Genomic DNA, 115343 nt, shown 5'->3' on the forward strand with positions numbered 1-115343 from the left:
GTGTTTTTTTACATTTTTTTTCTAACTGCCTATTTACCACACAAAACGACTACTTTTTGATTCTTTTTAGTGCTTCTGGCAGTTCGGCAATACTATTAATAACAAGATCTGCATTATTGATAGCCTCATCTGTGACTGACTCACCACTTTTTACTAATACGGTCGTACCAACGTTAGCAGCTTTACCTGCTAACATATCAGCCAGTTTGTCACCGACCATAATCGATGAAGCCATATCTATCTTTAAAAAGTCTTGTGCATCTAATAGCATTCCAGGTTTTGGTTTACGACAATTACAGTCTTGTCGATATTCTTCTACTGTAGCTTCAGTATGATGAGGGCAAAAATAAATACCGTCTAAGTCAATACCGCGATCTGCTAATGACCAATCCATCCATTCTGTTAGTTGCATAAACTGGTCTTCTGTATAAATTCCCCGACCAATACCTGACTGGTTGGTTACAATAACTAATGCATAGCCCATCTTTTTTAATTCAAGCATTGCTTCAATTGACCCTTCGATAAATTCGAAATCATCAATTTTATGTACATAGCCATGATCGATATTAATTGTTCCATCTCTATCTAAAAAGACTGCTGGGATCCCGTTACTCACCTGTTTACTCCTAAAATTTAGTATTTTTTTAGTATCTCATGAAAAGAAATAAAAGGAGAATAGAATAAATAGAACAATCTTTATTGACTTAGACGTCTAGACGCCTTAACATCCAACCTTATTAGATACACTATCTAAAAACAATTCAGATAAAGTTAGAAACTATAAATGATAAAGCTCTCAAATATTAATAAAGTTTTCCAGCAAGGAAGCCGTAACATTCAAGCACTTACTGATATTAGCTTGCATGTGCCTGCTGGTCAGATCTATGGCGTTATTGGTGCTTCAGGTGCAGGTAAAAGTACGCTTATTCGTTGCGTAAATATGCTTGAGCGCCCAACTTCAGGCAAAGTTATTGTTGATGGGCAAAATTTAACGTCGATGACTGAAAAAACCTTGACGAGAGCACGTCGCGGCATTGGCATGATTTTTCAACATTTTAACTTGTTATCTTCACGCACTGTTTTTGATAACGTTGCTCTACCTTTAGAGCTTGATAATACGCCTAAAGAAAAAATTAAAGAGCGTGTGAATGAATTACTAGATTTAGTTGGTTTAAGTGAAAAGAAGGATGCTTATCCTGCGAATTTATCCGGTGGACAAAAACAACGTGTTGCTATAGCTCGCGCATTAGCTAATTCCCCTAAAGTATTGCTATGTGACGAAGCTACAAGTGCATTAGACCCCGCGACAACTCGTTCAATTTTAGAATTATTGAAAGATATTAACCGCCGATTAGGGCTAACTATCTTATTAATTACCCACGAAATGGATGTTGTAAAACGTATTTGTGATCAAGTAGCTGTAATAAGTGGTGGTCAATTAATCGAGCAAGACAAAGTGAGTGAAGTATTCTCTCACCCAAAAACACCTGTTGCTCAAGCATTTATACAATCAACATTAGTAATTGATATTCCGGATGATTATAAAGAACGATTGAAAACAGAACCAGGTCAAGACTCATCACCATTACTTAAGCTCGAATTTACAGGGCAGTCTGTTGATGCACCTTTAATTTCAATGGCTGTACGTAAGTTTGATATTGATATTAATATTTTAAGTTCACAAATTGACTACGCTGGCGGCGTGAAATTTGGTGTGATGCTAGCAGAGCTACATGGCATCAATGGTGGGGTTGAATCCACAATTGCATTTTTGAAAGAGCATCATGTGAAAGTAGAGGTTTTGGGTTATGTCTGAGAGAATGATTTATCTGCTGATTAACGGCACAATTGACACTATCACAATGACCTTTGTTTCCGGCTTTTTGGGTTTTGTTTTAGGTTTACCATTAGGTGTATTGCTCTATATTACACGCAAAGACCAAGTCATGGAGAATGTCGGGCTATATCGAGCTCTTGCAGTTGTAGTCAATATTTTCCGCTCAGTCCCCTTTATTATTTTACTGGTTTGGATTATTCCATTAACTTCGTTCCTTGTTGGGACGACTATTGGTTTAAAAGCGGCAATCGTCCCTTTAACCATTGGCGCGGCGCCATTTATCGCTCGTATGGTTGAAAATGCATTATTAGAAATTCCAAGTGGTTTAATTGAATCAGCTCGTGCAATGGGGGCGACTCCACTTCAGATTATTCGTAAGATTTTAATCCCTGAAGCATTGCCAAGTTTAATTAATGCAGCCACTATTACGTTAATTATGTTAGTCGGATATTCTGCAATGGGTGGTGCAGTTGGTGCCGGTGGTTTAGGCCAAATCGCACTACAATATGGTTATCAAACCTATAACCCTGTTGTGATGAATACCGTTATTGTTCTCCTCGTCATTTTAGTAAACCTAATTCAGTTTGGTGGCGAGTATTTAATGAAAAAAGTTTCACATCGATAGTTAGTAAAATAGCGGCGCCGTTGAGGTGCTTATAAAGTCCGTTTTAAAGGGGTAAACCAATGTCTATTAAATTAAAATCTATCGCAGTTGTCGGCGCGCTATTAGGCACACTTGTACTTACTGGTTGTGGTGAAAAAGAAAAAGATGCTAACAGTATTAAAGTTGGTGTGATCATGGGCAAAGAATTAGAAGTTGCTGAAGTCGCGCAAAAAGTTGCTAAAGAAAAATACGGTTTAAATGTTGAGCTTGTTTCATTTAATGACTTCGTTTTACCTAATGAAGCATTAAGTAAAGGCGATATCGATGCGAACGCATTCCAACACAAGCCTTATCTTGATCAGCAAATTAAAGACCGTAACTATAAATTAGTCCCTGTTGGAAATACTTTTATTTATCCAATTGCGGCTTACTCTAAAAAGATCAAGTCAGTTGATGAACTTGCAGATGGCTCACAAATTGCGTTACCAAATGACCCTACCAATTTAGGTCGCTCATTACTGTTATTACAACAACAAGGCTTAATTAAATTAAAAGATGGCACCGGTTTAATGCCAACGGTTTTAGATGTGGTTGAAAACCCGAAAGACCTGAAATTTGTTGAGTTAGAAGCGCCTCAATTGCCTCGAGCTTTAGATGACCAAAAAATTGCCTTAGCGATTATCAATACAACTTGGGCAAGTAGTGCTACACCTAAATTAACCCCAGCAAAAGATGGTTTATTTGTTGAAGATAAAGATTCTCCATACGTAAATATTATTGTTGCTCGTGAAGATAATAAAGATAGCGAGAATGTGAAAAAATTTATTCAAGCATATCAATCAGATGAAGTGGCAAATAAAGCTAACGAAGTCTTCGATGGTGGTGCAGTTAAAGGTTGGTAATCTTTTTTATTATTTAAAAAACGATTAAAATACTAGACGGCTTAACGCCGTCTAGTATTTTTTGTAATTTATAGACTATAAAACAACGGCATTATTTTGAATAATATAAGAAAGGTATAATTATGAGACTGTTATTGCTCACTTTGGTGACATTTTTGTTAGCCGGGTGTGGAATTAACCAATACACGAGTCCAGGGCAAAATAAAGGTTTCACTAGTATGAAATTGTCTAAACCTGTACCGAGTGAGACAAAACCAAACACTGCAAACGTTAAATTAATGAATAGTCCAGAAGAATTATTAGGGATGCCTTTCAAAGATTTAGGTGTTGTTTCTGGGGAATCTTGTCGAGAAAGTGTTCAAAGCCCTCCGGCAAATTTGAATACCGCAAAAAACAGTATGTTATCACAGGCTGCCTATATTGCGGCTGATGCCGTACTTTTACACCAGTGCCAAACTATGACCTCCCCAGGTTGTTACCAGGCAACTATTTGCGAAGGCAGTGCATTAAAAATTGTTGAATAAGTATCTTATGCAATCTTTTCAGTTTAATGTTATTGGGCACATTGAATCACCTTATAAAGAAAAGTTTGCGATCCCTCGCCAACCTGGACTTGTTCAGGGTGGTGCGGGACGCTTACATCTGCATTCTCCATATAACAATCCAAATGCAGTCCGAGGTCTCAATCAATTCAGCCATATTTGGGTTTTATTCGTTTTTCATCAAACGATGGGAAATGGCTGGAAACCGCTCGTTCGTCCTCCAAGATTAGGTGGCAATGATAAAATGGGGGTTTTCGCAACCCGTTCAACATTTAGACCGAATCCAATAGGTATGTCACTTATTGAATTACATGGAGCCACAATAGAAAACAACCAAGTGATCCTCGAGCTTGGCAGCCTTGATTTAGTTGATGGTACCCCTGTTATCGATATAAAGCCTTATTTACCTTTTGCAGAGGCTATACCAAATGCGGCTGCAGGCTATGCACAGGATACACCTTCAGATGATATGCAGGTTATATTCACCCCGCATGCAGAAACTGTATTAAATACTTATCAAAGTCAGTACCCGGGTATTAAACAATTTATTTCACAAGTTTTAATGCAAGACCCTCGCCCTGCATATAAAAAACAATCGACTGAAATACGTGACTATGCAGTCCATTTATTAGATTTTAATATTCGTTGGCGAGTAATTGATGGTGTGACTGAAGTATTCGCTATCGAACCATACGAAAAATCACCTTAACCCCTTTTGGCGAGCCCCAGTCACTGGTAGACTAACTCACTATATACTTTGGTAAGCAAGCCGCTTGCCATAACTTGTTGTTCTAATGGAACCTATACAATGCGTACTAGCAAATATCTGCTCTCAACTCTAAAAGAGACCCCTGCGGATGCAGAAGTTATCAGCCATCAACTGATGCTGCGTGCAGGAATGATCCGTAAACTTGCTTCTGGTCTGTATGACTGGTTACCCACTGGCGTACGTGTTCTGCGTAAAGTAGAAACTATTGTCCGTGAAGAAATGGAAAATGCAGGTGCTATCGAGGTATCTTTACCCGTAGTTCAACCCGCAGATTTATGGCAAGAAAGTGGACGTTGGGAACAGTATGGGCCTGAATTACTGCGGTTTGTTGACCGTGGGGAACGTCCGTTTGTTCTAGGTCCAACCCATGAAGAAGTGATCACCGATTTGGTGCGTAATGAAATCACCTCTTACAAGCAATTGCCTTTAAATTTATTCCAAATTCAAACTAAATTCCGTGATGAAGTTCGCCCACGTTTTGGTGTGATGCGTTCACGTGAATTTATTATGAAAGACGCATACTCTTTCCACACTAGCCAAGAATCATTGCAAGAAACCTACGATGCAATGTACGAAGCCTACAGCAAAATTTTCACGCGTATTGGCTTTGATTTCCGTGCTGTTCAAGCAGATACCGGCTCTATCGGGGGTAGCGCATCCCACGAATTCCAAGTATTAGCAAAAAATGGTGAAGATGATGTTATTTTCTCGACCGAATCTGATTACGCCGCTAACATCGAATTTGCAGAAGCATTAGCCCCAACAACGCCACGTGGTGCACCAACAGAAGAAATGCGCCTTGTTGATACGCCAAATGCAAAAACAATTGCAGAGCTTGTCGAACAATTCAATTTACCTGTTGAGAAAACTGTTAAGACATTGATTGTCCACGCGAAAAAAGATTCAGGGCACACTTTAGTCGCTTTATTAATTCGTGGCGACCATGAATTAAATGAAATCAAAGCAGAAAAACACCCTTTAGTGGCTAGCCCATTAGAATTTGCCACTGAAGCTGAAATCAGAAATGCGGTGAATGCAGGCCCAGGTTCTTTAGGCCCTGTCAATATGCCTCTACCGATTGTTATCGACCGTAGCGTTGCAGTAATGAGTGACTTTGGTGCTGGCGCAAATATTGATGGCAAACACTATTTCGGCATCAACTGGGAACGTGATTTAGCGCTACCAGAAGCTTTTGATTTACGTAACGTTGTTGAAGGCGACCCAAGCCCTGATGGTAAAGGCGTACTACAAATTAAACGCGGTATCGAAGTTGGCCACATTTTCCAATTAGGTACTAAATACTCAGAAGCAATGAAAGCGTCAGTCCAAAATGAAGATGGCCATAATCAAATCGCCACCATGGGTTGTTATGGTATTGGTGTAACGCGTATTGTGGCCGCTGCCATTGAACAAAGCCATGATGACCGAGGAATTATTTGGCCGGATGCAATTGCTCCGTTCCAAGTGGCTATTTTGCCAATGAATATGCACAAATCTTATCGTGTTAAAGAAGTTGCAGAAAAACTTTACGCTGACTTAAAAGCAAACGGTATTGATGTAATTTTCGATGACCGTAAAGAGCGCCCCGGTGTGATGTTTGCCGATATGGAGCTGATTGGTGTTCCATATACTATCGTTATTGGTGACCGTAACTTAGACAACAACCAAATTGAATATAAATCACGCCGAAGTGATGATAAAGAACTTGTTGGTTTAGAAAATATTGTTAGCTTCCTAAAAGGTAAGCTCGGTAAATAAAACAAGTTAAAAGTTAGAAAATAAAGCCCAAATTTAGGTTACTTTGAATTTGGGCTTTTTCTTTAGATGTCTCGGTACGAACCAATCTTAAAGCCATGTGCCAAAATTTGTGATTTTAAGTTTTCAGATGTTAAAACTTCCAATTCATTTAAACGTGGATATGCATAGTTACTTTTTAATAGTGCATTATCAATAAAAGCAGGATGGCTCATAACTTCAATAGAGCTATTACCTTGTACCTTAGCTTCATTAATAATTTTCAAAAATAGCGCTTCTGAAATTTCATCACCATAGAACTCGCTACTGAAACAGTCCGTACTCGCCACTTGATATGATAATGGTGGCCAATTTTTCTCTAATTGGCGATCAACGCGTAACGCGACTCCCTTCTCTTGGGCAAAAGCAACTACAATCGGAAAAATGCCTTCAATCATATGGACATGATGATGGCTATCAATATGGCTAGGTTTTTGACCAAAAATTTCGATAAATTTTTGATATTGCAGGTTTAGCTCTTGCTCAATCTCAATCAGTGGTAAGTCATTAATATCCCAAAGCCATTTCCCCAATATTCCATCACGACTGAGTATAGGCATTGATGAGAAAGGCTTCCCAGCCGTTAAAACAAAATGCATGCCCACCGCTAAGTTCGGATTTTCTTGGCTTAATTTAGCTGCATGGGATATTGCTGGCATATTCATCATCGCACTAGTTGAATGAACTATCCCATTACGATGAGATTCAATAATGCCATAATTGACAGCTTCACAGAGCCCAAAATCATCAGCATTTACAATAAGTAGTACAGCCATATGCTCTCCCTTAATTCTATAAGCTATCTGGCTAATTAACCTTCTTGCTCAAGCTGTTGTATTGCTTTAGCAAAGTTGGGTAGATATTTTTTATGGGCGATAAGTAATTCCTTAGAAATTAAACGCGCATCGTTATCAGAATGAATTAATGGGTTTAAATTCATCGCCAATAAAACATCATTAAACTGACCATTTACTGCAGCTTGGCTAGTCGCAATCTCAAAGTTTTTTAAGGTATAAATTAAACCAAGTACTTTATCATCAAAATGTTTTACCCGTGGGTGCGGTTTCGCACCATCACGACCTAATATACATGTCATTTCGACAGTCCAGTCTTCAGGAATATTATCGATATGTCCATGATGTGGAATATTAACATAGTGCTCCGTTTGCTTATCATTGTATATCGCATTGATGACTTCACAAGCTGCATCTGAATAATAAGCCCCACCTCTTAATTCAAGCTCTTTAGGCTTTACATCTAATGTCGGGTTTTTATATAGTTCAAATAGTTGATGTTCAACTTTTTGCACGACTTGTGCCCTAGCACCGCCTTTATAATACTCACCCAGCTCAATCGCTAGCATTTCCTTAGGTTTAAAATAGTACAATAAATAGGAACATGGGATCAGATTTAACCCGCGAATTAGACCTTCGTCAAAAGCAAGGTCAGTAATGTTTTTAACTGAATTGGCACTTAACGTTCCAGAGGCAATACCCTCTAATAATTCATTAAACCTCGATGAGCCATTTACAATAACATCTTTGATAAAAACCATATGGTTTAAACCAAATAAATCGATAGATAATTCATCACTATCAGATAGTTTTAAAACGTCGGTAATAAACATTTTCATACCGATAGGGATATTACAAACACCAATAAAACGTGTGAAATTCGTATGCCGATAAACAGCCTCAGTGACCATCCCTGCCGGATTGGTAAAATTAATGACCCAAGCATTCGGGCAAATCTCTTCAACATCTTTGATAATGTCAAAAATCACGGGTATTGTTCGTAACCCTTTGAATAAACCACCAGCACCATTAGTTTCTTGTCCCAAATAACCATGTTTTAAAGGGATTGATTCATCTAATTCACGCGCTTTTAATTGCCCAACTCTTAATTGAGTCGTGACGAAATCAGCATCTTTTAATGCTTCTCGCCTATCCAGTGTTTTAAATATCTTTAGAGGTATATTGGCATGCTTAACCATGCGTTCGCATAAATTATAGATAATATTTAATTTTTCTTTACCTTCTTCGACATCCACTAACCATAATTCAGTAATAGGTAATTCATGGTAACGTTTAATAAAACCTTCCAGTAATTCAGGAGTGTAGCTACTCCCCCCCCCAATAGTAACAACTTTTAATTTCTGAGTCATATTAACCTCGTGGACCTTTATAATAGACATAGAAAAGCACACCATCCCTATATATAAAGATGGGTATGCTAGAGATTTTAGAAATGGAAAGCTTATTTAGATAATAATTTAACCTACCATTTTTTGTTCAACGCTAAATAGATTTTTTCTGTAATCACTCGGTGTTAATGAAGTTAGCTCTTTAAATTTTTTTACAAATAAACTTGGGCTGCTATAACCTGATTCAAAAGCAATATCTGTAATTGAATAATTAGTTATTTCAAGTTGCTTTTTAGCAAAGTTAATTCTTATATCATTAATAATCTGCATTGGCGTTTTACCATAATATCTTTTTGTTGCCCGGGTTAAGTATTCTTGTGATTTTCCCGTTATTGAAATCATATTTTGTAGAGCACTCTCACTAAACATAGCGATATCATGCATTTCTTCCAATGTACTTTTTAACCACTGCGGTGCATCATCTCGCATACTTTTTTCACGATAATGGCGTAATCGATTTACTATATTAAATGTAACTAGCTCAATAAATTCATTAAATTCGCTATCACGAAAATTTAATGATGCGATCACGGACTCTATATAAGCCATAAACTCATTTTTCAATTGATAACCTTGTGATGCAACAAAACAACTTGGTAATAGTGGTAAATAATGTTTATCAAAAAATGATTTACTGATACCCACATTCAATATTCGTGTTGGTCCGAAATCATAAGCACTTTCGTGATGAGACCCTATAGGAAGAAAAATGAAATCTCCTCGTTCTAATAAAACTTTTTTTCCATTAATTATTTGATAACAACGACCCGTTAAAACGATCATATATTCATAATAATCATGTTGATGCAGTCCACTTGCACTCTCAACTTTATTATAAATAAAGACATGAAAGGTTTTATTATTAAAAAGTTCACTTTCTTGAACTAGTTTAATTTCAGCATTAGTGTCGGTTCTATTCATCAGTGTCTGCATCATGACCCTCTCTCTAATGGTTTAGTTTTTCATGTAATTCAATTAACTCTGTAATTAATTCACGGGCTAACATTGCGTTCATTAAATGATCTTGTGCATGAACTAGGACTAGGCTTACTTTGATTCGTCCCTCCCCCATATCACTTTCAATTAACTGGGTTTGCACTTTATGAGCTTCATTCAACGAGGAATGAGATTGCGCCATTAAACTTTTTGCGGTCACAAAATCACCTTCTTTCGCTTTTTTTAATGCGGTGTAAGCTAAGCTTCTTGCTTGCCCTGCATTAATAATCAGTCCCATGACAACTTCTTCAAGTTCATCCGTAGTGGCATTTTCTTGGATATCATTAAGCTCAAACATATTTTTATCTCTATTTTAATGGGAGGAGCAAGCTCCTCCCTATTTTAAAACTTAAGTGCGTTAGCAATATCTTCTTCACTTTCTTCTTCATCGATTGTGTTTTGTGCTTTATTCGAAATCACAACAAATGGAAGATAAACGAGTACGGCCACACCAAGGTTAAATAATGCAAGTAATAGGGCAGCAATACTACCATTAGTATTGAAGAATGCTGCTAACCCTGTCGGCATTGTCCATGGTGCAATATTCGTCACTGGCGGGATAATCCCTAGATAATAAGCCGCGACCATTATCCCCGCCAATAAAGGCTGAATAAGAATAAATGGAATAAACATTACTGGGTTCATAATAATGGGTAGGCCAAAAATAATCGGCTCATTAATTTGGAAAATACCCGCTGGTAATGCTAATTTCGCTACCTGACGATGGTCGGCACGGCGTGATGCAATAAAGATAGCAATAATTAATCCTAATGTAGCACCGGTTCCGCCTAAGAACACATAGGAATCAAGCATCGGTTTTGCCCACATATGGAAAGACTTACCTGCAGCAATCGCAGCGTCAACTGAGCCATATTCTGCATACAAAGACACGTTTTCCAATGCCCATGGTGTCATTATGCCACTATCTAACGCGGTTAATGCGAGAGAACCGTGAATACCAAAGAACCATAGTAGAGACGTAAAGAAAACATATGCCCAACCAACAACATTCCCCATAGAAGCTAGTGGTGTTGATACTGTATCCATAATAATTTGATGGAAGTTACTACTAATACCGCTTAATGCCCACGACACAATTCCCATAATGGATAAGATAATAAAACCAGGAATAAGTGCAGAGAATGAACGAGATACAGATGGAGGTACGCTATCGGGTAATCTGATCACCCAATCACGGCGAACAATGAAAGTGAACATTTCAGCAACAACTAACCCTAGAATGATCCCTGAAATGATATTTGCCCCACCGAGCCAATTAGCACCAACAGCATAAGCACCATTGACGTCATAAGGTGTTACTGTCATGAAAGATGCAACGGCTAACAAACCCGCTGCTAGAGGATCCACCTTACGCTCTTCCGCAAGTGCCATTGCAATAAAAAAAGGCGCCATTAAGGACATGATCCCCAATGTCCCGTTATAAACATTTCCACCGATGGCTTTAAAGCCATTTAGTGTTTCTATCGTTGATGGTTCTAGTCTAACTCCCAAAGAATAGAAAAAAGATCCTGTATCAAAACTCAGAAAAACATTATTAATTAACACAAACATTGCCCCAACTAGTGTCAGAGGCATAATTCGAATAAAACCATTCTTTATTGCATTAACATGAGGTTGCTTTCCCAATCTAACTGCGAATGGAAGAAGAACCTTTTCAAGCGAAGTGATAAAAAGACTCATAAAATTACCCTCAATTTTTTTGAGTGTGCTCCATTCTTAACTAATTACGTTGTATTAATAGCGTTAATGTCGATGGAGTTATTATGTTGTAGAGGTAGTAAATAGCTTTTTGATACTAACTTGCCGATTGTTGTTTTATGATTGCAACAGCGGCTTTTAGTACACCAAGCCCATCCACTTTTCCGTATAAAAGTGAATCAATAACTTCAACTGGCTTATTAGGTAATAATTTCTGAATATCCGATAACATCCACGCGATTTGCGGGCCCAGCAATATTACATCCGCATCTACACCTTTCTCTGAAGCTAAGCTTTCAGGGAAGGCTTCAATATTGACAGGTACATCATATTTTTCTGCTTGCTGTCTCATTTTGTTAACTAGCAGTGAGGTAGACATACCTGCAGAACAAAATAGATAAATATTTTTCTTATTCATTCCTTATCCTTTAATTCGTTCTATTTTTTATTACCGCTGTGACTTATAAATTTTCTTATAGACTTATCATATAGCTCAACCCTATATACTAAAGAATATAATTATCTCTAGTTGAATTGAGTATACTGCCTTCCCTGCATTTTCGATAATTCAAACTAAGCAGCAATTGTCTCCTATTGACCAACAGCTATGACGACCTTCACATTTATATAAATATTTTGCGTCAATAAAAAAGTTATACTGATGTCAAATAATGATAAGAAATGAATTAAAAGTAGAGAATACGAGGCGTTAGTCGATAATTTAGGAGCTCGAAAGAAAAAGACCCACTTCAACTGAAGTGGGTCTTTTTAAGAAAGGAAAAAGTACGAATTAGTTACAAGAAGCCGATTTATCAAATTTAATTGTACCTGTTGGTACTAATGCAGAGTCGAATTGACCATCTTCCATAGAAGGACGGATGGTATAATAACCTTCAATTTCAGCGTAGACTGGCGTACCACCATCTACACCCGTTTCTCCATACGCTTTTTCTAATTCGATACCAGAAGCTGCATATTGACGACCACTAGCGCACTCTGTAAATACAGCTGCATCTGCCATATAGCGGTATTGCCCCACTTTTTTACTTGGCTTAACTTGGTCTAATGTATAATTCATCTGTGTTTCAATCGGATTACCGTCTAAATCCAGTAAGGTCATTGATTGGCCATCTGCTGATTGGGCAAAATAAGTGCTCTCACCTTTAGGATTAGTTGCACGTAATTTATTATTTTCTATATTCCATTTACCAGTATCATGGAAAGCAGTATCGCCATCTTTCGTTCCTAAGTAGACAAGCTGTTCAACATAACTACCGTCTTGGTTAACTAGCAATGTCGCCTCAATACCAGAGCAATCTGCACAAGGTAAAATGCCTGTATATACTTTATCGACTGGCGCTGCATCAATATTTTTTGTCGCACTCTGACAGCCAGCTAACGTAATGCTTCCAACCGCCATTAAGACTAACATTAGTGATTTTTTCATTATAATTCCCTTAAAACCATGTGTTTTAACTTATTAACCAATATAAACATCATAGCATTTCATCTAATAAAAATATGGCAAACATAAGAAAATTCGGACATTACTGATAAAATACGTTATGCATTGATTTAGTGAATAAGAATTGTCTTTTTCCCAGTGCTGTGATTATAGTTATTAAAGTTACTGTGCTATTATCGTACTAAGCACATTTTTGCTTGGTACAACATGTTCAAGGCGGCAATAACCGCCACTAACACAGTGGTGAGGGAATATGTCTACAGATACTGAATATCAACCTATCAATTGTGATGATTACGAATATCTAGAAATCGCATGCCAACGTCAGCTAAAACTGCAAATAGCACTCAATGACGGCGTGAATATTGAGGGGCAAGCCAATGATTTACTCCTACGAAAAAAAGTTGAGTACCTGATTGTTGAGACACATGAAGGAACCAAGGAGTTAAGATTGGATTGCATAATTTCCTTCAGTCATCCAGAAATCGGCACGATTGTTGTCGACCACTCTCACTAATACTCACTATTTTGAGTCCTTCTATGGCCCCTTATGGTAATCACAGTCATAAGGGGCTTCTCATTGATTCAATACCTTAAATTCACTCTCTTTTTGCCAATCGATAGCAATACCAAGAGACGCTTCATCAACCATTCCTTCAGGGGTAATAAAACACCCCACCGCAGTAATGAGCTGGTCGTTATAATAAATTAGAGGCACTCTTTCTCTCATCCATGGAGCCACTCCTAATTCTTGCCAGATCTTCTTACTGCTTCTGGAACGATGCCGTCCTACAATATTGAGCGTGCCTTGCAGCCCAAAACGAACCGTCACATTTTCATGTGAAAATGGTGGACGTATTTGCCCCTCGCCTTCCATAACGTGTAAAATTCCTAAGGATTCAGGTAACTCAAAAACCTCAGGATAAATCCATTCAAACTGTTGATTAGCTAAGCTATTAATGCGCTTAACAACCCACAATGCATCTTGATAACGGCGAATTTCGAATTGCCCTAAACGGCAAATAGGGTCCGCATCCTGTCGAGCTAACGCCACTTCTTGCCAAATACGTTCCAATTGGTTAAATGGTGGCATTGGTAGCTGATGCAGACCAACCCAGCGGCGAATAAGTGCATTGCGTTTTGCTGATGAACAGGCTTTCAGGCCATCAATAAATAGCCCTCCCCGATAATCCATCATTTCATCAAGGGTATCTTTTAATAACTCATCAAGTAATGTTTCTTGCTCTGCACATAACGCTGCGCTGCGGGCAACTGCACTAGAAAAATGCGGCCAACGCTCAGTCAAAACAGGCATGATATTCAGGCGTAAAAAATTTCTATCGTAACGATCATCTTGGTTACTATCGTCCTCAACCCACGATAATTGCTGCTCTTGCATATAAGCTTCTAGCGCTATACGGGGTGTTGAGAGTAATGGTCTTAGCAGCGATGTTGAACCGCAACATGCTGAAAAGGTTAATTGTTCAGGCATTGAAGACAACCCTGCTGGCCCACTACCACGCTTTAACGCTAACATGAAAGTTTCTGCTTGATCATCAAGGTGTTGAGCCGTAACTAGCACCTCACCTTCTTGTAATTCTTCTCGGTAAGCCTGATAACGTGCATCTCGTGCTGCTGCCTCAATACCTTTTTGGCTTGAATCAACCACTACGTGTCGGCAAATGAAAGGAATGTCCCACTGTAAACATAATTGAGCACAATGCTGCTCCCATTCATTTGCTTTTCTATTCAATCCATGATGAATATGAATAGCGCGAACCTCTAATAAAGGAAGCTGTTGCTTTCGAATAAGATAAAGTGCATGTAATAAAACTGTTGAGTCAATGCCACCACTGAATCCTACTAGAATTTTTCCGATACCGCTTATTTTATTAAAAACTCTATCAACAATGACTTGCGAATGCTGCGCCATTTATTCGCCCTTCTCACAACTTCTGACTTTGGCTCTTTGCGCCAACACACAGAACACCAGAAATAATTACCAGTAATACCCCTATTGCATACGCAATTTCAAAAGCATCATTCAAGATTAACACTAACCAGAGCACCGATAATACGGGAGACAAAAATACCACAGAAGCTATTTTCGCCGAGTGCCCTGTATTCATCGCCTTGAACCATAAAATATAAGACACACCGTTGATTAAAATACCATTAATCAACGTTGGCCAAAAAGCGGCTTTTGAAGGTAATCGCATTTCACTAAACAGCATCAATAAGACAAAAGAAGTCAGCGTTGAAAAAATAAATAACCATACGGTACTAATATAAGGGTCAATCGAATATTGGCGAGAGAAAACTGACATTAGAGCAAAGCAAAATGCACCACTAAAAACCAGTAATAACGCCGTTGGGTTTTCAACATGTAATTGCGTAATTTGCCCTTTGGTAAAAGTAATAATCACCGCAATAAAACCGATTATGATACCAATTATTTGTCTTCCTGCTAATTTGTCTTTTAGCAATACTACTGATAACAAAATAATAACTAATGGCCAACTATATTGAATGACCAATACCGCGATACCATTCTCAATGGAATATCCGTAGTACAGCAACAAATAGAATAAACAGTCAAGAAAGCCAAGAACAAAGACTTTAACTAATATATCTCTTGGCAAAATAAACAGTTTTGTCAGTCGATAGCCTGAAGCAAGAGCAACAATAATCACAGATATCGCAGATATTACGTTCGACCAGAACAGGAATTGAAAGCTGTCCATGCCTTCTTGCCCGAAACGAGAGACAATAGGAATAAAGCTCCATATCAACACGCAAGTAAAAGCATACAGCAAATAATTATATTGTCGCACCCTAGTCCCTATCTATTGTTATTTTCAGCAGATGAATAATTTAAATCAAAACATTCTGTTATCATTAAAAATGACTAGCTTAAAAATAAAAAACGGGAGCTGGCAAAAGCAAACTCCCGTATTTATTAGTGATTAGCAGTTAGTAATTAACAATAACCATAGTCCATCAGGCGCTGATAGCGACGGTTTTTCAATGCTTCAGCATCTAATACTTCTAATTCATCTAAGTCCTCAGTTAGGCGTGCTTTTAGCTGTTCTGCAATTTCATCATAATTACGATGTGCACCGCCTAATGGCTCAGGAATAACATTATCAATTAATTTCAGTTCTTTAAGACGTGGTGCAGTAATTCCCATTGCTTCTGCTGCTAATGGTGCTTTATCCGCACTTTTCCATAGAATAGAAGCACAGCCTTCTGGTGAAATAACAGAATAAGTGCTGTATTGCAGCATATTGACTTTATCACCCACACCGATAGCAAGTGCACCACCAGAGCCACCTTCACCAATAACGGTACAAATGACTGGGACAGATAAACGTGACATTTCACGTAAATTACGTGCGATAGCCTCTGACTGACCACGCTCTTCAGCACCAACTCCGGGATAAGCACCAGGAGTATCAATAAAGGTGATAATAGGTAAGTTAAAACGCTCAGCCAGTTCCATCAGACGCAGTGCCTTACGGTAACCTTCTGGGGCTGGCATACCAAAATTACGACGGATTTTTTCTTTTGTCTCACGCCCTTTCTGATGCCCAATAATCATGACTGGACGACCATCCAAACGCGCCATTCCACCGACAATGGCTTTATCATCAGCATAAGCACGATCCCCTGCTAATTCTTGGAAATCAGTAAAAATGCGAGAAATATAATCCAATGTATATGGACGACGTGGGTGACGAGCGAGTTTAGCTATTTGCCAAGCTCCTAGATCAGAGAAAATTTTACGTGTCAGTTCAACACTTTTTTCACGTAAACGAGCAACCTCTTCATCTAGGTTGACTTCTAAGTTGTTATCTTGACGGCTAACCGCTGTTAGAGAATCAATTTTCGCCTCTAATTCCGCGATTGGCTGTTCAAAATCAAGAAAATCCAGACTCATAATATTCCTATTTTAGTCAAATTCTAATTCTACCTGCTCACTACCCAGCAGAGTTCGAAGATCGTTCAAAAGGGGATCCACTGGCGTCACACGCCAAACAACACCAAATTTAAGCTTGGCTCTGGCATCATCCTTCTGGTAATACAGATGAACCGGGATGGTTCCTGAACGATGAGGTTCAAGAGTACTGCGAAGCCGGTTCAGCAATTGATCGTTAATTTGTTTATCTGACAGTGAAATTGCAAGTCCTCGTGCATACTTTTCCCTTGCTTCACTAATATCCATTAACTCACGCACTGTCATTTTATTACCACCATTGAAATCATCAAAGCTGACCTGACCGGTGGCTATCAGGATATTGTCTTTTTCCAACATATGTTGGTACTTATCGAGTGCATCTGAAAATAACATAATATCCAGACGACCGGAACGATCATCAAGCGTACAAATCCCGATTCTATTTCCACGCTTGGTTGTAATCACTTTAGCTGAAAGTACTAAACCTACCACAGTTGTTACTTGACCACGAGGGGTGGGGTTCACATCTTTTAATCTAAGCCCATTAGTATAGCGCTCTATTTCGCTCAAGTATCGCGTTATTGGATGCCCTGTTAAATATAAACCAAGCGTCTCTCGTTCACCATCCAATACTACTTGCTCTGGCCATTTAGGTACACTTGCATATGAACTTTCAACTTGTTCAGGTGCTTCAGCTAGTACACCAAACATATCGGCTTGGCCTATTGCCTCTGCTTTAGCATGTTGGTCAGCCGCTTTTAACGCATCTTCAAGGGAAGACATCAATGCCGCACGGTGAGGGCCTAATCGGTCAAATGCCCCTGCCATGATAAGCTTTTCCATCACACGACGGTTAATTTTTTTAATATCAACTCGCGCACAAAGGTCAAAAATCTCTTTAAAGATGCCGCCTTGTTGACGAGCTTCAACAATCGCTTCGATCGGGCCTTCGCCGACCCCTTTGATTGCACCGATACCGTAAACTATCTCACCTTCATCATTTACATGGAAGTGATAAAGCCCACTATTGATATCTGGCGGCAATACTTTTAAGCCCATTCGCCAACATTCATCAACTAAACCAACCACTTTTTCCGTGTTATCCATATCCGCGGTCATAACTGCAGCCATAAATTCAGCGGGATAGTGCGCTTTTAACCATAATGTTTGATAAGAAACTAAAGCATAGGCAGCTGAATGCGATTTATTAAACCCATAACCGGCAAATTTCTCTACCAAGTCAAAGATTTTCATTGATAGCTCGCCGTCTACTCCGTTTTTAATTGCACCTTCTTCAAAAACAGAACGCTGCTTCGCCATTTCCTCAGGTTTCTTTTTACCCATCGCACGACGCAGCATATCCGCACCGCCAAGCGTATAGCCAGCTAAAACCTGAGCAATCTGCATAACCTGTTCTTGGTATAAAATAATGCCATACGTCGGCTCTAGAACAGGTTTTAATGATTCATGTTGCCATTGTACATCTGGGTACGATATTTCTTCACGACCATGTTTACGGTCAATAAAGTTATCTACCATGCCTGATTGCAGAGGCCCGGGACGGAACAATGCCACCAGTGCGATCATATCCTCGAAGCAGTCGGGGCGTAATCGCTTAATTAAGTCCTTCATTCCACGGGATTCTAATTGGAATACCGCTGTGGTTTCTGAACGTTGCAGCATATCAAAGCTTTTTTGATCATGTAGCGGAATAGCTGCAATATCAATTGGTTCTAAGTTTTTCTTAGCTCGACGCGCGTTGATCATCTCCAACGCCCAGTTAATGATCGTCAACGTCCGTAAACCAAGGAAGTCAAACTTCACTAACCCCGCATATTCAACATCGTTTTTATCGAATTGTGTGACAGGGTTATTACCTTCCGCATCACAATAAAGCGGCGCAAAGTCAGTAATTTTAGTTGGAGCGATAACCACCCCACCCGCATGTTTACCAGCATTTCGTGTGACACCTTCGAGCTTACGCGCCATATCGATAAGCGCTTTAACCTCTTCATCAGCTTCATAAATTTCAGGTAACTGAGGTTCTGCTTCGAACGCTTTTTCCAGTGTCATACCGGGATCTGGCGGTACTAATTTTGAAATTCTATCAACAAAACCATATGGGTGCCCAAGCACGCGCCCTACGTCCCGGATAACCGCTTTGGCTGCCATCGTACCGAAAGTAATAATCTGTGAAACAGCGTCACGCCCATACATTTGGGCTACGTGATCAATAACTTGGTCGCGTTTTTCCATACAGAAATCGACGTCAAAGTCAGGCATTGATACACGTTCAGGGTTCAAAAAACGCTCAAAAAGCAAGTCAAACTCAAGTGGATCAAGATCTGTAATTTTAAGGGCATAAGCGACTAAAGAGCCCGCACCGGAACCTCGCCCCGGCCCCACAGGTACGCCATTATCTTTTGACCATTGGATAAATTCCATCACGATCAAGAAGTAACCGGGGAACCCCATCTGATTAATCACGTTAAGTTCAATTTCCAGACGCTCATCGTATTCAGGGCGTTTTTCCGCTCGTACTTTTTCGTCTGGGAATAAAAATTCAAGGCGCTCTTCTAACCCTTCTTTTGACCGCATAACCAAAAAGTCTTCGGTTTTCATATCCCCTGTTGGGAATTGCGGTAAGAAGTATTCACCAAGGCGAATTGTGACGTTACAACGCTTAGCAATCTCTACGCTGTTTTCTAACGCTTCAGGGATGTCAGCAAATAGCTCACACATCTCTTCTTCTGAACGTAAATATTGCTGAGGGCTATAATTTTTAGGCCTTTTTGGATCAGCTAATGTAAAACCATCATGGATAGCAACACGTATTTCATGGGCGTCGAAATCACTACTTTCAATAAAGCACACATCATTCGTTGCAACAACAGGCAAGCCTTTTTTGGTCGCTAACTCGACAGCCGCATGCAGATAACTTTCTTCATCTGGCCGCCCGGTTCTGACTAACTCTAAGTAGTAGCTATCTGGAAAATGCGTTTCATAGAATGCAAGGCACTCATCCACTAAGGCTTGATTACCCCTTAATAGAAATTGCCCAACATCCCCTTTACGGCCACCAGAGAGTAAAATCAAACCATCTTTGTGCTTAGCCAGCCATTCACGTTTAATCGTTGGCCCAACCGCGCCATAGCCTTTTTGGTACGCTTCAGAAATGAGTAGGGTAAGATTTTGGTAACCTTCATTATTCCGTGCTAAAACAGTTAAGTGAGATATTTCATCACCTAACAATTCACTTTCTACATAAAAATCAGCACCAATAATGGGTTTGATCCCTGCACCATGTGCTGCACCATAAAACCGGACTAGCCCACAAAGGTTAGTAAAATCGGTGATCGCAAACGCAGGCATGCCCATTGAAGCCACTTTTTTAACCAGTGGCCCCGTTTTGGCTAGCCCATCAATCATGGAATAGTCACTGTGAACACGTAAATGAATAAAACGAGGTGATGCCATCGACCTAATACCTACTTATTGCTGTCTAAAGCTCTTCTCACTGGAGCAAAGCTTTTACGATGGAATTCGGTTGCACCATACTGCGCCAATTTTTCTAAATGATACGCGGTTGGGTAGCCTTTATGCTTCGCAAAGCCATATTCAGGAAAGGTTTTGTCCAATTCGACCATTTCCCTATCCCTAATCACTTTAGCTAAAATGGATGCTGCACTAATTTCTTGTACTAGGCTGTCGCCTTTAATGACTGCTTGTGAAGGCATTGGCAATTTAGGACAGCGGTTGCCATCAATTAAAACATACTCAGGAACAATAGATAAACCCGCAACGGCACGCTGCATCGCTAACATAGTTGCATGTAATATATTTATGTTATCAATTTCTTCTGGCTCTGCGCGACCAATGCACCAACACAGCGCTTTTTGTTGGATTTCATCAAATAATTTCTCACGTTTTTTTTCGGTGAGTTTTTTTGAATCTGCCAGCCCTGTAATTGGGTTATTGGGATCAAGAATCACTGCCGCAGTCACTACAGCTCCAACTAGCGGGCCTCGACCCACTTCATCAACACCAGCGATTAAATTTGCTTTTGGATAGATAAATTCCATTAATTTTTGACCATATCTAATACCGCTTCAGCAGCTTGTTTATCTGCATCACAACGAATGAGCTGATGTAATTGTAAAAAAGTTTGTTTCAGGTTTTCAACCTGTTCGCCACCATCTAGGAGAGGAAGCAACTGCTGTGCGAGTTTATCAGGCTGGCATTCCTCTTGTAGTAATTCTTTCACAATTTCTTTTTCTGCTAACAAATTAGGCAAAGAAACATACGGCGTTTTCACTAACCGTTTTGCTAACCAAAAAGTGAAAGGTTTCATACGATACCCCACCACCATTGGGCATTTTGTTAGCATACACTCAAGTGCTGCTGTTCCTGATGCTAACAAAGTCGCATCTGCTGCAATCATTGCATCACGAGCCTGACCATCTAAAATATGGACTTGCAATTCAGGTGCGGTATTTTCTTTGATCTCATCAAACTGCTGGCGGCGTTTTTCATTCACCAACGGCACCACAATATGTAAATCAGGGATATTGCGTTGTAATATTTTCGCTGTATTGAGAAAATCTGCGCTTAGCATTTCGACTTCTGAATGACGACTTCCTGGCAGTAAAGCCAAACATTTAACATGCTCAGGAATATTCAGCCGATGTCGAGCGGCTTGTTTATCCGGGTGTAATGGAATGGCATCCGCCATTGTATGCCCGATAAAACGGCAAGGAACATTAAAACGGTCGTAAAATGCCTTTTCAAAAGGTAAAAAAGCTAATACTAAATTTGTTGAACGACCAATTTTAAATACCCGCTTCTGGCGCCATGCCCAAACTGATGGGCTAACGTAATGAATGGTTTTGATACCTTTCGATTTTAAGCGCCCCTCTAGGGTAATATTAAAATCAGGGGCATCAATCCCAACAAAAACATCTGGCTGTAGTTCAGTAAAACGCTGGGTTAAATCCTTACGAATGGATAATAGCCGAGGTAAACGACCAAGAACTTCAACAATGCCCATGACAGCAAGCTCTTCCATTTCATACCAAGCTTCACAACCTTCCGCTTGCATTAATGGACCAGCAACACCAACAAAGCGAGCATCTGGTATTTGCTCTTTAAGTGCACGGATAAGCCCAGCACCGAGAATATCACCAGATGTTTCTCCGGCAACAAGGCCAATAGTAAGTGGGCGGCTATTATTCACCGAAATTCGCTCCTTATTAAAGGCCCCGATTCATTAATACTAGATTAACGAATAATACCACGTTTAGACTGCGCTGAATCCTCTAAGAAATCACTAAACACTTTAACCTGTTCATTGGCTTTTGCCGCTTCCGCGATTTCTTCACGCGCTTCTTCTAATGATTTACCTGAACGATATAACACCTTGTATGCATTACGAATAGCATGCAGTGATTCTTTTTCAAAACCACGGCGTTTTAAACCTTCAAGATTTAAACCAAATGGTGTTGCGTGGTTACCCTGCGCAATAACATAAGGTGGCACATCTTGTGCAACACCAGAGCAACCACCGACCATAACATGAGCACCAATTTTACAAAATTGATGAACTGCGGTCATACCACCAATGATGGCATAATCACCAAGTGTTACATGCCCACCTAAAGTGCCGTTATTTGCAATAATACAACGGTTTCCAATGATACAATCATGGGCAATATGCACATTCACCATTAGTAAATTATCGTTGCCCACTTTTGTCAGGCCAACATCTTGAACAGTACCACGGTGAATGGTTACACTTTCACGAATACGGTTTCTATCCCCGATTTCAACTCGTGTTGGTTCACCTTGATATTTAAGATCTTGGTTAATCTCACCAATGGAAGCGAACTGGAAAATCACATTGTCACGGCCTATTTTTGTATGGCCATTAACGACAACGTGAGATTTCAACTCAGTACCTTCGCCAATTTCGACATTCGCGCCAATATAACAAAAAGGGCCAATACGAACATTGGCACCGATGATAGCTCCGTCTTCTACGATAGAGGACGGATGAATATAGGCTGTATTATCAATCATATCAGACCTCACGGCGACGGGCGCACATCATTTCTGCTTCGCAGGCCACTTCTCCATCAACTTTAGCAACACCTTTAAAACGTGCAACTCCGCGACGTTCTTTAATAAATTCTACTTCTAGGACCATTTGGTCTCCTGGTAGAACAGGACGTTTAAAACGCGCATTGTCTATCGCAGCAAAATAGTACAACTCACCAGGCTCTAATTTTCCAACGCTTTTAAACGCAAGGATCCCAGTCGCTTGTGCCATGGCTTCTAAAATTAATACGCCAGGAAAAATGGGTTTGCTTGGAAAGTGCCCTTGGAAAAATGGCTCGTTAAATGACACATTTTTCACTGCACGCAATGATTTGCCTTTTTCAAAATCTAATACACGGTCAACCAAAAGGAATGGGTAACGGTGTGGAAGCAGTTCTAAGATTTCTTCTATATTCAGAGTATGATTATCACTCATCGAAATACTCTTCCTGTCTATTAATACGGTTTAATTAATGAATCGGCCTGCTTTAACCCATAAATTAGGTTAACTGGCAGGCCGGAAAACGTAACTCAGATAACTATTTTAGCCTGAATTACAAAATGATTACTGATTTTTTTGATTTTGGCTATCTAATTCACGCTCAACGTGTTTCAGTCTCTTATTCATCTCATTGATATTTAAGACTAAAGCAGCTGTTTTACGCCAAGCTTTATTAGGCTGTAAAGGAATCCCTGAAGAATATACTCCCGGTTCAGTGATAGGCCTCATGACCATACCCATTCCTGTTACTGTGACCTTATCGCAAATTTCCATATGGCCATTGATGACGCTAGCACCACCAATCATGCAGTAACGGCCGATTTTTAAACTACCAGCCATGATAACCCCGCCAGCAACTGCGGTATTATCACCAATTATGACATTGTGTGCAATTTGGCATTGGTTATCGATAATAACCCCATTCCCAATCACAGTGTTATCTAACGCACCGCGATCAATCGTTGTGCTTGCTCCGATCTCAACACGATCGCCGATGATCACTGTACCTAACTGAGGAATTTTGATCCAATTACCACGATCATTCGCATAACCGAAGCCATCTGAACCAATCACGGTGCCAGATTGAATTAAACAATGTGCACCAATTTCGATATTGTGGTACACGCTGACATTTGCCCATAAACGGGTCCCTGTGCCTATGCGTGTGTTTTTACCCACAAAACAACCTGCGCCAATCACCACATTATCGCCAAGTTCAACACCACTTTCGATAACAGCATTTGCGCCAATTGCGACATTCTTACCGAGTTTTGCATCATCAGCAATTACCGCTGATGCGTGGATATCTTCAGCCGGACTTGGCGTTGTATCCATAATTTGAGCCATGCGTGCATAAGCAAGGTATGGGTTATCCACTACCAGTGCAGCCACTTTACATGCTTCGAGATCTTTTGCTGTGAGAACCACCGCTGCAGCTTGGCATTCGGCCAATTTGTCACTATAACGGCTGTCAGATAGAAAAGTAATCTGTTGATTATTCGCTGAATGCATTGGAGCAATACCGGTGATGGTAATATCACCATCACCGTGTAATTGCGCATTCAACTGCTGAGCAAGGTCAGCCAATCGAATTGAAGACATCTATTATTTAACCTGTTTTTGGACCTGACTTGTAATGTCAACGCTATCTTTTGCGTAAGCAACTGCATTTGCATCGATAACAACATCATAGCCTTCTTTAGCGGCAACAGACTTAATAGAGTCCTGAATACGAGTTAAAATTTTAGTACGCTCTTCACCTTGACGACGACGGTTGTCTTCTTCAAATTTTTGCGCTTTTTCAGCGAATTGATCACGTTTAGTCATGAGTTCAGATTCAAGCTTTTCGCGCTCACTTTGCTTCATAGTTGCACCATCACGGCGCAATTTTTCAACACGAGTTTGCAAATCTTTTTCTAGATTTTGTAACTCAGTCGCACGGCTTTTGAATTCACTTTCAAGCTGTTTAGCAACGGCTTCACGCGCAGGCATATTTTGGAAAATTTCACCAACATTGACGATAGCGATTTTCTCAGCATAAGCACCCGCAGACATTGCTAAAGCAATACTCACACCCGCTGCACACAACAATTTTTTCACACTAAACTCCTTAACCCATACGTATGGCTGGAAATTTTGGTTGCTCCCATAAAATTATGGGAGCCATCATGAGTAGAAACTGGAATAGATTACCACGTTCTACCAATATTAAATTGGAACTGTTCTGATTTATCCCCTTCGTAGTCCTTAATCGGCTGCGCATAAGAGAAGACCAGTGGTCCAAGTGGAGACATCCATTGTAAAGCAACACCCGCAGAAGCACGGACGTTAGTTGCCTTACCATAGTCAGGCATACCCTTACGCCAATCAGAATTGATACTGTTCCAATTAGTGTCCCATACTGTACCCGCATCAACGAACAGAGACGTACGAACTGAGTTCGAATACTTCTCGTCAATAAATGGAGTCGGAGTGATTAACTCAAATGATGCCGCGTACATCGCATTACCACCGACTGCATCACTTGATGGGCTTCCTGGCTCAGGGCCATCCACACCATTAATTTTCTTCAAGTAAACCGCTTTTGGACCGATATTATTCGAACGGAAACCACGAATGGTGCTTGAACCACCCGCATAGAAGTTTTCGTAGAATGGCATTTGCTTACTGCCAATACCATCACCATAACCTGCTTGTGCACGTCCAAGAACTACCCAAGTTTGGTCTTCATCCAGTGGGTAATACTGTGCAGTATCAAAGCGCAGTTTATAGTATTCGTTATCAGAGCCAGGTATTGTTACTTTACCCGATACGTTCGTTTTATTACCCGATGTTGGGAAGAAACCACGGTTTAACGAGTTATAAGTCCAACCTAAGTTAAGCGTAAAGTCATCCGCATCAAAACTTTCTTTATTACGCCCATTTTCTGTAACTGGTGGATTTTTACCCATAGAGTCAAGGTAATCCCACATGGCAGCTTGAGCACGCATGTCTGAAAGTCGGTTATGAACATAACCCGCACCGACGCGGAAAGAGTTATTTTCATTGAACGGGAAGCTTAAGAAACTGTCTAGACCATACGTTTTATTGTTATAGCCTGATAGATCCGCATCTTTCGCACTAAAGTCGTTATAGAAAATACGACCGCCTAAGCTCACACCATTCACGGTGAAATACGGGTCAGTAAATGAGAATTCAACGTTAGTTGAGTAGTCATTTTTACTTGCGTTAATACCAACCGCATTACCTGTACCTAACCAGTTATCTTGTGTAACCCCAACTTGGAAGCTCACACCACTTTCAGTACCAAAACCAATACCGAAGTTCATTGAACCTGTATTACGCTCTTTAACCTTGTAGATAACATCTACTTGGTCAGGACTGCCCGGTACACGTTGAGTCTCAACATCAACAGTTTCGAAATAACCTGTACGATTCAGACGTTCTTTACCTAATTCAACAAGGTCATTTCCAAGCCATGCCCCTTCCATTTGGCGCATTTCACGGCGCAAAACGGTGTCTTTACTGGTGTCATTCCCTTGGAAACGAATTTCACGCACATAGAAACGGTTACCTGCATCAATATTTAAATGCAATTTAACTGTTTTATCTGCATCGTTGATTTCAGGCTGTGTCATTACTCGAGGATATGCATAACCATAGCGGCCAAACATATCTTTGATTTTGTTTTCCATGCTTGTCACTTGAGCACCGTTATATAACTCTCCCGGTGTGATAGTGATAAGTTCTTGGATTTCAGTTAAGTGTTCAGCAGCATTACCATTAACTTCGACACCCGATATTTTGTATTGGTCGCCTTCAGTGATATTAATCGTAATATAAATGCCTTTTTTGTCTGGAGTCAGACTGACTTGCGTGGAGTCAATGTTAAAACGTGCATAACCGCGATCTAGATAAAAACTGCGCAGAGTTTCTAAGTCACCTGCCAGTTTTTGCTTCTGATATTTTTGGTCAGCAGCAAGGTTCCACCAAGGCACATCATCACGCAATTGCAGCTTATTAACTAATTCTGCTGTAGTGTAATTTTTATTACCTACAATATTAATTTGCTGAATTTGAGCTGAAACACCTTCAGAGAAAACAAATTTTAAATCCACACGGTTACGTGGTAAAGGTGTCACAACAGCTTTTACTGTTGCATTATATTTACCAACGCTATAGTAAAAGTCTTCTAAACCTTTTTCGATATTCGCAATTGTCGTGCGGTCAAGTGCCTCACCAACGCGGATATTTGAAGCTTCCAAGTTCTGCTTGAGCATATCATCTTTAACAGACTTATTGCCTGTAAAAGTGATACTGGCAATCGTTGGCCGCTCTTTAACTTGAACGATCAGCGTGTTTCCATCACGCAGGACCCTAACATCTTCGAAGTTACCGGTTGAAAATAGGGAACGGATCGAACGGCTGATATCATCGTTATCAACTGAATCGCCAACCCTAACTGGCATGTTCAATAATGCTGCACCAACGGCGACGCGTTGTAGACCTTCGAAACGAATGTCTTTAACTACGAATCCGTCTGAACCGTATGCAGTGGCGCTGCCGAAAAGCAGCGACGCTATGAGCAACTTTTTCATCGCCATCGTTGTTATGCGTATTCCTTACTGGTCCCCAGCTTATAAAAATTAGAAGCGAGAGAAATCATTAAAAAGTGCAAGTCCCATTAACAGAATCAATGCCATTGCACCTATCCGAAAACTAAAGTCTTGTACTCGCTCAGACACTGGACTTCCTTTAATTTTTTCAATTAATAAGAAGAGCAAGTGCCCCCCATCTAAAACAGGCAATGGAAACAGATTGATGATACCTAAATTGACGCTAATAAGCGCAATAAACATCAAATAATATACCAAGCCTGACTCGGCGGATACCCCCGCACCTTTAGCGATAGATATCGGACCGCTCAAGTTATTGAGTTTGACATCCCCAACAACCAGTTTACCCATCATATTGACCGTCAACTTCATTAACTGCCACGTCTTATCACTGGCTTGGTAAAACGCAGAGAATGGCCCATATTGCTGCACCATTTTATATTCATCTGCTAACGGTAACACTGAAAGTTCTACGCCTGCAAACCCAATTTTCTCTCCGCGTTGTCCATCTTGGCTATCAGGAGTCAACGTGAGTGAAACTAATTGTTGCGACCGTTGTACTTCTAGTTTTAACGGTACACCTGGGTTATTACGAATAATTCGTGTTACTGGGTTCCAAAGGCCTAATACCTCCCCGTTAACACTGACTATTCTGTCACCTTTCTGTAAACCTGCTCGTTCGCCAGCTAACCCCTCAGTGACTTTTTGAATGACAGGGTCAATTTTTGCAGAAACAGGCATTATCCCTACCGACAAAATTGGATCTTGTTTCTCAGGATCAAACTGCCAAGTCGTTAAATCAACCGTTTTTGTCATCGGTTCATTATAACCACTCGGTAATACTTGTGCAGTCAGTTCGCGGTCACCTATTTTGCCGACCAATGCTAAACGAACTGAATTCCAATCAGGAGTTTCGATGCCATCAATAGATTTTAGTTCCATTTTTGGTTCAAAATTTGCAATTGCCGCAATAGAACCTGGTTTTACATCTTCAATGACAGGTTTCACAGAAGGAACGCCAATCATAAAGACAATCCAATAGACAACAATTGCCAATAAAAAGTTCGCAATAGGCCCCGCACTAATAATGGCAGCTCGTTGACCTACTGTTTTATTATTAAACGCTTGATGACGACGCTCAGGAGCAACCTCTCCAACACGTTCATCAAGCATTTTGACATAACCCCCTAACGGGATCATGGCTAACACGAACTCAGTGCCATGTTTATCGACTTTACGCCATAACGTCTTCCCGAAACCAATAGAAAAACGTTCTACATAAACACCACAACGGCGAGCGACCCAATAATGACCATATTCATGTACTGTAATCAGCACACCAATCGCAATAATAAACGCAGCTAAACTCCAAATAAATCCCATGTATCTTCCTAAAGACCAAAACCGTTAAAAATTAACAAATTTAGCCCAGCAAAAACAGGGATTGCTGCCGTCAGGCTATCAATACGATCTAAAATACCGCCATGCCCTGGAATTAAGTGGCTACTATCTTTAATACCTGATTGACGCTTAAACATACTTTCAGTCAAATCACCAAATACTGATACTACAACAACAATAATTGAAGTCACTAGTAAATAATCAGGCATCACAGGGATTGGTGCAAAGGCGCTAAATAACCATGAGATAATCCCTGCCGTTATCAGCCCACCGACTAAGCCTTCCCATGTTTTACCGGGAGATACCTTAGGTGCCATTTTGTTGCGTCCGATAGTACGACCAAATGCATAGGCACCTGAGTCAGCCCCCCAAACCAGCAACATAACATACAGTAACCACCAAGCACCGAAGAATGTATCACTTTGATAACCCACGGTTCTTAAAACCATCATTCCACAATAAAACGGGATAATCGTTAACACGCCAAATAACAACCGGATAATGGCTGATTTACCCCAAGAAGCCGATGCAGGGTAGGTAACTACTAAAATAATCGCTATTACCCACCAAATAAGACCTGCCCACAGGCCATACAAAACCATAGGCTCAGAGGAGAACAGGTTTATATCGGAAATAGAAAATTGCATTGCAAGTAATATTGCTGCAAAAACAACCGCCAACCCGACACGTTTAGCTTGTGAATGCCAGCCGACAAATTGTGCCCATTCCCAAGCGCCTAAAGCACAAACCGCAATTACGACAAGCCCAAAATTTGCTGGGGAAAGTAAAAACAGAGCTGCTATAACAATCGGTATTAAGACTATCGCAGTAAGTAAACGATATTTCAGCACATCTATCCCCTATTCCTTGCCCAGTTCATCATCTGATTCAGCTCCACCATAACGGCGCTCACGCTTACTAAAAGCATCAACTGCACTCTGAAACACCATTTCATCAAAATCTGGCCACAAAACGTTGGTGAAATAAAATTCCGCATAAGCGACTTGCCATAATAGGAAGTTGCTAATGCGATGCTCCCCACCGGTTCTAATGACTAAATCGACATTTTCTTGATCATGCATACAAATATGGTCATTAATATTTTCTTCATTGATGTCATCAATAGAAAGCTCACCACTTTGTACCTTTGCAAATACTTGTTTTACACTGTTACTGATGTCCCAGCGACCACCATAGTTCGCGGCTATATTCAGTTTTAGCCCAGTGTTGTTTTGCGTTAATGCTTCTGCCTTATCAATTCTTTTTCTGAGGCGTTCACTAAAACGACTAATATCACCAATGACTTTTAGTTTTACATTGTTTTTATGCAGGTTCTTAACTTCATTATCAAGAGCAAAAACAAATAGTTCCATTAGAGAACTCACTTCTTTCTCTGGTCGTCTCCAGTTTTCACTGCTAAATGCATACAATGTGAGCGAACTAATTTTATTTTTCACCGCAAAACGCACCGAATTACGGACAGATTCAACACCTGCCTTATGACCTGTAATTCTGAGTTTCCCTCTTTGCTTAGCCCATCGACCATTACCATCCATAATGATAGCAACATGCTTAGGCATCATTGAATCAGAGAGATTTTCACCACTAGAGTTCATTAAATATTAATCCTTGTGAGTACCACTTTGAGTATACAGACCAATAATAACTACTATTATTGAATTTGCTGATAAGACACATCCTTAATTCTCAAAGTAGTGCTATGTTATTTTTCTTTTTTTAAACACGTCACATATTAAAGAGTTATTATGGCTATCAGCAACTAAATAAAACACATACCAGCATTAAATTGTCTGAGCGATTATTTTTTCTGCATTTTTACGTGCTCGCTCGTCGATTTCTAAGACCTCTTCAATTGAAACAGGTTCAGAAAAAACTTGGCTATCTAATACACTGTGGTTAATTTTTGCTATATCCGTAAAGCGTATTTTACCTTCAAGAAAGGCCGCAACAGTCACTTCATTTGCGCCATTAAGTGCGGTTGTAGCAGCTTGCCCTTGGTGGCAGGCATCAATTGCGAGCTTCAAGCAAGGATAGCGTTGGTAGTCAGGCTGAACAAACGTTAATGATGAAAGCGTTGCAAAATCAAGAGGTTTCGCACCAGATATAATACGTTGAGGATAAGCCATACTATATGAAATCGGAGTGCGCATATCAGGCGTACCCAGTTGTGCTATCACGCTACCATCTTTATACCGAACCATAGAATGAATAACTGATTGAGGATGGATAATCACTTCCATCTGCTCAGCACTCGCATTAAAAAAGTAGCAAGCCTCAATATATTCTAGACCCTTATTCATCATTGTCGCTGAATCAACTGATATTTTTCGTCCCATTGACCAATTTGGATGGTTACATGCTTCATCAGGTGTCACGTTATCAAAATGCGATAATGGTGTATCCCTAAATGGCCCGCCAGAGCCGGTCAAAACAATACTTGAAATACCCGAAGCTGATAAATCAGCAAAGCCTAAATTGCGTTGAATAATTTCCGGTAAACTTTGGAAAATAGCATTATGCTCGCTATCAATAGGAAATACGGTTGCATTGTGCTTACAAATCTCATTAAAGAATAAACGGCCACTGGTAATTAAAGACTCTTTATTCGCTAATAATATTCTTTTACCTTTACGTATTGCAGCCAAGGTAGGAAGTAAACCGGCAACTCCGGTAATTGCTGACATAACTTGGTCGGCATCATCAAGGCCCGCGAGGTCAATAGCCGCTTGTTTTCCTGACAAAACCTCAGTCTTGCAGTTATTCTCAATCAAAATAGTTTTTAAGGCTTTTGCTGATAATTCATCCGCCATTGAGACATATTTCGGATTAAACTCAAGGCACTGTTTCGCCATTTCAGTGAAATTTTTTCCTGCCACTAAAGCAACAATTTGAAATTTTTCGGGATTTTGGCGAACAACAGAAAGTGTATTTGTACCAATTGAGCCTGTAGAACCTAGGATTGTCAGACGTTTCATAGTGATTGAGTACTCTGTATTAATTCAATACTGAGATTATATCAGCTTAGAGGTTAGAAAGGATTTTTTAATAAACTTGAAAAATAATAAAGCCACGCTAACGCACACTTTTACCGTCTGCATTGGTGGCTTTATTATTATGATGGATTAAAATTCCATCAGCTCTGCTTCTTTTTGCGCTAATGCTTCATCAACTTTCTTGATGTAGCTATCAGTCAGTTTTTGGATATCATCTTGTGAACGACGCTCGTCATCTTCACTGATTTCTTTATCTTTCAGTAACGCTTTGACTTTGTCGTTAGCGTCACGGCGAACGTTACGAACTGCGATACGGCCTTGCTCTGCCTCACCACGAACCACTTTAATTAAGTCTTTACGACGTTCTTCCGTTAATGGAGGAAGTGGAACACGGATAACAGTACCCGCTGATGATGGGTTCAGGCCCAAATCTGATGCCATGATTGCTTTTTCAATCGCTGGTGACATGCTACGGTCAAAAACAGAAATCGCTAATGTCCGTGAATCTTCAACAGTAACGTTAGCTAATTGACGCAGAGGTGTTGCTGAACCGTAATATTCAACAGAGATACCGTCTAACAGGCTTGGAGATGCACGGCCTGTACGAACTTTACTAATTTGGTTTTTGAATGCTTCAAGGCTCTTTTCCATACGGTCTTGAGCATCTTTTTGGATTTCGTTAATCACGTTTTCAACCCTTAAGAACTGGTTATTAAAGGCCGCATACGACCTCGCTTAAATTGTCTGAATTTATATTAGATAATACATTTAAACTCAGGTCATGTCTCTGAGTATTAATTGTGAGAAATCAGAGTTCCTTCATTTTCGCCCATAACTACGCGTCGTAGAGCGCCCGGCTTATTCATATTGAATACGCGAATCGGTAAATTATGGTCACGTGCTAATGTGAATGCCGCTAAGTCCATCACTTTAAGTTCACGTTCCAACACTTCTTGGTAGCTCAGATTTTCATAAAGAACCGCATCTGGGTCTTTAGCTGGGTCAGCTGAGTATACACCATCAACTTTTGTGGCTTTTAACACGACATCCGCTTCAATTTCAATACCACGAAGGCACGCAGCGGAGTCTGTCGTAAAGAATGGATTTCCTGTTCCTGCCGAAAAAATAACAACGCGGCCGTGACGTAACAAGCTAATGGCCTCTGCCCAGCTATAGTTATCACAGACACCGTTAAGTGGGATCGCAGACATCAGTCTTGCATTCACATAGGCGCGATGTAATGCATCACGCATCGCGAGTCCGTTCATCACCGTTGCTAGCATCCCCATGTGGTCTCCGACAACACGGTTCATGCCAGCTTGTGCCAAACCAGCACCACGAAACAGGTTACCACCGCCAATAACCACACCGACCTGTATACCCAGTTCTATGAGTTCTTTAATTTCCTGAGCCATACGATCTAAAACGCTAGCATCGATACCAAAACCTTCTGCGCCTTGTAAGGCTTCGCCACTTAATTTAAGCAGAATACGCTGATAAACGGGTTTTGCATTGGTTGCCATGGTGTTCTGTCCTAACAGATATTTATTGGGGTAACACACGTAGAATCACACGGCCCTACGTACCTAAAATTTTTAATTAGTTTAAATATAATTTTTTATACACAAATTCTAGCGTATGCCGATGACGCTAACATCGCGGGGGAATATACGTATATAAAACAGAGCCGCCAATTGGCGGCCCTTAGTTGATTACTTGCTCATCGCAGCAACTTCTGCTGCAAAGTCAGTTTCAACTTTCTCGATACCTTCACCTACTTCGAAACGAAGGAAACCAGAAACAGTAGCACCTTTCTCTTTCAGTAAGTCACCAACAGATTTGCTTGGATCCATTACGAAAGGCTGGCCAGTCAGAGAGATTTCGCCAGTGAATTTGTTCATGCGACCGATAACCATTTTTTCAGCGATTTCGCGTGGTTTACCAGATTGCATTGCGATGTCTAACTGAATTTGATGCTCGTGAGCAACAACATCAGCAGGAACATCATCTGGAGTCACATATTCAGGTTTGCTTGCAGCGATATGCATAGCGATGTGTTTCAGTAATTCTTCGTCAGCGCCTTCAGCCGCAACTAAAACACCAATACGAGCACCGTGCAGGTAGCTACCTACTTGCGCGCCTTCCAGAATAGCAACACGACGAATATTGATGTTTTCACCAATTTTCGCAACTAATGTTGTACGAGCTTCTTCGAATTTTGCTTTCAGTGCATCGATGTCAGCATTTTTGTCAGCGACAACAGAAGCTAAAACTTCTTTACCGAATGCTAAGAAACCTGCATCTTTAGCAACGAAGTCAGTTTCGCAGTTCAGCTCAACCAGAGCACCTGTTTTACCACCGTTGAAAACTTCAGTCAGGATAACACCTTCAGCTGCAACGCGACCTGCTTTTTTAGCCGCTTTTGCTTGACCTGATTTACGCATGTTATCAATCGCTAATTCGATGTCGCCATTAGCTTCAACAAGTGCTTTTTTACATTCCATCATACCTGCGCCAGTACGTTCGCGCAGTTCTTTTACCAATGCAGCGGTAATTCCAGACATGTGATTTATTCCTCGATATTCCCCGTGGGAGTCTTCCCCACGTGGATAGTTCTGATTCATATATAGAAGGGGCCTAAATCAGGCCCCTTCTAACATATAGCAGTACCTGTATAGCAATACCTAAATAAGGGTTTGGGCCTTATTATTCAGCTTCTACTAAGCTTTCTTCTGCTTGAACAGCTAGATCTTGTGAACGACCTTCACGAACGGTGCTTGCTACAGCGCCCAGATACAGTTTGATTGCACGGATTGCATCATCGTTACCAGGGATAACGAAGTCGATACCGTCTGGATCAGAGTTAGTATCAACGATAGCAAATACTGGGATACCCAGGTTGTTTGCTTCTTTGATAGCAATGTGTTCGTGGTCTGCATCGATAACGAACAGAGCGTCAGGTAAACCGCCCATATCTTTGATACCGCCTAAGCTGTTTTCTAACTTACCAAGTTCACGAGTACGCATCAGCGCTTCTTTCTTAGTCAGTTTGTCAAAAGTACCGTCTTGTGATTGAATTTCTAAATCTTTCAGACGTTTGATTGACTGACGAACGGTTTTCCAGTTAGTCAACATTCCGCCTAACCAACGGTGGTTAACGAAATATTGGTCACAGCTGTTAGCAGCTTCTTGAACGGCTTCGCTTGCAGCACGTTTAGTACCGACAAACAGAATTTTGCCTTTACGAGAAGCAATTTTAGTCAATTCAGCCAGAGCTTCGTTGAACATTGGAACAGTTTTTTCCAGGTTGATGATATGAACTTTGTTACGCGCACCGAAAATGAAAGGTTTCATTTTTGGGTTCCAGTAACGAGTCTGGTGACCAAAGTGTACGCCTGCTTGTAACATATCGCGCATGGAAACAGTTGCCATTTAATACCTCTGTATTTAAGTAATTGGGGTTATGCCTCCACAAATCCCATGCTACCGACTCCAAAGCTGCGTTAAAAAACGCATAAGAGCACCCCGGTGCACGTGTCGATTTGTGTGTGTTATTACACAATTGAGTTTTAAGTTTCGCACATCCAATATTTTTATCAGCGACTTCATCTTGATGCCATAAAATGTCATTTCGATGATGGTGATAAGAAATAATATGGATTGCCGGCGCGCTTTATACCATAAAACCAACCTAGAAGCCAACTTTTGTTGTTTTTTTCGCTCACAAAAGTGCCTAAAAGTGGATTTGGTTTAAAGCCATTGACCTGAGCAATATTTAACCATTGCTCAGGTCAATTATAGACGCTATTTGACAAGATAAAAAAGCCTTATTTTTGCAATGTCTTCTAGATGGCCTTCATTACTACTTTGCATTTTGTGCTGTTAAAAGCTCAAAATGAACAAGCTCTGCTCCTTTCCTTATCTACTATAAAGCAACTTCGACTTTCGAATCCATTCGATAGCTAGTTGGCAGAAAATGCGGTGGCTGTTACCATATGTCTCATCGATGTAAAATGGGCTCCCTATTTTTACCCCTCTTTTTTAACATGCCATTAATCAATGTTGGCATGAATGGACTACACTCATGGCTATTATTATCAAAACTGAAGAAGATATTCAGAAAATGCGCGTTGCTGGCCGCTTAGCCGCAGAAGTATTAGAAATGATTGCTCCGCACGTTGTGCCGGGAGTTAGTACGGGTGAATTAGATCGCCTATGTCATCAACATATTGTTGACGTACAGCAAGCTATCCCTGCGTGCCTAAATTATCACGGTTTTCCTAAATCAGTTTGCATTTCCGTCAATGATGTCATCTGCCACGGCATTCCTAGTGATGATAAAATTTTGAAAGATGGCGATATTGTCAATATTGATGTCACCGTCATTAAAGATGGTTTCCATGGCGATACCTCCAAAATGTTTATCGTTGGTAAACCAACGATTCAAGGTGAACGCCTTTGCCAAGTCACACTAGACAGTTTGTATTTAGCAATTCGCATGGTTAAACCGGGTATTCGCTTACGTACTTTGGGTAAAGCCATTCAAGAATTTGTCGAAAAACAAGATTTCTCCGTTGTGCGTGAATATTGCGGCCACGGCATTGGCCAAGGTTTCCATGAAGAACCACAAGTTCTACACTATGACGCTGACGACAGTGGCGTGATCCTGCAAAAAGGGATGACTTTTACCATTGAGCCTATGGTCAATACAGGCGATCATCGTATTCGCACCATGAAAGATGGTTGGACAGTTAAAACCAAAGACCGCGGTTGGTCTGCCCAATATGAACACACGTTAGTTGTGACAGATAACGGCTGTGAAATCCTCACACTGCGTAAAGAAGAAGAACCGTTTATCTCAGCAGTATTAGTTAACGAATAATCTTCTCTTTAGAGCCTTCCTAACCGAAGGCTCTTCCTCTGTTCATTTTTATCAAAAAACCGTAAGCTGGTAGCTACCCCCCTATTGCTATCAATACGGAAAGATAAAGATGACTGTAAATTCAGCTTCCTACCTATCCCCTAATCAATTTAGTACTCATGACCTTGAACTTAATTCATTAAGACAACATGTCGATAATTTTGATCAGTGGCTCGAAGAGGCTTTTAACCAAGGTAAAGATGTTGTCGACCTCATTCACTTACGTAGTGACTACCTTGATGCCTTATTAACACGATTATGGCAATCCTTTCAATTTGATAAGCAACCAGATATGTCACTAATCGCGGTTGGGGGTTATGGACGCCACGAATTGCATCCACTTTCTGACATTGATATTTTAGTGTTAAGTAAAACCCCTCTTCCAGAGTACATCGCTAGCAAAATTGGGCAATTTATTACTCTATTGTGGGATCTACGGTTTGATATCGGCCACAGTGTTCGTTCGCTCGCTGAATGCATTGAAGCCGGAAATGCAGACCTAACCACTGCAACTAATCTCATTGAATCACGGTTAATCTGTGGTGATGTCACCCTATTTTTACAATTACAAAAAACCATTTTTAGCGATGATTTTTGGCCTTCCGCGGTCTTTTTTGCTGCAAAAATTGAAGAACAACAAGAGCGCCATCAACGCTACCATAGCACCAGCTATAATTTAGAACCTGATATTAAAAGTAGCCCTGGGGGATTGCGAGATATCCATACCTTACTGTGGGTCGGCAGGCGCCATTTTGGCGCAACCACCGTCGATGAAATGGTGGGCTTTGGCTTTCTCACCGAAGAAGAGCGCCAAGAACTCAAAGAGTGCTTAATGTTTTTATGGAAAATTCGTTTTGCACTCCATTTGGTGGTGAAACGTCATGATAATCGTCTACTATTTGACCGCCAATTTAGCGTGGCTCGGTTACTGGGTTATGAGGGCGAAAAGAACCAACCCGTTGAACGAATGATGAAGGATTTCTATCGTGTCACTCGCCGGGTGAGGGAACTCAATCAAATGCTATTACAATTATTTGATGAAGCCATTTTAACACTCAACCCTAACGAAAAACCGCGCCCTATTGATTCGCTATTCCAATTACGCGGGTCATTGATTGATGTTATTGATGAAGAGTTATTTATTAAGCAACCAGCTGCTATTTTAAAAATGTTTTATCAAATGGCTCGCTATCCAAATATTACAGGGATCTATTCCACCACATTGCGTCAGCTTCGTTACGCGCGCCGTAACCTTTCAGTGCCATTATGTGAAATCCCTGAAGCCCGAAAACTGTTTATCAAAATTCTACGCCACCCCAGAGCAATCAAAGGTGCTTTTGTTCCCATGCACCTTCATAGTGTATTAAGCGCTTACACACCGCTATGGAGCAATATCGTCGGGCAAATGCAGTTCGACCTATTCCATGCATATACCGTTGATGAACATACTATTCGTGTGCTGCAAAAAATTGATAGCTTTACCTTAGAAGAAAACCGACGAGATCACCCTCTTTGTGTCAGTGTTTATCCTAAATTATTGCAACCTGAACTTTTACGATTAGCGGCGATTTTCCACGATATCGCTAAAGGTCGCTCAGGAGATCACTCCGATCTCGGCTCTGACTTTGTTTATGATTTTGCCTTACTACATGATTTTTCTACCAAAGAAGCTGAATTGGCGTCATGGTTGGTGAAAAATCACTTATTGATGTCAGTAACCGCTCAACGACGTGATATTCAAGACCCTGATGTCATTAAACAATTTGCAGGGGAAGTTAAAACCGTTTCACGGCTTAACTACTTGATGTGCCTAACTGTCGCGGACATTTGCGCGACAAATAGCACTCTGTGGAATAGTTGGAAACAGAGTTTAATTCGTGAACTATTTTTATCTACAGAACATCAATTAAATCAAGGCATGCAAAGTACCCCTGACTTACGTGAACGTATTCGTCACCATCGTTATCAGGCTTTATCATTACTACGTCAATCGTCAATTGATGAAGAGAAACTACAAGGGTTATGGTCTCGCTGCCATGCAGATTATTTTTTACGTCACACACCATCCCAGTTAGCATGGCATGCTAAGCACCTGCTGGCCCATGATTTGAGCCAGCCTTTAGTGTTAATCAGCACGCAGCCTAAACATGGCGGAACAGAAATTTTTATTTGGTGCCATGATAAACCTCATTTATTTGCCGCTGTCGCCAGCGAATTAGATCGACGAAATTTAAGCATTCACAGCGCTCAAATTTTTACCAATAAAGATAATATGGCCATGGATACCTTCGTTGTACTGGAACCTAACGGTAGCCCTCTATCTAAAGACAGATACGATCATATCCGAAAAATGTTGTTATTAGCCGTTCAGCAACCCGAAATTTCACTGCCTAAGCCTCGTACTCTACCGTCAAAATTACGTCACTTTACCGTACCAACAAAAGTCAACTTTCTACATTCCACTAACGAACGTCGCTCTTATATGGAGCTGTTCGCTTTGGATCAACCAGGTTTATTAGCTCGCATTGGCCATATTTTTGCTCAAATGGAAATTTCTCTGTATGGCGCACGCATCACCACAATTGGCGAAAAAGTGGAAGATTTTTTTGTGTTAGCAGATAAAGATCACAAAGCGTTAACTAAAAATATGCAACAAGAGTTATCAGAAAGGTTGACAGAAACCCTAAAATCGAAGGATAAAATATAGCGTCCATCACATTTTCATGATGAACGTTCACTTTCATGTCATTCAAGAGGAAAATACAATCAATGCAGCATTTACAAGCGATCATTGAACAAGCGTTCGAAGAGCGAGCTAGTATCACACCAAATACCGTATCAAGTTCGGTGAAACAAGCCGTGCTAGATACCATTGCATTACTCGACAGCGGCAAATTGCGTGTAGCTGAAAAAATTGCCGGTGTGTGGGTTACCCATCAATGGCTGAAAAAAGCGGTTTTATTATCCTTTCGCATTCAAGATAACCAAGTCATTGACGGTGCAGAAAGCCGTTATTTCGATAAAGTGCCGATGAAATTTGCGGATTATGACCAAGCTCGCTTCGAGAAAGAAGGCTTCCGAGTTGTTCCTCCAGCGGCTGTACGCAAAGGAGCTTATATCGCTAAAAATAGCGTATTAATGCCGTCATATGTCAACATTGGTGCTTACGTTGATGAAGGCACAATGGTGGATACATGGGCAACCGTGGGCTCATGTGCGCAGATTGGTAAAAACGTACATTTATCTGGTGGCGTGGGTATTGGCGGTGTCTTAGAGCCACTACAAGCCAACCCAACGATTATTGAAGACAACTGCTTTATTGGTGCTCGTTCTGAAGTGGTCGAAGGGGTGATTGTTGAAGAAGGCTCCGTTATTTCAATGGGAGTTTATCTGGGACAAAGTACCAAAATCTATGACCGTGAAACAGGTGAAATTCATTACGGCCGAGTCCCGGCTGGCTCCGTAGTTGTTTCGGGTAATTTACCATCAAAAGATGGCCGCTATAGCCTGTATTGCGCGGTCATTGTTAAAAAAGTCGATGAGAAAACTCGCGGAAAAGTAGGCATTAATGAATTATTAAGAACGATTGATGAGTAATTAACCACCTAGAATCTCATACCAAACCTGTTACTGGTTTTTATAATAAGTTTTTGTCATGAGCCATTGTAATTAGGTTAAAAACCGAAGCTATCCCGAATCGCATACACTCGTATGCAACTCGGGTGGCCATATCAGCGTTACCTTTTAATATTAGCGCATTAATTGCAAAGAGAAGTTTGTCAATTTCTAGAAATCGCGCATAATATGTCCGTAGCTTTTGCCGTTTACCTCTAATAAAACTGTATTATTTTATTTTTCATTATAATGATGCTGTTTGCGTAATAACATCATTCAATCTATCACCCAGATGGGTAAAATAGATAATTTATTAACGAGAAATAGACCGATATTGTTACGGCCTGCTCACACTATCACTTTGTTCACCGACTCTGTCTCTACAGTAAAGCGAGCTAACATGTACGATAATTTGAAAAGTTTAGGCATCAGTAACCCTCAAGACATCGACCGCTACACCTTACGCCAAGAAGCGAATAATGACATTTTAAAAATTTATTTTCGCAAAGATAAAGGTGAGTTTTTCGCTAAAAGCGTAAAATTCAAATATCCACGCCAGCGTAAAACCATTGCGGATGGTAATAATAATTTCAAAGAAATTAATGAAATTAACACTAACCTGCGTTATGCCATCGAAGAATTAGACCAAATTTGCCAAACAGATCAAACTGACATTGATTTAAAACACAAAATTCTTGATGATTTACGCCATCTTGAACATGTGGTTTCAAATAAGATCGCGGAAATTGAAGCGGATCTAGAAAAATTGACCCGTAAATAATTTACAGGCGAAATGATTGATTTACTGTACCGTAGTACTGCCAATATTTATCATTAATACTGGTAATACTACGGTGCAGACGTTTAAAGTAACTCAGCCCATGCTTCAACCCAAGGCTTAGCAAACTCCTCGGGAACATCGACTTCAATCGCATCAATAAATAAAATATCACCAATACGGGTTGCCGATTGCTCAGCTAACAGCTCATCAAAACGGATACCGGCGCCACAAAAACTTTCATAACTGCTATCGCCTAAAGCAATTAGGCCATAACGCAAATCCGGTTGATAACCGACAACATCTTTGATTTCGCTATATAACGAGGCGATTGTATCAGGCAAATCCCCTTGCCCTGTCGACGAAGTAACAATAAGTGCAATTTCATTGCCTGAATTATAAAGTTGCCAATCATTCAAGGTGGGCTCATCAAAAACAACCACTTCATGCCCTTGCTGCTCTAAAATTTCTTGTGCCGTTTCCGCAACAGCTAAAGAGTTCCCATAGACAGTTCCAACAAAAATGCCTATTTTTGACATAACATTCCCTCTATTTCATAGTTAACTTGATGAGTTAATGACGTTTATCCCTAATTTTGCAACTTTATCTGACCATCCAAATTGCTCAATTAATGACAACCATTGTGTATCCCACGTGGCAACTAACGATATATTTTCTTTTGTTATTGGGTGATTTAAATTTAATAAGCTGGCATGTAACATCAAGCGAGACACTGAAAAATGTGTATTCACCCCTCTATTCTGCCGTAAGTCCCCATGCTTGCTATCACCAATAATAGGGTGACGAAGGTGAGACATATGCCTTCTCAATTGATGTTTACGACCAGTTTCAGGTTTTAACTCAACTAAACTAAATCTTGATGTTTCATATCGCCCAATCGCAATGGCACATTCAACTGTTGCTATCGGTTTACAGTGGGTAACGCATTCCTGTAAAACAGGTTCACGTGAAGCATGTTTATCTGCAATTTTATCTAACTCTTCTAATAGCGGATAATCGATGGTTTGCTCTTCGGTTAAATAACCACGAACAACAGCGTGATACACTTTTTCTAACTGATGGTTTTCAAATTGAGCCGATAACAACCTTGCAACCTCACTCGATAATGCAAAAATTAATATACCTGAGGTAGGCCTGTCGAGACGATGAATGGGATAAACATACTGGCCAATTTGGTCACGTAATGTTTGCATCACAAATACGGTTTCTTTACTGTCCAACCAGCTGCGGTGCACTAACATACCCGCAGGCTTATTCACCGCCACCATATATTCGTCGTGATAAATAATTTCCAACATCAATAAATTACCCGCTGACCTTCGTTGAGAAAAAGCCATCTAATTCACGCAAATAATTAATAATTAGCGTATATTGTTCTTCTTCATCATGCTTATAAGCTTCTTCAAAATAAGGCGCGACGGCAAAATTAGTTGGCAGTACTGCCCCTTGTTCAATTAACATTTGAAGACGAGGTATCAAAATCCACTGCAGCCACTCTATAGCCTCCATGGTGTCAATACAAAAAGGCTCTACACTGTTAAAGGCTTCCGGTAAAGGCGGTTGTTCATTCCAAAGAGATTTTAATTTCATTTCCTCTTCTAAGTGGCGAAGTTTCTCAATGATACGTTGTTCAATATTCATACTTAAACTCATTTAGTAATGGCAGTGACAAATATACGGTATTTTCTATCACAATTCTGTCGGTTAAATGGGGTTAAACGTTAGCAAATACAAGTTTATTTATTTTGCTTATTTATAGTTATTACCCCAACTATTAAGTTAACAACCCGTTTAATAAGATTCGTTTATATTTTGTTGCAGATAACACATGTATGATTAAATGTTTTATTAATTTAGTATTTACATAATAATTAACAACAAAATGGTTTATCTATGGGACGACTAAAACAGTGGCGCAAGGAAAATAAAACTTGGAAAGTTTTAAAATCCAAGTATGTTGAATTTAAAAGAAAAGTACGCATTTCAAAGCTACCTTCGTCACAATATCAGCATTATCAAGCTATGTGCCAAAACTACCACAGTGCCCAGCTTTCTTCAGTTATTGAAGGTGTTCCTCGCTTTATTGAACGCCCCATAAATAAGTACCTGCATAAAGCATGGAGTGGAAAGCAAAAGCTATTAACCGCCAGCTACACTCTCAACTTAATTGAAAACACATTTAAACCTGAAGCTATTGAAGCGATGTTTTCTGCAAAACGGGAAGGGCTTCTCGTGGCAAACATTGAATTAAAATCAGGCGAGTTCGCTCAATTAACTTTGATTTACTCTCAATATCCTCGGGAAGGCGATCTCACTCTACATTTGAGAAATGAAACGGGTGACGATATTTACTTAATGAGCTTTTCCTTTGGCCCTGAAGGACAACTATACGTATGCTCTTTGCAAGGCCCTTCCACTGAACAAAGTGTCGACCAAGTTAGGTTGATAACAAAGCAGATGCATGGAATGAGACCAAAAAACTTATTAATGTCAGCAATTTATGCCGTAGCAAGCTTCTTTCAGGTAAAATCAATATTAGGAATTTCAAACCAGTGCCATATCAAGAGCCAGCATTTGAAATCAAGTTACGATACGTTTTGGCAAGAATGTAGTGCAACGAAAACACCTGATGGTTGGTTCCAATTACCCATTCAAGAGCCTGTACGAGATATTGAGTCAGTGAAAAGCCAGCGTCGTGCTGAGTTTCGCCGCCGAGAAGCACTACGCGATGCCATGACTCAAGATATTATCACCTCGTTAACCAAGAATTCAATTAGCTTAACGAATTGATTTTCTTCAATAAATTACCTTTAACACTTTAACATCATTCAGCTACAAATGATTCATAACTAAAAAAGCCAGTCAACCTAAGCTGACTGGCTCATATTTTAAAATTTACGCATCCTGCAAAATGACTTCCCGTCATTCAACATCCTGTTGATTAAAACAAATTCATAGATTCATCATCTAATCGCGTTCCATCGCCTTGTTTTAAACAATTTTTACACCTCACATAAAGGTATAAAAAGCTAAACGAGTTTACCCTGTCCAGCGAGATAAGAATGCATTAAATCTATTAATGAAACAACCTAGCAAAATAAACAATAAAGCAGTAAAAACATTCGCAAAACGCCAACTAGGTAGTAACGCCATGAAATTAAAAGTTAAATAATTATCATTACAATATAAAGATCATTTTTTAAGAAATTACTTAGTTTAATTGTAGGTATTTACTTACACAAACCCACTTAAAAACACTTACCCCTGAGGTTCAACAACAACCACTAGTTCATCAAGAAAACTTGTTAAATTCGAAGAAAGTACACGCCGGTCCTGACTACCAAATTTTTCTAATATAATTTCCCCCGTGAGATTACACATTGATATCATTTCAATCTCAGATTCTAAAGTCGCGATGAAGAGCGTGGGGGATAGTTTTAAACGCTTTTGAGTGACTAAATGACCAATTAAATTCTCTTGCAAACGGATGAAATCATCTTCATTCCATACCTGCACTAAGCTCAGCGTAATGTCACGAAATGTGGCTTTCATATCGCCAGCAAACTGTGTCGTATAAAAAGTATGGATATCACTTTGTAAATTAATCTCTAATGCTGTCGCGACTTTATCCAAGTTAGCATTCTTTATTGGAAATGGTTGAGGCTCCCAGTAAACCCAATTTTCACCTGTGCGGACAATACAGGGAGATGGAATACCATATAAGTCTGCTGATGCAGGAGGTAGTCCCGTTTGTTGATGCCATTGTGAAACATATTTCTGAGTAAAATTTTGTAGTGCGACAGAATGTGATGTATTCATAATTATGTATTTTTTGTAGTCAATTTAAAGAGAAAGGCGTCAATGTTGCCGATAAATGGTATTATGACAGAAGTTCGCAGACGAAGAAAATATCCCAATTTTTACCTGTTAGCCTCATTTTCAGTTTATGAAGTATAAGGACTCCTATGTCACACTATCAGAATAATCCCGCACTTAATAATTTAACTCTTGGGAAAAAAACGGCTTATCATGACCAGTATGATGCCACATTATTACAAGCCGTTCCTCGTAGCTTAAATCGTGATCCTTTAGCAATTCACGCTAAGTCGCTTCCATTTCACGGTGCTGACATTTGGACAATGTACGAGCTTTCATGGCTAAATCAGCGTGGTGTTCCCCAAGTCGCGATAGGCTCGATTAGTGTTGATGCAAATAGCGAAAATTTAATTGAGTCTAAAAGTTTTAAGCTTTATCTAAACAGTTTTAACCAAACGCGTTTTGAAACTTGGGAAAATGTGCGAAGCGCTTTGCAAAATGATTTAAGCCGCTGTGCTAATGGACAAGTAAGCGTTACACTTCATAAATTAGAGCACTTTTCTCATCAGCCTATCCAGCCATTACTTGGCGCATGTATTGATGAGCAAGAAATTGATATTGATAATTATGAGTTTAATCGTGACTATTTGGCGAATTGTACCCAACAACAGGCTGTCGACGAAACGTTAGTGAGCCATTTATTAAAATCAAACTGTTTAATTACCAATCAACCTGACTGGGGCTCTGTACAGATCCACTATCGTGGACCAAAAATTGATCGCGAAGCCTTATTACGTTACTTGGTTTCATTTCGCCATCATAATGAGTTTCACGAACAATGCGTTGAACGCATTTTCACTGATATTATGCAATTATGTAAACCTGAAAAATTAAGTGTTTACGCACGCTATACTCGTCGTGGAGGGCTTGATATAAACCCATGGCGTAGTAATGAAGAATTTACGCCTGAATTAGGTCGTTTATCACGGCAATAAATATATATAGTTGAAAAGTAAATGTAATTAATACATTTGCAGTACAATTCACATATCAAGAACCCATGGGGTAAAGGAGTACTACTTGATTACTCATATCAGTCCATTAGGATCTATGGATCTACTCTCTCAACTTGAAGTTGATATGCTAAAACGCACGGCCAGTAGCGATTTGTACCAATTATTTAGGAATTGCTCTTTAGCCGTTTTGCATTCAGGCAGCTTAACTGATAGCAGTAAAGAACTATTAGAAAAAAGTAAAGATTTTGATATCAATGTATTACGTCGCGAACGTGGTGTTAAGCTTGAACTTATCGAGCCCCCAGAGAAAGCCTTTGTTGATGGTAAAATCATCCGCACCTTACAAGCAAACCTGTTTGCCGTATTACGTGACATTTTATTCGTTCATGCGCAGATTACACATGCCAAAGAACAATTTAATCTAGACCTCGAAAACGGCACGCATATCACCAATATGATTTTCTCTATCTTGCGTAATGCTCGTGCCCTACACATTGATGAAGACCCAAGTATGATTGTTTGCTGGGGAGGCCACTCAATTAATGAAATTGAATACCAATATGGCCGTAAGGTTGGTAACGAGCTTGGCTTGCGTGAACTCAATATCTGTACTGGTTGTGGCCCGGGAGCGATGGAAGCACCAATGAAAGGTGCCGCTGTTGGCCATGCACAACAACAATACAAAAATAGCCGTTTTATTGGCTTAACTGAACCTTCAATTATCGCAGCTGAGCCGCCAAATCCATTAGTGAACGAACTCATCATTATGCCTGATATCGAAAAACGTTTAGAAGCATTCGTTCGATTAGGTCATGGGATTATTATCTTCCCTGGTGGTGTTGGTACCGCTGAAGAGTTGCTTTATTTACTTGGTATCTTGATGGACCCGGCCAACAGTGAACAAGTTCTACCGCTGATTTTAACGGGTCCAAAAGAAAGTGCAGAATACTTTGAAGTTTTAGATGATTTTATTCGCCACACTTTAGGTGATGAAGCCAGTAAGCATTACCAAATTATTATTGATGATGCTCAGGAAGTCGCTCGTGTAATGAAACGTAGCATGCCACAAGTTAAAGAAAATCGTCGTAGCACCGGTGACGCCTATAGCTTTAACTGGTCAATTAAAATTGCTCACGATTTACAGCATCCATTCGAACCAACGCATGAAAATATGGCATCACTAAACCTCCATCCAGGAGAAGCACCTGAAAAGCTAGCTTCAGATTTACGCCGCGCTTTCTCCGGTATTGTGGCTGGTAACGTGAAAGAATTTGGAATGAAAGCCATCGAAGAGCATGGACCATTCAAAATTCACGGCGATAGTGAGCTAATGAAGCGTATGGATGTGCTATTACAAGGCTTCGTTGAACAACATCGTATGAAATTACCTGGCGGCACTGCATACGAACCTTGCTATGAAATCGTGAAATAAATAAATGATGGCGTATTTATGATCCATTTATTAATTATTGATGCATTAAACTTAATACGCCGTATCCACGCGGTACAAGGAAGCCCGTGTGGAGAAACTTGTTTATCTGCAATATCACAGTTGATCGCCCATACTAATGCCACACACATTGTTGCGGTGTTCGATGAAGAAGGGCGCCATCAAAGCTGGCGCCATGAAAAACTGCCCGATTACAAAGCAGGTCGGCAACCTATGCCTGAAGATTTGCATACTGAACTCCCCGTATTGGTAGCCTTATTTAAAGAGAAAGGGATTCACTGCTGGCAGTCTGAAGGAGATGAAGCCGATGATTTAGCCGCTACCTTAGCAACACGTATTGCAGGTTCGGGGCACACTGTTACCATCGTATCCACAGATAAAGGTTACTGCCAACTACTAGCCCCTAACTTAAGAATTCGCGATTATTTTCAAAAGCGCTGGCTTGATATCCCTTTCATCGAAAAGGAATTTGGCGTTTCTCCTGAGCAGCTCCCTGATTATTGGGGACTTGCCGGGATCAGTAGCAGTAAAGTTCCTGGTGTTGCGGGCATTGGCCCCAAAAGTGCGACAATACTCTTGCAGCAATACCACTCAATTGAAAATATATTTGCCAATTTAGATAACATTGAAGAGAAATGGCAAAAAAAGTTAATCAATCAGCAGGAGATTGCATTGATTTGCCGAGATATTGCGACTTTAAGAACCGATATTGTGCTCCAAGGAAATTTAAATCAGCTGCGTTTTACTACCAATTAGTAGAAACACAAAGGCCACTTCATTAGTGGCCTTTTTATTGACTGAATTTATGAATTAATAATACTCACGTGCCATCGGATTCGCCGACCATACCCTCATCACATGTACAGTCACTTCTTCTCGGTCATGATAAAGCTGCTTCGCTTGAATCAACACATTAACACCTTGTTCTTTAAGCTGTATTTTCATCTTTTCTAAGATATGTGAAACTTCTTCATAGCGCTTTTTCATCGGCAATTTTAAGTTAAAAATGGCCTCTCGGCACCAACCTTGAGCAAGCCAATCCGTCATTAACGCAGCAACTTTAGCTGGTTTTTCGACCATATCACAAACTAACCAAGTGATGTTGTGGGAAGTAGGCTTAAATTTAAAACCATCTTCACGGTGATGCTTAACTTGCCCTGTATCCATAAGGCTTTCAGCCATTGGGCCGTTATCTACAGCATCAACCATCATACTGCGTTTTACCAATTGATAAGTCCATCCCCCTGGACATGCTCCAAGATCTACAGCTTTCATTCCACTTGCTAGACGCTCCTCCCATTCTTCATAAGGAATAAAGACATGGAAAGCTTCCTCAAGTTTTAAGGTTGAACGGCTCGGGGCATCTGATGGGAATTTTAACCTTGGGATCCCCATATAGAAATTCGAACTGTTATTAGTATATGAATACCCGGTATAGCAGCAACCTGGGGCAATAAAGAATACATGAATAACTGGCCGCTTAAAATTTTCAAGTGGTAATAAGATTTTTTCTTTACGTAATGCATTACGCAAAGGTACCGTAAACTTGCGGCAAAACTTCAGTAATTCTTTCGATTCATTGGTATCAGCAACTTCGACACGAAGGTCTCCTGCTCGTACAACTTGCTGGCTCAATGCATTTACAATCGGAGTAATACGGTCTTCAGGCGGCAAATCCTTGAGTAAATCCCCTATTACAATCATTTGGCGAGCAAAAATTAATTCTCGAAAAGGTAACGTTCGTGCAAGCGTATCCGCATCTTCTGCTTGGTAGCACTCAAAAATAACATAACCACTATTTTCTTTTACGCGGGCAAAACCATAAATTTCTTTTTGCCCAGCTTTATCTGTAATCTCTGCTGCACATTCTTTTTCAAAGCCTGGACGGCAATATAGTGCAATTTTATTACTCATTGCGTGACGCCGATTTCCTTAGACGCATAGCGCCAATAACCACTAACAGCCAACCAATTAGGAAACATACACCACCTATTGGCGTAAAATAAGAAAAGTATTTTACCTGCAATAGTGCCATACAATAAAGGCTACCGCTAAAAAGAAGTATCCCAACAGAGAAAAACACACCTGACCAGTAGAACCACAGAATAATTTTACGTAATAGAATTGCCCCGAGCACCATCAATGCAACAGTATGCAACATTTGATAACGTAGCCCGATTTCAATCCAGTCCATTTGGTGGACACTCATAATTGACGATAACGCATGTGAACCAATAGCCCCAAAAGCAACGGTAAAGAAGCCACTAATTCCAGCGAAAATTAACATCAAACGACTATTCACAGTAACACCTTTTATTTAAATACTTGATTACTGAATAAGCGCCACATCTTGGTCACCCGTAATAAAGCCTAATTTCTCTTGTTCACTTGCCGCCTGCCCAAGAATCCATTGGCGAAATGCAGCTATTTTGCCTAAATCAGCCTGATTTTCTTGGCAAACTAAGTAGAATGCATTTTTACTCACTAATACCTCACTAAAGGGACAAACTAAGCGCCCTGCATCAATTTCATTTTTAGCCATCACATTATTCGTTAGTGCAATCCCTTGACCATGGACTGCGGCTTGAATAACCATAGCGCTATGACTAAAAATAGGACCTTGCTGTACATTAACTACATTTTGTAACTCTAGTTGCTTAACATATGCTTGCCAGTCTCTTCGTGAAGAATCGTGAAGCAACGTATGTTTTGCTAAATCCTCAGGATTTTTTAGTTGGCGATCCCCAGTTAATAAAGATGGTGAACATACTGGCATTAAATATTCAGCATAAAGCCTGTCTGTTCTTAGCCCAGGCCAATTACCTTTGCCGTAGAAAATAGCGACATCAACGTCATCTGCCAATTTATCTTCTTCTCTATCTACAGCTTGGATCCGCACATCAATTCCGGGATAGGCTTGATTAAAACCAGAAAGCCTTGGTACCAGCCACTGAATCGCAAAACTTGGGGATAAACTCACCGTTAATGCCCCTTTTGCACTTCTAGCTTGTAATTTACGTGTTGCCTCGTTTAAAGAAGAAAAAATCTCTTTAATATCAAGATAATAACTTTGACCTTCTTCTGTCAATAGCAATGAACGATTGCGTCGACGAAACAATTTCAACCCAAGGAAATCCTCCAAACTTTTCATTTGGTGGCTAACGGCCGCTTGAGTTACAAATAATTCTTCTGCTGCCTTAGTAAAACTTAAATGACGAGCTGCAGCATCAAAGACTCTCAGTGCATTTAGGGGCGGTAATCTTTTAGACATAATCACTTCTACTTGGCATCTTGTTATGCATTAGTTTTTTTCATCCGAAGCATTATAATTTGTCCCTTGAGGATACGCTAGTAAATACCTATAGTATGCACACTTCCTAAGCCGGAACGAAAAGTTACAGAGTTTAGTTACTTTGAAACTTTTGGCTTTGTGGTTGTGATGTTGTGTTTGCAAGTTGTCTGGTTAAACCAGACCTTTGTAGCTTTAGCTACTGTTTTTCACTTCCTGTACATTTACCCTGTCTGTCCATAGTGATTTTATATAGTGCACCGCCAACGCGCGGTGCTTTTTTTTACTCTTTTTTAATGTTTTAATGGTATTTACTTAAACAATTTAACTTAACAAATACAGATATCTATAGATAATTACTAGTGTACCGAAAAAACTATCAGTAAGATATTTAAGATAAATCTTGAAAATTATTTACTAAGTGCTAAAAAAAATAACTTTATAAGTTAAAGGCATTGCATTGTAATGCAAAACACTGAATCATCTTGAAACCACATCGAGAATAATGCTAACAATTAATACCAAACGTAACAAAATATTTCAATAATTAGATTAAAAAATGATGCGTTTAAATTAATCAGAAATAACCATAAATGTACTAATAAATGTACAATCCATTAATACAACGCTCAGTAATATCAAATCACATTGAAATTTTGACTAAAAAGAAAATACTCATGGATCATTTCAGCGCCGCCACATTTCGTCTCGCTTTTCCAGCGATAGACTCGTCAACACTATTTTTTGATAGTGCAGCCACAGCATTAAAGCCCATTGCCATGATCAATGCATCAAATGACTATTATCGCTTGTCAGGCAGTTCGGTATATCGCGGGCAATCACCTGAATCATTAAAATTAACCCGTGACTATGAACTAGGTCGAATTCGTGCGGCGAAATATATTCATGCTTCAAATGAAAAAAATATTATTTGGACTCGTGGAACAACAGAGTCAATTAATTTAATTACACAAGGTTATTTTCGCTCAAGATTACAGCCTAACGATGAAATTATTGTCAGCGAAATAGAACATCATTCAAACTTATTACCTTGGATTATGCTTTCACAGCAAACTGGCGCCAAAATTATAAAATGGCCGGTTGAAAAAAACCTGACGTTGAACCTTGATGTTCTCAAATCTAAATTATCGGAAAAAACGAAAGTCATCGCTATCACACAAATGTCTAATGTAACTGGCTATCAGCCAGATATACAGATGGTGACTCAACTCGCTCACCAAGTAGGGGCGCTAGTCGTTGTTGATGGAGCACAAGGTGTCGTTCATCGCCCTATAAATGTCAGTGAACTGAATATCGATTTCTATGTATTTTCAGCACATAAGTTATATGGACCGACTGGGCTTGGGGTTTGCTACGCCAAAACAGAACTTTTAGAGCAAATGACTCCTTGGCATGGTGGAGGCAAAATGTTGACTCACGTCACATTTGATAATTTCACTCTTGCCCCTATTCCCCAACGATTCGAAGCAGGAACACCGAATATTGCCGGGGTCATTGCCTTTTCGGCTACTCTAGAGTGGCTGGAAGAAATAAACTTAACACTAGCAGAAACATATACTTGCTCATTAATCGAATATGCAGCTAAAAAACTGTCGGCGCTACCCGGCTTTATTAGCTATAGTGTACCTCATTCTCCTTTGCTATCATTTAACTTCAAAGATGTTCACCATAGTGATCTGGGAGCCCTCTTGACCGAGCAAAATATTGCATTACGCTATGGTCAACATTGCACCCAACCATTAATGGATGCATTAAATATAAGTGGCTGCTTGCGCATCTCAATGATGCCTTACAATAACCAGCAAGATGTCGATAAATTTATCGATGCCGTCACTGTTTCACTTTCTATACTCAATGAATAAATCAATAAAGGAAGCCTAATGACTTCGACTAACCATGAACTTGCTCCGCACCCATTCGGTACAGAGATTAAAATTCAAGAAATAGTTGAACAGTTTTCCACACATAAAGCATGGGAAGATAAATATCGTTTATTAATTCAATTCGCGAGAAAGTTGCCAGCATTGTCTGATGATGAAAAGCTGCAAACTCAAGAAGTTAAAGGCTGTGAAAACCGTGTTTGGATTGGCGCACTACTGAATGATGATAAAACATTTCATTTTTATGGGGATAGTGAAGGCCGAGTAGTGAAAGGATTATTTGCCATTTTGTTAGCTGCAGTTGAGCAAAAAACAGCGAAAGAGATTATGGAGATTGATTTTAATCACTTACTAACTCAAACCGGCTTACCTGGGCAGCTCAGTGAATCGCGCCAAAATGGTGTTCAGTCACTCATTACTGCAATTCAAAATATTGCTAATGAAATGACGCCTGCATAATTCATTGGATGAGGCTATCTATCGCAATAGCCTCATTCTCTTTACTGCTTTTCCATTTCCCGTTGTGATTTTGCTATCATCTTTTTAAGTGCATGTGAAACAGCAATAAACCCAAAGCTAGCCGTAACCATAGTAACCGCGCCAAAGCCTGAAGCACAGTCCATTCGCTTTGAACCATCCGCAGTACTTTTTGCCGCACACACAGTGCCGTCGCTTTGTGGATAAACAAGCTGTTCGGTAGAAAAAACACAATCAATCCCAAGCTTTCCTTTTCCATTTTTAACAACGTTAAAATCGGACTTTAAGCGTTCTCGCAACTTAGCCGCTAACGGGTCTTGAACTGTTTTAGCCAAGTCCACTACTTGAATTTTTGTTGGGTCGATTTGCCCACCAGCACCACCTGTGGTGATAACGGGTATTTTAAAGCGCCTACAATACGCTAACAGGGCAGCTTTAGGCCTTACACTATCAATCGCATCAATAACATAATCAAACCCCGCATCAAGGTAATGAGCGACATTATCAACCGTAATAAAATCATCAATAACATTCACTACACATTCGGGGTTAATTTCTAAAATACGATTTTTCATCACATCAACTTTTGGCTGCCCAACGGTCGATTTGATGGCATGCAATTGCCGATTAGTATTAGTCACACAGATATCATCCATATCAATCAATGTGATATGCCCAATACCTGAACGAGCAAGAGCCTCAGCGGCCCACACACCTACCCCACCAATACCAATGACACAAACGTGGGAACGTGCAAAAAGATGAAGAGCATGTTGCCCATATAAACGCCCGATCCCAGCAAAACGCTGCATCCAAGCATCAGAAAGCTTAGCTTGCATAATAACGAACAACCTCAGTTAAACCTGTAACTACAGTGAACCAAATAGCGGCTGGCTTTTTTTCAGCACCCAAACTCGCCCGTAATGGTTATAAAAACCGGCCATTTTTCCAGCTTCATGGCCTATACCGTGGTAAATATCAAAATGATGCCCTTTAATCGCCCCACCGACATCCAAGGCTATCATCATACGCATTTCATACTGCCCCGTAAATTTCCCGTTATTATCTAATACAGGGATTTCTGCGAGCAAGGCTGTACCCGGTGGAATAAGGGTTTTATCTGATGCAACAGATGCTTTAGCGATTAAAGGAACCGCGCTAGCCCCTCTGACAGGAACAAATGATTGCGGTTTAAAAAATACAAATGACGGGTTTTCTTCTAAAAGCTGGCGAACCTCTTGCTCGCTATGCTGATTAGTCCAATCATGAATAGCTTGTAATGACATTTGGCTCAGAGGAACCTCACCACGATCTACCAGTACTTTTCCAATACTTTTGTATGCGTGACCATTTTTACCTGCATAACCAAAGAAATTCAGTGGGCTACCATCCCCAAAATCAACATAGCCACTTCCTTGAACTTCCATCATAAAATTTTCAACTGGCGAATTGCTATAAGCTAAAATTAAATTGTCACTCAGGGCGCCGTTATAAATCGCTGCTCGACTAGGTAAACGAGTTTTTCCTTTTGGTGGCATGCCGTACAACGGATAACGAAATTCCCCTTGAGCCATACGGCGAGCCTCAATCACAGGTGTGTAATACCCTGTAAATTGTACGTTTCCATAATTATCAGAGCCTTCCATTTGAAAAGCGGTTAAATTGAAATTCGCCAATTGAGCCGGATTTCCTCCCGCCATCAACCAATTCTCTATAGCATGGTAGGTGTCGTTATTATTTTTAAACAACCGCGGTGATGCATTTTTAATTTCATTAACTTGTTGATTAAAATCTGGCGCATTTATAGGTCGCCCATTTACATTCACCTGATTTACTTTCTGTAAATCCTGAACTAAGCGACCATCTTTATATTGTTGGCCTTTATCCGTTGGATGGGTTTGGCATCCAGCCAATAAAGAAAGAAATACGCTGGTTACTAACCATTTTTTTACTGTATGTTTATTGACGATTTTTGTTAGCCCTATATTCATGCTCTACCACCCAGATAAATCCAACAATCCAATATGAAGCGCACAATAGCAAACCCAATTAGGGAATGAAACGTGTAAATATATTTAGAGGGGTTATTTTCCTTTCCCTACTCATCAAAGTGTAAAAAATAGCCAGACAGAACATATTTTGTTCTGTAAATGCTAAATTTTGTAAAAAAAACACGAAAAAACTTGCATCAGATCTCATCCCGAGTATAGTGCCCGCATCGGACGCGGGGTGGAGCAGCATGGTAGCTCGTCGGGCTCATAACCCGAAGGTCGTTGGTTCAAATCCAGCCCCCGCAACCAATTACTGATTAAATCAGTAAAGTAACAAAAAATCTGCAGTATAAAGTCGTAAAAATTCAGTCGCGGGATGGAGCAGCTTGGTAGCTCGTCGGGCTCATAACCCGAAGGTCGTTGGTTCAAATCCAGCCCCCGCAACCAATTCTTTTGAATATCCTTTCTGATTCAATTCTCTTTGTAGTACCACTATAAAATCATCTATTTTTAGCTATCAATAAAAATAAAAAAGGCGACTCACACGTGTGCTCATCACCTTTTTCTTGTCTTAAATTAATTAGTTACGAATTGCCAATGTCCCACCATTACGGAAGTAGGCTTTTACCCCTTCAAAAATGGATTCTGCCATTTGTTGTTGGAATTTAGCTGTTTTTAATTTCCGTTCTTCTTCTAAATTACTAATAAAAGCCGTTTCGACTAGAATCGATGGGATCTCAGGTGCTTTCAGTACCGCGAATCCAGCTTGGTCAACTCTATTTTTATGCAGTTTATTAACCTTCCCCATCCGCTTTAACACTTCATCACCAAATTTCAAACTGTCATTAATCGTTGCGGTTTGCACGAGATCAAACATCGTATGGTCGAGATATACATCACCGCTTTTACTCACACCACCCACTAAGTCTGCTTCGTTTTGTGTTTGTGCAAGATATCGAGCCGTATTACTAGTGGCGCCTTTCGTCGATAGTGCGAAAACAGAAGAACCACGTGCTGAACGGTTAGTAAATGCATCTGCATGAATTGAAACGAATAAATCTGCCTGCATTTTACGCGCTTTCGCTACTCGGACTTTTAACGGAATAAAGACATCTTCATTGCGTGTCATATAGGAGCGCATTTTAGGGTCTTTATCTATCAACGCTTTTAAGCGACGGGCAATCTGTAAAACTACATCTTTTTCACGCGTTTTATATTTACCTATCGCACCAGGGTCTTCGCCACCATGTCCTGGGTCAATCATAATAATAATTGGACGATCCGTTCCCGCTTTTCCAGGCTTCTTCGCTTGAGCAGGCATACTTTCTTCAAGATCACCTTTATTGTAATCCTCAAGTAATGCCAATAGTGGGTCATCATTGGTATCAACGCCTTTGCCTGGATAAAAATCCAAAACCAAGCGGTGTTTAAATTCCGCGACAGGCGCCATCGAAAAAAATTGAGGACTGACTTTATTTTTAACCTCAAACACCAACCGAACCGTTTTTGGATCAAATTGCCCAACTCTAACTAGTTTTAGATAGGGGTCACGTGTTTGAATTTGAGTTCCCATATCTTTCAACACATTATTTAACTGCACCCCTTCAAGGTCGACCACAATACGTTCAGGGTTATTAAGCACAAACTGACGGTATTTCAATGGCGTGCTAGATTCCAATGTAACTCGAGTATAGCTCGATGCTGGCCAAATACGTACAGCCACCACGCTGCTACTCGCAGAAAAACCGAATGGGCTAATGCTCAGTAACATAACTGCAGCTGCGCCTTGAATAAAACGACGTTTAGATGGGTTGTGATCTTGGTGACTCATCAATAATTCCGAACCTAGAACTGAGAAATAAAGTGATTTTAGGATAATTGCTAATAATTAGACTTGAAACACGCACTCTAACTAATCATTTGCACTCTGTCATTAAGAATATATCAAAGCATCTATAGAGTTACAGTAATGAGTATAACTTAATCATACTAAGAGAAAATATTTGTGAGTGACTTTCTGTGTCAATTTTATGCAATTTAGATTTCGTAGAGTATATCTAGTTAAGTTTAGAGATATGTAAATGTAAAAAATAAAAATGTTACTTTTTTTATCCTATCTTTTACTTGATATTTTTCACCAAAAAGAATAAAAATACATTATTAACGAATAAAAATTCAATTAAGAGGGTTGGTATGAAAGAGCGCAGCACCGAGTTGGTTGATGAGTTTCGCCATTCGGTCCCTTATATAAACGCCCACCGCGGCAAAACATTTATTATTATGCTTGGTGGTGAAGCGATTGCGCATGAAAATTTTCCCAGTATTGTCAACGATATAGGGTTATTACATAGTTTAGGCATCCGAATTATTGTCGTTTATGGTGCAAGACCTCAAATCGAAGATATCTTAGCTGAGCATCAATATGAGGCGGTTTATCATAAACATACTCGCGTAACCGATGCGAATACACTTGAATATGTAAAACAAGCTTCTGGAGCTTTACAATTAGATATTACGGCTCGGTTATCTATGAGCTTAGGAAATACCCCGCTTCAAGGTGCGCATATTAATGTGGTTAGTGGCAATTTCGTTATTGCTCAACCTCTCGGGGTCGATGATGGCATTGATTATTGCCACAGCGGAAGGATCCGTCGCATTAATGAAGAAGCTATTAATAATCAGTTAGATAACGGTTCTATAGTGTTAATTGGGCCAGTTGCCGTCTCAGTCACAGGGGAAAGTTTTAACTTGACCTCTGAAGAAATTGCTACCCAATTGGCAGTAAAAATGAAAGCAGAAAAGCTGATTGGCTTTTGCTCCTCTCAAGGTGTTGCAGATAAAGACGGTAATATTTTGTCTGAATTATTCCCAAATGAAGCAGAAAACCGCATTCAAGAGCTGGAATCTGAAGGTGATTTCTATTCCGGAACCGTGCGTTTCCTACGCGGAGCAGCAAAAGCTTGCCGTCGAGGAGTCCGCCGTAGCCACCTATTGAGCTATCAAGAAAATGGTTCTTTAATTCAAGAGTTGTTCTCACGTGATGGTATTGGTACACAAATCGTGATGGAAAGTGCGGAACAAATTCGCCGTGCAAACATTAATGATATTGGTGGAATATTAGAGCTTATTCGCCCATTAGAGCAGCAAGGGATTTTAGTTAGACGTTCACGTGAACAGTTAGAAATGGAAATTGATAAATTTACCATTATTGAACGTGATAACTTAGTCATCGCTTGTGCTGCGCTTTATCCTTACCCAGAAGAAAAATTAGGTGAAATGGCATGTGTCGCTGTTCATCCTGATTACCGAAGTTCATCTAGAGGAGAGGAGTTACTGCACCGTATTGCCGTACAAGCGAAACAATTTGGCTTAGATAAACTATTTGTTCTGACAACTCGTAGCATCCATTGGTTTCAAGAGCGTGGTTTTACCCCCGCGGAGATTGAGATGTTACCAATGAAAAAACAGGCTTTATATAACTACCAGCGCCGTTCTAAGATATTGATTTTAGATTTAAAAAGCCAACCGGATAAATAAACATTAGAGTCGTCAAATAATGACTGTTTAGTCACTTGCTTTAACCCCAAACTATACAAGGATGCATAGGTGGGGTTGTGGCTTTAAAACCAAGGAATAGCCACTAAGCTATCTGAATAACTCTGGCTTTCTCGCACAAAGGAATGGAGTCTATATGTGGTTGTATTGCAGCTTTCATCTCAGCGAAAGAAGTACCATAAAAATAAAATGCAGTTTCTGTCGGACCATCCCAAACTCCGTGAATACTCCCAATGTCTTCCACTGCTTCATCTAGAATATCGAACACTTCATTGATATCCCCATTCTCATAAACCTCATCTGCGAGCTCTGTCCCGTTGAAATAAATAGCCATCCCTTCATCTGAGCCAAAATCAATTCGTACATCTTCGCCGTGAATAAATAAACGAGAACCTTTTGGAGCTAACATTGAAGAAAAAAGTTGAATAATTAAACTGATATTTTCGTCACTAGCCTCTTCAAGTGCTATTTCTATATCGCATTCCTGTGCTTCACCATTATCACCTAATAATGTTCCACCACCTGTGACATGGATATTTTTACCCATGCTTTTCATGACTTCATTAAATGCGTCTTCTAAATCGCCACGCCTAATTGGTTCAAGCCTTGCATTTAATGTTACTGTAATTGCCGTCATTGCTTGCTGGTTATCCATCTCATTACCTTTACTTTAGGGTTAAATATTCACGTAATTTATATATAAACTAGTCACATTAATTGGGTCGCTAAACCGCTTCGCCGCTTGGTTGGCGTTTCAACTGCTCGACGTAATACCTTTGGGCTGCCATAAAGAGATAGCTCTTTTTTAGCTCGAGTTATCGCTGTATACACTAGCTCACGGGTCATTACGGGAGAATATACATTTGGTAAAACCAATGCGGTATGAGCAAACTCCGAACCTTGTGATTTATGAACAGTCATCGCATAAGCTGTTTCATGTTGTGGAAGTCGGTTAGGTTGCACTCCACGAATAGTCCCATCAGGAAATTGAAAATAAGCTCTCAATGCATTTTCTTCATCAGGTAAAATGATACCGATATCCCCATTAAAGAGTCCTAGAGGGCTATCATTACGACTAATCATAATTGGCCGGCCTGCATAGTGTTTATTCGATAAATTATATGGGCGGTTTATTATCCCCTGCCTATGAAACAATTTTTCTAATTTATCGTTAAGGCCAATAACGCCAAAAGGCCCTTCTCGCAGAGCCGTTAGTAACCGATATTGGTTAAATTTTTTCAAAACCTGCTCAGGATCTTCTTTATCTTTCACCGCAAGTAGGTATTCCTTATAATTTTCAGCGGCATCTAATAAAATTTTCGCGTAATCATCCGCAGTTTCTTGAATATAACTGTGTACATCCGGCCGCTGTTGATTTAGTAACTGTTGAACTCGAGAAACATTACCTTCGTTTACGGCAAAAGCGAGTTGGCCAATCCCTGAGTCTGCAGAAAAACGGTAGCTTTTACGTAGTAAACATAGGCTATCACGAATAACTGGGCCGTTTGGTGATGCATAAGATTCGATAGAATGCCCTGTTAGTTCCGAAAGCTGAGACGCTCTTTCTACGCTATAACCACTATCGGCAAACTGACAAATATCCCCTAGCACTGCCCCCGCTTCAACCGAGGCTAATTGATCTTTATCACCTAAAAATATTAACTTTGCATTTTCAGGTAATGACTCAAGTAATTTACTCATCATAGGTAAATCTACCATTGAGGCTTCATCAACAATGAGCACATCAAGAGATAAACGATTATCTCGGTTATAACGAAATTGTTGGCTCTCAGGTTGAGCTCCTAATAAACGGTGCAATGTTTTTGCCTGATTAGGCAAAACAGCACGTTCTTCATCAGTTAACGGAATTTTTTTCATCGCCTCACCGAGGGACTCTGTCAACCTAGCAGCAGCCTTACCTGTTGGAGCGGCCAGCTCAATTCTAATTTTATGGTGATGTCTGGCTTCAAGTTTAATTAATGCCGCTAGGATACGCGCAACTGTTGTCGTTTTTCCTGTCCCTGGCCCCCCTGATATAATTGATACTTTACTGGTTACAGCAACTGCTGCGGCAATTTTTTGCCAATCTATTTCATCAGTAATGGGAAATAGGCTATCCAATACGTGCTTAATTTGAGCATTATTTTGTTTGTCTACTGATGTACTAGCGAAAAAGTTTGCAACATACTGCTCATATTGCCACATTCGTTGAAAATATAAGTATTCCCCTGAAAGCACCAAAGGAGAGATTTTGTTTTCTGTTGATAATGACACTGCATTTGCTTGTTTTAACGTTTGATAAAGTTCTTGTTCACTCGGCTCTCCCATTTTTTGCCAAAATTCAGCAGCTAACTCTGGGTGCCTTCCTGCAAATAATTTTTCAGGCACAACATCTGCCAGTGCTAAACAAACATGCCCAGCCATGGTTTCTGCACTAAGAAGTGCAGCAATGATAAGCACTATCGGGTGATTATTATCAGAAATACTGTAAGCAAATTGCACATCTAGAGGTGTAAAGATATGTTCCTCAATAGCCTGATTAAATAGGGATTTCATTAAACTGACTCCCCTTGTTGAGCATTTTTAAATAAGCTATCTAACGCTTCAATAAAAGCGCCTATTGGGCGACAAAAGAATATTCCATTACTTGAATTAACATCATCTATTCCTCTTAGAAATAAATAATAAACTCCTCCAAAATGGGTTTCATAGTCATAATTAGGCATTCTTTGCTTTAGATAACGATGTAACGCCAACGAATATAGTTGATATTGTAAATCATAGCGGTGGTCTATCATCGCTTCAGCCATGGCCTCTTGGGTATAAAAGCTAGCGTCCTTCCCTAGATAATTTGACTTATAATCAAGAAGATAAAATTTACCTTTCCAGTAAAAGGTGAGGTCAATAAAGCCCTTTAAAATCCCCTGAACTTTCTCAAAATTGAGTGGAGGACAACGTTGTGATAATGGGTCATATTGATGCGTTATCTTATCTAAGTGGCTTGCACTTAAGATTGACTCAATAGGAAGATAAAACTGCATCTCATCTAATTGGTCTTGAGCCTGTAATGCAGACAAACATAGCCCGTCTTCTGATAATGGTGCCTGTACAATTGCGTGTAGCCATTCTTGCAGCATTGGTGCCCAATGTAAGTCAAACCCTGAGGATTCAAGTTTCTCAGACAACCACTCTTGAGAAACCGGCTCACTAAAGTCAATTTCCTCCATCAAGCTATGTAAAAATGTTCCCGGAGATGCGCCTTTAGGAAATTGATGAGGAGTTAGAGTAGAAGGCTCACCTTCCTGTTGCTCCACATCAACACTAGCCTCAATATCCATATTAGGAGCTAATGAATTCGCAAATTGCAATGCTGAAACTAATTGTTCTACCTCTGTATGGCTTGAGCCGTAACTTAACCCCGAATAACTGGTAACACGCCAATGATCATTAAAATGACGGGTCACCGCTCTTGCAGACAAGTTTACGCTGTCATTTTGTTCTAATATTAAACGTTCCGACTTAGGTTGATTAATCACGATAACATCAATAACGTCATTGCTAATCTCAGCCAACATGTCGTTTAATAGCAAGCTGTCTCCAGCTTGTCCTTTTTGGATAACATAACCCAGCGCAGATAAGTGTAAGTCGGTTTCACCACTTTTTTTCCTATTACCTTTAATTAATGGTGCAATACCAACACTACAGTGATAGATAGCTCTTGTAAGTGCCACGTACAATAAACGCAGGTCTTCTGCTAGACGTTCTTCATCAGCTAAAGCGACATTTTCTTCACTATCATTTAAATCTAACCGTACCCCATAATCTGTTCTGTCGTGATATAAACCTTTAGATTGAGGTAAAAAATTGCTCGCAAAAGGTAACCAAACAATCTTGTATTCAAGGCCTTTAGATTTATGAATAGTACTGATTTGCACCAGGTGTTTATCACTTTCAAGGCGCATTTGCTGTACGTCAGATTGATGGTCAGGATGAGCAATTTGTTGTGCTAGCCAACGTGTTAGTGTGTGCTCACCTTCAAGCTGTAATGACATTTCTTGTAATAGCTCACCAATATGCATCACATCCATCAAGCGGCGTTCTCCATCAGTGCCTGATAATAACGTTTCTGCAATTTGCCTCTGCGCCATGACCATTCTAAGCATCGGCAGCACGCCTCTTTTTTGCCAAACCATGGCATAACGAGCAAATTCATCAACAATTTTTTCCCACGATTTTTCATCATGGTTTAGGTCATCAATTTGTTTAGCGGTTAAACCCAATATTCCTGTCGCCAATGCACTACGCAAAACACGTTCTTTTTCAGGTGTTAAAACTGCCTGTAGCAACCACAGTAAATCCCTCGCTTCTGGTGTTGAAAATACACTTTCCCGATTAGATTGAAACACAGAAGGGATATTTAACCGATTTAAAGCATCACGAATTAATACGGCTTCTCGTCGGCTGCGCACCAACACAGTTATATCAGAAGCCTCAACAGGTGTATGCGCTCCTTGATTGTCAAAATAGCTACTACCTTGCAACCCGCCTTGTAAGTATTGTGCGATTTGCACCGCACATTGTGAAGCTGTTGCTTGTTCATATTCAGCAACGGAGACACCTTCCGCTTCAAGTTGCCAAAATGTAAGTGATTTGACTTTTTCACCATCATGAATAAGTTTTTTATCACTATTTTGCTTAGCAAAATTAACGGGTTGAAAAGGAATTTGCTCAAAAATAAATGGGGACTGACAACGAGAAAATAGATGATTAATAGCTTCAACCATATTTTGTGATGAGCGATAGTTAGTCTCTAATGTATAGTGAGCACTAACTTCATTTTTTGCTTCAATATAGGTGAAAATATCAGCGCCTCGAAAAGCATATATAGCTTGTTTAGGGTCGCCGATAAAAAGTAAAGCACTGTCATTAACTTCCCGATAAATTCGTTGAAAAATACGGTATTGCTGTGCATCTGTATCTTGAAACTCATCTATCATTGCAACGGGAAAACGTTGGCTGATAGCTTGAGCTAAAAATTTTCCGCTTTCTTGAGCGAGAGCGCTGTCTAAACGGGTCAATAAATCATCAAACCCCATCTCACCACGGTTATGTTTTTCAAAAGTGATAGCCTCCCTCACCTCTGCAATAGCCAGTGGAATAATCAGATCTTTTAGGGTTAATGATTGAGAAAGTAGCTCATCTATTCTTTGGAAAACAACATGCTCTGGCCCTGAACCACTTTTTGATTTTTTATGTAGTGCCGTTTGTGAAAAGCGTTCAAGATCTTTAGGTAGCTGATAATCTTCTGTTTCTTCTTGAGCCCATTCGCCTATTTTTATCAACCATGTGGGCAGAAAACGAGTACTATAACTTCGTTTATCAACATCGGAATCAGCGATAAGCTTCTCAAAATCTGCTGAATTTTCTAACCATACTGCTTTAACTGACTCAATTAACAAGATTAGCCGCTGATGCCGTTCTTCCAGAGTTTCTGTTTCCTTAGGTTGGTTAATAATTAAAGGAATATCCCCCTGTAAGAAAGGTTTAATCTCCGAAAGCAATGCTTCAGGGCCACTCCATAGTGATTGAATGACTTTCGTCATGGAGTAATTTAAAGGATAAAAATGGCGGCGCCAAAAGTCTGCACAGGCTTGTTTTTGAATCGGAAATTCATCTTGGATCATGGTTTGCTCAAACAACACCCCGGACTCAAATGCATTATGAACTAGCATTCTTTGGCAAAAACCATGGATAGTATATATTGCCGCTTCATCCATTTGCCTTTCCGCTGCCTGCAACCATTGCGCGGCGAATTTTCTTTGAGGCTCCCCCGAAAGCTCGGTTAATAATTCAAGATACTCAGGCTGCGACTCGAAACCAACGCCATTTCTTAAGCAAACTAAGCGCATATCATGAATACGTTGACGAATACGTCCACGTAACTCATTCGTCGCAGCCTCTGTAAATGTTACAACTAGAATTTCTTCAACACTTAACGGCCGAGGAAACGCATTAACGCCTCCCAGACCTAATAAAAGCCGCAGATAAAGTATACCAATTGTATATGTTTTACCCGTTCCTGCTGATGCTTCAATTAATCGCTGTCCACGTAGTGGCAAGGAAAAAACATTCAGTAATTGGGACTCTACCTGCACTTTATTCACTCAGCATCTTCCTTTATTGGTAAAATCTTTTGCAACTGAGAAGCTGTTGGGTAAAGCACCCAATCTTTCAGATGCGCATATCCTACTTTAGTGTCAACTCCCTGGCCTATCACTTGGGAGCTAACAGCTAACCCTTTGTGCTTTATGACTGCATTTTCATAATACTCAATGACTTGTTCTTTCGTTGCACTACCTAAAGTTGCAATAACTTTTTCACGAGTATCAAAACTGAAAATATTTCTAGAAAAATCAGATGAATAACGACCAACTTCCTCATAGAATGTTTGAGGTGGTTGGTTCATTTCCGTGATAATAGATTGTTTATATTGATTAAATTCATCTATCGGTAGTTTTTTTAGTTTCTCTAATGCTTGAAGATAAAATTGTTGGTAGCGTGCATTCAAATAACTCGGTGTCTTGGCATTACTTTGAATCAAAAAGCCCATTCCCCACTGATCACCCAGACCGGTTTTAAAAGCAAATACCGCATAACCCAGTTGCTCATTGGTCCTTAATTGATCATAAAACCAAGGCTGAATCACTTTAGAAAGAATACCAGATAGTACTGCACCATCAATGCGGCTATAACCGTCTGGAATAAAGATTTCAGCAAGTGCATTATCTGAGCTATTTCCCTGCTTTTGGAAATCGGCTAGGTAATTTTTGTCAATAACGACAATATCACCGCGCCACCAATTGGTACCTTCGCTCTTTAATAATTGCTGTGCATCTTTAATAGTTTTAATGCTTTGTGACTCAGTCATATTGCCGAAGACCAGCGCTTGTAATGCTGCACTTTTAACTATCATTTCACGGTAGCTAGTGATGTCTTGCAGTGATATTTTATCTAGCTCCGCTAAACGCTGTTCTTGCTCAAAATAAGGCACACTATTAATACGTTGAAGCGGTTGCATAGCCAACTCATAAGCTTTCGCATTATTAGCAACTTCAATTTGCTCTTTATACCAAGATTTTGATTGAGCTAACTCTTGTTCTGTTGGCTCAAAATCTAGGTATAGTTGAGTCATAGATAAAAAGAGTTCAGGTAAATGTTGGGTGTAACCACTGGCATTTAATTGCAGACCAATTCCTTGAGAAACAGAGACTGACATACCCGCTACCGATGCTTGATATTGCAGTTCGTCCATTTTCAATGAAGCGATATATTGTAATAAAGAACCTGTTACTTGTTCCTTAGCATCCTTATCCCCTTGATTAGAACGTAATGACAAAGTGATACTTGCCTTCGGCTCATCAGCAAAATATTGACTTGGCATATATAACACACGCGTATTGCCATCTTGATAGATGAATTCAGGGTGTTTATAAGCCTTACTAGTTTTAATTAATGATAAATTATCAGCAACATACGGGTTTAAAGCAGGCAATTTAAAATTCATTTTAGCTTCTAAACTTGCCCACGATTTAAATTGTTTTGCTGTAATTTTATTAACTTGATACGGTGCATCAACAAAATATGCTTTTTTGTTATTCGGTTCATTTGGACTAATAAACCAAATCCTCGCCTCTTTCGCACTGAGCTCTGATAAACGCTGTTTAATCGCCTCAGGATCATACTTATCAGCAATATAATCTGAATCAAGAACATGATTAACAGGAACATCAATCATTTGGTCTGATAACCACTCAATGTAGTTCATATCCCTGACAATTGAACCATAACGAAATGATAAATTAAGAACTTTTGCTATTTCATCAAAGTAACTTTTGTTGACTCCGTCGTTCTTAATTAACTCAAGATAAGAAAAAATCGCTGCAATAATTTCGTCTCTTTCTTGTAACCCTTTATCTGTCAACGTGACATAGATAGAGAAAGAACCATAGTTTCTATCTAGATTTGGGGATGCAGAAGCACTGATACCTTCAGCGAGCCCTTGTGATATTAACCAGTCAGCCAGTGTCCCTGGACTTCTATTACCAATTAAGTAGCTAATATAGTTATCACTTTTACTGCGAAAATCTGCCATATTATTTTTAATAGTAAATTCAATTTGTATGGCTTTTTGCGGTTGAGCAGGCACATAATGAATGATAATACCTTTTTCATTATCCGTTACTGCGGGGATATTAACAGCAGGAACACTTGCATTAAAATTAGGTATACGCCCAAATGTTTCTTGTGCGATATTCGCTAATGACTCAATAGATTGGTCGCCGTAAAGCACTGCATTCATTAGGTTTGCAGAATAATACTTCTTATAAAAGCCTACTAGCTCATCTTGTAGTTTGCTATTAGGTTTGTCTTTCAGAGTCTCTAAATTCCCTCCCGAAAAACGCGAATTTGGGTGTAATGGGTTCAATGTTTCAGAACGTACTTGCCATATACGCATCCCATCACGAGAGCGTGCCATTGTAAGTTCTGCATTAACTGCATTACGTTCTCTATCTGCATTAATTGGGTCTAAAAGTGGATCAGCTAATGCATCTGCAAGCCGGTCTGTCGCTTCTTTTAATGCGCCATTTTCCACTTCAAAATAATAAGCAGTGCGGTGAGATGCCGTACTTGCATTATGGCTACCACCATGTTTTTGCAAAAACTCAGAGAAACTACTTGGCTCAGGGTACTTTTTGGAGCCCATTAAAACCATATGTTCTAAGTAATGGGCTAACCCTAGTTGGCTATTTGGGTTTTCAATACTACCAACAGGTATTGATACAGCAGCCAATGATTTTGTCGCTTTGGCATCTGATACTAATAAAACCGTCATATCATTGCTAAGCTTGATGGCTTTATATTCCCTAGGGTCACTTTCGCTTTTATTTACTGTTTCAGGCAAAATTTGCCAAAGTGGTTGTGCTGCAATCGCTTGGCCACCGAAAAAAATTATCAGTAATAAAAATAGATGAGCGATATTTTTGGATAAATATTGCATCCTTTGGTGCTCTCCTGTCATTTCAAGTATTTTGTCATCGGTAATAAAAACCGCTGAGTGTTTGATAACAAAGTTTTAATCATCACATCATCAATGCTTCTGCAAACTCTTGACACATAATCGTCTTCCATCTCGCCTCTTTGTATCTGACTTCCTTGTAAGTTTTGGAGCAAAGCAGATAATGCTTTTTGCTGAGTTTCTTCACTCAAAAAATCGTACTGTTTCGTCTTTTTATCAAAACAAGCCTTAACCCAACTCCAACCACTTTGAGAAAGAAGAATTAGCGGAGAATTAAACCCCTCACAGTAGCCTAAGACTAAATCTTGTAGATAAGCTAATGCATCTTCTTTGTTAATAGCGGAAAACTGCCAAATGCTATTATCTCTTCCTAGTGCAAGGCTTTCCCCTTCACCAATTTGTGAGTTAAATAGTAAATGCTCCACCCATAGCTGCACCCCATCATTAGCGGTTAAGTAAGCAGGACGATAGCGTACCATTCCTGTCTCATGAACATCTTTCAGTAACCCTATGATTTTTATCCCATTTATCTGAAAATCAAACGGATAATCAAATAGCTGCATATTATATTCTTTAACTTTTTCAGCTAATGGCGATATGTCATTCAACTGCTGTTCCCAAAAAAGTTGACCAAATTGCCTAGCAGGCAGCTGGCCCGATGCTTTTAAAGCAGAATAAAAAGGCTCAATATTCTTATCTTTGACAAGTAAATCTAAAATTTGATCATTAATTTTATATCGCTGTAATCTACCTAAGTTAAATGGCTCTTCTTCAGGCAGTTCGGTTTCTTCAATAGAAAAATGTACTTTCAAACGCTGTTGAAAAAATGCCCTAATAGGATGACGATAAAAACGTAATAATTGTTCTAAAGAAATTTCTGTTATAAGTTCTCGAATTTCAAGTATTGAACAAAATGGTTCATCAACTTTATTTGTTGTTTTTGCGGCAGGTAACCACTCGCTCGCGAAGCTCTGATAAGGCGTTTCTGGTAAGAAATTTTCTTTTGCGAATGGAACTCTATTATGTTGAATGACCAGATGCTTGCTTAACCGCTTAGCACTTTCATCAATGGTCAACGTTTCATCGCCAACTAAACAAAAGCTTTGGCATATATAATCAATTAATTCAGTTACTAATACTGATGGATTACAAGGTTGATTATCGCGAATAGAAAGCCCGATATAGCTAACATAAAGTTGTTTAGATGCTGAATTCAATGCTTCTAAAAACAGATATCTATCATCGTCCCGGCGTTTTCTATCTCCACGCACAGGCTTTTCAGCCATCAAATCAAACCCTAAAGGCGGTATATTCCGAGGGTAAGCACCATCATTCATCCCCAGTAAACACACAACCTTAAATGGTACCGAGCGCATTGGCATCAAAGTGCAAAAGTTAACGGCTCCAGCCAAGAAACGTTGACTAATCTTTTCATCATCAAAACGAACTGAAAGTTCATCACGAATTAATCGTAACGGAACTTGCTCTTCATATCCTGAAATTATCGCGTTATCAATTATTTGATGCCACTGTTCCGTCAATAGTGCGAGAACCAGTTCAGTTTCACCATCAACCATAAAGCAGCTATCAAGTAATTGCTGGCAAAGTTCTTTCCATTCTGCAAGTGGACGTTCCTGTGCTAGTACAGCGCGCCACTCTCTTAGTGTATTGATTAATAATGCTAATTTCCCGGCAAGCTGAGCCGCTAAGCCACTGCACTCATCGTAAGGTAAAATACCATTCCACGGGCCATTTCTACTGTCCATTGCATAGCCAAGCAACATTCTACTTAAGCCAAATTCCCATGTGTTTTGCCCTATCACCGGTAAAGCGAAGGAACGTACATTATCATCATCAAGCCCCCAACGGATCCCTGATTCATTAACCCAGCGGCGTAATAAACTTAACTCACTTTCATCAATACCAAAACGTTGAGAAAAAGCAGAAACCTCAAGTAGACTGAGGACTTGCTCCGTTGAAAAACGGCTCTGAGGTAAATCGAGTAGCATAATAAATGCTTGTAAAATAGGGTGAGCCTGTAGCGCTTTCCTATCTGATATTGAAAAAGGGATATAACGAACTGATGCTGTATTACCAAAAACTGCCTGAATATAGGGAGCATAGCTGTCGATATCGGCAACCATGACTATCACATCACGCGGTGTTAACGATGGGTCTTTCTCAAAGAGAGAAAGTAGATGATCTTGCAATACTTCGACTTCCCGCTGTGCACTATGGCATAAATGGAATGTTATCGAGTCATCTAACTCATTGATTGGCCGCTTACCCACACTCGTTTCATAATTTTCTAATGTTGTCCCTAATTGAGCATGATTTTCGAGATCTAAAATATCCTGCTGGATATTCTCTAATAAATTGGCTCGTTCAGTATCAACATAGGCTGAAATTTCATTAGTACTATCGATTTGAGAAATAAAGTATAGGTTGTCTCGGCCTAGCCTTCCCCACGATGCAAGCAGTGGATTTGCAATATCCTGCTCGCCATTTTCATTAAATAAATTAGGAGTATGATCCTCAAGTTTAAAACGAGAAATTTCATGTTTGTCAAGATAATGCCGAAGTTTCCTTTGCTGCAACCTAGCTAAAAATGACGCACTTTGAATGTCTCCCCAATAATAACGACATGGGTTTGTGAACATTAAATGAACATCTGTATGTTCTGCTATTGCATTGATTGCTTGTAAATAAACAGGTGGGAGAGATGAGATACCGCAAATAAAAATACGCTTTGGCAGCATTTTTCCTAAATCAGGATTCGATGATAATGTATCTATAAAATGTTGATATAAATTAGCTCTGTGCCAAGGCGGCTGTTTTAATTCATTTGAATAATCAACAAGGCATTGCCACAAGCGTTTTTGCCACAGTTGATTTTCACTTAGCCCCTCTATTAATTCATTTTTTTGCCATATTTCAACCCATTGTGGGCGATATACCAAATATTGGTCAAATAAATCAGCAATCCTACCTGCAAGTTGATGCAGCTTACGTTTATCTGTATCCTCTTGAAGATAATGCCTTAAAGGTTCAAATTCTTCTTCGTTAATGACAGTTGGCAATATTGTCATTAATTTCCATGTCATTGCTTGTTTGGTATAAGCGCTTTCTTTTGGGATATCAGGTAAGACCCGCCTAAACATATCCCAAATAAATGTTGCAGGTAAGGGATAGTTAATATTTGCAGCGATACCAAACTGCTTAGCAAGTTCGATTTGTAACCACTGTGACATTCCAGGACTTTGTACTAAAATTATTTCTTGCTCAAAAGGGTGAGAAAGTGGTTCATTTTTCATTAAATGAGTCATTAGATCTTTTAATAAATCTAATTGATTAGAATGATACACTTGAAACATAGTGTTCTCCTGTTGAGCAATACCAATGACTTAATGAAAATGGCTGTTTTTTTACCGTTAACGATACCATTAACTCAGTACAGTTATCGACCCGTGGTATGCGAACTGTTTGCATTTTCCATTCAGGGTAACGCAAATTTGGCCCTATGGAAGAATTTTTCTCCCCTGATATTGGTTCCCCTGACATCACGCTTTTTTCTAATGTGCTATGCAGTACTCTAATTGCCGACGAGTTCATATACAATTGATTAAAATTCAATATGATATATTGCGAATAGTTTACCAAAGCTACCAGTGAAATAGCAAAAATAACCACGCCAATCATTGCTTCAACTAATGCAAACCCTTGCTGCTTTATTTTCACTCGCAAAATCCTTTTTTAATCACTGGACAATAATCTAACCACCCTTTTTCACGAGGAAAAAACTGTCGTTTATTTACATCCAATACCATCCAACGGTAAACTTTAATCTCATTTTCAGAGCGGTAATGGCTTTGTCCCGAAAGTAAGAAAGCCGCCCCTTTATAATGTTTTAAACAACTTTTCCATTGTTGAGTTTCCTCTTTCTGGCAAACCCAATGCCTTAGTTCTCTATGTTTACTATCCCAGTGCAATGTTCCTCCCCATGCAAGGGCTGATTCTGCTTTATTAAATGTATCGAAATACTTGATTTCATTACGCTGCTCGTCTCGAGCTCGTTCTTGGAAGAAATGAACAGATTTAATCAATAATGTGCCTATTGTGATAAAAATAATAACCATCAATAGAGAAACGTTTCCCTGTTGTTGCTCTATGCGCTTCATAAATTTCTAACCAAGGCCGCTATTCGATAATTAAATGTTTGATTAGGTAATAACTCTGTTCTAAGGCTAATTTCCATTTCAAGTAATTGCACACTTTCCCGCCAATTAAATACTAATTTTTTAACCTTGATTAGCTTCTCATCAAATAGCGATTGCCAACGCATTCCATTGCAATCCCTAACATTCCTATTGGTTTCTAATTTTTCATTATTTAACCGATAACCAAAATAATCAGAATCTATTGATTTAGATTTAACATTTTCCCAGCTACCTGATAAATCTTGGTCATAAGCAAAAATAATGCATGAATTGTTCCCTTGGCTTAAAGCCTTAGATGAAATTTTTAAAGGCTCCTTTCCACAATTCAGGCTACTGCAATAACCAATCCTTCTAAAATCTTTTTCCATGTTTATCAATGTTTGTCTTATATCCCTGTCTATTTGATATTGAATATAAGACCGATAAGTTTGTTTAAATAATGCGGGAATGGCGTTCATCGCTGATACACACACAATGCTACTGATAGCCATTGCCATCAACATTTCAATTAGCGTAAATCCTTGCTGCTTTTTTAATTTATCGTTAGTTAAGAGGATCAACATTTCGGTACTCCGGCCATTTTTTTATGGCTACAGCTTCTTATACGACCTAATGAAGAAATATAAATTGTGATTTGCTCACTCTGATTTCTTAGCTCTATACTGAAAGCACGAATAGTTCCCTGTTTTCCATAAAACTGAATTGAAGTACGGCTCGCTTTGCTGAGATCTATTCCTTGGTGCCTTTCTGCTGTTAACTTACCTACTTGCTGCTTGTTATTTGCATCCTTAACAATAAGCTGCCAATCACCTTTCCCAATCTTAACCGATAATATTTGGTACCTGTTTAAATAAACCCCTTCGGTCATTTGGCTATAAATAAACTCAGATACTTGTCTAGCAGCATCGATTAACCGTTGTCTTTCTACTTGCTGTTGCCATTGATATAAACAGGACAACATAATGAAAGAGCAAATAAATAAAACAATAAGAATTTCAATTAAGGTGAAACCACGCTGTATTGTATTTGAATCAATTCTCATCTTGTTGTGACTCCACTTTTTTCATAAACAAGCCTGAGATTGCCAAAAAAAAACGGTATAGCGAGGTTTGTCATTACAAACTGCATAACGTTTCGCAACAAAATAGATAGATTCAGAGCAATACAACTCAATTTGCGAAGCGCCTCGCAAAGAAATAGTTCAATCAAAATAAATACACGAAAGTAAATGACTTATAAGCCAAGATAAATTGCATCAAGGATGATGGGATTGATAAAGGAGGAAAATTAATGGGAAATTAAAAAATAGTACAAAGATGGTTTTCCAATAAAACCATCTTTGTAAAAAATTTATTCACTAATCAAACAGTAAATGGATATTTGATAGCCTCATGGCACTGATACCCTTCAAGGATAAAATCATCTGAAGTTACCCACGTTTCGAGATCTTCTAATGACTGAATTTTGGGGTTAATAATCAATGAAGGAGAAGCAAAAGGCTCACGTTTTAGTTGGACATCACGCATTAAAGGTAATTGGTTTTCATAAATATGTGCATTCACAATTTTATGATAAGCCTTACCTGCTTTATGCCCTGTAATACGAGCCATTAGAGCGAGTAAAACAAAACATTGTACTTGATTGAAATTTAAACCAAGCGGAACATCACAGCTACGCTGGTAAGATGTTAAATGTAGCGTATCACCTAATAGTGAAAAAGTATGAGTATGCATGCAGGGACGCAAGCAGCCCATTTCAAATTCACCAGGGTTATAGAAAGTGATGATTTCCGCACGGTCATCAATACCATTTTTTAAGTTATTGACGACTTTTTTCAGCTGATCTAAATGTGTTCCATCTGGGCGTTGCCATGAGCGCCCTTGAACGCCATATACACGCCCCATATCATCTTCACCTTTGCGATGGGGATTATTCAGCCATGCTTGGTTTTCGTTTGCATTAGCATTCCAAGTATTACAACCAATTTCACGAAATTGAGCTGCATTGTCATAGCCACGGAGATAGCCAAGAAGCTCAGCTATCGCCGCTTTATAGAAACTTTTACGAGTCGTAATCAAGGGAAATTGATTATTACCAACATCATATTCAAGGTCAGCGTTAATAACGGTTAAACAACGAACACCTGTACGTTTATTTTCAACCCATTGGCCCTCATCAATAATACGCTGGCATAAATCAAGATACGGCTTCATAGTGACTCTCTTTTTCAAAAATAACTAAGTGGCTAACCTTCGCCTTGTTGTATTTCATTGTTTTATTTACAAAATAGTTATACTCAACAGACTAAGTCAGCCCCAATAAATGGACTAATTAACTCTTTTTAGGCTCTTTTAATGGCTTATGGGCTGGCACATTCTTACCATATTTATAAGCCCAGACAATCATTAGAATGCCAATAATAATCATTGGGATTGATAGAATTTGCCCCATACTAATACCACCAAATAAACCAAGCTGTGCATCCGGTTGCCTAAAGAATTCAACGATAATCCTAAATGCACCATAACCAATCAAGAATAACCCGGAAACACTCCCCATAGGGCGGCGTTTACGCACAAATAAGTTCAAAATAAGGAACAAAACAATTCCCTCTAAGAACATTTCATAAAGTTGTGATGGATGTCTTGGTAGCACACCATACTGCTCTAATATGGGTAATAACGAAGGGTCTTGGGCAGCGAGTTGGATATCTTCACTACGTGAATGTGGGAACAAAAATGCCCATGGCGTATCAAGTGTAACTCGTCCCCATAACTCCCCATTAATAAAGTTCCCGATACGCCCCATGCCTAAACCAAATGGAATCAATGGTGCAACAAAGTCAGAAACTTGCAGAAAACGACGGCGAGTACGATGAGCGAACCACATCATGGCACATATCACACCGATTAACCCCCCATGGAAGGACATACCGCCATCCCAAACCTTAAAGAGATATAGAGGATCGTCAAGAAAAACAGGGAGATTATAGAAGAAAACATAGCCTAGCCGGCCACCGACAAATACGCCAACAAAACCAACATACAGTAAATTTTCAACTTCATTTTTTGTCCAGCCACTATTTGGTTTTGCAGCGCGACGCCCTGCAAGCCAAAGGGCAAAAACAAAGCCAACAAGGTACATAAAACCATACCAGTGTAATGATACTGGCCCAATCGAAAACATAACAGGATCTATTTCCGGAAATGCTAAGTAGTTGTTACTCATTGTTCCCCACTTTTTAATCATTAAGCCAACTACTCGTCGACTATTACGTATTCAACAGACTTCAATTTGTGAAGCACCCTGAAGCATACAACAAAAAGTATCGTCATTTATACTTGATATTTTTCAACCTAAACCAAATTAAATACTTCATCTTGTTGTAAATTAAATTCCACCACGCACAAAACCACCTAAACGGTGCTGTTCCATAAACTCACTGGCTTCTTGCCTAACGCTATCACAAGTTTCTGCAGCCAATAACTTCGGTGCTAACTCCGACATTAAGGCTGGGTCAAGTTGGCGGATTAAATATTTCATGCGAGGAACACTACGCCCACTCATACTTAAAGAGCGATACCCAAGTGCAATTAATACCATTGCGCTAAGTGGTTGACCTGCCATTTCCCCACAAACGCTGACAGGGAGTTCCAGGCGTTGGCACTCTTCGCTCACTTTTGCTAAAAAGCGCACAACTGAGGGATGAAGATTATCATATAGCGCTGCTACATGCGTGTTATTACGGTCAACAGCAAGTAAATATTGTGTAAAGTCATTAGTCCCAATAGAGATAAAATCAACACGTTTTTTAATTTCAGGTAGTAAAAACAGTAAAGAAGGAACTTCAAGCATAATACCTATTTGAGGCATCTCAACTGGCATTTTTAATAAAACACTCACTTCTTCTCTTGCTCTTTTAACCAGCGAAATTGCTTCGTCTATCTCATTAACACTGGTCACCATCGGTAATAAAATACGTAAATTACCCGAAAGCGTATTTGCCCGTAACATAGCCCTTAGCTGAATCAAAAAGATCTCGGGCTGGTCCAACATGATACGAATACCACGCCAGCCTAAGCTTGGGTTTTCTTCGCTAATTGGCATATATGGCAGCTGTTTATCTGCCCCTATATCAAGGGTTCTTAATACAACAGGCTTGGTAGGAAAAAGTTGTAAAACTTCTTTATAGAGCTGTTTCTGCTCATCTTCTGAGGGAAAACCATTGTGCAGCATAAAAGGCAGTTCCGTACGATACAGACCAACACCATCAACCCCAGTATTGATTTGTTGCTCGTAACATGGGCTTAAACCTGCATTAAGGTATATATGAACTTTTTCGCCGCCTTTAAGCATTGCATCTTGCTCAAGAGTCCCTTCAGCTAAGCGACTAATGGCATTTTCTTCTTCAATAATTTGTTGATATTCCTGAACAATTAAATTTTCAGGTTCAATAAAGACCTCACCACGGTACCCATCCAATATTAAATGGCGGTTATGTAATAACGAAGGCTCAATATCAGCCCCCATAATTGCAGGGATCCCCATGGCTCTGATTAAAATCGCAGAATGAGAATGTGTTGCTCCGTCACGCACGACCACACCGGCAAGTTGTTCAATAGGCAACTCAGCCAACACGCTAGCACTTAGCTCATCAGCAACTAAAATAAAGCTTTCTGGCCATTGTTCATTTGCGGTAAGTGAATCATCAAGATGAAACAATAAGCGTTGACCTAATGCTTTTAAGTCTGCCCCTCTTTCCCTTAGATAAAGGTCACGCAGGCGAGAAAACTGCTCCACATAATTTTCAATAACCGTTTTAACCGCCCATTCAGCGGTTGCATTGTCATTAATAGCGGCAAACAGGTGTTTTTTAAGTTGAGGGTCGCTAAGTAGATGATTATAGAGATCAAAAATCGCAGCACTTTCCTTTGCTGAGCTAGCCATAAAACGCTTACTAATACGACGACATTCCGCTGTGGCACTCTCGAGAGCGGCGACAAGGCGTTGTTTTTCTTTATCGATATCAATAGCACTAGCTTGAAAAATACTATCTAAAGAAGGTTGGGAGCTATCTTGCCACCCATAAGCCATTGCAATTCCCTGTGATACCGGAATCGCTTTAATTCTATTTTGCCGATATTGCCCAAAAATACCTTTCGCTTGTGCTTGTGACAAAATCACAGCCAGTTGCATTGACAATGTGACCATGAAAGATTCTTCGGTTTCATTAAACAGCCGCTTTTCCCGCTGCTGTACCACCAGCACGCCTAATAATTGGCGACGATAGACCACGGGAACACCTAAGAAAGCTCTCAAGCGTTCTTCTTTAAGCTGAGGCAGGAATTTATACTGAGGGTGTTCACGAATATCGGCTAGATTGAGCATCTCAGATTGGCGCCCTACCGCGCCTACGACACCTTCATCAAATCCTAGACGAATAGCAATCCCGCTAGGTTTTTTTAACCCGCGGGTTGCCATTAAGTAATAGCATTGGCGAAGGTGATCAGCTAAATAAATGGAACAAACGTCTGTTCTCATTGCTTTGCAAGTCTCATTCACCAACACTTCTAGCGCATCAGTCAAACTTGTCGCCATTGCAACTTTTTCGACAATTTCACGTAAACGCATCAACATAGGCTACTTTGCTCCACGCCTACGGTTATTAAAAGTGGGTCGTTGCGGTAATTTTTGTTCCTGTAAAGGCATAACTACGGGGGCGAATTCTTTCATGACACGCCGATAAACTTCGCGTTTAAAAGAAACTACCTGCCTAACAGGATACCAATAACTGACCCATCGCCAGCCATCAAATTCTGGCGATTTACTGCGCTGCACGTTTATATCGGCATCATTGCATTGAAGTTGGAGTAAAAACCAACGCTGTTTCTGCCCAATACAAACAGGTTTTGTATCCCAACGCACCAAACGCTTGGGTAATTTGTAACGTAACCAATTACGGGTAGATGCCAATAACCTGACATCTTTACGCTGTAGCCCGACTTCTTCGTATAGCTCACGATACATCGCCTGTTCCGGCGATTCCCCGGGATTGATGCCTCCTTGAGGAAACTGCCATGAGTGCTGACCATAGCGGCGGGCCCATAAAACTTGCCCTTGCCGATTACAAATTACAATTCCTACATTCGGGCGGTAGCCATCATCATCAATCACAGACTACCTCAATAACCAAATTTGAAAGATGCCTAATTGTTTCACACATACCTAAACTGGTAAACCTATATCAATACAGTTTGCAGATATGTCTGAAGTCACTACAATAGTGAACATCTCAACGGGGTGCCGAATTTATTTAGGCTGAGAAATAACCCGTAGAACCTGATCCGGTTAATACCGGCGTAGGGATTTGAGCCACCGCCTGCATACCTGCACCGGTTCATCCTCAAATCCTGTGTCACTATCTTTTAGCGCAGGAAAAAGCATGTTTAAAAACAAAATTATAGCATCTATTCTTACCGTTAGTGCACTCAGTTTAAGTCAATTGGCATGGGCTGATAAACCAACGCTTACTGTTTATACCTACGATTCCTTTGCGGCAGAGTGGGGACCGGGCCCACAAATTAAAAAAAATTTCGAAGCGCAGTGCGATTGTGAATTAAAAATAGTCGCACTGGGGGATGGCGTAGCGCTGCTAAACAGGCTCAGAATGGAAGGAAAAAAAAGCAAAGCGGATGTGATTTTAGGGTTAGATAATAATTTATTAGATTCTGCTGAAAAAACAGGCCTGTTTGCCCCTGCTGATATTAATACCAAGGCATTAAAACTCCCTATTTCATGGGATAGCTCAATTTTCATTCCCTATGATTATGGTTACTTCGCATTCATATACGACACTAATAAAATTAAACAACCACCAGCCAGTATGGATGCATTATTAAATAGTGAAAATAATTGGAAAATTATTTACCAAGACCCCCGAACCAGTACCCCTGGACTTGGCTTGATGTTATGGATTGAAAAGCTGTATGGCGAAAAATCTGCTGATGCATGGCAAAAAATGGCAGGTAAAACGCTTACCGTAACAAAAGGTTGGAGCGAAGCTTATGGCCTATTCTTAAAAGGAGAAGGTGATTTTGTACTCAGTTATACCTCATCACCGGGCTACCAAATACTCAATGACCAAAAAGATAATTATGCTGCCGCCTTATTTAGTGAAGGGCACTACATGCAAGTTGAAGTGGCTGCAAGGCTAAAAAACAGTCCAGAGCCTGAATTGGCAAAACAATTTTTACAGTTTGTCTTAACCCCTGAATTCCAAAATACCTTACCAACAACTAACTGGATGTATCCGGTCATTGATATTCCCTTACCTGAAGTCTATAACCAGTTACCTCTGCCTGAAAAAGCCTTGCAATTTAGTTCTCAAGAAGTGGCCAAAGAACGCCAAAATTGGACTCGTTTATGGCAAACCGCCGTCAGTCGCTAATTAATTTGTCTCTGCTACCGGGGGCATTGGCCTCCGGTTTACTGATTACCGTTGCACTCATTAGTTTTGGTGCTCTGTGGTTTTTTGCACCTGAAATTTCAATGGCTGATATTATCAGCGATAGCTATTTGTGGCATGTGATTGGCTTTACTTTTTGGCAGGCTTTTTTATCCGCTATTTTTTCTGTAATCCCTGCTATTTTTCTCGCCAGAGCATTGCATCGCCGTCATTTTTTTGGGCGAACTCTATTTTTACGCTTATGTGCAATGACGTTGGTTCTTCCTGTGTTAGTTGCCGTATTTGGTATTTTATCGGTTTACGGGCAAACGGGTTGGCTGGCTAAACTGTGCCAATTATTGGGGCTTAATTACAGTTTTTCGCCTTATGGCCTAAAGGGGATTTTGCTAGCACATGTCTTCTTTAATATGCCGCTAGCAACGCGTATGCTATTACAATCTTTAGAAAATATCGCTATTGAGCAACGGCAAATTGCAGCACAGCTGAGGTTTAATGAGTGGCAGCAATTTACCATTTTAGAATGGCCTTATTTACGGAGGCAAATATTACCCACTGCTGCGTTAATTTTTATGCTGTGCTTTGCCAGCTTTGCGACTGTTCTCGCGTTGGGAGGTGGCCCAGCAGCTACCACCATCGAATTGGCTATTTACCAAGCACTTAATTATGATTTTGATTTAGGTCGGGCCACTATTTTAGCATTAATTCAACTCTTCTTTTGTGTCGGTTTGATGTTTATCTGTCACAGAGTAAATAGTGTATTTTCTGTTGGTTTTAGTCATCAGACCCAATGGGTTGACCCTGCTGATAACGCGTTTCGCCGCATTCGTGATTTGTTGCTCATTGCCGCTGCCATGCTATTACTACTCCCCCCGCTGTTCGCGGTTATTTTCGATGGATTAAATGGTCAACTTTGGGCGGTATTGCAGCAACCCGCCTTATGGCAAGCCACGGCAACCTCGGTGTTTATTGCATTGTGTGCTGGCGCTGTCTGTGTAGTACTAACCTTAATGTTATTATGGAGTAGCCGTGAATTGCGCTTACGCCAAGCAGCTCGTTTAGGGCAAGCCATAGAGCTTAGCGGGTTAATTATTTTAGCCATGCCGGGTATCGTCCTCGCGACAGGTTTTTTTATCTTTTTTAATGAAACGATAGGCTTACCTGAATCCCCTTACCCATTAGTTATCATGACTAACGCTTTGCTGGCCATTCCTTATGCGTTAAAAGTATTAGAAAACCCCATGCGAGACAGTGCTGAGCGCTATAACCCGCTATGCCAATCACTCGATATTTCGGGTTTTAATCGCTTGCGAATTATTGAACTGAAAGCACTACGCAAACCAATCGCCCAAGCTCTTGCGTTTGCCTGTGTTATCTCAATTGGTGATTTTGGTGTCGTCGCGTTATTTGGCAATGATAACTTCCGCACGCTCCCTTATTATCTTTATCAGCAAATAGGGGCTTACCGATCAAACGATGGCGCTGTGACAGCCATGCTATTGTTATTGCTTTGTTTTTGCTTATTTAGCTTGATTGAACGTATTTCAGGAAAACATCATGATTAAATTGACTCAGCTAGATTACCAATACGACAACCTGACAATGTCGTTTGATTTTTCTGTTCAATCTGGTGAATCTGTTGCCGTTATGGGGCCAAGTGGTGCAGGGAAAAGTACGCTATTAAGCTTGATTAGTGGCTTTCAATTTCCCAATAGCGGTACGATTGTGCTCAATGGCGAAGACCATACTTTTAGCCCACCCGCTAAGCGCCCTGTTTCTATGCTATTTCAAGAAAATAATCTATTTTCACACCTGACGATCCGGCAAAATATTGGCCTTGGGTTACAACCCAATTTGCGCCTCAATAAAACGCAAATTCAGCAAGTTGAGCAAATGGCGAGTCGTGTCAGCCTGAGTGAATGTTTAGATAGGTTACCGGCGCAACTGTCGGGGGGGCAACGACAACGTGCGGCATTAGCACGCTGCATGATCCGTAATCAACCGATTTTACTGCTCGATGAACCCTTTTCTGCTCTCGACCCTGCATTACGCCGAGAAATGCTACTATTACTCAAGGAAATTTGTACGGAGAAATCAATCACACTGTTAATGGTTTCTCATAATGTTGATGATGCCCTACAAATTGCCCCGAGAACACTGGTTATTGCAGAGGGCAAAATTGCTTACGATGGCGATACCCAAAGCCTATTACAAGGGCAAAGTGCAGCATCTGCTTTATTGAGTATTACAGCCGTTTCTAATAATTAGCACTGTATAAATTCACACTATTCGCGTATATTTATCCTAACTATTTTTATGCGAGTAGCCTAATGACCCAACTCATCGCCCCAGCGGAAAGAGGCTTTATTCTTAGCCGGCACTGGAGAGACACCCGTCACGGTGTCGAGGTCTCTTATTGGCTACTCACTGATAACCAACCACAAAAGGTCACTGTTCCATATCAAAAAGCGATTGGTTTTTTAGCTGAATCTCAATTTCCTCGAGTAAAACACCTATTAGATGAACAACCCAATATTACCTATCGGCTTCTTGAATTAATTGATTTTAAACGTGAAAAGGTCTATGCGATTTATTGCCACCAATATCGACAATTACAGAACCTTGAAAAAAACTGCAACGAATTGGGTGTTGAATTATTAGAAACCGATATTCGCCCAAGTGAACGGTATCTAATGGAACGCTTTATCGCGGCCTCTGTCTGGTTTTCTCGAAATCAGCAAGGGGAGTTTCAACTAAAACCTTGCGAAGGCTACCGCCCCTTAGTCAAGGCCGTTTCCCTTGATATCGAAACCAGTCAACATGGTGAACTCTATTCTATAGGGCTGTCTGGCTGTGGTGACAACGTAGTATTTATGTTGGGGCCAGAACAAGGGCCTGCATTGAGCGCTGAGCATCGCTTAATCTATGTGAATAGCCGCCCCCAATTACTTCATAAACTCAATGAATGGCTTCACCAATACGACCCTGATGCCATCATTGGTTGGAACCTAATCCAATTCGACCTGCAAGTATTACAAAAACATGCTGAGCGTTATGGCATCCCCTTATTGTTTGGCCGGCAAAGCAAAAAGCTGGAATGGCGAGAGCATGGATTTAAACAAGGGGTCTTTTTTGCTGCTGCTGAAGGCCGGTTAATTATTGATGGTATCGATGCATTAAAAGCAGCGACATGGAGTTTTCCATCCTTTAGTTTAGAGTCTGTCGCCCAAGCGCTGCTTGGTGAAGGTAAAGCGATTGATACCCCTTATGACCGAATGGATGAGATCAACCGTCGTTTCGCTCACGATAAACCTGCTTTAGCTCACTACAATATTCAGGACTGTATTTTAGTCCATCGAATCTTTGAAAAAACCGATTTAATGGCTTTCTTGCAGGAGCGTTCAACGGTAACGGGTCTCGCTGTTGATAAAATGGGGGGCTCTGTAGCTGCATTCTCACACCTTTATATTCCCCGCTTACACCGACTTGGTTTCGTTGCGCCCAACCTCACAGAACAAAAAATGCAACTGAACCCCGGGGGCTTTGTCATGGACTCCCAACCTGGGTTATATGACTCCGTATTAGTTTTGGACTACAAAAGCCTATATCCTTCAATTATTAGAACTTTTCTCATCGACCCTGCAGGTATGATTGACGGGTTAGCACACCCTAACCTTGCACATTCGGTTCCCGGTTTTCGCCAAGCTTGGTTTTCTCGCACAATCCACTGTTTACCCGATATTGTCAGCCATATCTGGCAAGAGCGGGATAAAGCCAAAAAAGAGCACAATGCACCACTATCCCAAGCGCTAAAAATTATTATGAACGCATTTGCTGGGGTACTAGGAGCTGAAGGATGTCGTTTTTTTGACCCAAGACTGACCGCATCAATCACCATGCGTGGCCATGAAATTATGCGTACAACCAAACGTTTGATTGAGTCACAGGGCTACCAAGTTATTTATGGAGATACCGACTCCACGTTTGTATGGCTACGTGATGCCCACAATGAAGAACAAGCGCAAAAAATTGGCTTTGCTTTACGTGATTACGTAAATAGTTGGTGGAAAAAACATTTAGCAGAAGAATGGCAATTAGAAGGTGTTTTAGAGCTCGAGTATGAAACCCATTACCGCCGATTTTTGATGCCCACCGTACGTGGTGCCGAAATGGGGAGCAAAAAGCGCTATGCAGGATTGAGTAAAGACACCATGGTATTTAGAGGGCTGGAAACCATTCGCTCAGACTGGACACCATTAGCTCAAATATTCCAAAAAGAGCTCTATACCCGTATTTTTTATCGCCAGCCTTACCGTGAATATATTCGTGAATATGTACAAAATATTCGTTCGGGCCAATATGATGACCGTTTAGTTTATCGTAAACGTCTACGCCGAAAATTGACTGATTACCAAAAAAATGTTCCTCCGCATGTTCGAGCCGCACGTACTGCTGATGACTATAATTTAAAATTACAGCGCCCTTTGCAGTACCAAAATGGCGGTTGGATAAACTATATTATCACTCAGGCAGGGCCTGAACCATTGGAAATCATCACGGCAAAACCAGATTACGAGCATTATATATCCAAACAAATCAAGCCGATAGCAGATGCTATCTTGCCTTTTTTACAAGATGACTTTGATACCCTGCTAACTGGGCAAATTACCCTTTTGTTTTAAAATTTATTCTACCTTTGATGTTTTTTTAACAGGTGACGATAGCCTTCGGTTGAATTAATATATCGCCCCTTTGGTGTCTCGCACGTCTGGCTACACAAATTATGCGTGATAATCAACAATACTCATTATAATTCAAATAGACTGACTCATTGTCTCGGCCACAAGCCCAGCAAACGCCTTAGTGCTCACTTTGCTGCAATTTGAATGATTAAATGTGTATAATTAATCATCAGGTAACGACTATTTTTAAAATAATTCGAACTCTTCCTTGTGTAACTATTAATGAGTTACACCAACACTGGGCGAAGACACTGATAAAAATTGTCTTAAAAAATCTAAAAAATAAACTCTCAATTTTATGGAATTAAGTTAAATCTATGCCATTTACTCTTGGTCAACGCTGGATCAGCGATACAGAAAGCGAACTTGGATTAGGTGCCGTCGTGGCAATTGATGCCCGTATGGTAACGTTGCTTTTCCCTGCCAGTGGCGAAAACCGCCTATACTCTAGCAGCGATGCCCCTATTACCCGAGTGATGTTTAATGAAGGTGATACCATTACCAGCCACGAAGGCTGGCAACTTCAAGTTGAAAGCATTGAAGAAGATAAAGGATTATTGACTTACATCGGCACACGTTTAGATACGCAAGAAACCGGTGTGAGCCTTAGAGAAGTGTTCCTCGACAGCAAACTCACATTCAATAAGCCACAAGATCGTCTATTTGCCGGGCAAATTGACCGTATGGATCGCTTTGCTTTACGCTTTCGTGCGCGCAAATTCCAAAGCGAGCAAGTCAAACACCAAGCGACAGGCCTACGCGGTATTCGTGCAAGCCTGATCCCACACCAATTACATATTGCCAATGAAGTGGGAAAACGCCACCATCCGCGCGTATTACTCGCTGACGAAGTAGGCTTAGGTAAAACCATTGAAGCGGGGATGATTATCCACCAGCAATTAATGGCAGGCCGTGCAGAGCGCGTCTTAGTTATCGTTCCTGATAGCTTACAACACCAATGGTTGGTTGAGATGCTACGCCGCTTTAATCTGCGTTTTTCTTTGTTTGATGATAGCCGTTACAGTGAAGCACAACATGATAGCGATAACCCATTTGAAACAGAACAACTTGTTCTGTGTTCACTGGATTTCGTCCGTCGTAACAAGCAGCGTTTTGACCAATTAGTTGAAGCGGGCTGGGATATGATGGTTGTCGATGAAGCTCACCACTTACAGTGGAGCGAGACTGCCCCGAGCCGCGAATATCAAGTTATTGAAACATTAGCTGAAAATATCCCGTCTATTTTACTATTAACGGCAACACCAGAACAGCTAGGCCAAGAAAGTCACTTCGCTCGCCTGCGTTTACTTGACCCTAGCCGCTTCCATGATTACCAAGACTTTATTGCTGAGCAAGAAAATTACCGCCCTGTTGCTGATGCGGTTTCGCTGTTGCTGTCGGGTGATAAACTGACTAATGACCAGCAGAATTTACTTAATGAGTTAATCAAAGAACAAGATATCGAACCACTATTAAAGGCTGCAAACCTTGAAAGTGAAGATGGTAATGCCGCACGCCAAGAACTGATCAACATGTTAATGGATCGTCATGGTACCAGCCGACTGTTGTTCAGAAATACCCGTAATGGTGTCAAAGGCTTCCCTCGTCGTGAATTGCATTCACTAAAAATGCCATTACCCACCCAATACCAAACCGCAATTAAAGTGGCGGGTATTATGGGCAGTAAAAAAGACGTTGAAACACGAGCAAAAGAAATGCTCTACCCTGAGCAAATTTACCAAGAGTTTGAAGGTGAAAATGCCACTTGGTGGAACTTTGACCCGCGCGTTGAATGGTTAATGGGCTTTTTGACCGCAAACCGCCATGAAAAAGTGTTAGTGATCTGCGCGAAAGCCGCAACCGCACTACAATTGGAACAAGTGTTACGCGAACGCGAAGCCATTCGTGCTGCCGTGTTCCATGAAGGGTTATCACTATTAGAGCGTGACCGAGCCGCTGCCTATTTTGCATCTCAAGAAGAAGGCGCGCAGGTGCTACTGTGTTCTGAAATCGGCTCTGAAGGGCGTAACTTCCAATTTGCAAACCAGTTGGTGATGTTCGACCTACCGTTTAATCCAGACTTACTTGAGCAGCGCATTGGTCGTTTAGACCGTATTGGCCAAAGCCGTGATATCAGCATTCATGTGCCCTATTTAGAAAATACCGCTCAATCTGTATTGATCCGTTGGTATCACGAAGGCTTAGATGCCTTTGAACATACCTGCCCAACAGGCCGAGCTATCTACGATAAATACTACCAACCATTGCTGCAATTTATGGCTGAACCGACAGTCACTGAAGGTTTTGATGATTTTATTAAAACCTGCCGCGCAGAGCATGACAGCTTAAAATTGCAATTAGAACAAGGCCGTGACCGCTTACTTGAAATGCATTCAAACGGTGGCGAGTTAGGTAATCAGTTAGCTGAAGAAATTAGCGAAGGCGATAACGATACTGAATTGGTTAACTTTGCGCTCAATCTTTTTGATATCGTTGGTATTAATCAAGAAGATAAAAGTGATAACTTGATTATCCTAACGCCTTCTGACCATATGTTAGTACCTGATTTCCCAGGGCTTCCTCAAGATGGCTGCACCATCACGTTTGATAGAGAGCAAGCGCTTTCCCGTGAAGATACGCAATTTATCAGCTGGGAACACCCAATTATTCGTAATGGTTTAGACTTAGTGTTATCTGGCGATACCGGCAGCTGTGCGGTTTCTTTACTGAAAAACAAAGCGCTGCCTGTTGGCACCTTATTGACTGAACTCATTTACGTTGTGGAAGCTCAAGCACCTAAGAACCTGCAAATCAGCCGTTTCTTACCAGCAACTCCAGTACGCTTATTAATTGATTTGAAAGGTAATAACTTATCATCTCAAGTTGAATTTGAAAGTTTTAACCGCCAATTAAATGCCATTAACCGCCATATGGCGAGCAAACTGGTAAATGCAGTACAAAATGAGGTTCATTCAGTATTACGCTTATCTGAGCCGATGATCGAAAAAGAAGCCAAAGCATTGATAGAAAATGCAAAAGAAGCGGCTGATAAAGCGTTGACGTTGGAGCTTTCTCGTTTAGAAGCACTCAAAGCGGTCAACCCAAATATCCGTGATGAAGAGCTCGATATTATTGAAGAAGAGCGCCAGCAACTGATGACCAATATCGACCAAGCCACATGGCGCTTAGATGCCATTCGCTTAGTGGTGGTTACCCATCAGTAAACTATGATAATCAAACCATATCGTTCTATATGGTTTGATAATTAATTTAAAATCTACAACTCGAACTAATTATTTTATTTCGTACTTTTGCGTAATAAAAATAGGATTACCCTAAATAATTCGAGTTGTAGGTAGGCAGCAAACGAAGATATCTTGGGGAGCATACATAAGTATGTGACCCGAGCAGCTGAGTGAAGCTAACACCCCTACAACTTGAAGTATGACGGGTAATTGAATGATACCGTACAATCCACCGCTAGAACCTTGGCTCCACATCCTCTACCAAGACGACCATATCATTGTCGTTAACAAGCCAAGCGAGCTACTTTCTGTGCCTGGAAAAGCCCCTGAACACAATGACAGCATTATGAGCCGCATTCAGCGTGATTTTCCTGCAGCTGAATCTGTACATCGCTTAGATATGGCGACCAGTGGCGTCATGGTTGTGGCGCTGCACAAAAAGGCTGAGCGTGAGCTCAAACGCCAATTTAGGGAACGTGAGCCCAAAAAATTCTATATTGCTCGTGTCTGGGGACATTTAGAAAAAGAAGAAGGCTTGATTGATTTACCGCTAATTTGTGATTGGCCAAACCGCCCTAAGCAAAAGGTGTGTTTCGAAACGGGGAAATCAGCACAAACTGAGTACCACGTTTTACAGTATGAAGAACTGGCGACTCGCGTAAAGCTTTCACCCATTACGGGACGTTCTCACCAACTGAGAGTCCATATGTTAGCTTTAGGCCACCCAATATTAGGCGACCGTTTCTATGCTCACGATGAAGCAAAAGCCTTAGCTCCACGCTTACAGTTACATGCCCAGGAGCTATATATCACCCATCCTGAATATGGCACGCCAATGCATTTTACCTGCCCACCGGATTTTTAACGGTCTCTAATCGATTGATTAGATTTCAATATTACCAGTGCAAAAATTAACTCACTCTGTTTTTGCGCTGATTATTTTCCCGTTTGTTTTTACCCTAAGAACATACATAACTATGTAACTAGGGTGCGCGAGCGCAGCCAACAAAAAACGGGAGCGAAATAATCCATTTTAATTATTCCCCTGATTTCCCCTAAATAGTTCGTGTTGCAGCTAGGCGGCAAGAGAGCGAATCCCTAGGAGCATACAGTAGTATGTGACTAGGGTGCGCGAGCGCAGCCAACAACGCTGCGGCGCGAAATATGACGGGGAAATTTATTTGAAGCCGAGCTCCTTCTTGACTAAGTCATAAGCTGCTTGGATAGATTGCGCCTTTTGCTTCGCAATTTCCATCATCTCTGGCGGCAAACCTTTCGCTACCAGTTTATCGGGGTGATGTTCGCTCATTAGTTTGCGATAGGCCCGCTTAATTTTTGTTGGGTCATCACTAGGAGACACGCCAAGCACTTTACAAGCATCTTCAAGGGTTGGGCCATTTGATTGCTGATAATACCCTCCTGATTGCTGCTGAGAGTAACCGTGGCCAAATTGGCGACCACTTTGGATCATATCCAAGAACTGTTCAAACTGAACCTTAGAAATACCAAGCTCTTCGGCAATAATAAACAACACTTTTCGTTCGTTCGGGTGTAATTGTCCATCAGCAAAAGCAGCTTGTAATTGAATTTCCAGAAACATCTGAATCAAGTCAAAACGGCCATAACAGGCCATACGTAATTGCTTTAATACATCACGCAATGGAAAGTTAGGGGATTTGCCTTCTCTAAATGCTTGTTGAGCCGCTTTTCTTGTTTCTCCATGTAATTGCATTCTGTCCATTAAATTAGTCGCAAGCTGAATATCTGTCTCGGTTACACGGCCTTTCGACTTCGTTAAATGCCCCAAAATTTGGAAGGTGCTCGCAAAGAAAATGATTTGACGATCTCGCTTATTCATTCTCCCTGCAAATTTACGTTGAATCGATGCTTTATCAAAACCATGCCCAATAATTAACCCAACTAGCGCTCCCCAAAAGCCCAATCCAGAGACGATTGCGAGTATAACGCCAATAATTTTGCCCCAATAGTGCATATATCCCTCAATTCTTCAATGCTCAAAATGCAATTTTGCATTATCATACTATTCATTCAGCTCTATGCATAACTACCCGCGCGTAAAGTTTCTTACATTATACTGGCGCAAAGTGGTTGGCTAAGTTAGTCTTTGAGCGTTTGCTGGCGATGCCAATGATGACGGAACCCCATATTTAATGATGAAAAAAAGCTATCCAACACTACTCGCCACCATGGTATGGGCGGCAATTTATAGTCAGCAAGCGCATGCTGACCTTGCACAGCAGTGTATGCTGGGTGTCCCTGTTTACACAAAACCGATTGTAAAAGGTGACCCTAACAACCTGCCGATTCACATTACCGCTGAAGATGTCCGTGGTGAATACCCTAATTTTGTTGAATATGAAGGTAATGTCGATATTCAACAGGGGAACCAAACATTAACCGCTGATAACGTTAAACTCACACAAACAGAAACAGCGGGTGAACTCCCTGTGCGTGAAGTAACAGCCACGGGTAATGTTCACTACGATGACCCACAAATTATCTTAAAAGGCCCTTCTGCGTGGTCTAACTTAGATAATAAAAACACGGATGTGAATGATGGTAACTATATGATGGTAGGCCGTCAGGGGCGTGGTGACGCGACTAAAATGAAAATGCGTGGTGAAAACCGTTACTCTATTATGGAAAACGGCACATTCACGACCTGTTTACCCGGCAATAATAGCTGGAGCGTCGCGGGCTCTGAAGTCATTATCGACCGTGAAGAAGAAGTCGCTGAAATTTGGCATGCACGCTTTAAAGTGGGTGACGTGCCTATTTTCTATAGCCCATATATGCAATTGCCGATTGGCAATAAACGCCGTTCCGGTTTTTTAATCCCGACGGGAAGCTATTCAAGTAACGATGGGTTAGAGTTCTCATTACCCTATTATTGGAATATTGCGCCAAACTACGACGCCACAATTACGCCGCAATTTATGACCCACCGTGGCGTAAAATTAAATAATGAATTCCGTTACCTTATTGCCCCAGGTACAGGTACCGTGGCCTTTGATTTTCTAAATCATGACCGTGCTTATATCAAAGACAAAGAACGTGGTAAGCGAGAAGATCGTGATAGCGATGACCGTTGGCTATTCTACTGGCGCCATTCTGGGACTTACGCGGGGCACTGGAACTTCAGCTCTGACTATACCAAAGTGAGCGACCCTAGCTATTTTACTGACTTCAGTTCCCAGTACGGTAGCACCACTGATGGCTACGCCACACAAAAATTCAGTGCAGGTTATTCAGATACAAACTGGAATGCGAAAGTCACTCACAAGCAATTCCAAATTTTTGCGGATAACCCCAACAAACGTGCTTATAAAGCAGAGCCGCAAGTGGACTTCAATTATTATAAAAATAATTTAGGTGTCTTTGATGTGCATACTTACGCACAAGCAGCTCGTTTTACAAGTGTGGGTAAAAATAACCCTGATGCAACTCGTTTGCACATTGAGCCTGAAGTGAACCTGCCATTGTCTAATGGCTGGGCAAATATGAATAACAGCATCAAATTGTATGCGACTCATTACGACCAAGATATTCCTCGCTCGAATACGGATAGTAGCTTAGAAAAAAATGTTACGCGTGTTCTACCCATGTTTAAAAGCGATGCAAAAGTTGTCTTCGAACGCGACCTTTTCCAAGGCAGCGATTTCGTTCAAACATTAGAACCACGTGTCCAATATTTGTATATTCCGTATAAAGATCAAGATAATATCAATAACTTTGACTCTTCATTGCTGCAGTCAGACTATAGCGGTTTATTCCGTGACCGAATTTACAGTGGCCTTGACCGTATTGCCTCTGCAAACCAGTTAACCACAGGTGTTACAACACGTGTTTATGACGATGCTTTAGCTGAACGTTTTAACTTCTCTGTGGGGCAAATTTATTACTTTGAACGCCCGCGTGCCGGTGATTCAAATCGTCCAATTGATGATAAAAGCAACACGGGTTCATTATTATGGGCCACTGACTCTATGTGGCGAATTGATGATAACTGGGGCTTGCGTGGTGGGTTACAATATGACCGTCGTCTCGGTAATGTCACAATGGGGAATGCGGTTGCAGAATACCGTTTAGATGCCGATCGTTTAGTTCAGTTGAACTACCGTTTCGTTGACCGCGATTATATTCAAGCAACCTTCCGTCGTGAAGATACTGCGAATGGTGGCTATACCTATACACTGCCTGAATACCAACGCGGTATTTCACAAGTGGGTGCTGTCATGAGTTGGCCATTAAGTGAACGTTGGGGCTTTGTAGGTTCATATTATTATGATACCAAACAACAACAACCTGCGAGCCAACTGGTTGGTTTGCAATACAATACTTGTTGCTGGGCAGTCAATCTTGGCTATGAACGTAAGATAGTTGGTTGGCAAAAAGAGAAGTTCAGCAGTGAATATGACAATAAATGGTCAATCAATGTGGAACTTAGAGGCCTAAATAACAATCATAGTTTAGGTAGTCAGAAAATGTTAGAAAGTGGCATTATGCCTTATCAACGTGCTTTCTGATAAAAATAACATAAATTTACTCTAAATAATTCGAGGTGCAGTTAGGCGACAAGCGAGTGAGTCGCTAGGAGCATACATAAGTATGTGACTAGTGCGAATGAACGCCGTCAACAACACTGCAACTTGAAGTATGACGAGTAAAAAAGAGATTAGCCCGCTTTTGCGGAATCAAAGTCAATATTTATAGGACCATTATGAAGAATTGGAGAACGCTTATTCTGGGACTGATGTTCGCAAGCTCCACTGCTTTGGCTGCGCCTCAGCAAATGGATAAAGTCGCTGCGGTCGTCAATAACGGTGTTGTGCTGGAAAGTGACGTCCAGAATATGATCAACACAGTAAAACTGAATGCTCAGAACGCACGCCAACAAGTGCCTGATGATCAAACTCTGCGTCATCAGATCCTCGAGCGTCTCGTTATGGATAACATCATTTTGCAAATGGCTAGCCAAATGCAAATCAATATTCCAGATGAAGCCGTGGATGCAACTATTACTGATATCGCTCGTCAAAACGGTTTAACACTGCAGCAAATGCAACAACGTTTAACCGCAGATGGCATCAATATGAATCAATATCGTAGCGAAATTCGTAAAGAGATGCTGATCGCTGAAGTGCGTAACAATGAAGTTCGCCGCCGCGTTACCATTTTACCTCAAGAGGTTGATTCGCTGGCAGAGCAAATGAGTTCACAAGCCAATTATGAAATGGGCGTTAATCTAAGTCATATATTGATCCCGTTGGCAGAAAACCCAACGCAAGAACAGCTAAAAAATGCTGAAGTATTAGTGAATAAAATTTTAGCTGAACTGAAAAAAGGCGGAGATTTTGGTAAGTTAGCTATCGCTTATTCAGCAGACCCTCAAGCGCTGAAAGGCGGTAATATGGGTTGGTCGCGCCTACAAGAATTACCTGTTGTCTTCGCTGAGCAGCTGAAAAATGCGAAAAAAGGCGATATTGCTGGCCCAATTCGTTCGGGTGTCGGCTACCATATTTTACGCGTAAATGATGTAAGTGGTGGCAGCCAACCGATTTCTGTCACAGAAGTGAAAGCACGTCACATCTTAATTAAGTCATCACCAATTATGGATGATGCACAGGCAAGACAAAAATTAACCAAAATTGCTCAGGAAATTCGTTCAGGCAAAGTTTCATTTGAAGATGCAGCAAAAGAGAATTCTGAAGATCCAGGTAGCGCATTAAAAGGTGGTGAATTAGGTTGGAATATGCCTGATGTCTACGACCCGGCTTTCCGTGATGCATTAATGAGACTGAATAAAGGCGAATTAAGCCAACCTGTTCAATCAAATTTTGGTTGGCACTTAATTCAATTAGAAGACACTCGTAACGTTGATAAAACAGATGCGGCACAAAAAGACCAAGCGTACCGTCTGCTATTCAACCGTAAATTTAATGAAGAAGCACAGAGCTGGATGCAAGAACAACGTGCTTCCGCTTATGTGAAAATGGTTGATGGCCGTGATAGCCAATCTACAGATGAAAAATCAAATTAAGCCTATTGTCATCACTCCCGGCGAACCTGCCGGGATTGGTCCTGACCTACTGATTCAGCTTGCTCAACAGCAATGGCCTGTTGAGCTGGTTGCCTGTGTTGATCCTGAGTTGTTACGCCAGCGTGCCAAAGCACTGAATTTGCCACTGACATTAACCGAATATATCCCTAATACAGTCACTAAAGTACAACCTGCGGGCAGTTTATCCGTTCTACCTGTTCATTTAGCAACGGCTGCAAAGGCAGGTGTACTCAATGTTGATAATGGCCAATATGTCGTAGAAAGCTTAGCAAAAGCCTGTGACGGCTGTTTAAAAGGTGAATTCTCAGCGCTTGTTACAGGTCCCGTGCATAAAGGGATTATTAATGATGCTGGCGTACCATTTAGCGGCCACACTGAATTCTTTGCAGAAAGAAGTGGCTGTGAACGCGTTGTTATGATGCTAGCTACAGAAGAGCTGCGTGTTGCATTAGCCACAACGCATTTGCCACTCAAGGACGTGTCAGCTGCCATTACTCAACAGAGCCTGAATGAAGTCATCACGATTTTACACCATGATTTACAAACAAAATTTGGTATTGAAAAACCCGCCATCTATGTTTGTGGTTTAAATCCACATGCAGGAGAAGGCGGGCACATGGGTACCGAAGAAATTGATACGATAGAGCCCGCACTCGAAAACCTGCGCGCAAAAGGGATTAATTTGATTGGGCCATTGCCTGCAGATACCTTATTTCAAGCTAAGTATTTAGACCATGCAGACGCAGTGTTAGCAATGTATCACGATCAAGGCCTTCCTGTGTTAAAATACCAAGGTTTTGGCAGAGCAGTAAATATTACTCTCGGCCTGCCTTTTATCCGTACCTCTGTCGACCATGGCACAGCCCTTGAACTCGCAGGTACGGGTCATGCTGATGTGGGAAGTTTTATCACCGCATTAAAGTTAGCTATCCAAATGACATCTAAGAATACATGAATAATCGAGTCCATCAGGGGCACTTTGCCCGCAAACGCTTCGGGCAGAACTTTTTAACTGACCAATTTATTATCGACAGCATCGTGGATGCCATGAACCCGCTGCCGGGTCAGTCCATTGTAGAAATTGGTCCCGGCTTAGGTGCCTTAACCGAACCTGTCGGTAGCCGAATCGATAAAATGACTGTGGTTGAACTTGACCGTGACCTTGCAGCACGTTTACATGTTCATCCTCAACTAAAAGATAAATTAACTATCATTCAGCAAGATGCAATGACAGTAGATTTTGGTGAATTAGCCAAACAAGCAGGTCAACCCCTGCGCGTTTTCGGTAACTTGCCTTACAATATCTCCACACCTTTAATGTTTCACTTATTCACATTCACCAATTCTATTTCTGACATGAACTTCATGTTACAAAAAGAAGTGGTGAATCGTCTGGTTGCAGGCCCAGGCAGTAAAGCCTTTGGGCGCTTGAGTGTTATGGCACAATATTACTGTAACGTGGTGCCTGTGTTAGAAGTACCGCCGACTGCATTTACACCCGCACCAAAAGTAGATTCTGCCATTGTTAGGTTGATTCCTCATCGTGAAAACCCATATCCGGTAAAAGACATTAAATTTTTAAGTCGCATTACCACACAAGCTTTCAATCAACGCCGTAAAACTGTTCGTAACAGTCTTGGGGATTTATTCAGCGTTGAAGAGTTAACAGAACTGGGTATTGATTTAAGCACCCGAGCAGAAAATATTTCTGTTGAACAATATTGTAAAATGGCAAACTATCTCTCTAACCGTTCAGAATAGTCTGTTGAAGGAGGCACTATGCTTAATGAGCCGAATGTTAGCATCCAAGTTCAGAGTGTCTATATAGAAAGCCAATCTCAACCCGATATTGCGAGATATGTGTTTGCTTACACAATCTGCATTCGTAATTTAGGGCGAGAGCCTATCCAATTAATGAGCCGTTATTGGCTCATTACTAACAGTGATGGCCATAAAACCGAAGTTCAAGGTGAAGGTGTAGTGGGTGAACAACCCCTTATTCAGCCAGGAAAAGAATATCGTTATACCAGTGGCACAATCCTTGAAACACCAATGGGTACGATGGAAGGTTATTATGTGATGATAAGTACGCAAGGGGATAGTTTCCACGTTGATATCCCTGCTTTTCGTCTTGCCATCCCAACACTGATTAATTAATTATGTCGACATATTTAGTAGGTGATATTCACGGTTGTTATCGTGAACTCCGTGACTTGATGGAAAGTGTCCATTTTGATCCAACCAAAGACACATTATGGTTAACAGGCGATCTCGTTGCTCGCGGAGCTGAATCACTGCAAGTTTTACGCTATGTAAAAAGCCTTGGCTCAGCCGTACGTTTAGTGCTTGGTAACCACGATCTCCATCTGTTGGGAATTTACTGTAAGATCAGTCGCAATAAACCCAAAGATCACCTCGATGAGTTATTACATGCCCCTGATCTTGACGAACTGATCAATTGGTTACGTCGCCAACCTTTATTACAAATTGATGAAGAAAAAAAGATCTTGATGACCCATGCCGGTATGACACCACAATGGGATATCAAAACGGCACGCATGTGTGCAAGGGAAGTTGAAGCAGTGCTTTCCAGTGATGCATATCCACTATTCATCGACTCCATGTATGGTGATATGCCAAATAACTGGTCTGAAAGCCTAATGGGGCTAGCACGCTTGCGTTTTAGTACCAATGCCTTAACACGTCTGCGCTACTGTTTTCCGAACGGGCAATTAGATATGATTTGCAAGGAAAACCCCAAAAAAGCACCTGCCCCACTAAAACCGTGGTTCGATCTACCAAGCCAAATTCCTGATGACTATTCGGTATTTTTTGGTCACTGGGCATCGCTCGAAGGAAAATGCACCCCCGATAACGTCTATGCTTTAGATACTGGGTGTTGCTGGGGAGGAGACTTGACGCTATTTCATTGGGAAACCAAGCAGTATCACCGCCAAAAGTCATATCAAAAACGCCGCAAAGAATAACTTTTTATATGATTAACTGTAGGTTATAGCAAAATGGCGCAATTAAGCGCCATTTTTGTGATCAAACCAAAAAATTAAGCTCTTTTGGTTAGGATCTCAAAACAATAACCATGGGTATTGTTTTCATCAGCTTCATGATATTCCGTAAAAATAGAATCCCATTCATCAGGCTCATAAGTTGGAAAATGGGTATCACCAATAACTTCGGCATCAACATGAGTCAAATAGAGTTTATTCGCTAATGGTAAAAATTGTTGATAAACTTTACCACCGCCAATCACCATCACTTCATCAACATTTTCAATTGCTTGTGCCGCGGCTAACGCGTCTTCAATTGACGTTACCCAAATCACATCAGAATCAGTGCCAGGAACACTGCTTAATACAATATTTACACGTTGTGGTAATGGGCGCCCAATAGATTCATAGGTCACACGCCCCATGATAACCGGTTTATTTAACGTATTTCGTTTGAACCACGCTAGATCCCCCGGCAAATTCCAAGGCATCGCTTTTTCCATGCCGATAACCTGATCGATCGCCATTGCTGCGATTAAGCTAATATTCATCTATTCACCTTAGAAACAAGATATAAAAATTGAGCACACTATACGGAAAGAGAATTGTTTCGTCGACTAAATTTAAGCTTCCTTAAACAGGTTTGAATCACTTATACTCAAATTGATAAACTTACGACTAAAAATAACATGAAAAAACAAAATGAACCCTCTGATATCAGCCTAAATACGAGTATTTAGTCGGTCATTTTTATTTACCAACATTGAACGGGAAAAGAGATCAAAAATGTACGAAACGAGTATTATGGTTGCGACCATCGCGGCACTCGGTATGCTTTCTCCAGGGCCTGACTTCTTTTTAATTGTCAAAAACTCAGCTCGCTATCAACGCTCTGCGGCATTAATGTCTGCATGTGGTGTGATAGTCGCTATCGCGTTGCATATGTCCTACTGCGTTGCGGGCCTAGCTGTTTTAATTACCACCACACCTTGGCTGTTTAATATCTTAAAATACGCAGGTGCGGCCTATTTAATTTGGATCGGTGTCAAAAGCTTACTTCCGCAATCCGGCCATAGCGTTGATCTTACGACCAGTAAACACGAAATTGTTTCATTCAAGAAAGCCTTTATGCAAGGTTTCCTCTGCAATGTATTAAATCCAAAAGCCACGCTATTCTTTTTAGCCGTCTTCACTCAAGTATTAGATGTTAATTCTACCGTTGGTGAAAAATTATGGTTTGCCTTTATTATTTGGGGCTTAGCTGTCATTTACTGGCCAATATTAGTCTTTTTGATCCAAAGTGCCCCTGTCAGAAAAGGCCTAGCAAAAGTACAAACCTATGTTGATAAAGTTCTCGGAGTGGTATTAATCGCCTTTGGTGTTCGAGTGGCGCTAAGCTAGCCTTATTAGCTCCCATCAAAAAAGCAGGCAAAATGCCTGCTTGAGGTTGTTGACAAAGTGGGATAAAAGCGTGGTTTTTCCCGCTTTGTGCTATCAGCCGAAAATCAATAGATTGATTTTCCTAATTTATTTTCAAAACCTATTAGACTTGCTGCCATACATTATATGTTTGTCAGCAGTCTGAAGCAGGCAAAATGCCTGCTTTTTAAATATTCAATATTGTTATAATACGAATTATTGCATTGTATCTTGCGGCGCCACCACCATTTGCCCCACTGATCCTAAATCTGCTTTTTCTAAATTTTGACTGTAGAATAAAAATGGAAAATGGTTATAGGATGGCTGCATCATTTGCACTAATAATTCAACGCGGCCATCCACCCATACCGTATCTTTCCAGCCATAGTCTTCCGGTGGAGTTGGTTTACCATTACGGTTTAAAACCTTAAAACGCACACCTTCAATATGAAACGCTTGCGGTTCATTCGTCGTCACAACCCAACGCTCCCAATTACCTTGGAGACTTGAGAAATCGACCCTATTTGTATCAATGGTCGCATTGTTAATACCAAAACCATCATTAAGGTGAATATTGCGTTGTGTAATACTGGATGTGACTTGCGTTTTATCTTCAACTAATTGTGTCGGTAAGCCATCTGTTACTAATGACATTAATCCTGTCGCTTTGATAGTGAGTACATTCGTTGAAATTAAATTATTCGATGGCTCGAATAACCCCTTTAAGCGATCCATAAAAGTCGCCGACTCACCTGCCGTAATAGTTAACTCTTGCGTTTTAGCCATATCAATCAAAACTTCACGCCGTTCACCCGGCGCTAACGGTAGTTCTTGAACACTCACAGGGACGGTTAATAAACCTTGGTCAGATGCAATCAACGAAAATGGCCGGCCATCACTGATTTTCATTACATAATTACGGGAATTCGACGCATTTAATAACCGTAAGCGCACCCATCCTCGAGAAACTTCAATGTATGGATTTTGCACGCCGTTAACCAGTAATGTATCGCCTAAAAAGCCATTTTCATCCGCTTTGTATTCTGGAACGCCAAAATTATCTAAGCGCTTATCTTGAATAATGACCGGAAAATCATCAACACCATAGTGTTTCGGTAAACGCAGATTTTTCGTCACATCATCTTCAATGATCCACATCCCTAATAAACCATTGTAGACTTGTTCGCCCATTTTCCCTTGAGTATTCGCATGATACCAGAGCGTAGCTGCATTTTGGCGTATCGGGATCACCGGAGACCAGTCCGCATTAGGTGAAATTAACCGTGCGGCTCCACCTATTTGTGTTCCTGGTATTTGCAACCCACTTATTGTCATCGAAACGGCTTCAGGTAAGCGATTACTGTAAATAAGCTTAATATCATCGCCATTTTTTACTTTGACAGTCGGGCCAGGAGAAGAACCATTAACTCCCCAAATATCGGCTGAATACTTTCCATCAAAAGACCAATGAATTTTTTGTAATGTTAAAAATAATGGCTGTCCAGACCGTGATTCTAATAACGGTGGTACAGGTAAAGCTGCCGCTCCCTCTGCATTTGCATGAATAGGCGCATAGGACAAACATAGAGCCATCCCTGCCGCTATCAGGGTTTGGCATCGATTGAATGACATAAATTCTCCGCTAAACAAAATTCCAGCGCATTTTATTGTTTGATATTATAAATATTCAGCCAATGATATGGCTAATTTTAGGTTGGCGCTAGCAATATAACTACTTAGATACAACAATTTAAGACCGCAATAATTTGTGTGCCATGATATCGCGAAAAAAGGCTAAATTCTAAAAATATCTATCCAATATATTAAAATTTAATTAATAAGATTATAAATAGTAAGGGTAAGTAATTAGAAAAGGAAAGTTAGGCAGGTCGATAACAATAAAGACAGTTTATGCTACGCTCAATCTAAAATAATAGGCAATATTCACATATTGCCTATTATTAAAATAAATTCAATCAGTTAGGCTATTTACCCTGTTTTGACATCTCTTCAACCTCGAGATCGAGTTCTTTAATTTTGGCTTCCATTAAAGCATGGCAATGTTCCGATAATTCCCTCACTTGCTCACGGGTATAAAGTGATGTATCAATAGGGTCTAACATTTCAATAATTACGCTACCATTATTCCAACGGTTTAGCTTAATTTTACCTTGTGTACTCGAAACGCAAACAGGCACAATCGGCACCCCTGCTGCAATAGCTGCGTGAAATGCCCCAGTTTTAAATGGTAATAAACCACGGCCGCGACTACGCGTTCCTTCAGGGAACATCCATACGGATATTTTACGTTTTTTGATCTGGTCTGCGACTTGCGTGATCGTATTATGCGCCTTAGAACGATTCGCTCGGTCAATCAAAATATTCCCCGTGATCCAGTACAGAAAACCAAAAAATGGAATGTAAACCAAGCTTTTTTTACCGACTGTAACTGTTCTCGGTAATACCCCATTTGACATAGTCACCATGTCGTAATTGTTTTGGTGATTCCCAATATAAATACTCGGGCCATAACTTTTGGCTTTCTCAGGTACACGATTGATAACCTTAATCCCAAACACAACTGATAACCGCCCAAACATATGGCCGAATGTCATTACGTGTTTTGGGTTGCGTGGGCTAAACAAGCAGTAAATACCGCCGCCTACGCACACAAAAATAGTGTAGATAATGACAATGATCGCTCTAATCAGCGCTAACATACTAACCCCAAATTGTAAGGGGCTTCACAGCCCCATGATGAATATTGCCTGCTTAAAAACCTTCTGAACTTCATACTCAACAAGATTTATAAGGTTTGCCTTTGTTAATTATTCAGTATCTACTGGCTCAATATCAATACGCTCAATATTGTGCATTCCACGCGGTAATGACGTCCCTTTACGGCCACGTTCTGAGCGGTATTTTTGCAAGTCTTCTGCTTTAAATTTCAATTTCCGCTTACCAAAATGCAAGGTCATTGATGCCCCCACAGGCAAGATCATCAACCAAGTCAATAAATCATCACCCGTTGCCGCTTGCGCGCCGGCAATATTGATAATTTTATTACCTTTACCTTTTGAAAGTTGAGGTAAATCCGCTACAGGGAATATCAACATACGCCCCGCCTTGGTAATTGCCAATAGCAAATCTTCCTGCTCATTATGCAATTCAATTGGTGCTAATACTTTGGCATTTTCAGGTAAGGAGATTAAGGCCTTACCAGTTTTATTTTTAGTGACTAAATCATTAAAGGTACAAATAAAACCGTAACCTGCATCAGAAGCCATTAAATATTTCTGTTCGTCAGGCGCCATTAATACATGCTCAATGGTCGCACCGGGAGGCAGCGTTAATTTACCCGTTAGAGGCTCACCTTGACTACGCGCTGAAGGTAATTCCAGTGGGTCCACAGAATAACTGCGCCCTGTCGTATCAAGGAATACCGCCGCTTGGTTTGACTTGCCCCGTGCAGCTCCTTTAAAACCATCTCCTGCTTTATAATTTAGGTTAGTCGGTTCGATATCATGCCCTTTAGCACTACGCACCCATCCCATATCAGAAAGCACAACGGTAATCGGTTCTGACGGTAAAATCTCATGCTCGCTCATTGCTTTCGCTTCTTCGCGCTCATGCAATGGGGAGCGACGGTCATCACCGTAATCTTTGGCGTCAGATTGAATCTCTTTTTTAATCAACGTGTTTAAACGTCTCTCAGACCCCAAGATCGCTTGTAATTCATCACGCTCTTTGGCTAATTCGTCCTGCTCACCACGAATTTTCATTTCTTCGAGCTTCGCTAAGTGACGTAATTTTAATTCTAAAATCGCTTCCGCTTGGGTATCACTGATATTAAAACGTGACATTAAAACGGCTTTGGGTTCGTCTTCTGTACGAATAATTTCAATGACTTCGTCAATATTCAGATAGGCGATTAATAAACCATCTAAAATATGTAAACGTCTTAATACTTTTTCTAACCGATGATTTAAGCGGTTACGTACGGTTTGACGACGGTAAGCAATCCACTCATTTAAGATTTCAACCAACCCTTTGACCGACGGGCGATTATCCAGGCCAATCATATTAAGGTTAACGCGATAGCTACGTTCTAAATCGGTTGTCGCAAATAAATGTGTCATGACCTGTTCAAGGTCAACACGATTACTACGCGGAACAATCACTAAACGAGTTGGGTTTTCATGGTTTGATTCATCGCGTAAATCTTCAACCATCGGCAATTTTTTCGCACGCATTTGGCTGGCAATTTGTTCTAAGACTTTCGCCCCAGAAACTTGATGAGGTAGCGCCGTGATAACAGCATTACCATCTTCTTTTTCCCACACAGCACGCATGCGTACAGAACCGCGCCCATTTTGATAAATTTTACGGATATCATCACGGGAAGAAATAATTTCTGCTTCAGTTGGATAATCAGGCCCCGGTACAAATGCCATGATGTCATCAAGATTTAGTGTCGGTTTATCCAGTAAAGCAACCAACGCTTGGGCCACTTCTCGGGCGTTATGAGGCGGAATATCGGTCGCCATCCCAACTGCAATCCCCGTTGTACCGTTTAGTAGAATATTCGGTAAACGTGCCGGCAACATTTTTGGTTCGTTTAGCGTACCATCAAAGTTTGGTACCCAATCAACTGTGCCATGTCCAAGTTCGCTGAGTAAAATTTCAGCATATTTTGATAAACGTGATTCTGTATAACGCATTGCTGCGAATGATTTAGGGTCATCGGGTGCCCCCCAGTTTCCTTGGCCATCCACCAGCGGGTAGCGGTAAGAAAATGGCTGCGCCATCAACACCATCGCTTCATAACAAGCGCTATCACCATGCGGGTGATATTTACCGAGAACATCGCCCACCGTTCTGGCGGACTTTTTGTATTTCGCAGTGTTGCTTAAGCCAAGTTCTGACATCGCATACACAATACGGCGCTGAACAGGTTTAAGCCCATCGCCAATAAATGGTAATGCCCTATCCATGATGACGTACATCGAATAGTTCAGATAGGCATTTTCAGTGAAGGCATGCAGCGGTAAACGCTCTACACCATCATGAGTAATTTCACTCATTCAATTCGTTCCTTTCTCATCGCAATTCGGATATTAGACATCAATTTCAGCCATATCGCCTTTTTCTTGCAGCCAATTACGGCGATCTTCAGAGCGTTTTTTAGCAAGAAGCATATCCATGACAGCAAGTGTTTCTTGGTAGTTTTCATCATCGATAATTAGCTGTACAAGACGACGAGTATTTGGATCTAATGTCGTTTCACGTAATTGCAGTGGGTTCATTTCACCCAACCCTTTAAAACGCTGAACATTGGGTTTACCGCGCTTGCGGCTAAGACGTTCAAGCACAGCATTTTTTTCGCTTTCATCAAGGGCGTAAAACGTTTCTTTACCTAAATCGATACGATATAACGGTGGCATTGCCATATAGACATGCCCTGCTTTTACTAATGTTGGGAAATGACGGACAAATAATGCACATAACAGTGTAGCAATATGCAAGCCATCGGAGTCCGCATCCGCAAGGATACAAATTTTCCCATAACGTAATTGGCTAAGGTCTTCGCTATCAGGGTCTATCCCAATGGCAACAGAGATATCATGTACCTCTTGGGAAGCTAAAACTTCATCAGAAGACACTTCCCATGTATTGAGGATTTTACCGCGCAACGGCATGATAGCCTGATATTCGCGGTCACGGGCTTGTTTTGCTGAGCCCCCTGCGGAGTCCCCTTCTACAAGGAACAATTCCGTCATACTCAAGTCTTGCGAGCTACAATCGGCTAATTTACCCGGTAATGCAGGGCCACTGGTGAGTTTTTTACGCACCACTTTTTTCGCTGCACGCATTCGACGTTGCGCGCTAGAAATTGCCATTTCTGCGAGTTGTTCAGCCACTTGCACGTTCTGGTTAAGCCATAAACTGAAAGCATCTTTTACCACACCCGAAACAAACGCTGCACATTGACGCGAAGACAGGCGTTCTTTCGTTTGCCCTGCAAATTGAGGGTCTTGCATTTTAACGGAAAGCACATAAGTGCAGCGCTCCCAAATATCATCTGCGGAGAGCTTAACACCACGAGGCAATATATTACGGAATTCGCAAAACTCACGCATTGCATCAAGCAACCCTTGGCGTAAACCATTAACATGGGTTCCACCTAGTGCTGTTGGGATAAGATTGACATAACTTTCTGTTAGTAATTCACCGCCTTCAGGTAACCAGAGCAACGCCCATTGCGCCGCTTCAGTTTCCCCAGAAAATTCGCCTGTAAACGGTTTCGGCGGCAGCGCTTCAAGGCCGTCAATCGACTCCATTAGGTAATCGGTCAACCCGTCACTGTAGCACCAGCTTTGCTCTGTATTGTTGAGCTTATCCTTAAACGTGATTTTCACGCCGGGGCATAAAACAGCTTTAGCTTTTAAATTATGAGTTAAACGAGTTACTGAAAATTTTGGGCTATCAAAGTAGCTACCATCAGGCCAAAAATGCACGCTAGTGCCTGTGTTACGTTTGCCACAAGTCCCAATTACATGCAAATCTTCAACCTTGTCGCCGTTCTCAAAGGCAATTTGATACATTTGGCTATCACGACGAACAGTAACTTCAATACGTTTTGATAACGCATTGACGACAGAAATCCCAACACCATGCAAACCACCTGAAAACTGGTAGTTTTTATTGGAGAATTTTCCCCCTGCATGTAATTGCCCCAGAATCAGCTCAACTGCTGACACTTTCATTTCAGGGTGGATATCGACAGGCATACCGCGCCCATCATCGATTACTTCAAGGGATTGATCGGCATGTAAAATAACTTCGATGTGGCTCGCGTGCCCCGCAAGCGCTTCATCGACGCTATTATCAATTACTTCTTGAGCCAGATGGTTCGGTCGACTGGTGTCGGTATACATCCCCGGACGACGGCGAACAGGCTCTAAACCACTGAGGACTTCAATGGCCTCTGCGTTATAACTAGATTGAGTCATGTTGTCATTCTGCGGTAATAGGTGATTAATTGAACTATTCAATCAGTGAGTTACTGTTGATAATAACAGTGTTCATACGTTTTGACACTATTTCTCTGCCAATTGAAGGAAATCAACAATTTGAGAAAAGTAAGCTTCAAAACCAATAAAGGCATGATTACCGTCAGGTTCCACAGTTTGTTTGCACTTTGAAAGATAGGCAACTGCCTCTCGATAATCAAGTACTTCATCGCCCATTTGCTGTAGCAACCAGATAAGTTGAGGAGATGCGAGTCTTTCAATGTATAAGGATTTTAGCTCATGGATATGCTTTTCTTCCAACACATATTGTTCATGAGTATATGGGTTTGTATTGTCGCCTAAGTAATCTTGCAGTAAATCAAAAGGACGCACTGCGGGGTTTACAACGACGGCTGGGAGCTGATAACGCTCTGAAAACCAAATCGAAAAATAACCGCCTAGTGAAGATCCAACTAACCCCATTTTTTCATGCTGATGCTGTTGGATAATATCATCTAACATCGCTTGAGCTTGCTGAGGGTAATTCGGCAATTGCGGTACAAGCATATTAATATGTGGATAATTATCGCCAATCCATTGCTTTAAGTTATTAGCTTTAGCGGATTGAGGTGAGCTATTAAAACCATGAATATAAAGTAGAGTAGACATAAGCGAATTAATAACCGTCAGAGTCAAGGTCAGGACTAAACTCCTTTGTGTCTAAACGGTGAACGCGGGTTGTAATATGCCTTTGACTTTGTTCATTAATGCTTAATTCTAAATATCGCCAACCCGGCGCGACAGTATCAAGGGCAAAATTAGTACAGTGAGGTTTAAATTGTACGCAAGTAGAAGGCGTAGCTAATAACCGAATCCCATGCCAGTTTTCATCCATTTCTTGGTGAATATGGCCACATAGCATCGCTTTAACATTTGGGTAGTTTTTTAAGTAGTCAGCTAAAATATGTGAATTTCTCAAACTGTGCTGATCAAGCCAAGTACAACCCGAAGCTAGAGGGTGGTGATGCAGCATAATCAATGTAGTACGTTCAGGTTCAGCATCTAAGCTGGCTTTCATCCATTCCAATTGTTGTTCAGAAAGCTCACCATGAGGTACATCTTGAAGTTGGCTATCAAGCATCAGAATTTGCCATTCGTCGCCAATTAAAATTTGTTTAGCACTTGAAATCCCAGCAACTCGCAGTGTTTCTACCATGGCAGGTGGGTAGTCATGATTACCAGGAAGCCATACACAAGGGGCAGGAATACGCGCAATACCATCCGCAAAATGCTGATAAGCTTGTGGTGATTGGTCTTGAACCAGATCCCCTGTCGCAACAATTAAATCAATTGGAAGATTTTGCTCTGTGATAGCATCAAGTACCGCCTGATAGCTACGGTAAGTATTTACCCCTAAAAGCGTATTTTCTGTATTAGCAAAAAGATGCGTATCAGTAACCTGTAAAATTCTCACAATTTTAGAGTTCTTCGCAGTCACTTCAAGCTGGCTGTCCAAAAGTATTCCTTTCCTTAAATATTATTTAGTACCTAATCTATTCATTAAAGCTATATAAAAGCTAAACATACTTGCAACTATCTTAAAACTTTACTTTCTAACTTTCTGATAATCAGCACACACTTCACCAGATTAATCGTTATTTAAAACTGTTTCATCCACTTTTCATAAAGTTTTTGCTGGTTAAGTTGTAACCACTGAATCGCAATAACGGTGGCTGCATTATCAATTGTGCCATCTTCAACCCATTGATAAGCTTGTTCTCGGCTAACCACATGCACACAAATATCTTCATTTTCTGACGCTAACCCATGCACCCCTTTCGCATGGCTGCTATCGACTTCACCGATAAATACATGCATACGTTCAGTCGTACCACCTGGGCTAGAAAGATAACTTACTGCTTTTTCAGTACGACCAATAATAAGCCCAGCTTCCTCAATGGCTTCACGACGAATAACCTCTTCGGGTGATTCGTTTGGCTCTATCATTCCAGCAACTGCTTCAAGTAACCAAGGTGTTTCGCTAGTTTCGATCGCAGGCAACCGAATTTGTTCAATTAAAACAACAGCATCTGTTTTCGGATCATAGGGTAAAACCACACCAGCATGACCACGTTCAAAAACCTCACGGCAAATTTCTTTACTCCATCCGCCCGCGAAAAGGCGATGTCTAAATTGATATTCAACCATTTGAAAAAAACCGTTAAATAATTTACGCTTGGATATAATTTCAACATCATTTTTGCCATATTTAATTGGCTGCTTTATTTGTTTTGTCATTGCATTCTCCAAACCCAATTATTCCATCTTAAGGAAATAATTGTGGATTAAAACAGTTTTTAAGGTTTTTTAACCTCAGATGAGGTAATGTTTAATAAATTGAGACAAAATGGCACAAAAGGCTACCGTTAATAGAAGTGATACTCTGTTACAATAAGCGCCATTATTCAAATCTAAGAGCAACGTAGTGTCTGTTTTTAATAACTGTCTCTAAAACGGATAATTTAATCTCTATCGCCTAGTTAGGCATGGTACGTTTTAGGCAACAGACTCAACTTAATTTGCTGTTTAATCAAGGAATCAAAATGAAGAAACTGCTTCCCCTTTTAATTTCGATGAGTTTTGTGGGTCTCAGTACCAATAGCTATGCAGAAGATTTACTACAGGTTTACCAAAAATCCAAAGAAAGTAACCCTGAGTTAAGAAAATCATTAGCAGAACGTAATCAAGCTTTTGAAAAAATTAATGAATCTCGTAGCCCATTATTGCCACAATTAGGTTTAGGTGCAGGAGCTAGCTACGGAAGCGGTTACCGTGATGCAAGAAACACTGAAAGCACAGGTTTAAATGCTTCACTGAAACTGACCCAAGTTGTGTTTGATATGTCTAAATGGCGTCAATTAACTATCCAAGAAAAAACAGCGGGTATTTCTGATGTCACTTACCAAACAAGTCAGCAGCAATTAATTTTAGATACTGCAATTGCGTATTTTAACGTATTAAAAGCGATTGACGCGTTATCTTATATTGAAGCGAATAAAGAAGCTGTTTATCGCCAATTAGACCAAGTGACACAACGCTTTAACGTTGGGCTTGTTGCTATTACTGACGTGCAAAACGCTCGTGCAAACTATGATAGCGTTATTGCACAAGAAGTTGCAGGCCGTAACGAGTTAGAAAATGCGATTGAAAAATTGCGTCAAGTCAGCGGCGTGTACTATAACCAACTTGCCTCTTTAAATATCGACCGTTTTAAAACCAATGAACTGGGCGATATCAACGCTATCTTAAAAGAAGCGGAAGAGCGTAACCTCAGCCTGTTAAGCGCACGTTTAGCACAAGACGTTTCTCGTGAAAACATCCGTTTAGCGGAAACAGGTCACATGCCAACGGTTAGCCTTGATGCCTCAACATCAGTCACAAATAGCTACCAACACGGTAGTGGCTATAATGACCCAACAACAGGGTTATCAGGCGCACGCAATAGCTATAACGGCCAAAATAGCATTGGCTTAAATTTAAGTATTCCACTGTATACTGGTGGTGCAGTAAGTTCTCAGGTTGAACAAGCACAATATGGTTTCCAAGGTGCTAGTGAGCAACTAGAAAGCGTTTACCGCAATGTGATTCAGTTAGTTCGCTCATCATTTAATAACGTAGCATCGTCAATCAGTAGTATTAATGCTTACAAACAAGTCGTTGTTTCTGCACAAAGTTCATTAGATGCGATGGAAGCTGGCTATCAAGTAGGAACACGTACTATTGTTGACGTATTGACAGCAACAACAGCGCTATACCAAGCGAAACAGAATCTGTCTAATGCTCGTTACGACTACATGATTAACCAACTGAATATCGAATTTGCTCGTGGCACATTGAACGAAGACGATATTGCACGCCTGAATGCGAATTTGGGTAAAGAGATTTCAACCTCTGCAAGTAGTATTATCCGTAATACCAATGCGCCAAAAATGAACTAAAATATTTAGCTCATGTGAAAATGACATAATGACCCGCTTACATAGCGGGTTATTTTTTTGAGGGTAATCCTGCAAACCACTTAGAATTGCTAATTTGTACTAATTAAACCGTTTATAACGCCTTTTCATTAGCCACGGGCACAATTTCAGTGAATTCTCACTCTTATTACTACGCATTAGAGCAAAAAACAACCTACACTTAATATATTGATATAAAATAAAAATATTATTTTTCTCTTCAAGAAACGCCATGCTAATTAGGGAAAAATAGCAGAAAGTTATCAAAATGATAAATTCAGCTCATTTCTCCTATATTTCTGCTTTAATTTTCAGCGTTTATCCCCTATCCTAGAGCTAACATCTAAAAACATCTTACTTAATTTAATTCAGGGTAATTACCATGACCATGAAGCGTACCAAAAATATTAACCAGAGCGCCTTCCGTAAGTCTTGGCGTTCATACCGTTTAGCACCTGTGGCTGTTGCGGTTAGTGCTGTATTTATGCTTTCCGCTTGTGAAGAAAGCGATGAAACCGTATCACTGTACACCAATGCGCAAGATTGTAGCCAAGCGAACCCATCGCAAGCAGAACAGTGCACTATCGCCTACAATAATGCTCTACAAGAAGCAGCTAAAACCGCACCTAAATATGAAACTCAAGCTGACTGCATCGCTGAGTTTGGTGAATCAATGTGTACTCAAGCTCCAGCCCAAGCAGGCCTTGCAGGTACTAGTTCAACCAATGGTGAACAAACGGCTCAAGCACAAAGCAGCGGCGGCAGCATGTGGATGCCATTAATGATGGGTTATATGATGGGCCGTATGATGGGCGGTAGCGCTGCATCACAACCATTATTCAGCTCGAAAAACCCAGCTAGCCCAGCCAACGGTAAGTTTGTTGATGCATCAGGTAAAAGCTATGGTCCTGCAGTTGCAGGTGGTCGTTCAATGAGCGTACCAAAAACAGCCATGGCACCTAAACCACCAACAACTTCAACCGTTACCCGTGGTGGTTTTGGTGACACCGTAAATAAACAAGCGATGGCACAACGTTCATCTTCTTCTGCAAAATCAACCTCTTCTTCCCGTTCGATGGGTGGTTGATAAGTAATGAAACGAGTTCCTATAGTAGAGCGCCCAAACTGGCGCGAAAAAGCCTCTGAATTTGGTTTTGAATTTCATACTATGTATGGTGAGCCATACTGGTCAGAAGATGCGTATTACCAATTCACTATGGCACAGATTGAAGAAATCGAAGATGCAACCGAGCAGTTGCATCAAATGTGCCTAAAAGTGGTTGAGCGTGTTGTTGAAAGCGATGAGTTAATGGCGCGTTTTCAGATCCCTAAGCATTGCTGGGAATTTGTTCGCAGTTCATGGAAAAGCGAGCAACCTTCTTTATATTCCAGGCTTGACCTCGCTTACGATGGTATTAACCCACCTAAGCTATTGGAAAACAACGCGGATACTCCAACCTCATTATATGAGTCTGCATTTTTCCAATGGATCTGGCTAGAAGATCAAATTGAAGCAGGAAAACTCCCTGAAAACGCCGATCAGTTTAATAGCATTCAAGAGCAATTGATCGAGCGCTTTACACAATTAAAAGATCAGTATGGTTTCCGTTTGTTGCATATGTCTTGTTGCCGTGACACAGAAGAAGATCGCGGTACCGTTCAATATTTACAAGACTGTGCAAATGAAGCCGGTATTGCCACTGAATTCTTATATATCGATGAAATTGGTCTAGGTGAAAAAGGTGAATTTTCGGATACACAAGATCAGGTGATTAGTAACCTGTTCAAGCTATATCCGTGGGAATTTATGCTAAGAGAAATTTTCTCGACTAAATTGCAAGACGCTGGTGTACGCTGGTTAGAACCTGCATGGAAGAGCATCATTTCTAATAAAGCTTTATTGCCTATGTTATGGGAAATGTTCCCTGAGCACCCTAATTTACTGCCTGCTTATTTTGCGGATGGCAAAACCCAACCTGAACTCGAAAAATACGTTATAAAACCACTATTCTCTCGGGAAGGTGCTAATATCCGTATTATCGAAAATGGTAAAGAAATTGCAGCCGCGGATGGCCCTTACGGCGAAGAAGGTATGATTATTCAACAGTTCCACCCACTTCCACAATTTGAAGGTAACTACACCTTAGTCGGAAGCTGGTTGGTGAATGATCAACCTGCGGGGATCTGTATTCGTGAAGACAAAGAATTGATCACTCAAGATTTATCACGTTTTTATCCACATACGATCGTCGACTAATCATACTTAAAGCTAAAAATGAAGCCCAAACATAACAATATGATTTGGGCTTTTTTATAAAGCAATTGTATTGCAGAAAAATTTATCCTACCTGAATAGACAACATACTTAGCGATGCCGACACAATTCCTTCAATCGGTGTACTAATCTCTTCTTGACCATCCCAAGTGCCTAAAATTGGTAAAATAGGCAAGTAATGTTCTGGTGATGGGTTCGATAATTTGCCATCTTCACGTTCCAATCCGCTAGCTAGTGGATGTGGCGTTTCATGACTTTTCAGGTTGTCATACACAAATTTCTCAAAAGATACTGCCCACGGGTATGGCTCAGCATGGGAATTTTGCCAATTCATCGCCCGTAAATTGTGTACAACATTGCCACTCCCCATAATCAATACACCTTCATCCCTTAGAACGGATAGTTTTTTTCCAAGGTCATAGTGCCAAGTAGCAGGCTTGCTACCATCGATACTTAATTGGATTACGGGGATATCGGCTTCTGGATACATACGTACCAAAATTTCCCACGTACCATGGTCTAATCCCCACTCTTGTTCATCAAGGTAAATTGGCTCAGGGGCTAATAATGAGGCAACTTGCTGAGCTAATTCAGGCGAACCGGGGGCAGGATATTCGATTTGGTACAATGCTTCGGGGAACCCACCAAAATCATGAATCGTTTTCGGTTTTAACATCGAAGTAACTGCGGTTCCACGCGTATACCAGTGGGCTGAAATTACCAAAATTGCACTTGGTCGAGGTAAAGCTTTACCGAGTTTCTCCCACGCTTGGGTATAAGGATTATCCTCAATTGCGTTCATGGGGCTACCATGACCAATAAAAATGGCAGGGATCTTATTTTTTACCACTGAAGTATTTAGTGACATGATGATTTCAACTCCAACTCAATTAGTTTCTTCCTACAGCATACGCTTTCCTGTTAAAAACACAGTGGGCTAATTGTGAGTATGATCATCAAAAAAATTGAAAAGGCCACGAGGTGTGCAACTCAGTGGCCTTAATAACATTCTATATGCTTAACGTACTATCAATAATTTAAATAAGTTAGCTTATTTTAGCCTATTAATATTTAAACTTATCAAAATCTCTATCTAGAACTCTTCCTCGAAATATGACGAGGATCAGCTCGCTTTCTTCTCGGACTGAAGACGGTACTGCACTAAATCTTCAATTGTCACAACCGTCAAACCATGCTGCTTACCAAATGCTGCCACTTCAGGGGTGCGAGCCATAGAGCCATCATCATTAGTCAACTCACACAGCACACCGGCAGGTTTGAAACCTGCTAGAGTTGCAAGGTCGATAGACGCTTCAGTATGGCCACGACGCGCTAATACCCCACCATCACGCCCACGTAATGGGAAAACATGGCCTGGGTGATTTAGGTCGGCAGGAACCGCACTATCAGCAATAGCAGCACGAATAGTGGTGATACGATCCGCCGCAGAAACACCTGTTGTCACGCCTTTTGCCGCTTCGATGGTAACCGTAAAACCCGTTTGGTTTTGGCTGGTGTTATTTTCCACCATCATTGGTAATTCGAGCTGCTTGCGACGTTCTTCAGTGATACAAAGACATACGATCCCACTGCTATAACGAATGGTAAATGCCATCTGCTCAGCAGTCATGGTTTCTGCAGCAAAAATTAAATCGCCCTCGTTCTCACGATCTTCATCATCAAGAACAAGAACACCCTTACCTTGGCGTAAAGCCTCGATAGCATTTTCAACACGCTCGATAGGATTACCGAATACAGAAAGTAGCGAATGATCCATGGTAAAAAACCTCTTAAATAGTTATTAACTAGTTACCAGAATCAAGGCAGTCTTAGGAATACGAGAAATGGTGAATATATAAATAGCCAACAACAGGCTTTTACCTATTCAGGTATGTAGAACACTATTGTGCGTAACAGCACAAACATGCAGATACAGTTAATTCTCTCCCATCCGGACTATAACCGTCGGCCCCAGATTCACACTGGGTCTGCTGACCTTTACCACAAAATGGTAAAGCGCTCGCGGGCTTCATGCGTGATGCATGTTTACCGCCGGTGGGGACTTTCACCCCGCCCTGAGATATACGCAATTAATATAACGCCAATAATTCAAGTTCGCAACGATGATAATCAAAATTGGCGAATGACTCACACTTTTAGTCAAAAAACATGAATAAAAACTTAGAGTTATCACGGTTAATTTCACTACCTTAGACGAATAGCAAGCTGCTTTCGTCACAGATAATACAACGAGGCCTTTTCACTAACTAATTCGAGCTAGCACAAGGCGAAAAGAGGTATTACACTACACTTAATATTATCTTGATTAACTGAAGGACCCGCGAATGCTCGATCCGAAAAAAATTGAACAAGTTGCCCGCCAAATTCAAGGCGCTTTACCGCAAGGCGTACGTGATTTAGGTGAAGATTTCGATAAAAAACTGCGTTCACTATTACAATCACAACTGGGTAAATTAGACTTAGTCAGCCGTGAAGAATTTGATATTCAAACTCAAGTTTTATTACGTACCCGCGAAAAATTAGCGAAAATGGAACAACGTGTTAGTGCACTCGAAGCTCACTTTAGCGAAGAAAAAAACACACAGTAACCTAAAAATTAAAAGTGACGCCTAATCATAAGGGTCACTTTTGACGTTATTTTACCACCGAGTCAGGCAACAATTCTCGTTCAATCAATTCGACAATATACTGATTTTTCGAAATATTATAAGCTGCTGTCGCTGCATTTAAATATGCTTCTAAACGGCTCGGGTAACGTAACGTAAATGATTTTACTGTTTCTTGTTCTTTGAACGGATCAATTCCTTCTTCTTTGCAAACTGCAATATATTCCGCCAAAGAAATACGAGCTTCTTTTTTTAACCCATCAATGCTATCAGCTACAAAATCACAGTAACCACTGACATCTAAAAATTTGCCACGAAAGGCTTTAATTTCAGCCTCATAGATAACTGATGCAGGGTGACCGTCTATCGTCATCACATTACTGCTTTTAATCATATTCCACCCCTATCGTATTTTCTAGCCACTCACGTAAACCATTCACTGCGCCTTTATCCAATGTATTCCCTGGATGAGGCTGATGTGTCAGAAATAAAGAACCTTGTAAAACAAACCTGCGACGTGAACCACTTCCATACTTTATAGCACCGCTGAAATGCTCAACTAGACTTGTTACATCACCCCATTTGATCCCTGACTTTGGTGGAATTGTGAGTGTATCCACCATCGTTTTACGGTGCTTGGAACTCAGTTCCCTCATTTTTATCATCGTCTATTCCATGACGTCATATTGTGATATCACAATTTAAAACAAAAAAAATATGACGTCAACAATTGACGTCATGTTGATTTTAGACAAATAAAAACCTCACTTGGCTTGAAGTTCCATAGTGAGGTTTTTTAATAGCTAATAATAAATTAGCTCGTTTTCATGATATTTTTAATGATATTGGTTGTAGAAATACCATCTTCAAAGTTAAGGACTTTGACCTCGCCTCCCGCGGCCCACACTTCCGCACTGCCCGCTATCTCTTCAGGGCGGTAATCCCCCCCTTTAACTAAGATGTCTGGCAGTACTTCTGCGATTAAGCGTTGCGGCGTGTCTTCTTCAAAAGCAACGACCCAATCCACCGCGCCTAACGCCCCTAGAACGGTCATACGTTGCTCCAGTGGGTTGACGGGACGTGTTTCACCTTTTAAGCGGCGTGTCGATGCGTCGCTATTTACAGCCACAATCAGACGGTCTCCCAATTTACGTGCATTGGCTAAATACGACACATGACCTGCATGGAGAATATCAAAACAACCATTCGTCATCACCACACGCTCACCGCGCTGCCTTGCATTCGCAACGGCTTGTTTCAATTCACTTTCGGTCATCACACCAAACCCGGTGTCAGCACGGCCACGAATGGCATTTTCCAATTCAATTGGCGAAACCGTGGAGGTCCCTAATTTACCCACGACCACGCCTGCTGCGGCATTAGCCAATGCGCAGGCTTCATGTAATGGCCGGCCAGATGC

Annotated in this window: 99 protein-coding genes, 2 tRNA genes and 2 riboswitches (1 of these 103 running past the window's edge); of the genes, 37 read left to right on the forward strand and 64 right to left on the reverse strand. The window is 40.6% G+C overall.

The genetic code is table 11. The annotated features are described in order from the left end of the window. Positions 1-49: 49 nt before the first annotated feature. Positions 50-616: a D-glycero-beta-D-manno-heptose 1,7-bisphosphate 7-phosphatase gene (gmhB, locus tag PSF28_RS08820; protein WP_210836213.1), complete on the reverse strand. Its 567-nt coding sequence runs from the start codon at positions 614-616 to the stop codon at positions 50-52. 168 nt (positions 617-784) lie between these two features. On the opposite strand from gmhB, the gene metN reads away from it, so the two are divergent. From metN to proS, 6 genes are all read left to right on the forward strand, one after another. Beyond that, a complete protein-coding gene (gene metN, locus PSF28_RS08825; protein WP_272684949.1) occupies positions 785-1816 on the forward strand; it encodes a methionine ABC transporter ATP-binding protein MetN in 1032 nt (343 codons plus the stop codon). Further along, positions 1809-2462: a methionine ABC transporter permease MetI gene (metI, locus tag PSF28_RS08830; RefSeq protein ID WP_004257375.1), complete on the forward strand. Its 654-nt coding sequence runs from the start codon at positions 1809-1811 to the stop codon at positions 2460-2462. Before metN ends, metI begins: the two co-directional genes overlap by 8 nt. A 59-nt stretch (positions 2463-2521) precedes the next feature. Then, complete coding sequence (locus PSF28_RS08835) at positions 2522-3343, forward strand: MetQ/NlpA family lipoprotein (RefSeq protein WP_004257378.1); 822 nt, start codon at positions 2522-2524, stop codon at positions 3341-3343. Between the two features lie 122 nt (positions 3344-3465). Next, entirely contained in the window at positions 3466-3867 is a 402-nt protein-coding gene (rcsF, locus tag PSF28_RS08840) for an Rcs stress response system protein RcsF (RefSeq protein WP_004908829.1), read from the forward strand. A 7-nt stretch (positions 3868-3874) separates the two neighbouring features. Further along, complete coding sequence (gene tsaA / locus PSF28_RS08845; protein ID WP_210836205.1) at positions 3875-4594, forward strand: tRNA (N6-threonylcarbamoyladenosine(37)-N6)-methyltransferase TrmO; 720 nt, start codon at positions 3875-3877, stop codon at positions 4592-4594. A gap of 99 nt (positions 4595-4693) precedes the next feature. After that, positions 4694-6412: a proline--tRNA ligase gene (gene proS, locus PSF28_RS08850; protein ID WP_272684950.1), complete on the forward strand. Its 1719-nt coding sequence runs from the start codon at positions 4694-4696 to the stop codon at positions 6410-6412. Positions 6413-6474: 62 nt separating this feature from the next. Here proS and chbG read toward each other — a convergent pair whose 3' ends face one another. The 7 genes from chbG to nlpE form a co-directional block, all read right to left on the reverse strand. Beyond that, positions 6475-7224, reverse strand: a complete 750-nt coding sequence (gene chbG / locus PSF28_RS08855; protein WP_210836203.1) for a chitin disaccharide deacetylase — start codon at positions 7222-7224, stop codon at positions 6475-6477. A 35-nt stretch (positions 7225-7259) separates the two neighbouring features. Further along, entirely contained in the window at positions 7260-8612 is a 1353-nt protein-coding gene (locus PSF28_RS08860; RefSeq protein WP_210836202.1) for a 6-phospho-beta-glucosidase, read from the reverse strand. Positions 8613-8720: 108 nt separating this feature from the next. Beyond that, entirely contained in the window at positions 8721-9587 is an 867-nt protein-coding gene (chbR, locus tag PSF28_RS08865; protein WP_210836201.1) for a transcriptional regulator ChbR, read from the reverse strand. Positions 9588-9597: 10 nt separating this feature from the next. Continuing rightward, entirely contained in the window at positions 9598-9945 is a 348-nt protein-coding gene (gene chbA / locus PSF28_RS08870; RefSeq protein ID WP_004908815.1) for a PTS N,N'-diacetylchitobiose transporter subunit IIA, read from the reverse strand. Positions 9946-9989: 44 nt separating this feature from the next. Then, positions 9990-11348 (reverse strand): PTS N,N'-diacetylchitobiose transporter subunit IIC, encoded by a 1359-nt coding sequence (gene chbC, locus PSF28_RS08875; RefSeq protein ID WP_272684951.1) that lies wholly within the window; start codon positions 11346-11348, stop codon positions 9990-9992. Positions 11349-11463: 115 nt separating this feature from the next. Next, on the reverse strand, positions 11464-11784 hold the full coding sequence (locus PSF28_RS08880) for a PTS sugar transporter subunit IIB (RefSeq protein WP_115167775.1): 321 nt from the start codon (positions 11782-11784) through the stop codon (positions 11464-11466). Between the two features lie 372 nt (positions 11785-12156). Then, positions 12157-12813 carry an envelope stress response activation lipoprotein NlpE gene (nlpE, locus tag PSF28_RS08885; protein WP_210836198.1) on the reverse strand — a complete coding sequence of 219 codons (657 nt, stop codon included), beginning with the start codon at positions 12811-12813 and terminating at the stop codon, positions 12157-12159. 271 nt (positions 12814-13084) lie between these two features. Between nlpE and rof the strand changes: the two genes are divergently transcribed. Then, positions 13085-13348: a Rho-binding antiterminator gene (gene rof, locus PSF28_RS08890; RefSeq protein ID WP_004908806.1), complete on the forward strand. Its 264-nt coding sequence runs from the start codon at positions 13085-13087 to the stop codon at positions 13346-13348. A gap of 60 nt (positions 13349-13408) precedes the next feature. Here the strand turns inward: rof and tilS are convergent, their stop codons facing one another. From tilS to rpsB, 19 genes are all read right to left on the reverse strand, one after another. Continuing rightward, positions 13409-14764, reverse strand: a complete 1356-nt coding sequence (gene tilS / locus PSF28_RS08895) for a tRNA lysidine(34) synthetase TilS (protein ID WP_272664244.1) — start codon at positions 14762-14764, stop codon at positions 13409-13411. 13 nt (positions 14765-14777) lie between these two features. Beyond that, complete coding sequence (locus PSF28_RS08900) at positions 14778-15665, reverse strand: DMT family transporter (RefSeq protein WP_042851536.1); 888 nt, start codon at positions 15663-15665, stop codon at positions 14778-14780. Between the two features lie 146 nt (positions 15666-15811). Then, positions 15812-16771, reverse strand: a complete 960-nt coding sequence (gene accA, locus PSF28_RS08905) for an acetyl-CoA carboxylase carboxyl transferase subunit alpha (protein WP_166264467.1) — start codon at positions 16769-16771, stop codon at positions 15812-15814. 12 nt (positions 16772-16783) lie between these two features. Next, positions 16784-20266: a DNA polymerase III subunit alpha gene (gene dnaE / locus PSF28_RS08910; protein WP_272684952.1), complete on the reverse strand. Its 3483-nt coding sequence runs from the start codon at positions 20264-20266 to the stop codon at positions 16784-16786. Positions 20267-20277: 11 nt separating this feature from the next. After that, the gene (rnhB, locus tag PSF28_RS08915; protein WP_109911807.1) at positions 20278-20871 is read right to left on the reverse strand and encodes a ribonuclease HII; all 594 of its coding nucleotides are present in this window, start codon (positions 20869-20871) and stop codon (positions 20278-20280) included. After that, positions 20871-22022 carry a lipid-A-disaccharide synthase gene (gene lpxB / locus PSF28_RS08920; RefSeq protein WP_115167780.1) on the reverse strand — a complete coding sequence of 384 codons (1152 nt, stop codon included), beginning with the start codon at positions 22020-22022 and terminating at the stop codon, positions 20871-20873. Before lpxB ends, rnhB begins: the two co-directional genes overlap by 1 nt. Positions 22023-22066: 44 nt before the next feature. After that, complete coding sequence (gene lpxA / locus PSF28_RS08925) at positions 22067-22864, reverse strand: acyl-ACP--UDP-N-acetylglucosamine O-acyltransferase (RefSeq protein ID WP_210836192.1); 798 nt, start codon at positions 22862-22864, stop codon at positions 22067-22069. 1 nt (position 22865) lies between these two features. After that, positions 22866-23318 carry a 3-hydroxyacyl-ACP dehydratase FabZ gene (gene fabZ / locus PSF28_RS08930; protein ID WP_004257450.1) on the reverse strand — a complete coding sequence of 151 codons (453 nt, stop codon included), beginning with the start codon at positions 23316-23318 and terminating at the stop codon, positions 22866-22868. Positions 23319-23447: 129 nt separating this feature from the next. Then, positions 23448-24485: a UDP-3-O-(3-hydroxymyristoyl)glucosamine N-acyltransferase gene (gene lpxD / locus PSF28_RS08935; RefSeq protein ID WP_210836190.1), complete on the reverse strand. Its 1038-nt coding sequence runs from the start codon at positions 24483-24485 to the stop codon at positions 23448-23450. 3 nt (positions 24486-24488) lie between these two features. Continuing rightward, positions 24489-24983: a molecular chaperone Skp gene (gene skp, locus PSF28_RS08940; RefSeq protein WP_115167781.1), complete on the reverse strand. Its 495-nt coding sequence runs from the start codon at positions 24981-24983 to the stop codon at positions 24489-24491. Positions 24984-25072: 89 nt separating this feature from the next. Further along, positions 25073-27487, reverse strand: coding sequence for an outer membrane protein assembly factor BamA (bamA, locus tag PSF28_RS08945; protein ID WP_210836188.1), 2415 nt, complete (start codon positions 27485-27487; stop codon positions 25073-25075). A 42-nt stretch (positions 27488-27529) separates the two neighbouring features. Then, positions 27530-28882 carry a sigma E protease regulator RseP gene (gene rseP, locus PSF28_RS08950; RefSeq protein ID WP_210836186.1) on the reverse strand — a complete coding sequence of 451 codons (1353 nt, stop codon included), beginning with the start codon at positions 28880-28882 and terminating at the stop codon, positions 27530-27532. Positions 28883-28890: 8 nt separating this feature from the next. Further along, entirely contained in the window at positions 28891-29751 is an 861-nt protein-coding gene (gene cdsA, locus PSF28_RS08955; RefSeq protein WP_210836184.1) for a phosphatidate cytidylyltransferase, read from the reverse strand. A gap of 9 nt (positions 29752-29760) precedes the next feature. Continuing rightward, on the reverse strand, positions 29761-30516 hold the full coding sequence (uppS, locus tag PSF28_RS08960) for a polyprenyl diphosphate synthase (RefSeq protein ID WP_109911801.1): 756 nt from the start codon (positions 30514-30516) through the stop codon (positions 29761-29763). A gap of 186 nt (positions 30517-30702) precedes the next feature. Beyond that, positions 30703-31896 (reverse strand): 1-deoxy-D-xylulose-5-phosphate reductoisomerase, encoded by a 1194-nt coding sequence (ispC, locus tag PSF28_RS08965; protein ID WP_210836182.1) that lies wholly within the window; start codon positions 31894-31896, stop codon positions 30703-30705. A 147-nt stretch (positions 31897-32043) separates the two neighbouring features. Next, on the reverse strand, positions 32044-32601 hold the full coding sequence (gene frr / locus PSF28_RS08970) for a ribosome recycling factor (protein WP_210836181.1): 558 nt from the start codon (positions 32599-32601) through the stop codon (positions 32044-32046). A gap of 107 nt (positions 32602-32708) precedes the next feature. Beyond that, complete coding sequence (gene pyrH, locus PSF28_RS08975) at positions 32709-33437, reverse strand: UMP kinase (protein ID WP_004257499.1); 729 nt, start codon at positions 33435-33437, stop codon at positions 32709-32711. 189 nt (positions 33438-33626) lie between these two features. Further along, entirely contained in the window at positions 33627-34478 is an 852-nt protein-coding gene (gene tsf, locus PSF28_RS08980) for a translation elongation factor Ts (protein WP_004908761.1), read from the reverse strand. A gap of 142 nt (positions 34479-34620) precedes the next feature. Next, positions 34621-35346, reverse strand: coding sequence for a 30S ribosomal protein S2 (gene rpsB / locus PSF28_RS08985; protein WP_004908759.1), 726 nt, complete (start codon positions 35344-35346; stop codon positions 34621-34623). A gap of 652 nt (positions 35347-35998) precedes the next feature. Here rpsB and map point away from each other — a divergent pair. From map to PSF28_RS09005, 4 genes are all read left to right on the forward strand, one after another. After that, positions 35999-36796 (forward strand): type I methionyl aminopeptidase, encoded by a 798-nt coding sequence (gene map, locus PSF28_RS08990; protein WP_210836180.1) that lies wholly within the window; start codon positions 35999-36001, stop codon positions 36794-36796. Between the two features lie 109 nt (positions 36797-36905). Continuing rightward, positions 36906-39542 carry a bifunctional uridylyltransferase/uridylyl-removing protein GlnD gene (gene glnD, locus PSF28_RS08995; RefSeq protein ID WP_272664251.1) on the forward strand — a complete coding sequence of 879 codons (2637 nt, stop codon included), beginning with the start codon at positions 36906-36908 and terminating at the stop codon, positions 39540-39542. A 62-nt stretch (positions 39543-39604) separates the two neighbouring features. After that, complete coding sequence (gene dapD / locus PSF28_RS09000) at positions 39605-40432, forward strand: 2,3,4,5-tetrahydropyridine-2,6-dicarboxylate N-succinyltransferase (protein ID WP_004908750.1); 828 nt, start codon at positions 39605-39607, stop codon at positions 40430-40432. A 418-nt stretch (positions 40433-40850) separates the two neighbouring features. Next, complete coding sequence (locus PSF28_RS09005) at positions 40851-41231, forward strand: DUF3461 family protein (protein WP_004908747.1); 381 nt, start codon at positions 40851-40853, stop codon at positions 41229-41231. A gap of 83 nt (positions 41232-41314) precedes the next feature. Here PSF28_RS09005 and PSF28_RS09010 read toward each other — a convergent pair whose 3' ends face one another. From PSF28_RS09010 to PSF28_RS09020, 3 genes are read right to left on the reverse strand one after another with little or no spacing between them, the layout of a single operon-like run. Beyond that, complete coding sequence (locus PSF28_RS09010; RefSeq protein ID WP_210836178.1) at positions 41315-41767, reverse strand: flavodoxin; 453 nt, start codon at positions 41765-41767, stop codon at positions 41315-41317. 21 nt (positions 41768-41788) lie between these two features. Continuing rightward, entirely contained in the window at positions 41789-42547 is a 759-nt protein-coding gene (gene truC, locus PSF28_RS09015) for a tRNA pseudouridine(65) synthase TruC (protein ID WP_210836177.1), read from the reverse strand. A 7-nt stretch (positions 42548-42554) separates the two neighbouring features. Further along, positions 42555-42890: a YqcC family protein gene (locus tag PSF28_RS09020; RefSeq protein ID WP_210836176.1), complete on the reverse strand. Its 336-nt coding sequence runs from the start codon at positions 42888-42890 to the stop codon at positions 42555-42557. 252 nt (positions 42891-43142) lie between these two features. Between PSF28_RS09020 and PSF28_RS09025 the strand changes: the two genes are divergently transcribed. After that, a complete protein-coding gene (locus tag PSF28_RS09025) occupies positions 43143-44039 on the forward strand; it encodes a DUF535 family protein (RefSeq protein ID WP_210836174.1) in 897 nt (298 codons plus the stop codon). A gap of 468 nt (positions 44040-44507) precedes the next feature. Here PSF28_RS09025 and syd read toward each other — a convergent pair whose 3' ends face one another. Next, on the reverse strand, positions 44508-45068 hold the full coding sequence (gene syd, locus PSF28_RS09030; protein WP_210836171.1) for a SecY-interacting protein: 561 nt from the start codon (positions 45066-45068) through the stop codon (positions 44508-44510). Between the two features lie 146 nt (positions 45069-45214). On the opposite strand from syd, the gene queF reads away from it, so the two are divergent. From queF to xni, 3 genes are all read left to right on the forward strand, one after another. Further along, positions 45215-46060: an NADPH-dependent 7-cyano-7-deazaguanine reductase QueF gene (gene queF / locus PSF28_RS09035; protein WP_210836170.1), complete on the forward strand. Its 846-nt coding sequence runs from the start codon at positions 45215-45217 to the stop codon at positions 46058-46060. 85 nt (positions 46061-46145) lie between these two features. Continuing rightward, a complete protein-coding gene (gene ppnN, locus PSF28_RS09040) occupies positions 46146-47513 on the forward strand; it encodes a nucleotide 5'-monophosphate nucleosidase PpnN (protein ID WP_210836169.1) in 1368 nt (455 codons plus the stop codon). A gap of 18 nt (positions 47514-47531) precedes the next feature. Next, positions 47532-48287: a flap endonuclease Xni gene (gene xni / locus PSF28_RS09045; protein ID WP_210836168.1), complete on the forward strand. Its 756-nt coding sequence runs from the start codon at positions 47532-47534 to the stop codon at positions 48285-48287. Between the two features lie 54 nt (positions 48288-48341). On the opposite strand, the gene rlmM is transcribed toward xni, so the two are convergent. Genes rlmM through PSF28_RS09060 form a run of 3 tightly spaced genes read right to left on the reverse strand, consistent with a single transcriptional unit; the run spans position 48342 to position 50802 of the window. Beyond that, positions 48342-49445: a 23S rRNA (cytidine(2498)-2'-O)-methyltransferase RlmM gene (rlmM, locus tag PSF28_RS09050; RefSeq protein ID WP_004908722.1), complete on the reverse strand. Its 1104-nt coding sequence runs from the start codon at positions 49443-49445 to the stop codon at positions 48342-48344. Next, positions 49438-49833: a DUF423 domain-containing protein gene (locus PSF28_RS09055; RefSeq protein ID WP_004908716.1), complete on the reverse strand. Its 396-nt coding sequence runs from the start codon at positions 49831-49833 to the stop codon at positions 49438-49440. The genes rlmM and PSF28_RS09055 overlap by 8 nt, the downstream gene beginning before the upstream one ends. A gap of 27 nt (positions 49834-49860) precedes the next feature. Then, complete coding sequence (locus PSF28_RS09060; RefSeq protein WP_004908711.1) at positions 49861-50802, reverse strand: transcriptional regulator GcvA; 942 nt, start codon at positions 50800-50802, stop codon at positions 49861-49863. A gap of 695 nt (positions 50803-51497) precedes the next feature. Here PSF28_RS09060 and csdA point away from each other — a divergent pair. Continuing rightward, a complete protein-coding gene (csdA, locus tag PSF28_RS09065) occupies positions 51498-52703 on the forward strand; it encodes a cysteine desulfurase CsdA (protein WP_210835331.1) in 1206 nt (401 codons plus the stop codon). 18 nt (positions 52704-52721) lie between these two features. After that, entirely contained in the window at positions 52722-53180 is a 459-nt protein-coding gene (gene csdE / locus PSF28_RS09070; RefSeq protein ID WP_210835333.1) for a cysteine desulfurase sulfur acceptor subunit CsdE, read from the forward strand. Between the two features lie 41 nt (positions 53181-53221). Here the strand turns inward: csdE and tcdA are convergent, their stop codons facing one another. Both tcdA and mltA read right to left on the reverse strand, forming a co-directional pair. Next, positions 53222-54037, reverse strand: coding sequence for a tRNA cyclic N6-threonylcarbamoyladenosine(37) synthase TcdA (gene tcdA, locus PSF28_RS09075; RefSeq protein ID WP_210835335.1), 816 nt, complete (start codon positions 54035-54037; stop codon positions 53222-53224). A gap of 30 nt (positions 54038-54067) precedes the next feature. Then, a complete protein-coding gene (gene mltA / locus PSF28_RS09080) occupies positions 54068-55189 on the reverse strand; it encodes a murein transglycosylase A (protein ID WP_272684953.1) in 1122 nt (373 codons plus the stop codon). Positions 55190-55421: 232 nt separating this feature from the next. Between mltA and PSF28_RS09085 the strand changes: the two genes are divergently transcribed. Together PSF28_RS09085 and PSF28_RS09090 are read left to right on the forward strand one after the other, a co-directional pair. Continuing rightward, a tRNA-Met gene (locus tag PSF28_RS09085) sits at positions 55422-55498 on the forward strand. A gap of 61 nt (positions 55499-55559) precedes the next feature. Beyond that, a tRNA-Met gene (locus tag PSF28_RS09090) sits at positions 55560-55636 on the forward strand. 133 nt (positions 55637-55769) lie between these two features. On the opposite strand, the gene amiC is transcribed toward PSF28_RS09090, so the two are convergent. Beyond that, positions 55770-57020, reverse strand: a complete 1251-nt coding sequence (amiC, locus tag PSF28_RS09095) for an N-acetylmuramoyl-L-alanine amidase AmiC (protein WP_198641597.1) — start codon at positions 57018-57020, stop codon at positions 55770-55772. A gap of 362 nt (positions 57021-57382) precedes the next feature. On the opposite strand from amiC, the gene argA reads away from it, so the two are divergent. Then, positions 57383-58726, forward strand: coding sequence for an amino-acid N-acetyltransferase (argA, locus tag PSF28_RS09100; RefSeq protein WP_210835340.1), 1344 nt, complete (start codon positions 57383-57385; stop codon positions 58724-58726). Between the two features lie 103 nt (positions 58727-58829). Here the strand turns inward: argA and PSF28_RS09105 are convergent, their stop codons facing one another. The 13 genes from PSF28_RS09105 to rppH all read right to left on the reverse strand — a co-directional run bounded on the left by PSF28_RS09105 (position 58830) and on the right by rppH (position 78211). Continuing rightward, a complete protein-coding gene (locus PSF28_RS09105; RefSeq protein WP_210835342.1) occupies positions 58830-59399 on the reverse strand; it encodes a hypothetical protein in 570 nt (189 codons plus the stop codon). A gap of 53 nt (positions 59400-59452) precedes the next feature. Then, a complete protein-coding gene (gene recD, locus PSF28_RS09110) occupies positions 59453-61300 on the reverse strand; it encodes an exodeoxyribonuclease V subunit alpha (RefSeq protein ID WP_210835344.1) in 1848 nt (615 codons plus the stop codon). Beyond that, on the reverse strand, positions 61300-64908 hold the full coding sequence (gene recB, locus PSF28_RS09115; RefSeq protein ID WP_272684954.1) for an exodeoxyribonuclease V subunit beta: 3609 nt from the start codon (positions 64906-64908) through the stop codon (positions 61300-61302). The genes recD and recB overlap by 1 nt, the downstream gene beginning before the upstream one ends. After that, positions 64905-67802 carry a pitrilysin gene (gene ptrA / locus PSF28_RS09120; protein ID WP_272684955.1) on the reverse strand — a complete coding sequence of 966 codons (2898 nt, stop codon included), beginning with the start codon at positions 67800-67802 and terminating at the stop codon, positions 64905-64907. Before ptrA ends, recB begins: the two co-directional genes overlap by 4 nt. Positions 67803-67819: 17 nt before the next feature. Next, on the reverse strand, positions 67820-71194 hold the full coding sequence (gene recC / locus PSF28_RS09125; protein WP_272684956.1) for an exodeoxyribonuclease V subunit gamma: 3375 nt from the start codon (positions 71192-71194) through the stop codon (positions 67820-67822). Beyond that, on the reverse strand, positions 71172-71558 hold the full coding sequence (locus tag PSF28_RS09130; protein WP_272684957.1) for a prepilin-type N-terminal cleavage/methylation domain-containing protein: 387 nt from the start codon (positions 71556-71558) through the stop codon (positions 71172-71174). The genes recC and PSF28_RS09130 overlap by 23 nt, the downstream gene beginning before the upstream one ends. After that, complete coding sequence (locus PSF28_RS09135; RefSeq protein WP_272684958.1) at positions 71555-71998, reverse strand: DUF2509 family protein; 444 nt, start codon at positions 71996-71998, stop codon at positions 71555-71557. Before PSF28_RS09135 ends, PSF28_RS09130 begins: the two co-directional genes overlap by 4 nt. Beyond that, complete coding sequence (locus PSF28_RS09140; protein ID WP_272684959.1) at positions 71995-72600, reverse strand: prepilin peptidase-dependent protein; 606 nt, start codon at positions 72598-72600, stop codon at positions 71995-71997. Before PSF28_RS09140 ends, PSF28_RS09135 begins: the two co-directional genes overlap by 4 nt. Next, positions 72594-73079: a prepilin-type N-terminal cleavage/methylation domain-containing protein gene (locus PSF28_RS09145; protein WP_272684960.1), complete on the reverse strand. Its 486-nt coding sequence runs from the start codon at positions 73077-73079 to the stop codon at positions 72594-72596. The genes PSF28_RS09140 and PSF28_RS09145 overlap by 7 nt, the downstream gene beginning before the upstream one ends. A gap of 319 nt (positions 73080-73398) precedes the next feature. Continuing rightward, complete coding sequence (locus PSF28_RS09150) at positions 73399-74250, reverse strand: thymidylate synthase (protein ID WP_004908666.1); 852 nt, start codon at positions 74248-74250, stop codon at positions 73399-73401. A 118-nt stretch (positions 74251-74368) separates the two neighbouring features. Beyond that, the gene (lgt, locus tag PSF28_RS09155) at positions 74369-75265 is read right to left on the reverse strand and encodes a prolipoprotein diacylglyceryl transferase (RefSeq protein WP_210835359.1); all 897 of its coding nucleotides are present in this window, start codon (positions 75263-75265) and stop codon (positions 74369-74371) included. 162 nt (positions 75266-75427) lie between these two features. Beyond that, a complete protein-coding gene (gene ptsP, locus PSF28_RS09160; RefSeq protein ID WP_272684961.1) occupies positions 75428-77674 on the reverse strand; it encodes a phosphoenolpyruvate--protein phosphotransferase in 2247 nt (748 codons plus the stop codon). A gap of 3 nt (positions 77675-77677) precedes the next feature. Beyond that, positions 77678-78211: an RNA pyrophosphohydrolase gene (gene rppH, locus PSF28_RS09165; protein ID WP_004908658.1), complete on the reverse strand. Its 534-nt coding sequence runs from the start codon at positions 78209-78211 to the stop codon at positions 77678-77680. 112 nt (positions 78212-78323) lie between these two features. Continuing rightward, a riboswitch (TPP riboswitch) is annotated at positions 78324-78421 on the forward strand. 58 nt (positions 78422-78479) lie between these two features. On the opposite strand from rppH, the gene thiB reads away from it, so the two are divergent. From thiB to rluA, 6 genes are all read left to right on the forward strand, one after another. Then, positions 78480-79484, forward strand: a complete 1005-nt coding sequence (gene thiB, locus PSF28_RS09170; RefSeq protein ID WP_272684962.1) for a thiamine ABC transporter substrate binding subunit — start codon at positions 78480-78482, stop codon at positions 79482-79484. Then, positions 79460-81064, forward strand: a complete 1605-nt coding sequence (gene thiP, locus PSF28_RS09175) for a thiamine/thiamine pyrophosphate ABC transporter permease ThiP (RefSeq protein WP_272684963.1) — start codon at positions 79460-79462, stop codon at positions 81062-81064. The genes thiB and thiP overlap by 25 nt, the downstream gene beginning before the upstream one ends. Continuing rightward, a complete protein-coding gene (thiQ, locus tag PSF28_RS09180) occupies positions 81057-81767 on the forward strand; it encodes a thiamine ABC transporter ATP-binding protein ThiQ (protein ID WP_210835367.1) in 711 nt (236 codons plus the stop codon). Before thiP ends, thiQ begins: the two co-directional genes overlap by 8 nt. Positions 81768-81829: 62 nt before the next feature. Next, positions 81830-84181 carry a DNA polymerase II gene (locus tag PSF28_RS09185; protein ID WP_272684964.1) on the forward strand — a complete coding sequence of 784 codons (2352 nt, stop codon included), beginning with the start codon at positions 81830-81832 and terminating at the stop codon, positions 84179-84181. Between the two features lie 377 nt (positions 84182-84558). Beyond that, positions 84559-87465, forward strand: a complete 2907-nt coding sequence (gene rapA / locus PSF28_RS09190) for an RNA polymerase-associated protein RapA (protein WP_210835370.1) — start codon at positions 84559-84561, stop codon at positions 87463-87465. 235 nt (positions 87466-87700) lie between these two features. Then, a complete protein-coding gene (gene rluA / locus PSF28_RS09195) occupies positions 87701-88351 on the forward strand; it encodes a bifunctional tRNA pseudouridine(32) synthase/23S rRNA pseudouridine(746) synthase RluA (protein WP_210835372.1) in 651 nt (216 codons plus the stop codon). A 312-nt stretch (positions 88352-88663) separates the two neighbouring features. Here the strand turns inward: rluA and djlA are convergent, their stop codons facing one another. Beyond that, complete coding sequence (djlA, locus tag PSF28_RS09200; protein ID WP_210835374.1) at positions 88664-89479, reverse strand: co-chaperone DjlA; 816 nt, start codon at positions 89477-89479, stop codon at positions 88664-88666. A 181-nt stretch (positions 89480-89660) separates the two neighbouring features. Here djlA and lptD point away from each other — a divergent pair, with 181 nt between their 5' ends. From lptD to apaH, 6 genes are all read left to right on the forward strand, one after another. Then, a complete protein-coding gene (lptD, locus tag PSF28_RS09205) occupies positions 89661-92033 on the forward strand; it encodes an LPS assembly protein LptD (RefSeq protein WP_272685005.1) in 2373 nt (790 codons plus the stop codon). Between the two features lie 194 nt (positions 92034-92227). Next, entirely contained in the window at positions 92228-93547 is a 1320-nt protein-coding gene (gene surA / locus PSF28_RS09210; protein WP_210835379.1) for a peptidylprolyl isomerase SurA, read from the forward strand. After that, positions 93531-94523, forward strand: coding sequence for a 4-hydroxythreonine-4-phosphate dehydrogenase PdxA (gene pdxA, locus PSF28_RS09215; RefSeq protein ID WP_210835382.1), 993 nt, complete (start codon positions 93531-93533; stop codon positions 94521-94523). The genes surA and pdxA overlap by 17 nt, the downstream gene beginning before the upstream one ends. Then, positions 94520-95329, forward strand: a complete 810-nt coding sequence (rsmA, locus tag PSF28_RS09220; RefSeq protein ID WP_210835384.1) for a 16S rRNA (adenine(1518)-N(6)/adenine(1519)-N(6))-dimethyltransferase RsmA — start codon at positions 94520-94522, stop codon at positions 95327-95329. Before pdxA ends, rsmA begins: the two co-directional genes overlap by 4 nt. Before the next feature lie 18 nt (positions 95330-95347). Further along, the gene (gene apaG / locus PSF28_RS09225) at positions 95348-95725 is read left to right on the forward strand and encodes a Co2+/Mg2+ efflux protein ApaG (protein ID WP_198641609.1); all 378 of its coding nucleotides are present in this window, start codon (positions 95348-95350) and stop codon (positions 95723-95725) included. A 2-nt stretch (positions 95726-95727) separates the two neighbouring features. Then, positions 95728-96555, forward strand: a complete 828-nt coding sequence (gene apaH / locus PSF28_RS09230) for a bis(5'-nucleosyl)-tetraphosphatase (symmetrical) ApaH (RefSeq protein ID WP_004908624.1) — start codon at positions 95728-95730, stop codon at positions 96553-96555. Between the two features lie 74 nt (positions 96556-96629). Here apaH and folA read toward each other — a convergent pair whose 3' ends face one another. Then, the gene (folA, locus tag PSF28_RS09235; RefSeq protein ID WP_210835386.1) at positions 96630-97124 is read right to left on the reverse strand and encodes a type 3 dihydrofolate reductase; all 495 of its coding nucleotides are present in this window, start codon (positions 97122-97124) and stop codon (positions 96630-96632) included. A gap of 235 nt (positions 97125-97359) precedes the next feature. Here folA and PSF28_RS09240 point away from each other — a divergent pair, with 235 nt between their 5' ends. Next, on the forward strand, positions 97360-97974 hold the full coding sequence (locus PSF28_RS09240) for a LysE family transporter (RefSeq protein ID WP_004908618.1): 615 nt from the start codon (positions 97360-97362) through the stop codon (positions 97972-97974). A 234-nt stretch (positions 97975-98208) separates the two neighbouring features. On the opposite strand, the gene ftsP is transcribed toward PSF28_RS09240, so the two are convergent. The 7 genes from ftsP to nudF form a co-directional block, all read right to left on the reverse strand. Then, the gene (ftsP, locus tag PSF28_RS09245; protein WP_272684965.1) at positions 98209-99624 is read right to left on the reverse strand and encodes a cell division protein FtsP; all 1416 of its coding nucleotides are present in this window, start codon (positions 99622-99624) and stop codon (positions 98209-98211) included. Between the two features lie 353 nt (positions 99625-99977). Beyond that, entirely contained in the window at positions 99978-100712 is a 735-nt protein-coding gene (locus tag PSF28_RS09250; protein ID WP_272664274.1) for a 1-acylglycerol-3-phosphate O-acyltransferase, read from the reverse strand. A gap of 108 nt (positions 100713-100820) precedes the next feature. After that, positions 100821-103076: a DNA topoisomerase IV subunit A gene (gene parC, locus PSF28_RS09255; RefSeq protein ID WP_272684966.1), complete on the reverse strand. Its 2256-nt coding sequence runs from the start codon at positions 103074-103076 to the stop codon at positions 100821-100823. A 33-nt stretch (positions 103077-103109) separates the two neighbouring features. Continuing rightward, complete coding sequence (gene parE, locus PSF28_RS09260) at positions 103110-105005, reverse strand: DNA topoisomerase IV subunit B (RefSeq protein WP_210835397.1); 1896 nt, start codon at positions 105003-105005, stop codon at positions 103110-103112. 87 nt (positions 105006-105092) lie between these two features. Beyond that, positions 105093-105674 (reverse strand): esterase YqiA, encoded by a 582-nt coding sequence (gene yqiA, locus PSF28_RS09265; RefSeq protein WP_210835399.1) that lies wholly within the window; start codon positions 105672-105674, stop codon positions 105093-105095. 7 nt (positions 105675-105681) lie between these two features. Further along, a complete protein-coding gene (cpdA, locus tag PSF28_RS09270; RefSeq protein ID WP_210835401.1) occupies positions 105682-106521 on the reverse strand; it encodes a 3',5'-cyclic-AMP phosphodiesterase in 840 nt (279 codons plus the stop codon). Between the two features lie 143 nt (positions 106522-106664). Then, complete coding sequence (gene nudF / locus PSF28_RS09275; protein ID WP_272684967.1) at positions 106665-107303, reverse strand: ADP-ribose diphosphatase; 639 nt, start codon at positions 107301-107303, stop codon at positions 106665-106667. 305 nt (positions 107304-107608) lie between these two features. Here nudF and tolC point away from each other — a divergent pair, with 305 nt between their 5' ends. The 3 genes from tolC to PSF28_RS09290 all read left to right on the forward strand — a co-directional run bounded on the left by tolC (position 107609) and on the right by PSF28_RS09290 (position 111278). Further along, positions 107609-109003, forward strand: a complete 1395-nt coding sequence (gene tolC / locus PSF28_RS09280; RefSeq protein WP_210835404.1) for an outer membrane channel protein TolC — start codon at positions 107609-107611, stop codon at positions 109001-109003. 400 nt (positions 109004-109403) lie between these two features. Then, a complete protein-coding gene (locus PSF28_RS09285; protein ID WP_042851529.1) occupies positions 109404-110108 on the forward strand; it encodes a DUF1190 family protein in 705 nt (234 codons plus the stop codon). A gap of 6 nt (positions 110109-110114) precedes the next feature. Further along, positions 110115-111278 (forward strand): glutathionylspermidine synthase family protein, encoded by a 1164-nt coding sequence (locus PSF28_RS09290; protein WP_210835410.1) that lies wholly within the window; start codon positions 110115-110117, stop codon positions 111276-111278. Positions 111279-111360: 82 nt separating this feature from the next. Here the strand turns inward: PSF28_RS09290 and ygiD are convergent, their stop codons facing one another. Continuing rightward, positions 111361-112164 carry a 4,5-DOPA dioxygenase extradiol gene (ygiD, locus tag PSF28_RS09295; RefSeq protein ID WP_210835411.1) on the reverse strand — a complete coding sequence of 268 codons (804 nt, stop codon included), beginning with the start codon at positions 112162-112164 and terminating at the stop codon, positions 111361-111363. A gap of 255 nt (positions 112165-112419) precedes the next feature. Then, the gene (gene ribB, locus PSF28_RS09300; protein ID WP_210835412.1) at positions 112420-113073 is read right to left on the reverse strand and encodes a 3,4-dihydroxy-2-butanone-4-phosphate synthase; all 654 of its coding nucleotides are present in this window, start codon (positions 113071-113073) and stop codon (positions 112420-112422) included. A 158-nt stretch (positions 113074-113231) separates the two neighbouring features. Next, positions 113232-113383, reverse strand: a riboswitch (FMN riboswitch). Between the two features lie 258 nt (positions 113384-113641). Between ribB and ubiK the strand changes: the two genes are divergently transcribed. Next, the gene (gene ubiK, locus PSF28_RS09305) at positions 113642-113905 is read left to right on the forward strand and encodes a ubiquinone biosynthesis accessory factor UbiK (protein WP_210835414.1); all 264 of its coding nucleotides are present in this window, start codon (positions 113642-113644) and stop codon (positions 113903-113905) included. A 46-nt stretch (positions 113906-113951) separates the two neighbouring features. Here the strand turns inward: ubiK and PSF28_RS09310 are convergent, their stop codons facing one another. From PSF28_RS09310 to hldE, 3 genes are all read right to left on the reverse strand, one after another. After that, positions 113952-114317, reverse strand: a complete 366-nt coding sequence (locus PSF28_RS09310; RefSeq protein WP_210835416.1) for a type II toxin-antitoxin system HicB family antitoxin — start codon at positions 114315-114317, stop codon at positions 113952-113954. Next, on the reverse strand, positions 114310-114588 hold the full coding sequence (locus PSF28_RS09315; RefSeq protein WP_210835418.1) for a type II toxin-antitoxin system HicA family toxin: 279 nt from the start codon (positions 114586-114588) through the stop codon (positions 114310-114312). The genes PSF28_RS09310 and PSF28_RS09315 overlap by 8 nt, the downstream gene beginning before the upstream one ends. A gap of 149 nt (positions 114589-114737) precedes the next feature. After that, positions 114738-115343, reverse strand: the 3' portion of a protein-coding gene (gene hldE / locus PSF28_RS09320; RefSeq protein WP_210835425.1) for a bifunctional D-glycero-beta-D-manno-heptose-7-phosphate kinase/D-glycero-beta-D-manno-heptose 1-phosphate adenylyltransferase HldE. Its footprint extends 822 nt past the window's final position; only the last 606 of its 1428 coding nucleotides appear in the window; its start codon lies off the right edge, out of view; the stop codon is at positions 114738-114740.

This window comes from Providencia sp. PROV130, assembly GCF_028482225.1.
In the GTDB taxonomy this organism is placed as follows: domain Bacteria; phylum Pseudomonadota; class Gammaproteobacteria; order Enterobacterales; family Enterobacteriaceae; genus Providencia; species Providencia rettgeri.

Bases quoted from the DNA above. Each gene is read 5' to 3' on its own strand.
- pdxA (WP_210835382.1), top strand. From the start codon at position 93,531: ATGAAAAATCAAATTAAGCCTATTGTCATCACTCCCGGCGAACCTGCC.
- queF (WP_210836170.1), top strand. From the start codon at position 45,215: ATGTCACACTATCAGAATAATCCCGCACTTAATAATTTAACTCTTGGG.
- ptsP (WP_272684961.1), bottom strand. From the start codon at position 77,674: ATGTTGATGCGTTTACGTGAAATTGTCGAAAAAGTTGCAATGGCGACA.
- metI (WP_004257375.1), top strand. From the start codon at position 1,809: ATGTCTGAGAGAATGATTTATCTGCTGATTAACGGCACAATTGACACT.
- chbR (WP_210836201.1), bottom strand. From the start codon at position 9,587: ATGATGCAGACACTGATGAATAGAACCGACACTAATGCTGAAATTAAA.
- csdE (WP_210835333.1), top strand. From the start codon at position 52,722: ATGACTTCGACTAACCATGAACTTGCTCCGCACCCATTCGGTACAGAG.
- xni (WP_210836168.1), top strand. From the start codon at position 47,532: ATGATCCATTTATTAATTATTGATGCATTAAACTTAATACGCCGTATC.
- nudF (WP_272684967.1), bottom strand. From the start codon at position 107,303: ATGACAAAACAAATAAAGCAGCCAATTAAATATGGCAAAAATGATGTT.
- accA (WP_166264467.1), bottom strand. From the start codon at position 16,771: ATGAGTCTGGATTTTCTTGATTTTGAACAGCCAATCGCGGAATTAGAG.
- rseP (WP_210836186.1), bottom strand. From the start codon at position 28,882: ATGGGATTTATTTGGAGTTTAGCTGCGTTTATTATTGCGATTGGTGTG.
- thiQ (WP_210835367.1), top strand. From the start codon at position 81,057: ATGATTAAATTGACTCAGCTAGATTACCAATACGACAACCTGACAATG.
- amiC (WP_198641597.1), bottom strand. From the start codon at position 57,020: ATGAGTCACCAAGATCACAACCCATCTAAACGTCGTTTTATTCAAGGC.
- ribB (WP_210835412.1), bottom strand. From the start codon at position 113,073: ATGGATCATTCGCTACTTTCTGTATTCGGTAATCCTATCGAGCGTGTT.
- map (WP_210836180.1), top strand. From the start codon at position 35,999: ATGGCTATTATTATCAAAACTGAAGAAGATATTCAGAAAATGCGCGTT.
- ptrA (WP_272684955.1), bottom strand. From the start codon at position 67,802: ATGCAATATTTATCCAAAAATATCGCTCATCTATTTTTATTACTGATA.
- truC (WP_210836177.1), bottom strand. From the start codon at position 42,547: ATGTTGGAAATTATTTATCACGACGAATATATGGTGGCGGTGAATAAG.
- PSF28_RS08880 (WP_115167775.1), bottom strand. From the start codon at position 11,784: ATGAATAAGAAAAATATTTATCTATTTTGTTCTGCAGGTATGTCTACC.
- tilS (WP_272664244.1), bottom strand. From the start codon at position 14,764: ATGGCGCAGCATTCGCAAGTCATTGTTGATAGAGTTTTTAATAAAATA.
- PSF28_RS09105 (WP_210835342.1), bottom strand. From the start codon at position 59,399: ATGGATAACCAGCAAGCAATGACGGCAATTACAGTAACATTAAATGCA.
- chbA (WP_004908815.1), bottom strand. From the start codon at position 9,945: ATGTTTGAGCTTAATGATATCCAAGAAAATGCCACTACGGATGAACTT.
- lptD (WP_272685005.1), top strand. From the start codon at position 89,661: ATGAAAAAAAGCTATCCAACACTACTCGCCACCATGGTATGGGCGGCA.
- chbC (WP_272684951.1), bottom strand. From the start codon at position 11,348: ATGAGTCTTTTTATCACTTCGCTTGAAAAGGTTCTTCTTCCATTCGCA.
- PSF28_RS09240 (WP_004908618.1), top strand. From the start codon at position 97,360: ATGTACGAAACGAGTATTATGGTTGCGACCATCGCGGCACTCGGTATG.
- folA (WP_210835386.1), bottom strand. From the start codon at position 97,124: ATGAATATTAGCTTAATCGCAGCAATGGCGATCGATCAGGTTATCGGC.
- parE (WP_210835397.1), bottom strand. From the start codon at position 105,005: ATGACTCAATCTAGTTATAACGCAGAGGCCATTGAAGTCCTCAGTGGT.
- ftsP (WP_272684965.1), bottom strand. From the start codon at position 99,624: ATGTCATTCAATCGATGCCAAACCCTGATAGCGGCAGGGATGGCTCTA.
- rsmA (WP_210835384.1), top strand. From the start codon at position 94,520: ATGAATAATCGAGTCCATCAGGGGCACTTTGCCCGCAAACGCTTCGGG.
- dnaE (WP_272684952.1), bottom strand. From the start codon at position 20,266: ATGGCATCACCTCGTTTTATTCATTTACGTGTTCACAGTGACTATTCC.
- recD (WP_210835344.1), bottom strand. From the start codon at position 61,300: ATGAAATCCCTATTTAATCAGGCTATTGAGGAACATATCTTTACACCT.
- PSF28_RS09250 (WP_272664274.1), bottom strand. From the start codon at position 100,712: ATGTTAGCGCTGATTAGAGCGATCATTGTCATTATCTACACTATTTTT.
- PSF28_RS09010 (WP_210836178.1), bottom strand. From the start codon at position 41,767: ATGTCAAAAATAGGCATTTTTGTTGGAACTGTCTATGGGAACTCTTTA.
- rof (WP_004908806.1), top strand. From the start codon at position 13,085: ATGTCTACAGATACTGAATATCAACCTATCAATTGTGATGATTACGAA.
- lpxA (WP_210836192.1), bottom strand. From the start codon at position 22,864: ATGATTGATAATACAGCCTATATTCATCCGTCCTCTATCGTAGAAGAC.
- PSF28_RS09135 (WP_272684958.1), bottom strand. From the start codon at position 71,998: ATGAAGCGCATAGAGCAACAACAGGGAAACGTTTCTCTATTGATGGTT.
- syd (WP_210836171.1), bottom strand. From the start codon at position 45,068: ATGAATACATCACATTCTGTCGCACTACAAAATTTTACTCAGAAATAT.
- thiB (WP_272684962.1), top strand. From the start codon at position 78,480: ATGTTTAAAAACAAAATTATAGCATCTATTCTTACCGTTAGTGCACTC.
- glnD (WP_272664251.1), top strand. From the start codon at position 36,906: ATGACTGTAAATTCAGCTTCCTACCTATCCCCTAATCAATTTAGTACT.
- recC (WP_272684956.1), bottom strand. From the start codon at position 71,194: ATGTTTCAAGTGTATCATTCTAATCAATTAGATTTATTAAAAGATCTA.
- ygiD (WP_210835411.1), bottom strand. From the start codon at position 112,164: ATGTCACTAAATACTTCAGTGGTAAAAAATAAGATCCCTGCCATTTTT.
- pyrH (WP_004257499.1), bottom strand. From the start codon at position 33,437: ATGGCAACCAATGCAAAACCCGTTTATCAGCGTATTCTGCTTAAATTA.
- thiP (WP_272684963.1), top strand. From the start codon at position 79,460: ATGGCAAACCGCCGTCAGTCGCTAATTAATTTGTCTCTGCTACCGGGG.
- mltA (WP_272684953.1), bottom strand. From the start codon at position 55,189: ATGAATATAGGGCTAACAAAAATCGTCAATAAACATACAGTAAAAAAA.
- PSF28_RS09005 (WP_004908747.1), top strand. From the start codon at position 40,851: ATGTACGATAATTTGAAAAGTTTAGGCATCAGTAACCCTCAAGACATC.
- lpxD (WP_210836190.1), bottom strand. From the start codon at position 24,485: ATGTCTTCAATTCGATTGGCTGACCTTGCTCAGCAGTTGAATGCGCAA.
- PSF28_RS09185 (WP_272684964.1), top strand. From the start codon at position 81,830: ATGACCCAACTCATCGCCCCAGCGGAAAGAGGCTTTATTCTTAGCCGG.
- yqiA (WP_210835399.1), bottom strand. From the start codon at position 105,674: ATGTCTACTCTACTTTATATTCATGGTTTTAATAGCTCACCTCAATCC.
- surA (WP_210835379.1), top strand. From the start codon at position 92,228: ATGAAGAATTGGAGAACGCTTATTCTGGGACTGATGTTCGCAAGCTCC.
- PSF28_RS09315 (WP_210835418.1), bottom strand. From the start codon at position 114,588: ATGATAAAAATGAGGGAACTGAGTTCCAAGCACCGTAAAACGATGGTG.
- PSF28_RS09020 (WP_210836176.1), bottom strand. From the start codon at position 42,890: ATGAATATTGAACAACGTATCATTGAGAAACTTCGCCACTTAGAAGAG.
- PSF28_RS09290 (WP_210835410.1), top strand. From the start codon at position 110,115: ATGAAACGAGTTCCTATAGTAGAGCGCCCAAACTGGCGCGAAAAAGCC.
- tolC (WP_210835404.1), top strand. From the start codon at position 107,609: ATGAAGAAACTGCTTCCCCTTTTAATTTCGATGAGTTTTGTGGGTCTC.
- rluA (WP_210835372.1), top strand. From the start codon at position 87,701: ATGATACCGTACAATCCACCGCTAGAACCTTGGCTCCACATCCTCTAC.
- tsf (WP_004908761.1), bottom strand. From the start codon at position 34,478: ATGTCTGGAATTACCGCTGCATTGGTAAAAGAACTGCGCGAACGTACT.
- PSF28_RS09025 (WP_210836174.1), top strand. From the start codon at position 43,143: ATGGGACGACTAAAACAGTGGCGCAAGGAAAATAAAACTTGGAAAGTT.
- apaH (WP_004908624.1), top strand. From the start codon at position 95,728: ATGTCGACATATTTAGTAGGTGATATTCACGGTTGTTATCGTGAACTC.
- fabZ (WP_004257450.1), bottom strand. From the start codon at position 23,318: ATGAGTGATAATCATACTCTGAATATAGAAGAAATCTTAGAACTGCTT.
- PSF28_RS08835 (WP_004257378.1), top strand. From the start codon at position 2,522: ATGTCTATTAAATTAAAATCTATCGCAGTTGTCGGCGCGCTATTAGGC.
- metN (WP_272684949.1), top strand. From the start codon at position 785: ATGATAAAGCTCTCAAATATTAATAAAGTTTTCCAGCAAGGAAGCCGT.
- lgt (WP_210835359.1), bottom strand. From the start codon at position 75,265: ATGAGTAACAACTACTTAGCATTTCCGGAAATAGATCCTGTTATGTTT.
- PSF28_RS09150 (WP_004908666.1), bottom strand. From the start codon at position 74,250: ATGAAGCCGTATCTTGATTTATGCCAGCGTATTATTGATGAGGGCCAA.
- parC (WP_272684966.1), bottom strand. From the start codon at position 103,076: ATGAGTGAAATTACTCATGATGGTGTAGAGCGTTTACCGCTGCATGCC.
- argA (WP_210835340.1), top strand. From the start codon at position 57,383: ATGAAAGAGCGCAGCACCGAGTTGGTTGATGAGTTTCGCCATTCGGTC.
- chbG (WP_210836203.1), bottom strand. From the start codon at position 7,224: ATGGCTGTACTACTTATTGTAAATGCTGATGATTTTGGGCTCTGTGAA.
- rpsB (WP_004908759.1), bottom strand. From the start codon at position 35,346: ATGGCAACTGTTTCCATGCGCGATATGTTACAAGCAGGCGTACACTTT.
- PSF28_RS09145 (WP_272684960.1), bottom strand. From the start codon at position 73,079: ATGAGAATTGATTCAAATACAATACAGCGTGGTTTCACCTTAATTGAA.
- rapA (WP_210835370.1), top strand. From the start codon at position 84,559: ATGCCATTTACTCTTGGTCAACGCTGGATCAGCGATACAGAAAGCGAA.
- uppS (WP_109911801.1), bottom strand. From the start codon at position 30,516: ATGAACTCTAGTGGTGAAAATCTCTCTGATTCAATGATGCCTAAGCAT.
- PSF28_RS09285 (WP_042851529.1), top strand. From the start codon at position 109,404: ATGACCATGAAGCGTACCAAAAATATTAACCAGAGCGCCTTCCGTAAG.
- PSF28_RS08860 (WP_210836202.1), bottom strand. From the start codon at position 8,612: ATGACTCAGAAATTAAAAGTTGTTACTATTGGGGGGGGGAGTAGCTAC.
- tsaA (WP_210836205.1), top strand. From the start codon at position 3,875: ATGCAATCTTTTCAGTTTAATGTTATTGGGCACATTGAATCACCTTAT.
- dapD (WP_004908750.1), top strand. From the start codon at position 39,605: ATGCAGCATTTACAAGCGATCATTGAACAAGCGTTCGAAGAGCGAGCT.
- bamA (WP_210836188.1), bottom strand. From the start codon at position 27,487: ATGGCGATGAAAAAGTTGCTCATAGCGTCGCTGCTTTTCGGCAGCGCC.
- ispC (WP_210836182.1), bottom strand. From the start codon at position 31,896: ATGAAACGTCTGACAATCCTAGGTTCTACAGGCTCAATTGGTACAAAT.
- tcdA (WP_210835335.1), bottom strand. From the start codon at position 54,037: ATGCAAGCTAAGCTTTCTGATGCTTGGATGCAGCGTTTTGCTGGGATC.
- ubiK (WP_210835414.1), top strand. From the start codon at position 113,642: ATGCTCGATCCGAAAAAAATTGAACAAGTTGCCCGCCAAATTCAAGGC.
- apaG (WP_198641609.1), top strand. From the start codon at position 95,348: ATGCTTAATGAGCCGAATGTTAGCATCCAAGTTCAGAGTGTCTATATA.
- rlmM (WP_004908722.1), bottom strand. From the start codon at position 49,445: ATGAGTAATAAAATTGCACTATATTGCCGTCCAGGCTTTGAAAAAGAA.
- nlpE (WP_210836198.1), bottom strand. From the start codon at position 12,813: ATGAAAAAATCACTAATGTTAGTCTTAATGGCGGTTGGAAGCATTACG.
- rnhB (WP_109911807.1), bottom strand. From the start codon at position 20,871: ATGGAATTTATCTATCCAAAAGCAAATTTAATCGCTGGTGTTGATGAA.
- PSF28_RS09140 (WP_272684959.1), bottom strand. From the start codon at position 72,600: ATGTTGATCCTCTTAACTAACGATAAATTAAAAAAGCAGCAAGGATTT.
- rcsF (WP_004908829.1), top strand. From the start codon at position 3,466: ATGAGACTGTTATTGCTCACTTTGGTGACATTTTTGTTAGCCGGGTGT.
- proS (WP_272684950.1), top strand. From the start codon at position 4,694: ATGCGTACTAGCAAATATCTGCTCTCAACTCTAAAAGAGACCCCTGCG.
- csdA (WP_210835331.1), top strand. From the start codon at position 51,498: ATGGATCATTTCAGCGCCGCCACATTTCGTCTCGCTTTTCCAGCGATA.
- PSF28_RS09060 (WP_004908711.1), bottom strand. From the start codon at position 50,802: ATGTCTAAAAGATTACCGCCCCTAAATGCACTGAGAGTCTTTGATGCT.
- PSF28_RS09310 (WP_210835416.1), bottom strand. From the start codon at position 114,317: ATGATTAAAAGCAGTAATGTGATGACGATAGACGGTCACCCTGCATCA.
- djlA (WP_210835374.1), bottom strand. From the start codon at position 89,479: ATGCACTATTGGGGCAAAATTATTGGCGTTATACTCGCAATCGTCTCT.